General features: G+C 26.8%; 108 protein-coding genes and 2 other annotated features (2 of these 110 cut by a window edge). Of the genes, 86 read left to right on the top strand and 22 right to left on the bottom strand.

Features of this window, described 5'->3' with window-relative positions; translation table 11 throughout:
• The 3 genes from KQI36_RS12925 to KQI36_RS12915 form a co-directional block, all read left to right on the top strand.
• Positions 1-229: the 3' portion of a YhcN/YlaJ family sporulation lipoprotein gene (locus KQI36_RS12925; RefSeq protein ID WP_010293961.1), read on the top strand. Its footprint begins 272 nt before the window's first position; the window shows 229 of its 501 coding nt (coding positions 273-501); its start codon lies beyond the left edge, outside the window; it ends in the stop codon at positions 227-229.
• 138 nt (positions 230-367) lie between these two features.
• Positions 368-556 carry a ferredoxin gene (locus tag KQI36_RS12920; RefSeq protein WP_216451218.1) on the top strand — a complete coding sequence of 63 codons (189 nt, stop codon included), beginning with the start codon at positions 368-370 and terminating at the stop codon, positions 554-556.
• Between the two features lie 200 nt (positions 557-756).
• Positions 757-1158: a hypothetical protein gene (locus KQI36_RS12915; RefSeq protein ID WP_010293956.1), complete on the top strand. Its 402-nt coding sequence runs from the start codon at positions 757-759 to the stop codon at positions 1156-1158.
• A gap of 70 nt (positions 1159-1228) precedes the next feature.
• Here KQI36_RS12915 and ispF read toward each other — a convergent pair whose 3' ends face one another.
• Together ispF and KQI36_RS12905 are read right to left on the bottom strand one after the other, a co-directional pair.
• Positions 1229-1699: a 2-C-methyl-D-erythritol 2,4-cyclodiphosphate synthase gene (ispF, locus tag KQI36_RS12910; RefSeq protein ID WP_216451217.1), complete on the bottom strand. Its 471-nt coding sequence runs from the start codon at positions 1697-1699 to the stop codon at positions 1229-1231.
• Between the two features lie 292 nt (positions 1700-1991).
• A complete protein-coding gene (locus KQI36_RS12905; protein WP_216451216.1) occupies positions 1992-2180 on the bottom strand; it encodes a hypothetical protein in 189 nt (62 codons plus the stop codon).
• 544 nt (positions 2181-2724) lie between these two features.
• Here KQI36_RS12905 and KQI36_RS12900 point away from each other — a divergent pair.
• On the top strand, positions 2725-3330 hold the full coding sequence (locus KQI36_RS12900; protein ID WP_216451215.1) for an LptM family lipoprotein: 606 nt from the start codon (positions 2725-2727) through the stop codon (positions 3328-3330).
• Between the two features lie 115 nt (positions 3331-3445).
• Here the strand turns inward: KQI36_RS12900 and rluF are convergent, their stop codons facing one another.
• A complete protein-coding gene (rluF, locus tag KQI36_RS12895) occupies positions 3446-4189 on the bottom strand; it encodes a 23S rRNA pseudouridine(2604) synthase RluF (protein ID WP_216451214.1) in 744 nt (247 codons plus the stop codon).
• A gap of 315 nt (positions 4190-4504) precedes the next feature.
• On the opposite strand from rluF, the gene KQI36_RS12890 reads away from it, so the two are divergent.
• Entirely contained in the window at positions 4505-5683 is a 1179-nt protein-coding gene (locus tag KQI36_RS12890) for an N-acetylglucosaminidase (protein WP_216451213.1), read from the top strand.
• A 43-nt stretch (positions 5684-5726) separates the two neighbouring features.
• On the opposite strand, the gene KQI36_RS12885 is transcribed toward KQI36_RS12890, so the two are convergent.
• Positions 5727-6299: an anti-sigma factor domain-containing protein gene (locus KQI36_RS12885; protein ID WP_216451212.1), complete on the bottom strand. Its 573-nt coding sequence runs from the start codon at positions 6297-6299 to the stop codon at positions 5727-5729.
• A gap of 144 nt (positions 6300-6443) precedes the next feature.
• On the opposite strand from KQI36_RS12885, the gene KQI36_RS12880 reads away from it, so the two are divergent.
• Complete coding sequence (locus KQI36_RS12880) at positions 6444-8003, top strand: hypothetical protein (RefSeq protein ID WP_216451211.1); 1560 nt, start codon at positions 6444-6446, stop codon at positions 8001-8003.
• Positions 8004-8043: 40 nt separating this feature from the next.
• On the opposite strand, the gene cls is transcribed toward KQI36_RS12880, so the two are convergent.
• A complete protein-coding gene (gene cls / locus KQI36_RS12875; RefSeq protein ID WP_216451210.1) occupies positions 8044-9501 on the bottom strand; it encodes a cardiolipin synthase in 1458 nt (485 codons plus the stop codon).
• Between the two features lie 474 nt (positions 9502-9975).
• On the opposite strand from cls, the gene KQI36_RS12870 reads away from it, so the two are divergent.
• Positions 9976-10845: a YitT family protein gene (locus tag KQI36_RS12870; protein WP_216451209.1), complete on the top strand. Its 870-nt coding sequence runs from the start codon at positions 9976-9978 to the stop codon at positions 10843-10845.
• Positions 10846-10984: 139 nt separating this feature from the next.
• Here KQI36_RS12870 and KQI36_RS12865 read toward each other — a convergent pair whose 3' ends face one another.
• The gene (locus tag KQI36_RS12865) at positions 10985-12064 is read right to left on the bottom strand and encodes a YfcC family protein (RefSeq protein WP_342357391.1); all 1080 of its coding nucleotides are present in this window, start codon (positions 12062-12064) and stop codon (positions 10985-10987) included.
• 20 nt (positions 12065-12084) lie between these two features.
• The gene (locus tag KQI36_RS12860; RefSeq protein WP_216451207.1) at positions 12085-12693 is read right to left on the bottom strand and encodes a hypothetical protein; all 609 of its coding nucleotides are present in this window, start codon (positions 12691-12693) and stop codon (positions 12085-12087) included.
• Between the two features lie 524 nt (positions 12694-13217).
• Here KQI36_RS12860 and KQI36_RS12855 point away from each other — a divergent pair.
• The 4 genes from KQI36_RS12855 (at position 13218) to KQI36_RS12840 (ending at position 16044) form a co-directional block, all read left to right on the top strand.
• Positions 13218-14342: a deaminase domain-containing protein gene (locus tag KQI36_RS12855; protein ID WP_216451206.1), complete on the top strand. Its 1125-nt coding sequence runs from the start codon at positions 13218-13220 to the stop codon at positions 14340-14342.
• A 161-nt stretch (positions 14343-14503) separates the two neighbouring features.
• Positions 14504-15241 carry a tRNA pseudouridine(38-40) synthase TruA gene (gene truA, locus KQI36_RS12850; RefSeq protein ID WP_216451205.1) on the top strand — a complete coding sequence of 246 codons (738 nt, stop codon included), beginning with the start codon at positions 14504-14506 and terminating at the stop codon, positions 15239-15241.
• 152 nt (positions 15242-15393) lie between these two features.
• Positions 15394-15675, top strand: a complete 282-nt coding sequence (locus KQI36_RS12845; protein ID WP_010293927.1) for a zinc-ribbon domain-containing protein — start codon at positions 15394-15396, stop codon at positions 15673-15675.
• A gap of 9 nt (positions 15676-15684) precedes the next feature.
• Positions 15685-16044: a DUF2085 domain-containing protein gene (locus tag KQI36_RS12840; protein WP_216451204.1), complete on the top strand. Its 360-nt coding sequence runs from the start codon at positions 15685-15687 to the stop codon at positions 16042-16044.
• Between the two features lie 96 nt (positions 16045-16140).
• Here the strand turns inward: KQI36_RS12840 and KQI36_RS12835 are convergent, their stop codons facing one another.
• Positions 16141-16326, bottom strand: a complete 186-nt coding sequence (locus tag KQI36_RS12835; RefSeq protein ID WP_010293925.1) for a hypothetical protein — start codon at positions 16324-16326, stop codon at positions 16141-16143.
• A gap of 299 nt (positions 16327-16625) precedes the next feature.
• Here KQI36_RS12835 and KQI36_RS12830 point away from each other — a divergent pair, with 299 nt between their 5' ends.
• Both KQI36_RS12830 and KQI36_RS12825 read left to right on the top strand, forming a co-directional pair.
• Positions 16626-17201, top strand: coding sequence for a nucleoside recognition domain-containing protein (locus KQI36_RS12830; protein ID WP_199869246.1), 576 nt, complete (start codon positions 16626-16628; stop codon positions 17199-17201).
• 17 nt (positions 17202-17218) lie between these two features.
• Positions 17219-17740 carry a spore maturation protein gene (locus tag KQI36_RS12825; RefSeq protein WP_216451203.1) on the top strand — a complete coding sequence of 174 codons (522 nt, stop codon included), beginning with the start codon at positions 17219-17221 and terminating at the stop codon, positions 17738-17740.
• Between the two features lie 388 nt (positions 17741-18128).
• On the opposite strand, the gene KQI36_RS12820 is transcribed toward KQI36_RS12825, so the two are convergent.
• Positions 18129-19484, bottom strand: coding sequence for an MATE family efflux transporter (locus KQI36_RS12820; RefSeq protein ID WP_216451202.1), 1356 nt, complete (start codon positions 19482-19484; stop codon positions 18129-18131).
• Between the two features lie 281 nt (positions 19485-19765).
• Here KQI36_RS12820 and KQI36_RS12815 point away from each other — a divergent pair, with 281 nt between their 5' ends.
• The 10 genes from KQI36_RS12815 (at position 19766) to rbr (ending at position 31575) form a co-directional block, all read left to right on the top strand.
• Positions 19766-20683, top strand: a complete 918-nt coding sequence (locus KQI36_RS12815) for an ABC transporter permease (RefSeq protein WP_216451201.1) — start codon at positions 19766-19768, stop codon at positions 20681-20683.
• 15 nt (positions 20684-20698) lie between these two features.
• Positions 20699-22357, top strand: a complete 1659-nt coding sequence (locus tag KQI36_RS12810; RefSeq protein WP_216451200.1) for a hypothetical protein — start codon at positions 20699-20701, stop codon at positions 22355-22357.
• Between the two features lie 269 nt (positions 22358-22626).
• Positions 22627-23460, top strand: coding sequence for a phosphate ABC transporter substrate-binding protein (locus KQI36_RS12805; protein WP_216451199.1), 834 nt, complete (start codon positions 22627-22629; stop codon positions 23458-23460).
• Positions 23461-23668: 208 nt separating this feature from the next.
• On the top strand, positions 23669-24562 hold the full coding sequence (gene pstC, locus KQI36_RS12800; protein ID WP_216451198.1) for a phosphate ABC transporter permease subunit PstC: 894 nt from the start codon (positions 23669-23671) through the stop codon (positions 24560-24562).
• 1 nt (position 24563) lies between these two features.
• Positions 24564-25388 (top strand): phosphate ABC transporter permease PstA, encoded by an 825-nt coding sequence (gene pstA / locus KQI36_RS12795; RefSeq protein ID WP_216451197.1) that lies wholly within the window; start codon positions 24564-24566, stop codon positions 25386-25388.
• Between the two features lie 14 nt (positions 25389-25402).
• Entirely contained in the window at positions 25403-26158 is a 756-nt protein-coding gene (gene pstB, locus KQI36_RS12790) for a phosphate ABC transporter ATP-binding protein PstB (RefSeq protein WP_199869259.1), read from the top strand.
• Positions 26159-26176: 18 nt separating this feature from the next.
• Positions 26177-26851, top strand: coding sequence for a phosphate signaling complex protein PhoU (phoU, locus tag KQI36_RS12785; RefSeq protein ID WP_216451196.1), 675 nt, complete (start codon positions 26177-26179; stop codon positions 26849-26851).
• A 253-nt stretch (positions 26852-27104) separates the two neighbouring features.
• Complete coding sequence (locus KQI36_RS12780) at positions 27105-28430, top strand: erythromycin esterase family protein (RefSeq protein WP_216451195.1); 1326 nt, start codon at positions 27105-27107, stop codon at positions 28428-28430.
• Between the two features lie 143 nt (positions 28431-28573).
• Positions 28574-28824 (top strand) — a binding site (T-box leader).
• 64 nt (positions 28825-28888) lie between these two features.
• Positions 28889-30823, top strand: coding sequence for a methionine--tRNA ligase (gene metG / locus KQI36_RS12775; protein WP_216451194.1), 1935 nt, complete (start codon positions 28889-28891; stop codon positions 30821-30823).
• Positions 30824-30981: 158 nt separating this feature from the next.
• Positions 30982-31575 (top strand): rubrerythrin, encoded by a 594-nt coding sequence (gene rbr, locus KQI36_RS12770; RefSeq protein WP_216451193.1) that lies wholly within the window; start codon positions 30982-30984, stop codon positions 31573-31575.
• Positions 31576-31638: 63 nt separating this feature from the next.
• Here rbr and KQI36_RS12765 read toward each other — a convergent pair whose 3' ends face one another.
• Positions 31639-32409: a histidinol phosphate phosphatase gene (locus KQI36_RS12765; protein ID WP_216451192.1), complete on the bottom strand. Its 771-nt coding sequence runs from the start codon at positions 32407-32409 to the stop codon at positions 31639-31641.
• Positions 32410-32822: 413 nt separating this feature from the next.
• Positions 32823-34007 carry a sodium/glutamate symporter gene (gene gltS, locus KQI36_RS12760; RefSeq protein ID WP_216451191.1) on the bottom strand — a complete coding sequence of 395 codons (1185 nt, stop codon included), beginning with the start codon at positions 34005-34007 and terminating at the stop codon, positions 32823-32825.
• A gap of 506 nt (positions 34008-34513) precedes the next feature.
• On the opposite strand from gltS, the gene KQI36_RS12755 reads away from it, so the two are divergent.
• The 9 genes from KQI36_RS12755 (at position 34514) to KQI36_RS12715 (ending at position 43994) form a co-directional block, all read left to right on the top strand.
• Complete coding sequence (locus KQI36_RS12755) at positions 34514-36025, top strand: DUF445 family protein (protein ID WP_216451190.1); 1512 nt, start codon at positions 34514-34516, stop codon at positions 36023-36025.
• Positions 36026-36057: 32 nt separating this feature from the next.
• Complete coding sequence (locus tag KQI36_RS12750) at positions 36058-36822, top strand: TatD family hydrolase (protein ID WP_216451189.1); 765 nt, start codon at positions 36058-36060, stop codon at positions 36820-36822.
• A gap of 436 nt (positions 36823-37258) precedes the next feature.
• Positions 37259-38278, top strand: coding sequence for a resuscitation-promoting factor (locus KQI36_RS12745; protein WP_216451188.1), 1020 nt, complete (start codon positions 37259-37261; stop codon positions 38276-38278).
• 99 nt (positions 38279-38377) lie between these two features.
• Positions 38378-38665, top strand: a complete 288-nt coding sequence (locus KQI36_RS12740) for a hypothetical protein (protein ID WP_216451187.1) — start codon at positions 38378-38380, stop codon at positions 38663-38665.
• Between the two features lie 430 nt (positions 38666-39095).
• Positions 39096-39647 carry a ribonuclease M5 gene (gene rnmV / locus KQI36_RS12735; RefSeq protein WP_010293896.1) on the top strand — a complete coding sequence of 184 codons (552 nt, stop codon included), beginning with the start codon at positions 39096-39098 and terminating at the stop codon, positions 39645-39647.
• Positions 39640-40491 (top strand): 16S rRNA (adenine(1518)-N(6)/adenine(1519)-N(6))-dimethyltransferase RsmA, encoded by an 852-nt coding sequence (rsmA, locus tag KQI36_RS12730; protein ID WP_216451186.1) that lies wholly within the window; start codon positions 39640-39642, stop codon positions 40489-40491. Before rnmV ends, rsmA begins: the two co-directional genes overlap by 8 nt.
• Before the next feature lie 218 nt (positions 40492-40709).
• The gene (locus KQI36_RS12725; protein ID WP_216451185.1) at positions 40710-42125 is read left to right on the top strand and encodes a DUF7922 domain-containing protein; all 1416 of its coding nucleotides are present in this window, start codon (positions 40710-40712) and stop codon (positions 42123-42125) included.
• Positions 42126-42419: 294 nt separating this feature from the next.
• Positions 42420-42995, top strand: a complete 576-nt coding sequence (locus KQI36_RS12720) for a hypothetical protein (protein WP_216451184.1) — start codon at positions 42420-42422, stop codon at positions 42993-42995.
• A gap of 192 nt (positions 42996-43187) precedes the next feature.
• The gene (locus tag KQI36_RS12715; protein WP_216451183.1) at positions 43188-43994 is read left to right on the top strand and encodes a YhfM domain-containing protein; all 807 of its coding nucleotides are present in this window, start codon (positions 43188-43190) and stop codon (positions 43992-43994) included.
• 90 nt (positions 43995-44084) lie between these two features.
• On the opposite strand, the gene KQI36_RS12710 is transcribed toward KQI36_RS12715, so the two are convergent.
• Together KQI36_RS12710 and KQI36_RS12705 are read right to left on the bottom strand one after the other, a co-directional pair.
• On the bottom strand, positions 44085-44261 hold the full coding sequence (locus tag KQI36_RS12710) for a hypothetical protein (protein ID WP_216451182.1): 177 nt from the start codon (positions 44259-44261) through the stop codon (positions 44085-44087).
• A gap of 356 nt (positions 44262-44617) precedes the next feature.
• Positions 44618-44815, bottom strand: a complete 198-nt coding sequence (locus tag KQI36_RS12705) for a cold-shock protein (RefSeq protein ID WP_010293889.1) — start codon at positions 44813-44815, stop codon at positions 44618-44620.
• A gap of 456 nt (positions 44816-45271) precedes the next feature.
• Here KQI36_RS12705 and nrdD point away from each other — a divergent pair, with 456 nt between their 5' ends.
• Both nrdD and KQI36_RS12695 read left to right on the top strand, forming a co-directional pair.
• Positions 45272-47392 (top strand): anaerobic ribonucleoside-triphosphate reductase, encoded by a 2121-nt coding sequence (nrdD, locus tag KQI36_RS12700; protein ID WP_216451181.1) that lies wholly within the window; start codon positions 45272-45274, stop codon positions 47390-47392.
• 308 nt (positions 47393-47700) lie between these two features.
• Positions 47701-48339, top strand: a complete 639-nt coding sequence (locus KQI36_RS12695; protein WP_010293881.1) for an MBL fold metallo-hydrolase — start codon at positions 47701-47703, stop codon at positions 48337-48339.
• Between the two features lie 59 nt (positions 48340-48398).
• Here KQI36_RS12695 and nrdG read toward each other — a convergent pair whose 3' ends face one another.
• Positions 48399-48911, bottom strand: a complete 513-nt coding sequence (gene nrdG, locus KQI36_RS12690; RefSeq protein ID WP_216451180.1) for an anaerobic ribonucleoside-triphosphate reductase activating protein — start codon at positions 48909-48911, stop codon at positions 48399-48401.
• 223 nt (positions 48912-49134) lie between these two features.
• Positions 49135-49351: a binding site (T-box leader), on the top strand.
• A 102-nt stretch (positions 49352-49453) separates the two neighbouring features.
• On the opposite strand from nrdG, the gene ileS reads away from it, so the two are divergent.
• The 3 genes from ileS (at position 49454) to KQI36_RS12675 (ending at position 54137) form a co-directional block, all read left to right on the top strand.
• Complete coding sequence (ileS, locus tag KQI36_RS12685; protein ID WP_216451179.1) at positions 49454-52555, top strand: isoleucine--tRNA ligase; 3102 nt, start codon at positions 49454-49456, stop codon at positions 52553-52555.
• A gap of 145 nt (positions 52556-52700) precedes the next feature.
• Entirely contained in the window at positions 52701-52967 is a 267-nt protein-coding gene (locus tag KQI36_RS12680) for a hypothetical protein (RefSeq protein WP_216451178.1), read from the top strand.
• Positions 52968-53141: 174 nt separating this feature from the next.
• Complete coding sequence (locus KQI36_RS12675) at positions 53142-54137, top strand: LacI family DNA-binding transcriptional regulator (RefSeq protein WP_010293870.1); 996 nt, start codon at positions 53142-53144, stop codon at positions 54135-54137.
• 26 nt (positions 54138-54163) lie between these two features.
• Here KQI36_RS12675 and KQI36_RS12670 read toward each other — a convergent pair whose 3' ends face one another.
• Complete coding sequence (locus tag KQI36_RS12670; protein ID WP_216451177.1) at positions 54164-55660, bottom strand: 4Fe-4S dicluster domain-containing protein; 1497 nt, start codon at positions 55658-55660, stop codon at positions 54164-54166.
• A gap of 770 nt (positions 55661-56430) precedes the next feature.
• Here KQI36_RS12670 and KQI36_RS12665 point away from each other — a divergent pair.
• From KQI36_RS12665 to KQI36_RS12655, 3 genes are all read left to right on the top strand, one after another.
• The gene (locus KQI36_RS12665; RefSeq protein WP_244991588.1) at positions 56431-60447 is read left to right on the top strand and encodes an AAA domain-containing protein; all 4017 of its coding nucleotides are present in this window, start codon (positions 56431-56433) and stop codon (positions 60445-60447) included.
• 213 nt (positions 60448-60660) lie between these two features.
• Positions 60661-61020, top strand: coding sequence for a hypothetical protein (locus KQI36_RS12660; RefSeq protein ID WP_216451176.1), 360 nt, complete (start codon positions 60661-60663; stop codon positions 61018-61020).
• A gap of 229 nt (positions 61021-61249) precedes the next feature.
• Positions 61250-62965, top strand: coding sequence for a phospho-sugar mutase (locus tag KQI36_RS12655; RefSeq protein WP_216451175.1), 1716 nt, complete (start codon positions 61250-61252; stop codon positions 62963-62965).
• A gap of 103 nt (positions 62966-63068) precedes the next feature.
• Here KQI36_RS12655 and KQI36_RS12650 read toward each other — a convergent pair whose 3' ends face one another.
• Positions 63069-63281 (bottom strand): hypothetical protein, encoded by a 213-nt coding sequence (locus KQI36_RS12650; protein WP_216451174.1) that lies wholly within the window; start codon positions 63279-63281, stop codon positions 63069-63071.
• Positions 63282-63777: 496 nt separating this feature from the next.
• Here KQI36_RS12650 and KQI36_RS12645 point away from each other — a divergent pair, with 496 nt between their 5' ends.
• From KQI36_RS12645 to KQI36_RS12625, 5 genes are all read left to right on the top strand, one after another.
• Complete coding sequence (locus tag KQI36_RS12645) at positions 63778-65337, top strand: AbgT family transporter (RefSeq protein WP_216451173.1); 1560 nt, start codon at positions 63778-63780, stop codon at positions 65335-65337.
• A 223-nt stretch (positions 65338-65560) separates the two neighbouring features.
• The gene (locus tag KQI36_RS12640; protein WP_010293858.1) at positions 65561-66670 is read left to right on the top strand and encodes a M20/M25/M40 family metallo-hydrolase; all 1110 of its coding nucleotides are present in this window, start codon (positions 65561-65563) and stop codon (positions 66668-66670) included.
• A 164-nt stretch (positions 66671-66834) separates the two neighbouring features.
• The gene (locus tag KQI36_RS12635; RefSeq protein ID WP_216451172.1) at positions 66835-67902 is read left to right on the top strand and encodes a mannose-1-phosphate guanylyltransferase; all 1068 of its coding nucleotides are present in this window, start codon (positions 66835-66837) and stop codon (positions 67900-67902) included.
• A 178-nt stretch (positions 67903-68080) separates the two neighbouring features.
• Complete coding sequence (locus KQI36_RS12630; RefSeq protein WP_216451171.1) at positions 68081-68833, top strand: YdcF family protein; 753 nt, start codon at positions 68081-68083, stop codon at positions 68831-68833.
• Between the two features lie 93 nt (positions 68834-68926).
• Positions 68927-69841, top strand: coding sequence for a GNAT family N-acetyltransferase (locus KQI36_RS12625; RefSeq protein ID WP_216451170.1), 915 nt, complete (start codon positions 68927-68929; stop codon positions 69839-69841).
• 362 nt (positions 69842-70203) lie between these two features.
• Here KQI36_RS12625 and KQI36_RS12620 read toward each other — a convergent pair whose 3' ends face one another.
• A complete protein-coding gene (locus KQI36_RS12620) occupies positions 70204-71328 on the bottom strand; it encodes a glycosyltransferase family 4 protein (protein ID WP_216451169.1) in 1125 nt (374 codons plus the stop codon).
• Positions 71329-71657: 329 nt separating this feature from the next.
• On the opposite strand from KQI36_RS12620, the gene KQI36_RS12615 reads away from it, so the two are divergent.
• From KQI36_RS12615 to KQI36_RS12605, 3 genes are all read left to right on the top strand, one after another.
• Positions 71658-72659, top strand: coding sequence for a CotS family spore coat protein (locus KQI36_RS12615; RefSeq protein WP_216451168.1), 1002 nt, complete (start codon positions 71658-71660; stop codon positions 72657-72659).
• Between the two features lie 32 nt (positions 72660-72691).
• On the top strand, positions 72692-73462 hold the full coding sequence (locus KQI36_RS12610) for a hypothetical protein (RefSeq protein ID WP_216451167.1): 771 nt from the start codon (positions 72692-72694) through the stop codon (positions 73460-73462).
• Between the two features lie 83 nt (positions 73463-73545).
• Positions 73546-74559 (top strand): CotS family spore coat protein, encoded by a 1014-nt coding sequence (locus tag KQI36_RS12605; RefSeq protein ID WP_216451166.1) that lies wholly within the window; start codon positions 73546-73548, stop codon positions 74557-74559.
• 63 nt (positions 74560-74622) lie between these two features.
• On the opposite strand, the gene KQI36_RS12600 is transcribed toward KQI36_RS12605, so the two are convergent.
• Positions 74623-75747 carry a glycosyltransferase family 4 protein gene (locus KQI36_RS12600; RefSeq protein ID WP_216451165.1) on the bottom strand — a complete coding sequence of 375 codons (1125 nt, stop codon included), beginning with the start codon at positions 75745-75747 and terminating at the stop codon, positions 74623-74625.
• Positions 75748-75970: 223 nt separating this feature from the next.
• Here KQI36_RS12600 and KQI36_RS12595 point away from each other — a divergent pair, with 223 nt between their 5' ends.
• From KQI36_RS12595 to rho, 14 genes are all read left to right on the top strand, one after another.
• Positions 75971-76972: a CotS family spore coat protein gene (locus KQI36_RS12595; RefSeq protein ID WP_216451164.1), complete on the top strand. Its 1002-nt coding sequence runs from the start codon at positions 75971-75973 to the stop codon at positions 76970-76972.
• Between the two features lie 216 nt (positions 76973-77188).
• Positions 77189-78094 (top strand): sporulation peptidase YabG, encoded by a 906-nt coding sequence (yabG, locus tag KQI36_RS12590; protein ID WP_216451163.1) that lies wholly within the window; start codon positions 77189-77191, stop codon positions 78092-78094.
• 405 nt (positions 78095-78499) lie between these two features.
• Complete coding sequence (locus tag KQI36_RS12585; RefSeq protein WP_010293838.1) at positions 78500-78736, top strand: Veg family protein; 237 nt, start codon at positions 78500-78502, stop codon at positions 78734-78736.
• Between the two features lie 409 nt (positions 78737-79145).
• A complete protein-coding gene (locus tag KQI36_RS12580; protein ID WP_216451162.1) occupies positions 79146-80708 on the top strand; it encodes a DUF3794 and LysM peptidoglycan-binding domain-containing protein in 1563 nt (520 codons plus the stop codon).
• 166 nt (positions 80709-80874) lie between these two features.
• Entirely contained in the window at positions 80875-81717 is an 843-nt protein-coding gene (gene ispE / locus KQI36_RS12575; protein ID WP_216451161.1) for a 4-(cytidine 5'-diphospho)-2-C-methyl-D-erythritol kinase, read from the top strand.
• Between the two features lie 210 nt (positions 81718-81927).
• The gene (locus tag KQI36_RS12570; protein ID WP_010293833.1) at positions 81928-82125 is read left to right on the top strand and encodes a CLC_0170 family protein; all 198 of its coding nucleotides are present in this window, start codon (positions 81928-81930) and stop codon (positions 82123-82125) included.
• Positions 82126-82193: 68 nt separating this feature from the next.
• Positions 82194-83645 carry a spore germination protein gene (locus KQI36_RS12565; protein ID WP_026022263.1) on the top strand — a complete coding sequence of 484 codons (1452 nt, stop codon included), beginning with the start codon at positions 82194-82196 and terminating at the stop codon, positions 83643-83645.
• A gap of 41 nt (positions 83646-83686) precedes the next feature.
• Complete coding sequence (locus KQI36_RS12560; RefSeq protein WP_010293830.1) at positions 83687-84778, top strand: GerAB/ArcD/ProY family transporter; 1092 nt, start codon at positions 83687-83689, stop codon at positions 84776-84778.
• A gap of 3 nt (positions 84779-84781) precedes the next feature.
• Positions 84782-85951, top strand: a complete 1170-nt coding sequence (locus KQI36_RS12555; RefSeq protein ID WP_216451160.1) for a Ger(x)C family spore germination protein — start codon at positions 84782-84784, stop codon at positions 85949-85951.
• A gap of 169 nt (positions 85952-86120) precedes the next feature.
• The gene (spoIIR, locus tag KQI36_RS12550) at positions 86121-86795 is read left to right on the top strand and encodes a stage II sporulation protein R (protein WP_425321728.1); all 675 of its coding nucleotides are present in this window, start codon (positions 86121-86123) and stop codon (positions 86793-86795) included.
• A gap of 459 nt (positions 86796-87254) precedes the next feature.
• Positions 87255-88286 carry a D-alanine--D-alanine ligase family protein gene (locus KQI36_RS12545; protein ID WP_010293826.1) on the top strand — a complete coding sequence of 344 codons (1032 nt, stop codon included), beginning with the start codon at positions 87255-87257 and terminating at the stop codon, positions 88284-88286.
• Positions 88287-88639: 353 nt separating this feature from the next.
• Complete coding sequence (locus KQI36_RS12540) at positions 88640-89623, top strand: tRNA 4-thiouridine(8) synthase ThiI (protein ID WP_216451158.1); 984 nt, start codon at positions 88640-88642, stop codon at positions 89621-89623.
• Between the two features lie 10 nt (positions 89624-89633).
• Positions 89634-90062 carry a YwiB family protein gene (locus KQI36_RS12535; protein ID WP_244991587.1) on the top strand — a complete coding sequence of 143 codons (429 nt, stop codon included), beginning with the start codon at positions 89634-89636 and terminating at the stop codon, positions 90060-90062.
• 439 nt (positions 90063-90501) lie between these two features.
• Positions 90502-91935, top strand: a complete 1434-nt coding sequence (gene rho, locus KQI36_RS12530; protein WP_010293822.1) for a transcription termination factor Rho — start codon at positions 90502-90504, stop codon at positions 91933-91935.
• 107 nt (positions 91936-92042) lie between these two features.
• On the opposite strand, the gene rpmE is transcribed toward rho, so the two are convergent.
• Positions 92043-92246: a 50S ribosomal protein L31 gene (rpmE, locus tag KQI36_RS12525; RefSeq protein ID WP_010293820.1), complete on the bottom strand. Its 204-nt coding sequence runs from the start codon at positions 92244-92246 to the stop codon at positions 92043-92045.
• A 237-nt stretch (positions 92247-92483) separates the two neighbouring features.
• Here rpmE and KQI36_RS12520 point away from each other — a divergent pair, with 237 nt between their 5' ends.
• From KQI36_RS12520 to KQI36_RS12460, 13 genes are all read left to right on the top strand, one after another.
• A complete protein-coding gene (locus KQI36_RS12520) occupies positions 92484-93086 on the top strand; it encodes a thymidine kinase (protein WP_010293818.1) in 603 nt (200 codons plus the stop codon).
• A 25-nt stretch (positions 93087-93111) separates the two neighbouring features.
• Entirely contained in the window at positions 93112-94083 is a 972-nt protein-coding gene (locus tag KQI36_RS12515; protein WP_216451157.1) for a DUF1385 domain-containing protein, read from the top strand.
• Complete coding sequence (prmC, locus tag KQI36_RS12510) at positions 94058-94906, top strand: peptide chain release factor N(5)-glutamine methyltransferase (protein ID WP_216451156.1); 849 nt, start codon at positions 94058-94060, stop codon at positions 94904-94906. Before KQI36_RS12515 ends, prmC begins: the two co-directional genes overlap by 26 nt.
• A 199-nt stretch (positions 94907-95105) precedes the next feature.
• Complete coding sequence (gene prfA / locus KQI36_RS12505; RefSeq protein ID WP_010293815.1) at positions 95106-96185, top strand: peptide chain release factor 1; 1080 nt, start codon at positions 95106-95108, stop codon at positions 96183-96185.
• Between the two features lie 329 nt (positions 96186-96514).
• Positions 96515-97087: a hypothetical protein gene (locus tag KQI36_RS12500; RefSeq protein WP_216451155.1), complete on the top strand. Its 573-nt coding sequence runs from the start codon at positions 96515-96517 to the stop codon at positions 97085-97087.
• Positions 97088-97228: 141 nt separating this feature from the next.
• Positions 97229-97954, top strand: a complete 726-nt coding sequence (locus tag KQI36_RS12495; protein WP_216451154.1) for a ZIP family metal transporter — start codon at positions 97229-97231, stop codon at positions 97952-97954.
• Between the two features lie 52 nt (positions 97955-98006).
• Positions 98007-99059 carry an L-threonylcarbamoyladenylate synthase gene (locus tag KQI36_RS12490; protein ID WP_216451153.1) on the top strand — a complete coding sequence of 351 codons (1053 nt, stop codon included), beginning with the start codon at positions 98007-98009 and terminating at the stop codon, positions 99057-99059.
• A gap of 40 nt (positions 99060-99099) precedes the next feature.
• A complete protein-coding gene (locus KQI36_RS12485) occupies positions 99100-99552 on the top strand; it encodes a low molecular weight protein arginine phosphatase (protein ID WP_216451152.1) in 453 nt (150 codons plus the stop codon).
• A 39-nt stretch (positions 99553-99591) separates the two neighbouring features.
• Entirely contained in the window at positions 99592-100041 is a 450-nt protein-coding gene (gene rpiB, locus KQI36_RS12480) for a ribose 5-phosphate isomerase B (protein ID WP_216451151.1), read from the top strand.
• 11 nt (positions 100042-100052) lie between these two features.
• A complete protein-coding gene (gene upp / locus KQI36_RS12475) occupies positions 100053-100682 on the top strand; it encodes a uracil phosphoribosyltransferase (protein ID WP_010293808.1) in 630 nt (209 codons plus the stop codon).
• 167 nt (positions 100683-100849) lie between these two features.
• Entirely contained in the window at positions 100850-102439 is a 1590-nt protein-coding gene (locus tag KQI36_RS12470; RefSeq protein WP_216451150.1) for an ABC transporter substrate-binding protein, read from the top strand.
• Positions 102440-102516: 77 nt separating this feature from the next.
• Positions 102517-103476 carry an ABC transporter permease gene (locus tag KQI36_RS12465; protein WP_216451149.1) on the top strand — a complete coding sequence of 320 codons (960 nt, stop codon included), beginning with the start codon at positions 102517-102519 and terminating at the stop codon, positions 103474-103476.
• Entirely contained in the window at positions 103469-104314 is an 846-nt protein-coding gene (locus KQI36_RS12460) for an ABC transporter permease (RefSeq protein ID WP_216451148.1), read from the top strand. The genes KQI36_RS12465 and KQI36_RS12460 overlap by 8 nt, the downstream gene beginning before the upstream one ends.
• A gap of 67 nt (positions 104315-104381) precedes the next feature.
• Here KQI36_RS12460 and KQI36_RS12455 read toward each other — a convergent pair whose 3' ends face one another.
• Positions 104382-104837, bottom strand: coding sequence for a MarR family transcriptional regulator (locus tag KQI36_RS12455; RefSeq protein WP_216451147.1), 456 nt, complete (start codon positions 104835-104837; stop codon positions 104382-104384).
• Between the two features lie 407 nt (positions 104838-105244).
• Here KQI36_RS12455 and KQI36_RS12450 point away from each other — a divergent pair, with 407 nt between their 5' ends.
• Complete coding sequence (locus tag KQI36_RS12450; protein ID WP_216451146.1) at positions 105245-105934, top strand: radical SAM protein; 690 nt, start codon at positions 105245-105247, stop codon at positions 105932-105934.
• Between the two features lie 47 nt (positions 105935-105981).
• Here KQI36_RS12450 and KQI36_RS12445 read toward each other — a convergent pair whose 3' ends face one another.
• Positions 105982-106530: an NADH peroxidase gene (locus KQI36_RS12445; protein WP_010293799.1), complete on the bottom strand. Its 549-nt coding sequence runs from the start codon at positions 106528-106530 to the stop codon at positions 105982-105984.
• Positions 106531-106684: 154 nt separating this feature from the next.
• Positions 106685-107386: a Crp/Fnr family transcriptional regulator gene (locus KQI36_RS12440; protein WP_216451145.1), complete on the bottom strand. Its 702-nt coding sequence runs from the start codon at positions 107384-107386 to the stop codon at positions 106685-106687.
• A gap of 486 nt (positions 107387-107872) precedes the next feature.
• On the opposite strand from KQI36_RS12440, the gene KQI36_RS12435 reads away from it, so the two are divergent.
• The 10 genes from KQI36_RS12435 to atpG form a co-directional block, all read left to right on the top strand.
• Entirely contained in the window at positions 107873-108361 is a 489-nt protein-coding gene (locus KQI36_RS12435) for a deoxycytidylate deaminase (protein ID WP_216451144.1), read from the top strand.
• Between the two features lie 22 nt (positions 108362-108383).
• Positions 108384-109418, top strand: coding sequence for a glycosyltransferase family 4 protein (locus tag KQI36_RS12430; RefSeq protein WP_216451143.1), 1035 nt, complete (start codon positions 108384-108386; stop codon positions 109416-109418).
• A gap of 329 nt (positions 109419-109747) precedes the next feature.
• Positions 109748-109939 carry a hypothetical protein gene (locus KQI36_RS12425; protein WP_216451142.1) on the top strand — a complete coding sequence of 64 codons (192 nt, stop codon included), beginning with the start codon at positions 109748-109750 and terminating at the stop codon, positions 109937-109939.
• A 324-nt stretch (positions 109940-110263) separates the two neighbouring features.
• The gene (locus KQI36_RS12420; RefSeq protein WP_010293794.1) at positions 110264-110629 is read left to right on the top strand and encodes an ATP synthase subunit I; all 366 of its coding nucleotides are present in this window, start codon (positions 110264-110266) and stop codon (positions 110627-110629) included.
• Positions 110630-110646: 17 nt separating this feature from the next.
• Complete coding sequence (locus tag KQI36_RS12415; RefSeq protein ID WP_216451141.1) at positions 110647-111327, top strand: F0F1 ATP synthase subunit A; 681 nt, start codon at positions 110647-110649, stop codon at positions 111325-111327.
• 30 nt (positions 111328-111357) lie between these two features.
• Positions 111358-111600: an ATP synthase F0 subunit C gene (gene atpE / locus KQI36_RS12410; RefSeq protein ID WP_010293792.1), complete on the top strand. Its 243-nt coding sequence runs from the start codon at positions 111358-111360 to the stop codon at positions 111598-111600.
• A 65-nt stretch (positions 111601-111665) separates the two neighbouring features.
• Positions 111666-112145 carry a F0F1 ATP synthase subunit B gene (locus KQI36_RS12405; protein ID WP_216451140.1) on the top strand — a complete coding sequence of 160 codons (480 nt, stop codon included), beginning with the start codon at positions 111666-111668 and terminating at the stop codon, positions 112143-112145.
• A gap of 1 nt (position 112146) precedes the next feature.
• On the top strand, positions 112147-112935 hold the full coding sequence (locus KQI36_RS12400; protein WP_010293790.1) for a F0F1 ATP synthase subunit delta: 789 nt from the start codon (positions 112147-112149) through the stop codon (positions 112933-112935).
• Positions 112936-113027: 92 nt separating this feature from the next.
• Complete coding sequence (atpA, locus tag KQI36_RS12395) at positions 113028-114542, top strand: F0F1 ATP synthase subunit alpha (RefSeq protein WP_010293788.1); 1515 nt, start codon at positions 113028-113030, stop codon at positions 114540-114542.
• 10 nt (positions 114543-114552) lie between these two features.
• A protein-coding gene (gene atpG, locus KQI36_RS12390; protein ID WP_010293787.1) for an ATP synthase F1 subunit gamma crosses the window boundary here: on the top strand, positions 114553-115343 show its 5' portion. The gene runs 61 nt beyond the window's last position; the window shows 791 of its 852 coding nt (coding positions 1-791); it begins with the start codon at positions 114553-114555; its stop codon lies beyond the right edge, outside the window.

The raw sequence follows: 115343 nt of genomic DNA, 5'->3' as shown, positions 1-115343 counted from the left end.
AGCTGTAGTAGGTGTAGCATATAATGATGACATAACTTCTAAAACAGAAGTTAATAAAGCAATAGAAGATGCTATAAAACAAACAGATAATAAAGTAACTACAGTTAAAATTAGTGATGATACTGCAATGACTGTAAAAATTAAAAAAATGTATGAAGACTTAGGTAGTGGAAAAACATGGGAAGATGTAAAAGGTGACTTTGAAGGATTTAAAAAAGACATAATGTAATTATAAGATAAAAACTCTACTAAAATATGTAGAGTTTTTCTTTTTAAAAAGAAATAATTTTAAAAATGAAACAAGAATAAAAACATATATTGTTGGGAATTTTATAATTAAACTATAAATAAAAAGTGAGGTAATTATATGATAGCAAAAGTTGATAAAGCAACATGTATCAGTTGTGGTAGTTGTGCAAAACTATGCCCAGAAGTTTTTGAAATAGGTGTTGGTGATAAGGCTTATGTTAAAGTGGAAAAAGTTCCAGTTATAAATGAATTCAATGCAAAAAAAGCAGAAAAAAACTGTCCTGTTGAAGCAATAAAAACATGTTAGTTTACTTTAGATAATATAGGGGGATAATTTAAATTGCAAAATGTTTTATATAAGATATTTTTTATTTGAAATACCAAAATAATAATTAAAATTATTTTGGTGTTTTTTTATGATTAAATATAAATTTGGTCAGATTTGTAGCAATATGAAGGTCTCTAGAATATATATATAATAATAAAATATAATTTGGAGGGGAATTTATGGAGGCTTTTATGCAAAATGGTCTAGTTCAAGCATTGCTTATAATTTTAGTTGTATTGGCAATTGGAATACTTGTAGGACTGTTGAAGAAGAAAAATATAATACCAGATGATAAATTCCTAAATTTCGGATATACAATTATTGATATGTTAGATGAATTAGGAGTAGCAGATGAAAATACGAAAAAGATATTAAGAATAATAATGGATGGAGTTAGATATGTTGAAGAAAACTTTAATAACATGTCTAATCCAGTAAAAGAAGAAACTGCATTAAATGTGGTAAAAGAAAATCTTGAAAGTATTAATGGTATAGAAAAACTAACAGAAGAAGACATCAAGACACTTATAAGACTTTCTGCAATATTATTAGGTGAAAGTGAAAAGAAAACAGTTGAATAATTGATTCATAAAGAAAAGGATGCAAAAGCATCCTTTTAAACTTTAAATAAAAATTTTATTTACATAATAATTAATCTATAAGTAAACATATACTTTGAGAAGATATACCTTCTCCAGTTCCAGTAAATCCTAAACCTTCCTCAGTTGTAGCTTTCACATTAATTTTATTACAATCTATATTAAGTGAATCACTTATGTTAGATACCATTGTAGCGATATAAGGAGCCATTTTAGGTTTTTGGGCTATTATAGTGGCATCTATGTTACCTATAGTATAGTTATGTTTTTTTAATAAATCACCGACATGTTTTAAAAGCTCCATACTAGAAATTCCTTTGTATTTTTCATCTGTGTCAGGAAAGTGCTTACCTATATCTCCTAGAGCTGCAGCTCCTAAAAGACTATCCATAATGGCATGAATAAGTACGTCTGCATCAGAATGACCTAAAAGGCCTTTCTCATAAGGAATGGTAACTCCACCTAATATAAGTTTTCTGTTATCTGTAAGTCTATGTACATCATAACCTAGTCCGATTCTCATAAAAAACCTCCAAACAAATATAGAATTATCTATAAATAAATAATTTAATATTTTTTAAAATATTAAATTATAATTATAAAATAGATTTATCCTTAATATTATTTATTATACGAAATATTAGGAGAAAGTAAAATAAGTATAAAATATTTATAAAAATAAACAGTTAGTATAATCATTAAATACAGGGTAGAAAATAATCATACTAACTATTATTTGAAATTAAATAATATATAGAATTGTAAAATTATATATAAACTTATATTTTTGTTTTAAAAGTTTTGTATATCTATGTTTATAACTGATTTTTATAGTTATAAATTTTTAATCTCATATTGTAAGGTTTATCATTTTTATTTTCTTTAGGATTTTTATTGTTAAAAAAAGATTTGATTTTTTTTATAGAAAAAAAACTAGATAATTTACTATGATTTTTAATTTTTTTTCTAGATTTAAAGTCTACATAAATAACGTTATTAGACATTTTATCAACCCCCAATGTGCTTGTGGTATGGGAAAGAAGTAAAAACATTTGATAAGAAAATTATACCATAAATTACAGAATATTTTAACAATTCAAATTTTAATTGTTTTTAAATAATATTAATTATCAGTTAAATTTTTGAAACAATAAATAATATGAAACTTATCCACAAATTATAAACAATCATGTTGATAATGTGAATAAAAAATAATTTAAAAATAAACAGTGTACTCACATCTATATTATTTTAATTTTCATTAAAATTATTCTAAAAAAATTAAAGTATAAATAAGTATTAACAATAATTCAACAGATTATCAACAAGAAGTCTGTGGATAATGTTAATAACTTTTTCAACAATATAAGAATATTTACAAATTTTTCATAAGAACTGCAATTTTTGTGATAAAGTTGTTAATTGTTTATAAAAAAAATAATTAAAAATATTAAGATTATTTTAAATATTGAAAAACTTTTAAAAAATTGATATAATTGAAAAAGAGCCAATTGGAAAAAATAACTAATTAAATTGGGGGTATATGAAATGAAAAAGGTATTATCAATTGTGTTAGCAGCAGTTTTAACATTTTCATTAACAGCATGTGGAGCTAATACAACTAATAAAAATGATACAAAAGAAAATACAACAAACACAGAAACTACTAATAAAAAAGATGAAAATAAAAAGGATGAAGAAAAAACTGAAGAAAAAGCTGAAGAAGTTAAATATGAAGAATTTGGACAATTATTAAATGCTGTATCTGAAAAAGATTATTACTATGATGATATAGGTACTATTAAAATATTAAATGATGTAAAAAAAGAAGTAAATGCTGCAAAGAAAGAAGAGTATATTAAAAAGACAAAAGAAATTATAGATAAAGAGATGACAGATAAAAAAGTAGATTTAAGTAAAATTAAAGTTTATGATTACTATAAAAACGCCAACGGAGAAAAATCACAAAAATCTTATGTGGTAGTTTATGGTGATGATAAAGTACCAACTACTGTTTATGAAGTTATGTTTAATATTTCAGAAACTGATGAACCTAGCTTAAAAGAGACAAAGGAAAATAAAGAATTAATTAATGATGATTTTAAAACATTATTTAAAGCTGACCTTGAAAAGCCAGCAGAGAAAGAAGAATAGATTTTTTATAATACTAAAAAATTCATAAATTAAAGGTGATTTTAAAACTTAAAAATCACCTTTAATTTTTTTATATAGAAATACAGTTTTAAATCATATTTCTTCAATAGGCCTTTTATAAAGAGGCATCTTCAGTTTTTACAGAATCTTTTACAAGAGAATTTATAACACTCAGTTCTTTTTCAGTTAAGTATCTCCATTTTCCTAAAGGAATGTTTTTAAGTGTCACATTCATAATACGCACTCTTTCAAGTTTTATCACTTCATATCCTAAATAATCACACATTCTTCTTATCTGTCTATTTAGACCTTGAGTTAATATAATTCTGAAGACAGAAGTACTTTCTTTTTTTACAAAACATTTTTTTGTAATTGTATCTAATATAGGTACGCCATTAGACATAGATCTAATAAAATTATCAGTAATTGGCTTATTAACAGTAACTAAATATTCTTTTTCATGATTATTTCCTGAACGTAAAATTTTATTTACGATATCTCCATCGTTTGTCAGAAAAATTAATCCTTGAGAAGGTTTATCTAATCGTCCTATATGAAATATTCTTTCAGGATAGTTTATAAAATCAACTATATTTCCTTTTATAGATGTGTCTGTAGTACAAGTAATTCCTACAGGTTTATTTAGTGCTATATAAACCTTTTTACTTTTAGGTTTTACAGTTACTCCATTTACAGTTACAATGTCATTAGGTAGGACTTTAGTACCGATATCAGCCTTTTGTTTATTTATAAAAACTATGCCTTTTTCAATTAATCTATCTGCTTCTCTTCTAGAACAGAATCCACTTTCACTTATGTATTTATTCAATCTGATGCCTGAAGCGATTTTTTTATCCATATACATCTTTCCTTTTCTAAAAATATTATAAGTATATAATAATATTATATACTTAAAAACTAAGTATAAAAATTAAATATAATATTTTTATATAAATTACTGTATCTTCTTTCACTATATAACTATACAATATAATTTAAATTTACAAAAATATAAATAAATATACAAATTAAAGGAATCATAATGTATAATTTAAGTATGCTTTATAAGCTATTGTCTAATGATTAGTGAAATTGTTTTAAAAAAATAATATTTAAATTTACAACAATATTTCATTAAAGTTGGACAAGCAATATTAAGAAAAGAGGGGGAAAAATGGAGATAAAAAAGAGGTTTTCTATTATAGGCGTATTTTTATTAATAATGGCCACTATGATTATTACAACATCAAAGGTATATGCAGCAGTAGAGCCTAAGGTTTTTGAACATAAATTAAGTGTTCCAACAAATAAAGTTTGGAGTATATGCCTTAATGATACACTAAATGATAGTGCTGTTAATTCGCTAGAAAGTTCTATTAAAGTTACAACAGTAAATGGTGGCGTAAGCCAACCTATATCTATTAGCTATGATGCTAACAATAAGGTTATAAATGTAAATCCTCCAGAAGGTGGATATGATCCTAATACTATTTATAGTTTATTAGTAAGTAGTTCAATTACAAATTCAATTGGAAGCGGACTTGAAAATAATTATGTTATAGATTTTACTACTGAAAGAAACACAGATACTATTAGTGTTCCAGCAGGAAGCACAGTTGAATATATAGATTATCCATTTACATTAGATGATTTTGTACAAAGTCAATCAGGAAAATTAATTAAATTTTTAAGAAACTCACCGTTTACATCTGATGGAAGTTTATTAAATGTTAAGGCTTTTGCTGATTCAGAGAATTTATCTTTAAATAGTACTCAAGTTTATCAATTTTTAAGTTTAAAATATATAGACGGTATATCACCAGAAGTTTTAGATAGGGAGATAAATACAAAAGGTATTATAAAAGATAAAGGTTCAGTGTTTATAGAAGCAGGAAAAACATATGATATAAATCCTGTATATTTAAATTTACATTGTGCATTAGAAACAGGGGTTGGAACATCTCAGTTGGCTAATGGAGTAGATTATAAAACTCCAGATGGAAAGACTGTTAAAGTATACAATATGTACGGTATAGGAGCAGTAGATAGCGATCCTATAAATGGAGGAGCAAAAACTGCATACGAGCAAGGGTGGACAACTCCAGAAAAAGCTATAATCGGTGGTGCTAAATGGATTGGAGAAAGATATATACACTGTTCACAAGTGACTGATATGGATGATAAAGATACATTATATGAAATGAGATGGGCTATAGGAGAATATCCAAGTGGATGGAAACAATATGCTACAGATGTGTCATGGGCATATAAACAGGCCGCTAGATATGAAAGAATTTTAAGTCAGTGTACAAGCGCTAAGTTAAAGTTTCAAATTCCTAGATTCGTTAAATAATATATGAAAATAAGAAGCAGCTTAATAAATATTAAGCTGTTTTTTATTGATCAAAATCACCGGTATTATTATTTATAGTTACTACAAAATTATTTTTTTCCGCATGACTTACAAATGTATTAAGGTCTAATGGTAATTCTGTCTTATTATTTGATACAAATACTAAGACTTTTCCAATGTAATACCCATTAGGAATTGAAATCTTTTTTTCTTTTAAAGCTTCATCAAATAGTATAATAAGGCCATCATTTAATGTATTTCCAAGCACGTTGGTATTGTTAATTAGTTCTATTCCTTCAGCATCTTTAGAAGATACATTAGATATTTTACCAGAGGATGTAACTTCAAATCTCACATTAGAATTAAAATCAGCAATTACAACATATTTAGTAGCAAATTGAGTATAAGTTAAAATACTAGCTGAAATTATACCTATTAAAAGAAAAGATATAAGAAGTTTTTGAACTAAAGTTTTCTTTTGAATTACAGTTCCTGTATATATATTGCCCATTTTAGGATTTATGTTATTTCTTTTTACAGTTATAAATTCTTTATCTTTAGTAAGAAGATATACTTTATTTTTTTCGATATTAATTATTTTACCTGTTCTTTTCATAGATAAATCCTTTCAAATTTATAAATTAGAATGTTAATTTTGAATTAACTAATTATAATAATATCATATAATTGAACATATATAAAACAGAGAGTATAATAAAAGTTAGAAAATACAGAATTTTGAAAATTTGGAGGCGGGGAGATGAAAAAAAGGAGAATATATATAGGAGGGTTAGTATTATTAACGGGGATAATTTTGATTCTAAATTATATAACAAGTTTAGGATATTATAAGAGTCCTCCATCTAAAATTTGGAGTAAAGAAGTAATTGTAGGCGAGGGAGTGGTAAAAAATCCAGCTCCAATTCTAAAAGATGAAGAAAAAGTAATAGTGGGATATGACGATAAGGATAAGTTGAAGATTAGCATTACAGATAATGTAGGAAAAATTATTGATGAAAAAGCTTATGATATAGATGAAGATTTTATAATGGGCACATCACTTTGTAAGTCTAAAGATGGCTATTGGTTTAGTTTTACATCAACCAAAAATTCTGTAGGATATATGGAAACTTTAATTTTAGATGAAAACTTTAATAAAAAAGATAGTAAAAAAATTGAAGATGTAATAGAAATGAAACAACTAGATGATAATTTAATTTTAATTTGTACAAGTGATAAAATAGAAGTTATAAATACAAAGACAGAAGAAATAAAAGCGTTAGATGAAAAAGGTGTATCTATGCTATCCGCTGTAAAGTTAAAGGATAAATATCTTATAACTTTTTTAGAAAAACAAACTAATTTAAAAGCTATTTTATTTGAAAATAACCAGTTCAATACAGCAAAAAATATAAAAGAACTTCCTAAAATGCAAAATGTAGTTTATTCTAACATGGCATGTTCTGCAGATGATAAATATGGATATATACTACTAGAAGAGGAAACTAAAGGCGTTTTTTCAGGTTCAAAACTTATAAAGTATGGATTAAATAATGATGAAGTTGATATATCTAGATTAAGGGTGAATAACAGTGAAGAAATATATTATAATAAAGGTTTCTATTCAGAAAAAGGCGCGAGATTTTTAGCTACTACTCCTAGACTATTTGGTAAAAAAGATTATCAAGAAAATATAATAGATTATATTATAAATGACGGAAAAGTAAAAGAATTTTCTTACGTAACTAGACTTAGAGAACTTTGTATTTACCCATATATAAATGATGATATTGCATCATTTGTAAGTTTTAAAAATGATAAAAAATTTAATATAAATATAGCATCTACTAATGAAGATTTTAAAAAATTTAATAATGAGTCAAGAAAAGAAGAATATTCTCAGGCGTTAATAGCAACAGTTCAAGGAATAGCTTATTCATTTTCATATTTATTTGTATTAGCAATAAAATGGTTGATACCGGTTTTTGTAATTGGTGGTATAGTTAGCTTTTTTGATTATAGCTTTACAAAAGAAAAGAGAGCTAAGAGTTTTATTATTTTAGCATGCTTTGCAATCATTGCTAAATGCTATGCAATAATAACAACAGTGTATGGATCCTATAAAATGTTACTTCCTCAATTTATATCTAACACTATAGTTGGAACTATATTATGCTTAATTATAGGTGTTTTAAGTTATGGATTAGGTTATAACTTTTATAAAAAGGACACAGAAATACTTACTTTAATACCATTATCACTATCTTTAATTATTGATTCAATTATAACATTGCTAATTTTTGTACCATATATGACATAAAATAAAAAAGGTATAAGGCTTATAAAAACCTTATGCCTTTTTATAACATAGGTGCTAATAGTCTAGAAATTGCTTCCTTAACTTTTATTATTAAAGGACGTTCAGCATAATGCTTATTAGTAAGATACGTAGAATTTTCGATATCTTTTAAAAATATTTTTTCTAAGTCTTTAGTAGAATCCTCATCATAAATCATAGCATTTACTTCAAAGTTAAGTTTGAAACTACGCATATCTAAATTTGCAGTACCAACAGTACATAACTTACTATCTATAGCTATAATTTTACTATGAATAAATCCATTATTATATGTGTAGCAATGCACACCTGCTTCCATAAGCTCCCAAGCATAAGACTTAGTAGCCCAATAAACAAACATATGGTCTGGTTTACAAGGAATAATAATTTTAACATCAATCCCGGAAAGAGCAGCTAGTTTTAGAGCTGTAAGAATACTGTCATCAGGAATTAAATATGGAGTTTCTATATATATATTTTTTTCAGCTCTACTAATCATTTTTAAATATGAGTTTCTTATAGCTCCCCATTGAGAATCTGGTCCGCTAGATATAATTTGAATAGGTTTATTACCTATATATTGGTTCTTAGGAAAATAATTTTTACTCATAGAAAAATCATCTTTGTTAGATGCAAATCTCCAATCAAGTAAGAATCTAGTTTCTAATGTAGCTACAGCATCACCTATTATATAAAGGTGAATATCACGCCAAAAACCTATATTTTCATCTTTTCCTAAATATTCATCACCAATATTTAATCCACCTATAAAACCTTCCACACCATCAATAATACATATTTTTCTATGGTTTCTGTAATTTAGTCTTAAATTTATATAAGGGATAAATGGTGGAAAAAAACAGACCACTTCTCCACCAGCTTCTATTATCGGGGTGAAAAATTTTTTAGGGAGCCATATGCAACCCATTCCGTCATAAAGCACTTTTACTTCTACACCGCGTTTAGCTTTTTCTGTTAAGATACTTACAATTTTATTTCCTATTTCATCATCACGAAAAATATAATATTGGATGTGAATAAAATTTTTAGCATTTTTTAAAGAAGCAATTAATTTGGGAAATTTTTCTTCACCATTATTTAATATTTCAACATCATTATTATGTGTAAATATAGCATTGTCAGTAGTTAGATTTAATTGAATAAAATCTCTATACTCATTTAAAAAATGATTATTTCTTACTAAATAGTCATTTTTAAGTATGGTATGTTGAGCTTGAATTGTTGGTATTAAAGCTTCTTCCTCTTCTTTTTTATAGTGGAAAAACTTTTGTTTTCTTAAATCTTGACCTAAAAATAAATAAAGAATAAAACCTAAAATAGGTATAAAGAACATAATCATTATCCATGTCCATGTGCTATTCGGGTTTCTTTTTTCAAAAATTATAAGAAGTATTGCTAAAAAAATATTTATTATATATATGAATGTTATTATGTTTTTAAAAATAGCAACAAAGCTCATAAAAAACCTCCTTTAAATATTATTAATATAAAAGTAGAAAATTAGTTATTCTATCTAAAAACAGTGACTATTTATTAATATATAGCGTTAAATTATGAAATTAAATATATAAGAGGTATAAAACTTTTTAAATTATCTAGTAAATTAAAGATTACTTGATTATAAATCATACTATAATATAGTTTAACTCTATTATAGCTTGAATATAATTGAATTTGAACAAATTATAAATTATTTGATAAATGAATAACTTTAAAATTTAGATTAGAACTCTATAGTATATTCAAAAAAGTATATTTGTCTATTGACAAAGTAGTAAAAAAGTGATAAAAATATGAAATGCACTAGAAATTTTAAGATTATTAAAAAAATAGTGACTTAAAAAAATAATTTAAATATTTAAAAATGATAATGTTTACATTGCTTAGCGAATATGTTATAACAGATGAGGGGTTTTAGATGGAGGGAAAACGTATGTTAAAATTTATTGAAAAACAAGACATTAAAGATTACTTAAAAATAATGATAGGAATTACATTAACAGCAATTGGAATCAATGTATTTTTCAAACCTAACCAATTAGTTATAGGTGGACTATCAGGCCTGGGCATTGTCATAGAACATGTGGCTAATATTCCTATATCGGTAACTAATATTTTAGTTAATATACCTTTATTTATTTTAGCAATAAAGCTTAAGGGGAAAGCATTTGCAGGAAAATCAGTATTCGCGGCACTTTATTTATCTGTGGCACTTACATATACAAGCTATTTACCACCACAAGAAGGTTTAGATATGATGCTTGTAAGTATATTTGGATCTGTTTTACTAGGGTCTGGAATAGGAATTGTATTAAAAATACCAGCAAGTACAGGGGGATCAGATCTTGCTGCAGTTATAATTAATCATTTCTTTAAAGGTATCCCAATAGCTAAAATTATGGCTTGTTGTGATACAATAATAATCATATGTGGTATTATGGTTTTTGGTATAGAAAAAGGATTGTATGCAATAATAGCAGTGTACATAATTTCTACGGTGGTAGATAGAATAGTAAGCGGTGGTAGCGCTTCAAAGACTGTTCATATAATTTCACAAAAGTCACAAGAAATTTCAATTGCATTAATGAAATCATTGAATAGGGGGGTTACGGGACTTCAAGGTACAGGTATGTATACTAACGAAGATAAAAAAATACTATTTGTAGTTTGTGATCAAAAGGAACTTGTAATTCTTCAGAATATTGTTAAAGAAATAGATGATAAAGCATTTTTAACAATTACAGATATAAAAGAGGTATATGGTAGAGGTTTTACTCAGCCTAAATTTGAAATTGAAAAATAAAGTTTAAAATAAAAAGCACAAATCTATCTTAAGATAAGTGCTTTTTTTATTTGATTAATCATCAGAATCAATATCTTTTTTTGAGATTGATATAACAACAAAATTTACTAAAGAAATAAAAAGTCAAGATTTATTAATATTATTTATATACAAACATAGCTAATACTAAAAGTCCAAGAGTAATAATAAATGTTAGTGCTACAAGTTTCCATACAAATTTCAACCATTTTTCATATGGTACTTTAGCTATAGCTAATGCAGCCATGATAACTGGACATGTTGGTGCAAATAAACTTAGTATTCCATTTGCAGATTGATAAGCAGTTATTACTATATGTCTTGCTACACCAGAAAAGTCTGCTAAAGGTGCCATAATTGGCATAGTAACAGTTGCAAGACCAGAAGTTGATGGAATTAAAAATGACATTGGTAAATAAAATAAATAAGTGAATATAGTGAATCCTACAGAGCCTTTTCCTTGAAGACAAACTTCACCTAAATGTAAAACTGTATCAGAAATATGTCCTGCATTCATTACAACAGTAATACCTCTTGCTAAGCCTATTATCAAAGCAACCCCTAATAGATCACGTGCACCGTCTATAAAGATATGTACAAATTTTGATTCTCCGTTTTTGGCGATTACAGAAATAAGTATACTAGATACAAGGAATAGTCCTGAAAGTTCACCAAACCACCAGCCTAATGTTGGAATCAATGTAATACCTAAATCGCTAAATGGAATAATTCCAATTACCATTATTAAAAATGTTAATCCAAATATAGCAAGTATAAGTTTTCTTGTACCTGTTAATTCAGGAATTTCTCTTTCTTTTTCATCACCAAGGAAATGTTCTTTATGCTCATCGTATAAATGATAAATCAATGACTTAGTTGGATCTTTTTTTACCATTTCAGCATATTTCATAGTCCAGAACATACCTAATCCCACAAGGATAATAAGAAGAGCTATTCTAAGTCCAATTCCTTCTCCCATGGAAATACCAGCAAATTTGCAGGCGATACTAACAGCAAATGGATTAGTTAAAGATGCTATAGTTGCCATTCCTGAACCTAACTTTATAACAGCAACAGCTGTAATTGCATCATACCCAGCGGCGATAAATACTGGAATCAATATTGGAAAGAATGCAAGTGTTTCTTCATCCATACCAAAGGTTATTCCTCCAAGTGTAAAGAAGAACATTATTAGAGGTATAAGCCATTTTTCTTTTCATTCTAGTTTCTTACAGCTAATTTTTTACCTATTTCTATTATTTTTCTAATATAGCGAGATGAAATATCCTTTACTTTTTCATCATAATATCCAATGCCACGCATTATTTCAATAAGGCTACTCATGTCAATAAGACTACACTTTAAATCTATTATAGTGTTAACTTCACTAGGAACTTTATCAACTTCACCAGGAGTTACAGCAATATTACAAGGTTCATATTTACCTATACCTGGATAGTAAGGTATAAATTGAATGTGATCTATTCCTAAATTTTTAAAATGGTCTATTAAGTTATAACTGGAGTCTTTTGCATCGTTTACAATAAGTACTTTACTTTCTTTGTTTAAAAAAAGAAGCTTATCAATATTACAGTAGTTTAAAGTTTTATTAGCTATAATCCATGGAATGTTATTTAAGTTTATATTTACAGCATCATATATAGGTTTGCTAGAAAAAACAATAAGATCTCCGTAAATAGGTTCATTAATAGCCTTTTCATATATAGCATAGCTTTTAATGGTGGCAAACTCACTAAAATACTCTTCTAATTGACTATGTAAAAACATTCTTGTACTTTCTGTACCAGTGATTAAAATTATATTTTTCAATACTCTCACCTCTAAATTGTTTGATAATATATAATATTATATTATCATGAAATTTTAAAAACATTTCTTTATTGAAAATATTATATATTGTTATAATTTTATGAATTGGATAAAGGATTGTATTTATTATAATGATAATTAAGAACCATTAAAGGAATTTAAAATATTTTCATACAAAATGTAGTGTTGGATTCTAAGTAATTGTGAGAATGTATTATCTTTTTAGGTATGTAAATTTTGAAATAGAAAATTTAAAACTTAACTTGGAACCCTATAAAATTAAAAGATATTTATTTTTATAAAAATTTGATATGATATAAGTAACATATGTTTAGTAATTTAAAATAAAGCTAAACTTTACAACATTAGAGCTATTTAATTAGATTTACATAGAGCATAAACTATTAGTATTAGAGAAAGTGCTAATCTTGCTGGATATAGCACTTTTTTCTTTGAGTTTAAATTAAGTAATTAAAATACTTTACATATAATTAAAATAATGGGGTGAATTCAATACAAGAAATATGATATCAAAGAAGATAAAAAAACAACGAATAGACATTAGTAATATAAATGAGTTTAAAGACGCATTAAAAAAAGAAGGATATAAAATAAATGAATTTGATGAAGATAGATTTAAAGTAGAAGTTGCAAAAATTTTTGAAGTTGATAATAGTTTAATAGAGAATTTGTATACAGGTATTAGTGAAGATGAGATTACCTATAGAGTAGATGATATTAAGGATTTAATTGACTATATAAACAAAATGATATTATTTGAAAATCAACATAATAAATTGTATAAAAAGATAAGTATAATAAAAAAGATAAACATAGATAGAATTGAATATGAAAGAGAAGCTAGTATTCAAGATGATGTTGGTAATATGATGAATATAATAAAAAGAACATCAAATAAGATATCTGGATTGATAAGTAAAAAAGAAAAAATTAAATTAGAAAAATTAGAAAGAGAATTGGACAAAGAATATTTATACGCAAAGGATATTGAACTACTAAAAAAAATGATACTTATTAAAAAAGAAAATGTAAAAGAAAAATATAATGCTAAAACTAAAATTAAAACAATATCTATAGAAATGCCTGAAAAAATAAATTGTGATTATATTAAAGCAAAAAAAGGAACTGTAGAGTATCATGAATATTTAACTAACAACATACCAAGAATGGAAAGATTAATAAAAAATATAAATAAATATATGAAAGTTGATGAAAAAGAAAATACAACATTTAAAATAAACCAAAGTAAAACTCTACAGGATTCTATAAATATAGCAGTAGCTACATATAACGGCAAAGAATTTAAAGCAATTAGTGGAAGTAACGAGATAACAAATTATTGCAGTGCACCATCACTAGAAAAAACAATTTTTAAAAGCAGTAAAGTTAATAAATTAGGTGAAATAGGAATAGGATATGATAGAGTTAATGATAGTGAAAAAAAGATACTTGAAGAGATACATAAACAAATAGAAGAAAAAAAATTAGAGAATGAAGGTAATCTTACTTTATATAGTAAGTGGGAACCATGTCCAAGCTGTTATTCTGTAATTAATCAGTTTATGAAAAAGCATCCTTATATAGATGTACAAGTAAAATATAGTGAAAAATATAGTAAAAAATCATAAACATATTAGTAGCTAAGTGAATGAAAGATTAAAAAATATTTTTCTTAATTAAGGGTAGGAATTCATATTAGGATGAAAAGTTAAAGTGTATATGTGTACAACTAAATGTGTTATACTACTTTTAGCTTAAAAGAAAGATATGAAAGTTAGGAGAAACGATTATGAAAAATTTTAAAATTACAATAGAATATGATGGTAGCAGATATAAAGGATGGCAAAGACTTCAAGATAATGAGAATACAATTCAAGGTAAGATAGAGAATGTGTTAACTAAGTTATGTGGACATAACGTTCAGGTTGTAGGTTGTGGAAGAACTGATGCAGGTGTTCATGCAGAAAACTATACAGCTAATTTTTATACAGACTGTATGTTAAGTGAAGAAATGATAAGTGATTATCTTTATGAATTTTTACCAGAAGATATAGTTGTTAAAGATATAAAAGAAGTAGGTGAAAGATTTCATTCTAGATACAATGCAAAATCTAAGACTTATGTTTATAAAATAAATAATGGTAAATTTAGAAATGTTTTTGATAGAAAATATATCTATCATATAGATGAAAAGTTAGATTTAGATGCAATGAAAAAGGCTAGTGAAATGTTAATAGGTACTCATGATTTTCAAAGTTTTACAACTTTAAAATCAAAAAAGAAATCTACAGTTAAAACTATTAACTATATAAATATTAAAAAAGATAATGATTATATAGAAATAGAAATAAATGGTGATGGGTTCTTATGGCATATGGTAAGAATAATTGTAGGAACGCTTCTAGAAGTTGGAAAAGGAAATTTAAAACATAATGATGTTGAAAAAATATTAAATATGAAAAAAAGACAAGATGCAGGTCCAATTGCACAATCAAAAGGATTATTTTTAAGAAATGTTGAGTATTAGGTTATAAAAAACAGTTTTTCATAAAAATACAAAAATATAAAATATTTGACTAAAGATGCAAAAAAAAGTATAATTTTGTTGACTTAATTTTACAAAATATTAATTTAAAAGCATACTTTTAAAAAAATGTATGGCTTATAAGGGGGATAAATATGTTTTGCAAAAATTGCGGAAAACAAATTAATAATAATGCTGAAATATGCATTCATTGTGGTGTTAGAGTAGCACCGAGTAGACCGCGGAGTGTAGATAATCCATCACATTTAGCGGGTATTGTATCATGCTGTTTTCCTATAGTTGGATTAATTTTATATTTTTTGTGGAAGGATGATAAGCCTAAATCATCTAAACTAGTTTGTAATTGGATGTTAGCTGGTATTATAGTATGGGTTACAATTTATTTAGTTTGCTTTATCTTAAGTTTTACTATTTAAAGTGATTTTATGGAAAAAATATTAAAATATATGTTTTTTTGTCACAGAATGCCGGAGCGATCATTTTTTTTGAAAAACAAACAATTCCCTATATGTGCTAGATGTACAGGGATATTAGTAGGATATTTTATAGGAATAATATATAGCATATTAACTAAGAAAATAAATTTTTTCTTATTATTTATATTTATGATACCTATATCAATAGATGGAATAGGTCAATTATATGGTTATTGGAATAGCAATAATATAAGAAGATTTTTAACAGGGATATTAGCTGGCATTGCAACTATACAATTTATACATATAGCTATAATTTTAGGGCTGAGAAGTGGAAATATGGTTCAAAACTATTTGAATAAAATTTAGATTTATATAAAAAAGAGGCTAAATTAATTTAGTCTCTTTTTTATATATTAAAAATTATTCCTATAGTATTCATAAATAACTTAATACATTAATAAACTATAAAATACCTTCTTCTTTTAATAACACTTCGATATCTTGAAGTTTTTTATTTAATTCTAAAAAGTTTTTTTTCACAAAATCCTGAGAAATATTACTTGTTTTAATACTTTTTTCTAATTTTTCAATAGTATTTAGAGCTTCGTCAATATCTTGTTGAGCTAATTGTAATTTGTTTTCTTTCATAAAAAATCTCCTTTAAAAAAGTCATATAGGGAAGCAAGCTCCCATTTAGGTTTATTCAATAATATAGAATAGCATTTACTCTTATAATAAAATGTTAGCATCTTAAAAATACAATTTCAAGGTAAAAGAACTTAAAAATTTTTGTATAGAAAGATAAAATAATGAATTTAAATAAAAATTAGACATATATATTTACTATGTTTTTTTATTATTAGCGAAAAATATGAATTATAATCTTTAAAAATAATTAAGTTAGTAGTTTATTATGTAAAATCAAGAAAAGAAAGGGGAATTTCATATTGATAAATGTAATATGGTTTGTAATTTTAGCTATAGGAATTATTTTTGGATTGGCAAGTGGTGATGGAGAAATAATATCAAAAGCAATTATTTCAACTACCAGTTCCACAGTAGACTTAGTGATAGGGCTTGTAGGAATGATGTGTCTTTGGTGTGGAATAATGAAAATTGCAGAGAAAAGTGGTCTTACAAATAAACTTGCTAAAATACTTACACCTATATTAAAAAGAATATTTAAAGAAGCGTCAAAGGACGAAAAAGCTATGGGTGCAATAGTTATGAATATAACAGCCAATATGTTTGGACTTGGAAATGCAGCAACTCCTTTTGGAATAAAAGCTATGGAAGAAATGGACAAGTTAAATAAGGAAAAGGGAACAGCAAGTAATGACATGATTTTATTCTTAATCTTAAATGCTGCATGCATACAATTAGTTCCTACCACTGTAATATCTATAAGAGCAGCAGCAGGCTCATCGAATCCTGGTGCAATAATAATACCTGCAATAATCACAACATTTTCTGCATCTGTAATAGGGGTTATACTTTGCAAGCTATTACAAAAATATTTTTAGTTTAAAGGAGAAATTTTATGTTTGATTATATTATTAAAGCAATCATTCCTATAATAATAATATTAATAGTAACTTATGGAATGATTAAAGGTGTTAAAGTTTATGAATGTTTTATAGAAGGAGCAAAGGAAGGATTAAACATATGTCTTAGAATATTTCCTTATTTATTAGCTATGCTTATTGCCATAAATGTGTTTAGAGCATCTGGTGCAATGGACTTTTTAATTTCAATTATAAAACCAGGTGTAGATAAAGTTGGAGTGCCGGCAGAAGTGGTACCATTAGTTCTTATGAAACCACTATCAGGAAGTGGAGCTATAGGGATTTTTACTGATATCGTAAATCAACATGGAGCAGATAATTTTATAGGTATATGTGCATCTATTATAATGGGATCTACAGAGACTATATTTTATACATTAGCAGTATATTTTGGAGCAGTACAAATAAAAAAAATAAGACATACATTATGGGTTGCTTTACTTGTGGACATGTGTGCAGTACTTATTGCAGTAAATGTAGCTAGAATATTAATATAGAATATAAATAAAAAAGGGGAGAATATCATAACTAAAGGTCAGAGTATGGATAGCTCTCTTTTTTTACATGTAATTTTCTTAATATATTATTAATGGTAAGAAAAATTTAAAGGGTTATTCAGAAAAATATAAAAGAAACTCTAATAACTTTGTTATTTTATTTTCAGAACTAAACGGTTGAATCGACGTCCTGTCTAGGCAATCGCTAACCCCGTCCTTGGGGTTAGGTTCTGAAAATAAAACACAAATTTATAAGATTTTCTAATTCTATTTTTAATAAATAACTTATTTAAAAATTTTTTTAACATCTTTTGAATTCACAAATATTAATAAATGTCTTTTACAGTATAATTATTTTGCGACAACCCCTTTTTAAAAAAATTAACTTTTAACTTACCCCTTCTTTTTTGCAGAAGGTACTAAAGTTTTTTCTGTATGCAATGTATATTAAAATTGCATCTACAAACCATTGAATAACACATATAGACCAAAAATAAGTTACTGATAATTTCTTTATAAATATAAAATAAAATGTTAAAGGTAGTCTTATGCACCAACCGGTAAATAACGATATTTTAAAAGGTGTAGTTGTATTTCCTATACCTTTTAAAGCTCCACCATAAATCATAGAAAATGCCATAGTAGGTTGTTGTAGTGATGCAATCATTAGGCATTTAGTACCAAGTTTAATAACATCAATTTCTGTAGAACCTATAAAAAGTTTTATTAATAACTCAGGTATTAATATAAAAAGTGATGCAACACATAACATAACTATAAGCCCAAGAATTGCACAGTTGTTTGCACATCTTTTAGCACCTTTATAGTCTTTTTCTCCAAATTTATTTCCAACCATAGACGTACAAGCAACAGCAAAACCCCATCCAGGCATATAAGAAAGAGACTCTAAACTTTCAGTTATGGTATTGGCGGAAAATGAAAGTGTTCCTAGCCTCATTATCATAAAAGTAGTAAGAAGTCGACTAATACTAAAAGCACCTTCTTGTAATGAAGCTGGGATAGATAATTTAAAAATATGCTTAAGTTTATTAAAAGTTATATCTTTAATATAATGTAATTTAATTTTAATTTTAGATTTAGTTAATATATAATATAATGCAAATAAAAAACTGCATATTTGAGCTATAACTGTTGCAATAGCAGCACCATCAATACCTAATTCAGGAAACCCAAATTTACCAAATATTAAAGAATAGTCTAAGGTTAAATTTACAATTATTAAAATTAAAGAACCTATTAGTGGAATTTTAGTATTACCATAAGAACGTTGTATTGCAGATAACAAACTTGTAGTCATATTAAAAAACATTCCCACACAAACAATTCTAATAAACCTTTTAGAAATTAATAAGACTTCAGGAGTACAACCAGCTAATTTTAAAATTTTATCTGCAAATGTAAAAATTATTGTTATACAAAAGAAGATTATAATAATTCCTATAAAAGAACATATACTGGCATACTCTTCAGCAGTATCCATTTGTTTTGCGCCATATAATCTAGAGACCATAGAAGTTATAGCAACACAAATTCCCATAATTACAAATATATTAGCAAAAACATTAAGTATCTCCCAGGAGATACCTACAGCACTTACAGAAAGTTGTCCTCCGTATCGTCCAATCATTAAAGTGTCTAGTACCCCTGTCATCATATACAATATCATTTCTCCAACAGCTGGAACAGCAATTTGCAAAACTTCTTTAGCTTCCTCTTTTTTCAAAAAAACACCCCCTAACTGTTTTAAAAGCAATTTAACTAATTATATCAAATAAATGGATATAAATTTACAAAATAATAAAAAAACATAATTAATTTTAAAATTTTAAAATATTTAATAAAATTTTAAAAAATTACTAAAAAACTAAGTATAAAATGTTAAATTTACAAATTATACAAAATCTTTCATAAATTTGTAACAAGTGAATAAATAAATAATATATACTTTTATATAAGGGTAGATATTATTTAAAATATTAGGTTGATTTAATATGGAGGGGGAATATGTTAGAGTTAAGGAAAGAAAAATTTGAAATTATAGGTTGTAAAGATAATCAAGAGGCATATCATAGGGGGGGACTAAGTTTTTGGGCATCTGTTAGAAAAAAACTTTTAAGAAATAAACTTTTTATATTTGCGGTTATCTTATTTATTTTGCTATTGTTAGCAATGATAATTTGTCCTATTTTTGGAAAGTTTGAATATATAGAAACATTTAAAGACGTATATTGCCCACCAAACTCTACATATTGGTTTGGAACATGTGCAGATGGTAGAGATTTGTATGCAGGGGTATGGCTAGCTACTAAGCACACATTAATTATAGCTGTTTTAGTAACCTTTTTAAATATTTCTATAGGGGTAGTTTTTGGAGGTATATGTAGTTTTTATGGTGGATTGATAGATGAAATTATAGTTAGAATAATAGAAATACTTACAAGTTTACACGTAATAATAATACTAGTAGTTTTAATATGTATAACAGGTAGTACTTTAATATCATTGGTAATGGCCATGGTTTTGTGGGGAGTTGGCAATATAGCCCTTATAGTTAGAGGACAACTGCTAAAAGTTAGAGAACAGGAATATATTTTGGCGGCTAAAGCATTAGGTGCAAGTACTTCCAGAGTTTTATGTAACCATTTTTTTAGAAATGTTTTAAGCACTTGCATAATAATGATTAGTTTAGAAATACCTTCAACAATACTTTTGGAATCAACTTTGAGTTATTTAGGATTAGGATCATCTGTATATTTTATAACATTAGGTGGATTGATAAGAATTAATGCAGGAATGTTATTATTTTATCCATACTCAATTATGATACCATCAGCTATTTTAGTTATATTAGCTTTAAGCTTAAATATAATAGGTGATGCATTAAGAGATGCGTTTGATCCAGAAGAAGTTATTATAGATTAGTTGGAGGTGAGAAGGGTGAAAAAAGAGAGATATATAACTATAGGTTTTGTAATTATATTTATTATAGGTATATTTATATTTCATAATAAATTAAATAGTGATGTTATTGTTCCTAATCATACAGACAAATGGAGCAAGGCTGTTTTGGTAGAACAAGGAGATATAGAACAGAAACCGGCAGTTTTAGATTTTAATAATAATGCAATAGTAGCGTACCAAAGTGGCAATGACTTGAAAATTAAAGTTGTTGATAGTTCAGGTAAAGAATTAAAAACTAAAACTATTGAACAGTTAGATGAAATTCCTAGAGAAATTAATTTTTATAAACAAGGTGAAAAAATATATTTGCACTATTCCATATATAAGGACACTAATAGATTTATAAAAGAAATACAGATAGATGAAAATTTAAATATAATAAATGAAAATTTAAAAGAAAACATTCAAGATTTTGTAAAGTTATCAGATGAAGCTTATGCTATATTTTATGATGGTTATGTTGAAGTTACTGACTTGAAAATTAATAAGGTGGCTAAAGTTAATATTGGCAAAAATATAAAATCAGTAGCAGGGAATTTTTATGATGGAAAGTATATAATAACATATTTAGAAAATTCTTTAGAGTTTAAATATATTACTGTGGAAAATGGAATACCATCAGATCCGAAGTTTGCATTTGGTAGTGCTGAAACTTCTAAAATAAGAATATTTGAGTCTAAGCTAGCAGTCAAAGATAATACTGGTATTTTAGTAGTTAAATATTCTCATGAAGGTGAGCCAAGTTATGAAACCCATAGTTTTGAAATAGATTCTAAAAAATCTAAGGAAGAACAAGAAATGAAACAAGTGTTTAGAGGTGAATTTGGTATAATTGTGCCTCCAAATACAGGAATATTAAAAAATAAACAAGAAGAATACCTTGCTTCAAGTGATGACTTTAGTACAGTGTCAGGAGAAAGTGATGAGTTAATTCTTAGTGCAGATGTAAGCAACTCAAAGCACAGAACTCAAAGACAAATAGTTGAAGTGTCTATGGAATATGTTGAAGGACAGCTTGAATATATGAATAAAGTAAATCCTAAATTAATAAATATTAATACTAATACCTCTAGAGATTCAATATTACCAACTAGGGATGGAAATTATATTGCATATGTAGATTGCATTAAAAAAGGTAATGCTCGATTAGAACTGATTTCAACCCATGAAAAATTTATAGAAGCTACTAAAGGTTACAGAGATGGAGATTTAAAAACATGTATTTATATAACTATACAAAATATTTTAACAGGGGCATTTTATATGATACCAATGGGAGCTTCTTGGATTTTAATAATAATATCAATAGTATCTATAATATCAGTTATAGAATTTAAATTAAGTGATAGAGTTAGAAAAGCATTATTTATTATTTGTTATATGTTAATGATTCTATTAAAAACAGTTTTAATAAATGGATTTTTTTTCATGTCATATAAAGATATGATGCCACCTTATTTTACGGCTAAGGTTGGAACAATTATATGTCTTATTATGTCTATACCTTTAATTATATATGGATATAGAAAATATAAGTTCGATTTAGATTATTATGTTTTGGCTATTGCTATATCACCACTAATATGCATAGATTCTATGCTTACACTTATGTTATATGTACCAATTATAATGTAGAAAAAAGCAGTTTTAAGATAGAGATATGTCTTTATCTTAAAACTGTTTTTTATTTTAGTATATATATGTTAAATTTTCTTTACATAATCTGAACATAGTTTAAACATAGTCTTAATACTACTTTAACATTGTTAATATAGTATAAGTTTTGTAAAGAAGGTATATTGAATTAAAAAATAATGTGAATTAAAAGTAAAATTGAATTAGAATAAAAACTTTTTTACTAGGAATACTACATAATTAATATGGATTGTTTAGGAGTGTATATGATGAAAAAAAAGAGGTTGCTTAAAGGTATAATTGCAGCGTCATTGGCTATAAGTATAGTCTTTGCAGTTACAGGGTGTGAAAAAAAGACAGTTAGTAATAGTACTATAAAAATATCTGGATCAACATCAGTTTCACCTTTAATGGAAAAGGAAGCAGAGTTTTATAAAAAAAGTAATAAAGACTTAGATATAGAAATACAAGCAATTGGATCATCAGCAGGAATACAAGATACTATAAATGGAGTTTCTCACATAGGCATGTCATCGAGAAATATTAAAGAAGAAGAAAAAAGTTCAGGGTTAGACGAAAAAATAATAGCTTATGATGGTATTGTAATTATAACAAATAATAAGAATACCATTAATAATTTAAGCTTAGAACAACTAAAAGAGATATATACAGGAAAAATAACAAATTGGAAAGAACTTGGTGGAGAGGATAAACCAATAGTTGTTGTATCTAGAGAGGATGGTTCAGGTACAAGAACATCTTTTCAAGAAATTGTAGATTTTAAACCAGAAGAACAAATAGAAAATGCAATAATAACAGATGGTAATGGAAGTATTAAAAATATTGTAAAAAGCAATGAAAATGCTATAGGTTATATATCCTTTGAATATATAGATGACACTATAAAACCTCAACATATAGATGGAGTAGAGCCTACAGAGGAAAATGTATTAAAAAACACTTATAAATTATCAAGACCTTTTATAGTAATTTATAAGGAAGAAAATTTTACACAGGAAGATAAAAAGTTTTTAGATTTTATATTAAGTGAAGATGGTCAAAATATAGTTAAATCTAGTGGAGCAATAAGAATAAATCCATAATAAGATATAATAAAATAAAAATCTATGCAATTTAAAATGTGCATAGATTTTTTATTTTAAAATAGAAATGTTAATTATTTTTAACATGGACTAAATATTGAATTAACACAGTCTAAACATTGCTTTAACATTGACTTTATATAATATAGTTAATAACTGTTGGGCATAATAAATTAAATTATAACAGTATAAAGAGGTGTGAAAGTGAATGGATTTTAATATAAATAAAGAAAATAATAAACGAAAATATTTTATAGAAAAGTTATCACAAAAAATATTTTTAATATGTGCATTAATATCGGTAATAAGTTTAATTTTAATTATAGGATTTATATTTTATAAAGGGTTTCAACCATTTGTATCAAAGGGATATTCTTTTACAGAATTTATATTTGGACAAAAATGGGTTCCTAGTAGTGATAAATTTGGAATTTTTCCAATGATATTAGCATCAATTTATGGAACTCTAGGCGCTGTAATAATTGGAGCTCCAGTAGGAGTTTTTACAGCACTATTTATATCTGAAATTGCACCTAAAAAAGTAGGAGTAGTAATATCAAATGCAGTTCAGTTATTAGCAGGGATACCATCAGTTCTTTATGGTGTATTTGGATTAGCTGTAATAGTACCAACAATACAAAATTTATTTAATTTACCGAAAGGACAAACGTTGCTAGCAGTTATAATAGTCCTTGCTATAATGATGCTACCTACAATAGTTACAGTAGCAGAAACATCTATAAAAGCAGTACCTAAAAGTTATAAAGAAGCATCACTAGCCCTTGGAGCATCTAAAATAGAAACTATATTTAAAGTTGTACTTCCAGCAGCTAAATCAGGAATTCTTGCAGCAGTGGCATTAGGAATTGGAAGAGCGATTGGAGAAACTATGGCAGTGATTTTAGTTGCAGGTAATAGCGTAATAATACCAAGAGGATTTGCAGATAGCGTTAGACCTCTTACTACTAACATTGCACTAGAAATGGGATATGCATTTGGTACTCATCAAGATATGTTATTCGCAACAGGTATAGTGCTGTTTATATTTATAATGATTATTAACTTAACTATTTTAAAACTTTCTTCAAAGGTAGGTAAGTAGAATGAGAAAAATAAAAGGATTTTTTCTAAATAGCTTATTATGGCTATCGGCTATTTTAACAGTAATAATATTAGGAGTAATATTAATATTTATATTTGCAAAGGGAATAGGAGTAATAAATTTCAAATTATTATTTAGTAATTATTCATCAGATGGCCAGGGTGGGTTACTTCCTATGATAATAACAACACTATATACCGTTGGATTATCTCTTTTAGTGGGAGTGCCAGTAGGAATATTATCGGCCATATATCTTCAAGAATATGCAAAACAAGGTGTAATTGTTAAATTTATAAGATTTTCAACAGAAGTGTTAGCTGGTATACCATCTATAATATATGGATTATTTGGTTCTATATTCTTTGTAACCATATTAAAAATGGGTTACTCCATATTAGCGGCAAGCTTAACATTAGCAATAATAATATTACCAGTAATAATAAGAACAACAGAAGAATCACTAAAAACTGTACCATCATTTTATAAAGAAGGCTCTTTAGCATTAGGTGCTACAAAGTTTCAAACTTTGTATAAAGTTGTTTTACCAGCAGCTATGCCAGGAATACTTTCAGGAGTAATATTATCAATCGGAAGAATTATAGGAGAATCAGCAGCGATATTACTTACAGCAGGAACTGCAGTAGCTATACCAGAAAATATAATGTCTAGTGCTAGAACACTTACTGTTCATGCATACTTAGTTACAAAAGAGCAAGGAGATATAGGGTTAGCCGCAGCTATAGGAATTGTTTTAATAGTTATGGTTTTGGTATTAAATTTATTATCTCAATTTATAGTTAAAAGATTTACTAAAGGAAATTATTAAAAAGAGGTGAGTTTATGGATAACAAAAAAATTTCTGTTAGAGATTTAGATTTATTTTATGGTGAAAAACAAGCACTTTTTAAAATTAATATAGATATATCAGAAAATGAAGTTACAGCATTAATCGGACCGTCAGGATGTGGAAAGTCAACATTTTTAAGAACTTTAAATAGAATGAATGATTTGATAGATAATGTTAATGTTATAGGTAAAATAGAAGTTGATGGTAAAGATATATACAAAGATGATGATGTAATTGCATTAAGAACTAAAGTTGGAATGGTGTTTCAAAAACCAAATCCATTTCCAATGAGTATATATGATAATGTTGCGTATGGACCAAGAATACATGGGGTAAGAGATAAAGCTACCTTAGATAAAATAGTTGAAGAAAGCTTAAAAGCAGCAGCACTTTGGGATGAGGTTAAAGATAGACTTAAAGCATCGGCTATGGGAATGTCAGGTGGTCAGCAACAAAGGCTTTGCATAGCAAGAACAATAGCTATGAAGCCTAAAATAATTCTTATGGATGAACCAACATCAGCATTAGATCCTATTTCAACATTGAAAGTTGAAGAACTAATATTATCATTGAAAGATAATTATACTATAGTAATAGTTACTCATAATATGCAACAAGCAGCTCGTATATCAGATAAAACAGCATTTTTCTTAAATGGTAAATTAGTAGAATTCGATAATACAGGAAGTATATTCTCAAACCCTAAAGATATAAGAACGGAAGATTATATAACTGGAAGATTTGGTTAAAAATGAGGAGGGGATTAAATGAATGCTAATATAAGAAAAAACTTTGAAAATGAGATTTTAAAACTAAATGAGAAATTAACTAGTATGGGGAACATTACAATAGAAATGTATAAAAACACCGTTAAAGCACTTAAAGAAAATGATAAGGAGTTATCTTTAAAGATAATAAAAAAGGATTCTGTTATTAATGAATTAAATGATGAAATAAATAATGAGGCAGTAATATTAATAGCAAAACAATCACCAGTAGCAATAGATTTAAGAACTATAATAACAATCATTAAAATATCTACTGAAATTGAAAGAATAGCAGATTATACTAAAAACATATCAAATTATATACTAGCTTTTAATACATCTAATTGTGAGGGAATACAAAGTTTAAATAACGAGTTTATAAAGGCAATTTCAATTTTGACAAATATGATAAATAAGACAATGGACGCTTATGAAAATGAAAGCTTAGAAGATGCTAAAATTGCAGCAACTTTAGATGATGAAATTGATAATATTTATAAATCAAATTTAAAGAAATTTGTTCAAGGAATTAAGAAAACAGAAAATGAACAAGAAATTGATCAGTACTTGCAAGCTATAATGGTAAACAAACATTTAGAAAGAGCAGGAGATCATGTAACAAACATAGTTGAAGAGGTTATGTACTATATAAAAGGAAAAAGATATAGATTGTAAAAAAATGAAGTTACATTATAAATATAAAAGGCATATTATAAAAACTGTTATAACATAGAGAAAAATCTATGAGTAGCAGTTTTTTTACTATATAAAAATTTAATTCTATTTAAATAAAAGTGCAAAAAAGATAACTTTACAAAATGTATAAAACTAGTTAATAAAATTATGTTTAATGGTTTTATAATGAAAAACATATGAAGTGGTAAAAATTAACTTTATATAAATTTTTTTGTTAAAAGGGGGATTTATCATGAAGAAAAAAGGAATAATTATAGGGATAATCATTATAATTATTGCTATTGGTGTGGGAATTATTTATTACATGCCAATGAATAATGTTGATTATGTTAAAAAAAATAGTAGAGAATTAAATCTCAATGATATTAAGGATAACAAAGATTTAGATTTAATATTAGATAATATAAAAGATAAAACAATTGTGTGCACAAATGAGAATCATGGTATTAATGAAAATGCAGATATTCAATATAAATTTGCAAATTATTTAATGGATAATTGGGATTTAAAATACTTTTTAATGGAATGTGGGCAAGCATCAGGAACTCTTTTAAATGAATATTTACAAACCGGAGATGAAAAATTATTAGATGATATTTTTGAAAACGGAGTATTTGGAGCTATGAGTGATGAGTCTTCAAAGGAATTGGCAAAAAAATTATATTTAAAAAATAAAGATTTACCGGAAGACAGAAAATTAATTATAATTGGACTAGATGTTCGACAACAAGGTGACAGCATAACTTATTACTTTAAACACATAAAAAATAAATATAATAATATTCCTAAAGATCAGTTAGAAAAAATAAATAAGGTTTTAGAATGTTCTGAAGAAGAAATGATTAATGGTGAAAGAAGTAGCACATTTTTAAAAGCAATTGAAGATTTGGAGAAAGATATAAAGGAAAATGAAGAGATATATATACAATCATTAAATAAAGAAGAGGTATTCAATTTTGAATGTATACTAAATAATTTAAAAAACACTTCTAAATTACTTCCACTAATAGATGGTGGAATAAGTAATAATAAAGAATTCTATGAAGCAAGAGATAAAATGAACTATGAAAACTTTAAAAAAATATATGACCATTTTGGTGGTGGAAAGTATTATCTTCATTATGGTATGGATCATATTTATCAAAAAGAAATAAATAATGTGAAATTTTTAGGTGCAAATCTTAAAGAAGATTCTAATTTTACAGATAAGATTTATAGTATAAATACACTGTATAAAAATGGTGAGGCGTATAATTATGATGATCTATCACCTTATAGTTTTTATAGTATTACTACAGATTTAGAAGAAACTTTAAAAAAAGCAGGCATAGAAAATGGAAATAGAATAATTGTATTAGATAATAAAAAAAGTCCATATAAAAAGAAAATTTTAAAAGAATGTTTTACGTTTATTGATGTATATAATGATGAAGAATTATTTGAATCTAATAAAGGGGTAACTACAGATTATTTTCAAGCAGAAATAATAATAGAAAGTCCAACACCAATTAAATGGTATCCAGAAAAAGCTATTAAGGAGTATTTTAGTGAACATTAAAAATTTCATTTAAATATACTTAAAATTAATTAATTTAATTATATTTAAAGTTTTAATGGATATAATATAATAAAACGTATATAAATATTAAAATTTATATTGACAGAATTTTTGATTTAACATATTATATTAATAAATATTGAAATAATGCTATGAAAAGAAGAGTAATGGTGATAATAATGTCCAAAGAGAGCTAGGGTAGGTGAAAGCTAGCGTCAGAAAACACTATGAACATGGCCTTGGAGCAGACTTTCTGAGCAATAGTTAGGAAAGTACGGTGGCAACCGATATATTGCAAGGTGATAAATACTTTAGGGTTGAGTCACTTGTTGAGGTACTTATTGTAAGGTAAGTATAAATTAGAGTGGTAACACGTGTATATTACGTCTCTATACGATTAATTTCGTATAGAGACTTTTTATTTGTATAAAATTAAGATAATCATAGGAGGAATAAAAATGAGTAAAAAACCGTTTTATATTACAACACCGATATATTACCCATCTGCAAATCTTCATATAGGAAATACGTATACTACAGTTGCAGCAGATGCTATAGCTAGATTTAAAAGACTAACAGGTCATGATGTAATGTTCTTAACAGGAACAGATGAACATGGTCAAAAACTTCAAAGAATAGCAGAAGAAAAGGGCGTTCAACCGATAGAATATATAGATGAAATAGTTGCTGGAATAAAAAGTCTTTGGACATTAATGGATATTAAATATGATAAATTTATAAGAACAACTGAAGATTATCATAAGAAAGCTGTTCAAAAAATATTTAAGCAGTTATATGATCAAGGTGATATATACAAAAGTTCATATGAAGGACTATATTGTACACCATGTGAATCTTTCTGGACTGAAACACAATTAGTGGACGGAAAATGCCCAGACTGTGGAAGACCAGTTGAAAAGGCAAAAGAAGAAGCATATTTCTTTAAAATGTCTAATTATGCTGATAGATTAATTGAGTATATAGAAACTCATCCAGAATTTATACAACCAGAGTCAAGAAAAAATGAAATGCTTAATAACTTTTTAAGACCGGGATTACAAGATTTATGTATATCAAGAACTTCATTTACTTGGGGAATACCTGTAGAATTTGATCCAGGTCATGTTATATATGTTTGGATAGATGCATTATCAAACTATATAACTGCATTAGGATATAATAGTGAAAATACTGAGCTTTTAGAAAAATATTGGCCAGCAGATGTTCACTTAATAGGAAAGGATATATTAAGATTCCATACAATTTATTGGCCAATAATGTTAATGGCTTTAAATATGCCACTACCAAAGCAAGTATTTGGTCATGGATGGTTACTTGTTGATGGTGGAAAAATGTCTAAGTCAAAAGGTAACGTTGTAGATCCAGTTATTTTAGTTAATAAATTTGGTGTAGATGCAGTAAGATACTATTTATTACATGAAATTCCATTTGGAGCTGATGGGCTATTCAACAATGAAATATTTATAAAGAAAACAAACTCAGACCTTGCAAATGACCTTGGAAACTTACTTTCAAGAACAGTTACAATGATAGAAAAATATTTTGATGGAGTAATACCAGAGCCACAAGTAAAAGAGTCTTTAGATGAAGAGCTAATTTCACTTGCATTAAATACTCCTAAACTTGCAGAAGAAGCTTTAGATAAATTTAATGCACCTGCTGCACTTGATCATATATGGACATTAATAAGAAGAACAAATAAATATATAGATGAAACAACTCCTTGGGTTCTTGGAAAAGATGAAGAACAAAAACCAAGACTTGCTACAGTTTTATATAATTTAGCAGAGTCTTTAAGAATAGTTTCTGTTTTAGTTTCTCCATTCCTACCAAGTACAAGTGAGAAAATAAATGCACAAATAAATGCAACAAATATAACTTGGGACAGCTTAAAAGAATTTAATGGAACAGTTTTTGGAACTAAAGTTTGCAAAGGCGAAGCTATATTCCCAAGAATAGATGTTGAAGCTAAATTAGCAGAACTTGATAAGATTGCAGAAGAAGCTAAAAAAGCAGCAGCAATTAAAGAAATGGAACCTATAAAGGAAGAAATTACAATAGATGATTTTGATAAAATAGATTTAAGAGTTGTTAAAGTTTTAGAATGTGAGCCAATTAAAAAGGCTAAAAAACTTTTAAAATTAAAAGTTGATTTAGGTGGAGAGATACGACAAGTTGTATCTGGAATTGCTCAGCATTATAAACCAGAAGAATTAGTAGGTAAAAATGTGGTTCTAGTTGCAAACTTAAAACCGGTAAAATTAAGAGGTGAATTATCGCAAGGTATGATACTATGTGCATCAACTGATGATGATGGTAAATTATTTGCCGTAAATCCTGGTGATGTTCCAGCTGGAAGCATAGTAAAATAGTATAAGTAATAAAAACTGTCTCCAAACGAGACAGTTTTTGCTTTTTAAAAATTATAATTTATAAAAATTTTGGATATTTAGAAGGCATTGTATAAGAATTATATTTAAATTTTAGGGAATTCTAATTTATAGAATAGATTTAAAAGGAGTGTTTTTATATGCCAACTTTAAAAGGTAGTAAAACTGAAAAAAATCTTATGAGAGCTTTTACTGGAGAATCTCAAGCAAGAAACAGATACACATTTTATGCAGAAGTGGCTAAAAAAGAAAATAATGAATATTTATACCATGTTTTTACAGAAACAGCAAATAACGAAAGAGCCCATGCAAAAGTATTTTTTGATTTATTAGCTCAAGCGTTGACACCAGAGACTGAAGTGTTAATAGAAGATGGAACTTATCCAGTAGCAACAGGAACAACAGAACAAAATTTAAATTATGCAGCTAATGGAGAAAATAATGAATGGACTACTGTTTATCCAGAGTTTCAGAAAATAGCAGAAGAAGAAGGATTTAAGGAAGTAGCTATAGCATTTAAGCATATAATAGAAGTTGAAAAATCCCACTACGAAAGATATAAATTACTATATCAACTTATGAAAGAAAATAAACTTTATAAAAGAGATGAGCAGATTTCATGGAGATGCATGAATTGTGGATATATATATGAAGGAACAACAGCACCACTTGCATGTCCATTGTGTAAATATCCTCAAGGATATTATCAAAGATATTATGGTACTGAACAATAATATATAATTTAAATAAAAAACTATGGAATTATATTTATAAATGTATAATTCCATAGTTTTTGTTTATATTTTTTCATATTCTATTTTTCTATTTTTAAAATGTACTGGTTTTAAATTTAAAACATTACAAAAATCAACAGCTTCTTTAAAAGATCTACCTATATTTTCAGGAACATGAGAATCAGAACCAATAGTAACAAGGTTTCCACCTAATGAAGTATAAATTGAATAAATGTCTTTTAAAGATTTAATAGCTTTATCATCGTTAAATCTTCGTGTATTAAGTTCAACTACTACATTGTTTTCAATACAAAGTTTAAAAACTTCTTTTATGTAGTCACCATATTCACTTACATGCATTTCTTTATCTTGAAAAGTACAATATCTGCATATATAATCTATATGAGCTAAAATATCAATATAGTTATGGGTATTAATAGAAGCTATCATATCAGTAAAATATGTAGTAAAGATATAGTCTTTAGATTTACCTTTGTATAATGATTTATCAAAAATATCTATACCATTTACAGAATGTTGAGATCCAATTATTTGGTCAAAATCATATTTCTTTGCAATATTTAAATTTTCATCTGAAAAATTTTCATCCATTCCAAGTTCAATGCCTAAAAGTAAATTATTGCTTTTATAGTTAATATAGTGGTTAAAATAACTATCTATGTTAAGCTTAAATTTTGTTTTATCTGGATAATTTAAATCCATATGATCAGTTATAGTTAACCCTAAATTTAATTCTCTAGCTTTTTTTATAGCAATATCTATATTCATTTCAGAATCGCTAGAAAAGTTAGTATGTATGTGGGTATCAAACATATAAACACCGCCTTAAATTTAATAATTAGTTTATATAGGGATACAATCTCCAACTTAAATTTATACATCAAATTTTTGTTATCAGTTGAAAATTACTAGGAACAAAGTGAGTAGTAATAACCACAACTGGTCATTATTCACTCTTAACTTTTAACTAAAATATTGATGAAATATTAATTTGAGTTTTCTCATTTGATAAATGAATAAACTTAAATTTTAATTTGGAACCCTACAAAAGTAAATGCACAATATAATTATACCACTTAAGGTACATTAATATAAAAAAGAACTATTTTAATAAAAATTAAATTCTCATTAAAATAGTTCTAAAACTTTATTTAAATTGTGATATTTTAAAATACAAAATTATTCTTAAACTTATATGTTTTAAATTCTTTTATTCAACTTTAAAGCTAGCCAAAAAGGTTAGCAAATATAGCTATAATAACAGAATTTGTAAAGTCAACAAGGAATGCGCCTACTACTGGTAATATAAAGAATGCTTTTGGAGATGGTCCAAACTTAGAAGTAACAGCATCCATATTAGCCATACCATTAGGTGTTGCACCCATTCCAAATCCACAGTGACCTGCAGACATAACAGCAGCATCATAATCCTTACCCATAAGTCTAAATGTTATAAAGTATGCGAATATGAACATTAATACTGCTTGGCAACCTAGTAATATTAGAAGTGGTCCAGCCGTCTCTTTCAATTGCCATAATTGTAAACTTATTAAAGCCATTGAAAGGAATACGTTTAATGCGATATTTCCTATTGCATCAGTACAAGCTGTATTGATTTTAAATTTCTTAGTTACTTCACCAAAATTTATAACTATAGCTGCAATTATCATAGCATCTATATATGCAGGTAGTGTTACACCTATTTTAGTGAAGAAGATTTCTAATATACTACCTACACCCATACATATAAATATTATTGATAGTGTAGTAAATAATGATTTATATGATAGTTCTTCTTTTGCAGTAGTTGTAGCTGCTGCATATTCAAGAGAATCACTTTTTAAATTATTCTTTTGAATTAATTTTTTTCCAATAGGTCCACCGATAATACTACCACAAATAAGACCAAATGTTGCAGCTGCCATTGCTGTAGCTGAAGCACCAGCTAGTCCATATTGAGTTTCAAAAGTATGTCCCCATGTTGCACCAGTTCCATGTCCACCAGTCATAGTAATAGAACCTGCAATAAGGCCAAGAAGTGGATTAGCACCTATAAGTTTTGAAACAGCAACTCCCACTATATCTTGTAAAACAACTAAAGATACTGCTGCTATAAAGAACATTATAACTTGTTTTCCACCTTGTTTAATAAGTTTAAAACTAGCACCAAGTCCAATTGTTGTAAAGAATACAAGCATGAATGGGTCTTGTAATGTTACATCTAGGTTTATAGTTGCAATATTATATTGTCTAAGTAGAAAGTTTATAATTGCAAAAATAAGACCGCCTATTACAGGGGCAGGAATACAAAACTTTTCTAGAAGTGAAACCTTTTTCTTCAAAAAAGATCCAACATAGTAAAAAACTATTGCTACTGCTAGAGTTTGAATCATACTTAAATCAATAACCATTAATAATCCTCCTTTAATATAATTAATTAAAATAAAAAGTACTACAATTCAATATTACAATAATATAAAAAATTCAGTCAAATGTAAAATAAGCCAAATTTCGAGAATAATTTATGTTAACACAATAAAATGTCTAATTTTTTCAAATATACTAGTTTTGAAATTGAAAATTATTTCATTTTTTGAATTAGGCTAAAAATACTGATAAATGAAGGAAATAGTTAAAGTTTTATCAAATATGGTGAATTTATATTTAAATGTAAATAAAAAAATGTTAAGATAAAATAATATCATATTATTTTTTAATATGAAAGAAAAAAATATAAAAAAACTATGTTATATAATATATGAAGGAATTGGATAAACTAAGGAAATAGAATATAATATTTAGTGGACTAAATATTAATATGTTATTAAAATGTTACAAAAATTGTAATAAAAGCTGATATCAATGTTAAAAGAATATCAATACATTTATTTACAATTAAATTAAAGGAGTGATAAATTTGAAATATTTAATAGGTATTATAATAGGAGCCATAATAGGATATTTTACTAACTGGTTAGCTATTAAGATGTTATTTAAACCACATAAAGAGGTAAGGTTTCTTGGGATTAAAGTACCTTTTACCCCAGGATTAATACCAAAGGAAAAAGATAGAATTGCTAAAAGTGTTGGAGATGCTGTTGGAGACCATCTGCTTGATAAAGAAACAATTATAGATTCATTATGTAGCGAAAAAATTAGCAATTCTATTAAATTGTATTTTAAGAATAAGTTTTTAAGAGTTAAAGAAAGTGAAAAAACAATTGGAAATATATTAGATACAAGCTTACAGTTAAATATTGATAATGCTTTAAAAGAAAGTATTTCATCAACTATTTTAAACTCTGAAATTAATGAAAAAATAAAAAGAGAATCTTCTTTAGTTATTGAAAAACAACTTTTAAAAATTATAGAAAAGAATCCTAAAGAAGTATTGCTGCACAAGGATTATGATAAACTTAAAAACAATTTAATACATAAGGGTAATGAATATTTAGACAGTGAAGATTTAATTGCAAATATTAATAACATATTAGAAAAAAATATAAAAAATTTACAAGACTCAGAAGATAAAATTAAAAATGTATTACCAGAAGGATTAATAATAGCTTTAAAAGTTTATGCATGTGATAACCGTGAAAAAATAGCACAGTATTTAAAAGATATATTAAGAACCGAAAAGACAGAGGTTAAAATTAAAGATGGTATAAACAAAGCTATATCAGGAATGAGTCCTATGATAGCTATGTTTTTGAAAAGCGATATTATATATGATAAAGTCTTAGAATATGGTGATGCTTTTTTATCAAATGAAGAAAATGTAGATGATTTATCTATGTTGATAACTAATGCTATAGATAGCTTTTCGGAAAAGTCTATAAGCGAAGTTTTAAAAAGCATTTCTTTAGAAAATAAAGAGGAAATTGTAAATAATATATCAAAGCTAATAGTTACTAAAGCAAAAGACAATAATGTTGTAGATAGTTTTGCTATTAAAATTCAAAATGGATTATTTGAAAATAAAAATAATATAGAAGAAGTATTAAAAACAGTAAATATAGATTCAAAGGATTTAATTAATAAAATAATAGATATTGTTAATAAGGATATTTTAAAGGATGATATTATTAAAAATGGTGTAAATTCAATGGTTGAAAGTTTGATAACAGTAATTAAAAGTAAAAAAATTAAAGAGGTTTTAGTTAGTGTTGATGAAAGAATAATTGATAATATATCAAATAATATTGTTGAAGTTTATAATAGATTTATGAAAAATAGTGGTAAACAACTTGTTGATAGTTTTAATGTATCGAGAATAATAGAAGATAAAATTAACAGCTTTGAAGTAGAATTTGCAGAAAAATTAATTTTAGAAATTGCAAGTAAAGAACTAAGAGCTATAACATGGCTTGGAGGATTACTTGGAGGAATTATGGGATTATTATCACCGATTTTAGGAACTATTCTGTAGTAATTATATAAACTAGTTAGGGGGAATTTATTATGATATTTGATTCGCATGCACATTATGATGATGCAAGTTTTGATAAGGATAGAGATAAAGTTATAAAAGAAATAAGAAACAATGGTGTTATTGGAGTTTTGAATTGTGGATCAGATTTCAATGGCATGAAAATGTCAGTGGAATTGTCTAATAAACATGACTTCATTTATGCAGCAATTGGTATTCATCCATCTTATGCTGATATTGTAGATGAAAAATTAATAGATGAATTAAGGGATATTTATAAGAATAATAAGAAGGTAAAGGCTATTGGTGAAATTGGTCTAGATTATTATTGGGAGGAAAATCCACCAAAGAATATTCAACAAAAGGCTTTTAGAATGCAGATGGAACTTGCAAGAGAGCTTAAAATTCCAGTAGTTATACATGATAGAGATGCACACAAAGATACATTAGATATAATGAAGGAATACCCAGATGTAACAGGAGTAGTTCATTGCTTTTCTGGAAGTGTTGAATTTGCTAAGGAATGTATAAAGTTAGGTTACTATATAGGGGTGACAGGTGTTGTTACTTTTAAAAATGCTAAAACTATAAAAGAAGTAGTAAAAGAAATACCAATGGAAAGAATATTGGTTGAAACTGATTGTCCATATATGGCGCCAACACCAAATAGAGGTAAAAGAAATCAATCAGATTATATAAAATATATTATAGAAAATATTATGGAAATAAAAGGTATAAATAAAACAGATGTAGAAAATATAACTATATTAAACACAAAAAAGTTATTTAGTATATAATCTATTAATAATTTTTACTATTGTTCCATAGAAGTAATAAATAATGAAATATTTTCATTGGTATCTAAATTAAGTTATAAGTAGCTTGTTTTGTAGATGAATAACTTGGAATATATACTTTAATATGACTTATAATGAAAAAATTTAAAGGGTATTTTTAAAAGAATTTGTAAAATAATTTAAAACATTGACTGTTATAAAGTAATAATTAATTATTTTAAGTAATATATTTAATTAACATCATCAAAAAAATTTATTAAAAGTCTTCTACTAAGTCTACCCTTAAGGATTGATTTATCTGCAATTACAAGTCGTGAGGTATGATTAAAACTCATGCATTTACGGAGTCAATTCACAAGAGAATAGTTTGAAATTTGACAGGAATAAAAATCTTAGGTATAATTTCGAGGTACTCTTGTCTAAGGGAGGTATTTTTATGATTAGTAATATAAAAACAAGATTAAATAGCATTTTTAAGTCTTGGAAAAAAACTCTAGCGGTAGCGACGTGCGTTACTGTTATAGGGGGCGCAGTTACTATAGTAAATATGAAAAAAACTATATCAGTAGTTATTGATGGCCAGGAAGTACAAATAACAACATTAGCAAGTGATTTAGGAAAAATATTAGATAAACAACAAATAAAAGTAGAATCATTTGATAAGGTATCTGTAGCATTAGACAGTAAAGTTAAAGATGGAGACAAAATTTATATAAAGAAAGCTGTAGATGTTGAAGTTAATGTTGATGGCAAGGTATTAAAATTTAAATCATCAGAAGATAACGTGGGAAATATGTTAGATTCTAAAAAAATTGCAATAAATGATTTAGATAAAATATCACCAACAAAAGACGAACTTCTGCAAGATGGAATGAAAATAAATGTAACAAGAGTAGCCAAAGAAGTTAAAAATGAAGTTAAGTCGTTAGACTATGCAGTAGAAAAAAGAGAAAATAATGATTTAGCGGAAGGTACTGAAAATATAGTTCAAGAAGGCCAAAATGGGGAAAAATTAATAACCTCAGAAGTCGTTTACGAAAATGGAAAAGAAGTTTCACGTAAAGTAGTAGGTGAAAAAGTTAAAAAAAATCCAGTAAATAAGATAGTAGACGTTGGTACTTTAGCAACTGTAAGAACTTCACGTGGAGCAGAGGAAAATTATACTGATATGGTGGTTATGGAATCCACAGCCTATACAGCAGATAGAGGCAATGATAATGGAATAACAGCATCTGGTACAAGTTGTGTTCGTGATCCGAACGGATATAGTACTATTGCAGTTGATCCAAGAGTGATTCCATTAGGAACTAAAGTATATATAGAAGGTTATGGTTATGCAATAGCTCAAGACACTGGTGGAGCAATTAAAGGAAATATAATTGATGTTTACTTTAATAGTTATAGTGAAACTATGAATTGGGGAAGAAGAAACGTTAAAGTTTATATTTTAAAATAGGAGCTAGGCTCCTATTTTTTCTTTTCCCAAAAGTTTAGATTGTAATATTGAAAATATAATTTAATGTATATAAATATTATTTGAAATAAGGAGTTATAAATGAATTTTAAATTTACAATAAATGAAGTTATAACAATTGTTATGGCTATGTTGGAACAGTTAGAATCAATAAATGAATTTGGGGTAGAAAATGAAGTGTATTTTCCAAAACCTATAAATGATAAATTGAATAGTATAGAGGACGAAGAATATGATAATTTCATATCTAAAGCATATGAAATAGCAGAAGAGGTTTATCTTCTTAAAAGTGGAGAACTTAATGAATTGAATTTTATCCACGAAGAGATTAATAATTTAGCACAAGAACTATTAAAAGAGTATATTTAAGTAGAAATTACATTGTTTAGAGTTACTTTAAATTATTATAAAAATAAATATAAAAACTATTTAAAATAAAGCATTTATAGGAATACTAATATAAAACTGTTATAGTGTGGTAAATAATTTATATAATAGTAGGCTTACTTTTCATATCATATATAATGAGTTATAATATTAAAGTTAGAATTCAAGTGTCTTATAAAATAAATATAAGTTTTATAGGGAAACAAACTTGCATTTAAATTTATTCAATAGCTTAAAATATTTTATGATAAATGTAGTGTTGAATTTTAAAGGATGCTATATAGTAGATGTTCGAAACTTAACGTAATCTAGTTTTAGAAAATATAAAATTATGTAAAAAATCTTAGGATTTTATCTACTATATAGCATCTTTAATATTAAGAAAATATCTTATAAATCTTGGAGGAATGTAATGATTAAAGAAGTAATTGTTGTTGAAGGTAGAGATGATGTTACAGCTGTAAAAAGAGCTGTAGAAGCAGAAGTAATTTCAGTTAGTGGTTTTGGTATAAATGCCAATAGTATAAATAAGATAAAAGAAGCACAAAAAAGACAAGGGGTAATAGTTTTAACAGATCCTGATTTTGCAGGAGAAAAAATAAGAAAAATAATATCAAAAAGAGTTTCAGGAATAAAGCATGCTTATATAAGCCAAAAGGATGGAACTAAAGGTGATGATATAGGAGTTGAAAATGCTTCTCCAGAAACTATAATTAGAGCACTTAAAAATGCAAAGTGTGAGATGAAAGATGTACGTAAAGAATTTAATATTCAAGATATGTATTATTTTAAATTAACTGGAGATAGTAGGTCAAAAGAAAGAAGAGATTGTTTAGGAAATATACTTGGAATTGGTTATGGTAATGCTACTCAATTTGTTACAAGATTAAATAACTATGGGATAAGCAAAGAAGAATTTGTAAAAGCTATGGAGAAGGTTGGAAAGGAGATAGATAATGAGTAACTTAACTACAAAAGATATTGTAAATAAGTATGATTTTAAATTTGCTAAAAGTTTAGGACAAAACTTTTTAACAGATGATACGGTGTTGGAAGATATAGTATCAGGTGCAGCTGTATGTAAAGATGATTATATTATAGAAATAGGACCAGGTGTAGGAACACTTACTGTTGAATTGTTAGATAGAGCAAAAAGAGTTACTAGTATAGAACTTGATGATAGATTAATACCTATTTTAACAGAGGAGCTTAAAGATTATGAAACATTTAATCTTATACATAAAGACGCATTAAAAGTGAATTATAAAGAGTTAATTGGTGATGAAAAAAGTGTTAAAGTTGTAGCGAATTTACCTTATTATGTAACAACTCCAATTATAGCAAATCTTTTAAATGGTGAGTATAATTTTAAATCATTAACAATAATGATACAAAAGGAAGTTGCAGAAAGAATAGATGCAGAGCCTAGTACAAAAGATTATGGTGCATTTTCATTATTAGTACAATATTATTGTGATACTGCAATAATTAGAAGAGTACCACCATCATGTTTTATACCTTCCCCTAAAGTAGATTCTATAGTAATCAGATTAGATAAGTTAGAAAAGCCTAGAATAAGTGTAAAAGATGAAAAGTTGTTTTTTAATGTAATACGTCAATCTTTTAATATGAGAAGAAAAACTTTATGGAATGGTATGAAAAATATAGGATTGGAAAAAGAAAAATTAGAAAAAGCGTTTAATGTTGCAGGAATAGATCCAAAACGTAGAGGTGAAACTTTAACTATAGAAGAGTTCGGAAAGTTAAGTGATGCCATATATGATGAAAAAAATAGAAATAACATATAGTATTTAAAGAATTATAAAATAATTTTAAAAGTTACAAAGTAGGTAAAAACCTAATTTGTAACTTTTTTTATATGTTATATGAATTTTAAAAAGAGGAATTATTTAAATAATAAAATAATAAGATAGTAAAAGAGATATTAGATATATTATAAAATTATCATTTTTTATAGGATAGTTTCATATATTTATAGTGTATAAATTAAATGGAGGTAGCAAAAGTGGCATCTAAAAAAAGTTATAGTAGGTTTTTTATTATTCTGCAAGAAGATGAAAAAGGTCACGGATTGACTTCTGATAAAGCGCCATCAGGTTACACGAAAATAGAAGTTAAAAATAATAAATGTAAGTTGTCTTATTATGTTCAAAATTTAAAAAAGAATGATAAAGATTATTATATGGCATTAATCTGTGATAAAGATGATGTTAAAAATGTAATAAACATATCAAAGTTGAACATAGACGATAATGGAAAGGCAGATACTACATGCGAATATGATGTTAACAATATAGGCAACACAGGCATGTCATTAGATAAAATAAGTGGTTCTGCAATAATATCTCTAAGCAGTAATAGAATGAAATCTATTATGAGCGGATTTATAACTAATGAAGTATCAAAGGATTGGAAAAATTTTAGAGTAATTTCAGAGGAAAGTTTATCACGAAAACAAGATGTAGAAACTAAATTTGATCAGTATGAGAAAGAAATTGAAGAGAAGAAAAACGACTTACAAAGACAAGCAAATATAGAAAAAATGAAAGAAGATGTGAACTCTCAAAGTAACTTTACAGCGGAAGAAATTATAGGTAAGGTAAATAGTTTACAAAGTGAAACTATGGGAAAAGATGAAAAAGAAATTTTAAGAAGTGAATCACAAACACAAGAAGATAGAAATGCTGCAAACTTATATCAAGTTAATGATGATGAATTTGATATATTAGATGAAAATGAAATACAAAGACATAAGAAAAAACATGAACATGACAATGAGTGTAAAGAAGAACATAAAGAAGAAAAAAAATCAAAGAAAAAGGAAAAAGAAGAATGTCAGGGATGTCAACAATGCAAAGAATGTAAAGAACATGAACATGAAAATAAATCTAAAGAAGAGAAAGCAAATAAAAAAGAAAAGCATGATAAAGATAAAAAAGATTTGCATGAAGAGTATCATAATATGGAAAATATCTTTAACTTAAATGAAAAAATGGTTAATGAAAGCCAAGGGATAATGAATAAATTTTTTAAGGATATAGTTAAAGATTTTGAGAAGGTATTAGGATATGATGAAATTAAGAATTGTACATGGTATAGAGTAAACATATATCAGTTAGAAGATATGTATTGTATAAATGATTATAAAAAATATACAGTAGTATACTACCCATTAATATGTTATTATCCATATATTTCAAAATATAAACATTGTATGATAGGTCATAAACACGATAAAAATGGTGATTTAAAGTATCTTATTTATGCAATCCCAGGTAAAAAATCTGAACATGAGCAGCCATATGGAGGTAAAACTGGATTTGTTACATGGATGCCAAGCAAAAAAACTGATGATTATGGATATTGGATGATGTTCTACGACTTTAAGAATTCAACAGTAGTAGTGCCTGTGAAAAAATAAATATGAGGGGGGAGACCCCTTCATTTTTAATTATAGTTTGTAAGTACATATAGGGTTCTAAGAGGAGTTTTAAACTTATTCAACTTTAAAATATTTTTATAAAAAATGTAGTGTTAAATTTTAAGTGTTTCCGTTAATAGTTCATTCTTTTGGGTATCCAAAATTCGAAATATATAACATGAAGTATTATTTTGAAATCCTATAAATGAAAAGTTTCTATATTAAAGAAATGTAATATGAAGTTTCATAATAAGGTAATTAACATATATAAGTAATATTTAGGGGGATAAAAATATGAGTTTAAATGAATTTGATAGAAAAAAAACTGGGTTAGCAATTATTATGGTAGGGCTTATGATAATGGTAATAGGAATAGGAAATTTTTTTCAAGATAAATTGAAAGAAACTACTTTAACACAAAATAATATATCTTCATTTAAAATATACAAGATTAATAAAAATATTAATTATAGCCTTCCTGATACATGGATTAACAGTGAAAGTAAGGGAGGAAACGATATAGAATATAATAGTGAATTTATTTCTGATGATGGAGTAATAAAAGGAAATATTAAGTTATATAAAGATGAATTTAAGCAAAATGAATTATTAAAGAAGCATAGTGATAACTTGAAGTCTTTAGGGATAAAAGAGTATGAAAAAAGAACTATTAAATTTAAAAATGGTAAAGGAACTTTAATAGAATATAAAAATAAATTATCAGATAGCAAAGTGTATAGAAATTATGATTATATAATAAATTTAAACAATAAAAATATAATTATTAATTTTTATATGGATGATAAAAGTTATAAAGAAAATACACCTACTTTGTTAGATAAAATTGTAAAAAATATTCAGTACAATTAATGTTTGATTAAATAACATACAAGTATTATAATAAAGATATTAATAAAAGAGGAGCATTGGCTTCTCTTTTATTAATATGGATATACAGAAAATATAAGTTTGAAAAATGTATAAATTAGATGGTGATTTTGGAATCATATATAAAAAGATAAATATATGAAAATAAATTTAAATGATTTTTGGAGGGCTAATGTGAAAAAAAATAAAAAATATTTAATAATCCTAATATGTTTTATTGCTATGATTGCCTTAAATGGATGTTCTTTAAAAAAAGATAATGGAGCATTTGGTTTTATGAAAAATAGCAATGTTATGAAAATAACAATTCAAAGTACAAGAGATCAAAGCTATAAGTTTACTGTTACGGATAAAGATGTAATAAATGATATTTATAAAATACTTTTAAAGGCAAAAAAAGTTGATGAAAAGAGTACATTGTCACCAGACTATGTTTTTGAAATATATGAAGGCCCTGAAAATATACATAAATTTAATTATATTACAGGATTAGATAAGGCTGAAGGTGCTAATTTTTATGATGGAAATAATAATTATATAGTTTCTAAAAGGTTGGATAATGATATAATAAAGAACTTTTGGAATATAAGAAAGCCTTTAGATTTTGAAAAAGTTTATTACAATTCTATACTTAAGGGTCTAGATCAATATTTAAATAATGAAGGCAAAGGATTAAAAGTTGCTGTCAACTTAGATAAAGATTTAGAAATGGCTAAGTTTGTATTATCAACAGATTTGCTTAAATTTGAAAAGAATTTAAGTAAGTTAAATAATGTAACTCTTATTGGTGATAAAAAAGAAGAAGAGTTTGATGCGGTAATGAGTTTAAAAACAGAAGGATATACGTCAACTAAGTATAAAGGTATAATAACATTTTCAGGAAAAGCAGGATCCAATGATCAAATTTATTATATAAATGACGTATACGAAAATGGTGGTTGGAATATTAATATAACTAAAGAAAAACCAGAAAACTTTTAGTTATATTTAGTTTTAGAAAATTAAAAGAATCATATATAGAAGTTTTAAGTAAACACTATTAAAAAATTAATAGTGTTTACTTTTGTTATACTAAAAAAAGTTAGATATGTTTAGTGTATCTTTTTTATTATGTAATGTAGATAAGTTTACACTATCACCTACATTAGAGTTTAATGGTAATGAATTAATTGGAATATTTATTATAAAGCTATTAGAAATTTCAACAAAAGCGTCAGTGCTATTTAAGTCTATAATTTTACCAAACAATAAAAACACCTCTTTTATGTAAATTTTGCTTATTTTAAAATTTAAATTTTAACTAGCAGTAAACAAAGTTATTAAATAAATTTAAGTTGAAGCTTGTTTTCCTATATTAATCTTAGATTTTTTTGTTTGACGAATGAATAGGTTTAATTTATAAATATAGATTTATTAATATTTTAAACAAATATTAATTGTAGTATTCATTAGAGGTATAAAAACAAATATGATTAGTACTTATTAATAGCAATAACCTGTAAATAAAATAATTTACAGGTTAAAGTTTTTTATTATAGTTTAAGCATTTATTAAAATCATGATAACCTTAAATTTAGAAAAATTATCATGAATAGGATCAAAAATTATAATTTACAAACATTTGTAGCTTGAGGTCCTTTTTCACCTTCAACTACATCAAATTCTACTTTTTGTCCTTCTTCTAAGGATTTATATCCATCATCTTTTATAGATGAAAAATGAACAAAAACGTCTTCTTCACCTTCTACAGATAAAAATCCAAATCCTTTTTCGGCATTAAACCATTTTACAGTACCTATCATAAAAATTCCTCCTAAATAAAACAAATTCATAAAATTTAAATTTGATACTAGTTTTTACTATTTATAAATTTTTATACTATAAATATTTAAATTTAATATTTTTTTATAATTTAATATGAAAATTGATTTATAGAATTTTATATTAAATTATAAAAAATAGTATGTATGGTACTATACAAGGTTTATATTCAATATATTAAAATAAGCGAAATAATTTGAAAATAATAAATAAGGTTAATAATTAAGCACATAATTTAATATATAAAAAATTATAATATAAAGCCAAAAAAAAAACATGTCAATTTCACTACATAAGTGAAAAAGGAAATAAGAATACATTAAGATAAGAATTTTAAGTTTTAAGTCATTTTTCTATACACATTCGCTAATTGATATAAATATTTTACTAGAGTATAATAGACCGAGTGCAATATATCGTGTTTGAGGGGGTAGTTTATGCTATATGTTGTAAAAAGAGATGGTAGAAGAGCTGAATTTAATTCTGTTAAAATAACAAATGCAATTAAAGGTGCGGCAGATGAAATTTCATATAATCTACTTGAAAGCGAAAAAATAGAATTAACTCAAAAGATAATTAAACGAATTGAAAAGTTAAATGTAGAAGAACTTACTGTAGAACAAGTACAGAATATGGTTCAAGAAACATTATTAGAAAACGGGCATAAGCCTATAGGTGTAGCTTATGCTAACTATAGAAAAGAAAGAACTAGATTAAGAGAAATTAAATCAGATTTAATGAAGGCAATTGAACAAATAGGTGTAGAAACAGATAGAGATAATGCAAATGTTGGAAACAACTTTAGTTCGAAACTTCTTAGAATAGCAAGTGAATCAAATAAATGGTTTAATTTATCAACAATGCCAAAGCATTTATCTAAAGCCCACGAAAATGGAGATCTATATTATCATGATTTAGATAGTTATAACTTAACAGTAAACTGTCTACATATACCAACTAAAGAGGTATTAGAGAGAGGTTTTAATACAGGTTATGGATATCTAAGAAAAGCTAAACGTATAGACTCAGCAGCAGAGCTGTCTTGTATATTACTTCAATCAACTCAAAATGATATGTTTGGAGGACAATCACATCCAGATTTTGATAATGACTTATCTGTATTTGTAGAACCAACAAGAGAAGAATTAAGAAAAGAATTTGAAGAATTAGGAATACCAAAAGAAAACATAGAAGTAGCAGTAGAGAAAAAAGTTAATAGAATGATTGAACAATCTATGCAAGGGATTGTATATAATTTAAATACAATGCATTCTAGAGCAGGTTCGCAAGTTCCTTTTTCATCAATAAATATTGGAACACCTAATAATAAGGATGCGGCACTTATATGTGAAAAGTTTTTAATTGAATATGAAAAAGGATTAGGTAAAGGAGAACAACCTATTTTCCCTAATATAATATTTAGAGTTAAAACAGGTATAAATAAGGAGCCCAATGATCCATATTACTACTTATTTAAATTAGCTTGTAGAGTAGCTAGTAAAAGAATGAATCCAACATTTATGAATATAGATGCAGATTTTAATAAGGAATATTACGATAAAGGATATATGCCAGCAACAATGGGATGTAGAACATACCTTATGAGTAATTGTAATGGAGAACCAGGAACTAAAGGAAGAGGGAATATAGCACCAACAACTATAAATCTTCCAAGAGTAGGTATTCTTGCTAAAGGTGATAAAGAAAAATTCTTTTCTTTATTAGAAACTAGATTAGAACAGGCAAGTGAATCATTAATGCATAGATATAATGTATTAAAAAATTTAAGAATTAAAGATTTACCATTTGTTGCAGGACAAGGACTTTTAAAAGGGTCAGAGGGATTAGGATCCGATGATTCTATAGAACCTATTTTAAAACAAGGCAGTTTTGCAATAGGATTTATAGGACTTGCTGAAACTTTAATAGCCCTTACAGGAAAGCATCATGGTGAGTGTGAAGAGTCAAGAAAGCTTGGCGAAGAAATTATAACATTTATGAGGGCCTTTACAGACAAATTAACTAAAGAAACTAGTCTAAACTGGGGATGTTATGCAACACCAGCAGAAGGTTTAAGTGGTAAATTTATATTACAAGATAAGAAAGTATTTGGAGAAGTAAAAGGGGTAACGGATAAAGATTACTATACAAATAGTTATCATATACCAGTAGGGTTCCCAATATCAATAATAGATAAAATCCAAATAGAAGCTCCATATCACAAGCTTTGTAACTCAGGTCATATAAGTTATTTAGAAGTTGACGATTATCCATCACCAGAAGTTGTTGAGGATATTATTAAGTATGCTTATAATAACAGTAACATAAGTTATATAGGTATAAATTTCCATATTAAATATTGTAGAGATTGTGGTACGTACTTAAAACCAGATAAATTTGAATGCCCAACTTGTGGAAGTTCAAACATCCAAGGTGTATCAAGAGTAACTGGATACTTAAGCTTAGATGAAAGATTTGGTCCAGGAAAATACCATGAAAGAGAAGATAGACTATCGCATACAGAAAATCATAAAAAAATCTATGCAATAGAGGAATAATAAAATTTTATAATTAAGTAAGGGTGTTACAAAACTAACTAAAAGAAAGTTAGTTTTGTAATACCTTTTTTATTTAATTTTAAAGTTGGTTATTGTACAGAGACATATAATAAATAAAAATTTATAAGAGGTTATAATAATATAGGTTAAATGATAATATAATAGAAAAAGGAAATTTCTATAACCTTATAAATGTAAAAGGATATTTTTACAATCTTTACAGGATAGCATAATTATAAGATTAGTTAAGGAAACTATATTTTGATAGAATATAATTAAAGAATATATTATGTTTTGGAGGTTTTTTTATGAATTTAACATGGTTAGGGCATGCGTGTTTTTTAATTGAAACAAATAATGGAATTAAAATTATTACAGATCCCTTTGATGAAACTGTAGGGTATCCTATTTATAAAGGAAAGGTTGATATTGTAACTGTAAGTCATGAGCATTTTGATCATAACTATACTAAGTTTTTTAGTGATTACTCAGAAATAGTGCGTACACCAAAGTCCTTTGATTTTAAAGGTGTATCAATACAAGGTTTTCCATCATTTCATGATGAAGTTAAAGGTGCAAAACGTGGAGAAAATACTATTTTCAAAATAGAGTGTGATGGAATAAAAATTTGTCATCTAGGTGATTTAGGACATTTATTAACAGCGGAAGATATAGATCTTATAGGAGATGTAGATGTGCTTTTAATTCCAGTTGGTGATAACTATACATTAGGTGGAAAAGAAGGTGCTAAATTATCAAAAATGATAAATAGTAAAATAACTATACCTATGCATTACAAGACTCCACAATTAACTTTTGAATTAGATGGAGTAGAAAATTTTTTAACACATATGAAAATTGGAGAAAAGGTTAATGATTGTTCAATAAATGTTGAGGAATATATAGAAGAAAATAAAAAGAAAGTGCTAGTGTTAACACTCTCTTAGATAGTAATTTAACAGAAAAAATAGATTACTAGTCAAAAAAACTGTAGTAGAGGTTTATATTAATCTAATTTAAGCTCTACTACTTTATTTTTATTTAAACTTTCTTTTACATTTATTATTCTTTGATTGCTGGAACCTCTATATTTTAAATCGTCATCTTTCTTTGACTCATCAAATTTTCCATCAACTAAAACATCAATATTATTAAGTAGTTCATTCCAATCAGGATTTTTTTCGAAATTTTTCACAATATGCTCAAATGTATACCCTGTATAACACCAAACATTTTTATTAGTTTTTTTTATTTCCTTAGCAATCTTAGCAAAAGCATTTGCTTGTTCTAAGGGGTCACCGCCACTAAATGTTACACCACTTATAAGTGGGTTTCTATTTATGTCTTCAACTATAGTATCTAGCTTATAGTCTGTTCCACAACCAAAACCATGAGTATGTGGGTTGAAGCATTCCTTACAGTTATGTTTACAACCTTGAGCAAATAGAACACGTCTAATACCAGGACCATTATTTAAACTTTCATGTATGATACCAGCTAAATTAACTTTTTCTTCCATGATAAACGACTCCTAACTTATGTAATACTTAGTATAATACTAAGTATACTATAATATTAACGATATAAAAATACTCTTATTTTGTGTATAAAAATGTATAATTATCTACATAATATTAGGTATAGTTTAAATTAACATTAAGTTTTTTATTAATATGAGTTTTATGTGATTGACAATAAAAAAGTACTGTACTATAATTTATTTAAAATTGAAAATTTCTTTTTAAAAAGCTACGAATAGGAAAAGTATTTTATCATGTAACTTAAAGAGAGCGAGGGATGGTGTGAACCTTGCAGTGATGGGTAAATGAAAATCACCTAGGAGCTGAAAGCTGAATTTTAGTAAGTTTATCCGTATTTCTGCGTTAAAGAATAGAGTATTAAATTGTACTTGAATTATCTTACCATAGGTGGTATACCGAAGTTATCTTCGTCCTATTTAGGGCGGAGTTTTTTTATTTTTAAATTTAATATAAATCAGTATGTAAGTATAACTTCTATGTTTTACTATATAAAATTAGGTATAGGAAAGGAGCTAACAATATGTATAAGAAAATCGATGCTTCTAAAAGTTTTATGGATTTAGAAAAAGATGTATTAAAACTTTGGGAAGAAAAAAATGTAATTCAAAAGAACTTTGATTCAAATGAAGATGGAGAGTATTTCACTTTTTATGATGGACCTCCAACAGCAAACGGAAAACCACATGTAGGTCACGTTTTAACAAGAGTTATGAAGGATATAATTCCAAGATATAAAGTTATGAAGGGATATAAAGTTTTAAGAAAAGCTGGATGGGATACCCATGGACTTCCAGTTGAACTTGAAATAGAGAAAAAACTTGGGATATCAGGAAAACCACAAATAGAAAAATACGGGGTAGAAGACTTCGTTAAACAGTGCAAGGAAAGTGTTTTTACATATGTTGAAATGTGGAGACAAATGTCTGAAAGATTAGCTTATTGGGTAGACATGGATACTCCTTATGTAACTTTCCATAACAATTATATAGAGTCTGTTTGGTGGGCATTAAAACAAATGTGGGATAAAGAGTTAATATACAAAGGGTTCAAAATAATGCCATATTGTCCTAGATGTGGAACTACACTATCTTCACATGAAGTTGCACAAGGATATAAAGATGTAAAAGACAGTTCTGTATATGTTAAATTTAAACTTAAAAATGAGGATAAGTATGTTTTAGTTTGGACAACAACACCTTGGACATTACCAAGTAACGTTGCTTTAGCTGTTAATAAAAAATACGATTATGTAGAAGTTGTTCAAGAAGAAGAACACATAATATTATCTAAATCATTACTAGGAAAATTACAAGGTGAATATGAAATAGTTAGAGAATTTAAAGGTGAAGAGCTTTTAGGTAAAGAATATGAGCAAATGTTCACATTTGAAACTCCAAATGAAAAAGCATTCTATATTGTTCATGGAGATTATGTAACATTAACAGATGGTACTGGTATAGTTCATATAGCACCTGCATATGGTGATGACGATAGTAAAATAGGTCAGTTATATGGATTGCCTATGATTAATTTAGTTGATGCAGAAGGTAAATTTGTAGATAAAGTAACTCCTTGGGCTGGAATATTTGTAAAAAAAGCAGATGAGAAAATAATTAGTGCGTTAAAAGAAGAGGGAAAACTTTATAAGAGTGAAAAATTCTTACACTCATATCCACATTGTTGGAGATGTGATACTCCACTTCTTTATTATCCAAGAGATAGCTGGTTTGTAAAAATGACAGCTGTTAGAGATAAGCTAGTAGAAAACAACAATAAAATAAACTGGATGCCAGATAATATTAGAACAGGAAGAATGGGAAATTTCTTAGAAGGTGTTATCGACTGGGGAATTTCAAGAAATAGATATTGGGGAACTCCACTTCCAATATGGGAATGTGAATGTGGACATAGAGAAATGATAGGAAGCATTGCAGAGCTTAAGGAAAAGGGAATAAATGTTCCAGAAGATATAGAACTTCATAAGCCATATATCGATAATGTGCATTTAAATTGTCCTCATTGTTCTAAAGAAATGACAAGAGTAGAAGAAGTTATAGATTGTTGGTTTGACTCAGGTTCAATGCCATTTGCTCAACACCACTATCCATTTGAAAATAAAGAATTATTTGAACAAAACTTCCCAGCACAATTTATTTCAGAAGCTGTTGACCAAACAAGAGGATGGTTCTATACATTACTTGCAATATCAACAGTAGTATTTGAAAAGAATCCATTTGAAAATTGTATAGTACTTGGACACGTTTTAGATAGAGATGGATTAAAAATGTCTAAACATAAAGGAAATGTATTAAGTCCATTTACTGTATTAGAAAATCAAGGAGCAGATGCGTTAAGATGGTATTTCTACACTGCTAGTGCACCATGGTTACCATCAAGATTCTATGAAGAGGCAGTTATAGAAGCTCAAAGAAAATTCATAGGCACATTATGGAATGTATACTCTTTCTATATTCTATATGCTGAGTTAGATAAATTTGATCCAACTAAATATGAAGATTTTGTATCTGAAAATGTAATGGACAAATGGATGATGTCTAAGCTAAATTCACTAATTAAATCTACTGATGAACATTTAGAAAATTATAGAATAACACAAGGTGCTAAAGAGCTTGAAGAATTTGTTGATGAACTTTCAAATTGGTATGTAAGAAGAAATAGATCTAGATACTGGGTTGAAGAGTTAACAGAAGATAAAATAGGAGCATATATGACACTTTATAGAGTGTTAACTACTTTAGCTAAGATTGCTTCTCCATTTATACCATTTGTAACTGAGGAAATCTATCAAAACTTAGTAGTTGCATTTGATAAAAATGCACCAGAAAGTGTTCACTTATGTAAATGGCCAGAATACAAAGCTGAATTAGTAGATGCTAACTTAGAAGAAGATATGGATAGAGCATATACAATAGTTAAGCTTGGAAGAAGTGCAAGAAATGGAGCTAACATAAAGAATAGACAGCCACTTGGTAAAATGTTAGTTTCTGCAAAGTCTCTTCCAGAGTATTATGGAGATATAGTTAAAGATGAGCTTAATATAAAAGAAGTAGAGCTAGGTGCAGACCTTTCTAAATATGTTAACTTTGAAATAAAACCAAATCTTCCTGTACTAGGAAAGGCTTATGGTAAATTAATACCAGGAATAAGAAAAGCTATTGGCGAAATGAACCAAATGGAGCTTGCACAAACTATAAATAATGGAAACACTGTAAATATAGAAGTTAATGGAACTGATATAGAATTAAATAGTGAAAAATTATTAATAACAATGCAAGGTCTTGAGGGATATGCATTTGCTGGTGAAGGTGAAATGGGAGTAGTTTTAGATACTACAATTACTCAAGAACTTAGGGAAGAAGGTCATGTAAGAGAAATATTAAGCAAAATTCAAAACATGAGAAAAGAAAATGGTTTTGAAGTTGCAGATAAAATTAATATCTATGTTACAGGAAATGAAATGTTAGAGAATATAATTAAGAAGTTTGAAGAACAAATAGCAAAGGATACTCTTGCAGTAGAGATTGTTTATGGTGGAAATGCAAACTATCAAGAAGTTAAAGTTAATGGAGAAAATTTAAAACTTACAGTTGAAAAACTATAGTATATTTTAGGAGAGTATTTAAAATAATATTTATTATTTTAGGAGATACTCTCCTTTAAATTTTAAGTTAGTATAAAATATATAGAATATAGGAGTTAAAAATAAAATATATTAATATTAAATTTATTCTATTTAGGAGGATTTTATGGCTTGGGATAAAAATATATTTTATATAATAGTTTTATTTAACTTACCTATAATAATTATGTTTTTTGTATTTGGGAGAAATAATATTAATGGTAAAATTATTGAAATAAACTTAGAGGAAAATGAAAATTTAGATGAAGGCAAAATTATTAAATTAAATAATAAAAAAGTTATAGTGAAAGAATCTTTAAAGTTAATATTCATACCATTGTTATTAATATTTTTTGATTATTACATTTGTATAAAAATGTTGGAAATTCTGTGAATGTTCCAACAAAAACAAGGTTAATTGTTAGAAAATTTAATTTATATTTAAAAGAATACAAACATATTGTTGATTTATAACATATATTTTAATTTATAGGGAAAAACTATTGTAAATTGCACAAGTATAACTTACTATAGATAGTAAGTTTAATTTATAATAGGAGTGATTAATGTGGCGGCTTCAATAAAAGATGTAGCTAAAGAAGCGGGAGTATCAATAGCAACTGTTTCTAGAGTATTAAATGGTATAAATGTGGTTAATGAGGATACTAAGAAAAAAGTGCTAGATGCTATAGATAAATTAGGCTATAGACCTAACATCTTAGCTAGGAGCTTAAAGACTCATAAATCCAGTACTATAGGGATCATAATTCCAGATATAGCAAGTGATATTTTCCCAGAAGTTGTTAGGGGAGCAGAAGATGTTGCTAATATATATAACTACAATATAATGTTATGTAATACAGATTTGGATATAGAAAAAGAAAAAGACAGTTTTAGAATGTTAAAAGAGAAAATGGTGGACGGTATATTATATATGGGAAATGCTCTTGTAAAAGAAGTAGAAGACTTTATAAATGAACTAGAAATACCTGTAGTAACTGTCGGAACAGAGGACTCTCAAAAAAAATATCCAAGTGTAACTATAGATATATTTCAAGCTGCATATGATGCAACAAAATATCTTATAGAAAAAGGTAATAAAAAAATAGCTTATATTGGATTTTTCCCTGAAATGTATGGAGGAAATTACAAACAATTTTTTGAAGGATATAAAAAAGCTGTTGAAGAAAATCTAGAGTATGATGATAATTTAGTATATTTTTCATCCTTGAATGCGCAAGAAGGATTTAAAGGTACAAATGAAATATTAAGTAAACATTCTTTTGATGCTATTTTTTGTAGCAGTGATGAGGTTGCAGTCGGTGCTATAAATGCGCTAAGGGAAAAAAATATAAAGGTGCCAGATGAAGTAAGTGTTATGGGATTTAATGATACAGATTTAGCAGCTATGTATTATCCAACTTTAACAACAGTATCTCAACCACTATATGATATGGGTTCTTTAAGTATGAGAGCTTTAATTAAAATTTTAAATAAAGATGAAATTGATACTAAAGAATTTGTTTTACCATATGAAATAGTTGAAAGAAACTCATGCAAATAAAAAAAAAGAGGCAAAGCCTCTTTTTTTTATTCAGATAAATCTCTTTCTAAATCTAAATCTTTATAATCATCAATTTTAGGATTATCAATTACTGCTTTATGTGTAGATTTTGCATTTTCTTTAGCAAAAGTTGCTCTAGTAGAAAGTGGAGGTAATACAGTAGCAGCACCACCAACGCAACCACCTTCGCACATCATGCCTTCTATGAAATTGCCTTGAAGTCTACCTATACTAGCCATAGTCATAGTTTTCTTTATATCAAAAGGTCCACTTACTTTTATTGGTTTAAATTGAATATCGATACTTTCAGTTTTTATATAATTTTCAATAGCAGAAGTTAATCCACCACCAGCTGCAAAGCCACGGCCGTAAATTGAAGCATCATCAGCTGGTAGAGTTTCACAGTTCTCAGGATCCATATTAAAAGCATCTAAGAGAGCAGAAATTTCTTCAAAAGTTAAAACATAATCTATTATGTCTTTAACATCATCTCTACGCATTTCTGCTTTTTTTGCTGTACAAGGTCCAATAAAAACTACTTTAGCTTCAGGGTCTATAGATTTTATATACTTTCCTGTAGCTATCATAGGTGAAACTGTTGATGATATATTCATAGATTCTTTAGGAAACTTTTTATTTATATAAGTTAAGAAAGCTGGACAACAAGAATTAGTCATATACTTGCTACCATTGTTCATTCTATGAACAAATTCATTACTTTCATTTATTGTTACGATATCTGCACCACAAGCAGCTTCATACATATCTTTAAACCCTACATTAATAAGTGCAGCTTTAATTTGTCCTAAAGTTACATTAGGTCCGAATTGACCAGCAATTGCAGGTGCAACTACAGCATAAAGATTTTCTTTGTTTGCAAGTCTTCTTGCTACAGGTTCAATCAAGCTTTTATCAGAGATTGCACCAAAAGGGCAAGCTTTCATACATGCACCACATTCAATACAAAGTTCTTCTTTAATCAAAGCTCGTCTATCCTCCGCTACTGAAAGAGCACCAGTAGGACATACAACTTTACAAGGTCTTAGAACTTCAGAAATAGCATGGTATGGACATTGTTTTTTGCATAATCCACATTCTTTGCAAAGTTCTTGGTTTATAAAAGCTTTTCCGTTAACTCGTACCATTGCTTTAGTTGGACAAACTTCCATGCATTTATGTGCAACGCAGCCTCTACATGCTTCAGTAACTGTATATTTATTTATTGGACATTTGTCACAAGCGGCTTCAACAACATATATAACTTGATCTCTGTTTTTTATATCTTCAAGATGATTCATATCATCTCCTTTAGGTAAGTATCCAGCTGCTAGTTTAGCACGTTGACCAACGATTACTCTTTCTTTATAAACACAACATCTATATTGTGGTTTATCTTCATCCACTATAGTTTCATGAATTTTACTTAATTCTTCTGTCGTTAGTCTATCTTCTTTAGCTAAAATTGCAACACTCTTTAAAACATTGTGTTTAACTTTTTTTAACTGTGTTTCAAATATAAACATATGAGCATCCCCTTTAATTCATATAATTTTAAGTTGTAAAGTGAGGTAAATAAAATACCTTTCAGTAAAAAATAGTTATGTCAATTAAATTATGTAATAAATAATAAAATTTAATTGTTAAAATATCATTTAAAAATTAATAACGTTTTAAGTAATATATGTACTGTCCAATGGTTGTTTATAGAAAAAATTTAATATATATAGTAAATGTTTACGTTGCAATATTATTATACTACAAAATGTTAAAAAAATATCCAACTTAACTTGCAAAAATTAAAAAAATATGAATTATTTAGAACATTTTTCAGAAAGGTTTAGTATAAACTAAGTAATTGTAAAAAAAATACATAATGTAAAATATATTTATATTAAAAACAAACAAATTCCTAAAAAGAACTAAAAAATAACAAAATAAGATAAAAAATTAGTGTTTATAAAGTACTATTAATAAGGCTATCCATATTTATATATGGAAAAAGTAATTTATTGTGTAAAATACTAGTATAAACTATAATAAGGGATAAGAGTTAAACAATAATAAGATATCTAAAAGCAATTTTCAAAATAAAAAGTTAGGCTTCAAAATTAAGTTTTTTGATAAAAAATAATTAATCACCATAAAAAACAATCACTATATATTTTCATTTAACCTGAAAAATATTACTTAATAAAAAAATTGAAACTCTAAGTTAAATTTTGTAATGTAACTGAAAATATAAATAATAGGAAAATTTATGATAAGTTAATATAAAAATATGGAGGGGTAAAATTTGGATATAAATAAAAAAGTAGAGCAAATATTTACATATCTTCTTAGTGTGAAAAATATTAATGATAAAAAAATAAGAAATGTAAATGAATATGAAGAAATATTTTTTGAGTCTAGTTTATCAGATTTATTAGGAGTTAAGTTAAATAGTGAAGTTGATGAAAATTGGGTTGAAATAGAAAAAATTAACAAAGAATTATATGATAAATTTTCTAAAATATATTTAAAATTACAGAAAAATGGTGAGAATTTAGAAATAGTTTATGGTCACGGATTACTTGTAGGAAATATTGATGATGTTAATGTGAATCACCCTATACTAACTACAAAAATGACATTAAATTTTGATGAAAAAAATAGTAAATTCACTTTAAAGCCATATAATAATATTGCTAATGCTGAACTTGATTTTTTAACTGACATAAATAATATATCACTTGAAAATGTAATTAAGAATTCAGTAGAATTAAAAAACCTAGGGATTGACGTAAAAAGTGATGACGATGTTATAAAGGGTATAAAGTATATATCAGATTCTCTTAAAATAGATTTTGATGGTAATTATGGTAAGTTTACTTCTCTTTTAGATATAAATTATAAAGAAGGATTATTCTTTTACAATGAACCGATTATTATTTTTAGAAAAGTTGATACAAGACTTTGGAATGTAGAATTAAATTCTATGATTGAACATATAAAAAATGGTGGTATAATACCTAAGACTATAGAGGCTTTGGTAAAAAATGAAGAATTAAAGGAAGATGATTTAGCTACTGAAAAATGGAGTGAATTAGGAGAAGATTTGCTATTCCCACTACCGTATAATGAGGAACAAAAAGATATTGTAAAAAGGATTTCAGAGAACTTTGGGGTTGTAGTTCAAGGTCCTCCGGGAACAGGAAAAAGTCATACTATAGTAAATTTAATTTGTCATTTATTAGCTCATGGAAAAAGGGTATTAGTAACAAGCCAAACTGATAGAGCTCTTAGGGTTTTAAACAATAAAATTCCTAATGAAATAAGGTCATTATGTATGAGTATTTTAGGTGATGATGCTAAAGCTATGGATGAACTTGATAATTCTGTAAGGAAAATAACAGAAAATTTATCTTTAGATACATTGGAGTTAAAAAAACAATTTAAGTTTTTAAGATATAAATTGAAAGAGTGTAGGGCTAATCAAGATGCAATATATGAAGAGTTAAAGAAAATAGAAGAAAATGAAAACTTAACCATTGAATATAATGGTGATAAATATACTTTAATGGATATGGCTCAATATATTAGAGAACATGAGGATTTAAATTATATTGATGATAATCTTTGCATAAAAGATCATCCTCCAATAAATGAGGATGAGTTAAATAACGTTATACAACTTTTAGAAACTTTTGATAATAGTGATTTAGAGTTTTACGAAGGTATAAAAGGAAATATTTCAAAACTTCCTAACTTAGAAATTGTAATAAAACTTATGACTCAGTATATAAAAGAAGTAGTTAATATAGAACATCATAATAAAGTTTTAGCTAATTGGAGTGATAAAGATATAACTAGCTATAATAATAGTCATTTAATTAATTTATTAGATGAGGGTTATAAAACTTTATGTGAAATAGAAGACACTTATATTGCAAAGCTTATGAAAGTTTATCATGGCAGTGATACTTCTAGAGAGTTTTGGGATAGTTTTTTAAAGCATTGCAAAGAACAAATTAGCGAGATATCAAATTTAAAAGTTGAATTAAACAAGAGCAGTATAGAATTACCATCAGACTTAGATTTTGATAAGTTCAAAAAAGATTTTAAATCTGTAGATAAAGTTATCAATGAAAAGGGAAAAGTAACAACTTTTTTTAAGATATTACATGGAAATGTTAAGTATATATTAGAAGATATAAAAGTAAATTATAATAATATAGCATCAAAAGAACAAGTAGAAATAATAAATATGTATATAAAGCTTAATGAATTAGAACGTGACTTTAAAAATTACTTTAACAATGGTATTACAGAATTAAATGGAGAAACTTTGGATATCAATGAAAGAAATTATATAGTTAAAGTAGAAGATGTAATACAGAATATAGAAATAGTTACAAATTGGGATTCTAACTATAAAGATAAAATATTAAATTTATTAAAAGCAAAACATTTTAGTAAAGAAATAGATTTATATAATAAAGATACTTTTAGTTATATAAAAGAGTCATTAATAAGTTTACGTTCAGTAAAAAATATAAACTCTATAAAAAATGAAATAAATAATATATTAAAAGAACTAAGAAAGTATAATGTTTTTGATGAATTATCAAATAATATAGAAAAAGGTAATATAAGATTTATAAAGACATATAATGAAAAGATTTCTTATTTAAGGATTAATGCATATAGATTGGACAAACTTATATTACTTAGAGATAAAATGTTAAAAGTATGTCCTAAAGTTACTAAATATATGTTTGCATTAAGAGGGGATACTTTAAAGAATGAGTTTGTGAAGTTTCATGATGCATTTAAGTACAAGGTTTTCTATGATTATATAATCATGATGCATGTTAATGATATTATGAAGTTAGAAAAAAATCTGCACCAAGAAAAAATAGTAGAAAATAACCTGGTAAAAGAAATTGTTAGTAAGCAAAGCTGGTATAATCAAATACAAAGAACTACTGAGTCGCAAAAGAGAAGTCTTTTCGCATGGATGGAATCTATAAAAAGGATTGGTAAAGGAACTGGAGCGCAAGCTATAAAATATAGAAAAATGGCTCAAAAAGAAATGGAAAAGTGTAAAGATGTTATTCCAGTATGGATAATGCCAATTAATAGAGTTATAGAAAATTTACAGGTAAATGAAAATTTATTTGATGTAATAATTGTTGATGAAAGTAGTCAAAGTGATATAACAGCATTAACAACACTTATGAGGGCAGAAAGAGCGGTCATTGTTGGAGATGAAAAACAGATAAGCCCAGAGGCTATAGGAAAAGATGCAGAAACCGTAGAAAAACTTATAGAAACATACTTAAAAGGCATACCAGATTCACAGTGGTTTGACTTAAAAACAAGCTTGTATACAACTGCATTAAGAGTATTTCCAAACAGATTAGTCTTAAAAGAACATTTTAGAAGTGTTGAGGATATAATAGGATTTAGTAATGGAATTTCATATTCCAATGAAATAATTCCATTAAGATGTAGTAAAAATGATAACCCATTAAAAGAACCATTAAAAACTACTAAGGTAGATGAAGCATTTAGGGATGATAAAAAATCTATAAATTTAAAAGAGGCATATGCTATAGTTGATAAAATAGAAGAATGTATAAATGATAAGAATTATGAAAATATGACCATAGGTGTCATATCTTTATTAGGAGATACTCAAGCTGAGGTTATTGAAAATTTACTAGTTGAGAGAATTGGAATGGAAGAAATGGTAAAAAGAAATATTGTTTGTGGAGATGCTTATTCATTCCAAGGTGATGAAAGAGATGTTATATTCTTATCATTAGTTATTGCAAACAATGTTAAATATAATACACTTGCAAAAGAATCTGATATTAGAAGATTTAATGTAGCTGCAAGTAGAGCTAGAAATCAAATGTGGCTATTCCATTCTGTAGATTTAGAAGATTTAAATTTAAAGTGTATAAGATATAAGCTTTTAGATTATTGTATGAATTATAAAAAGCATAATAATGCTAATTATAGCAATAATATAATATTGAGTGACTTTGAAGAAGATGTATTAAAAAAATTAGAAAAAAATAGTTTTAAGGTGATGCCAAAAGTTAAAGTTGGAAAATATAATATAGATTTTATGGTAGATGCAGAAAAACGCATAGCAGTAGAGTGTGTAGGTGGAAAAAGAAGTGATAAATATTCTTGGAAAGAAACTTTGCAAAGACAACATACATTAGAGCGTGTTGGATGGAGATTTTATAAATTAAGAAGTAGTGAGTTTTACTTAAATCCAGAAGTTGCACTTGATAAGCTAGAAGAGTTTGTGAAATAGGAAAAGTGGAGAATTAGTCTCCATTTTTCTTATACATAGCTTAAAAGGGATTTTTATATAAGGTAAATATAAAAGTTATAGAAAGTTTGTATTGCATTAATTGTGCAATAGATATTAGAATAATATATAATATATAAATGTTAGACATTGTGGTTTAAGTATATTATCTTATATATAATAAATATAAAAGTCATATATAAAGGAGTTAGTTATATGAAAAATACATATGAAAAGTTAATTTTAATGTTTAATAATAGTGGTGAAAAAATAAAAGTTGGAGAAATGTTAAAAAAAGAAACTAAATATTATTTTAAGTATAATATTGAAGGCGTTAATAAAGCTAAAGAATTTGGATTTGAAGCATTATCTAATTTCCCGAGAATAAATGCTGAGTATTTTAAAGAAGAACTTTTTACAGAGTTTAAAGAAAGATTAGCTTCTGAACATCTTAATGATGAAGAAATATTCGCTTTACTTAAAAAAACTGGTGGAAAATTAGCTGAAGATAATCTAGAATTTGTATCTGAAGATAAGAATGAAGAAGAGGAAATAGAAGAGAAAACTGAAGAATAAAATTAAACGAAATTTTCTAATATAATTACATATATTAATATTATGACATGTGCTATTTAAAAGTTTGCATTCTATACATTTGCATAACTTATATTAAGTGTAAAAAACTTGATTCAAATTAGCACATGTTTTTTAAGTCATATAAAAAGAAATAAGCGAATAAAAATTTATGATAATACTGAGTTTATTATTTATTTGATTATGCATAAAGTAAGAAAGGAGAAAATGAATGAAGAATGATTATAAAATAAGATATGATTCATGGATGAGTTGTGAAATTATAGACGAATTAAGCAAAGAAGAGCTTATAAATATAGATGAAGATGAAATAGAAGATAGATTTCATAAAGAATTGGAATTTGGAACTGGTGGACTTAGAGGTATAATGGGAAGTGGAACTAATAGATTAAACAAATATACTGTAGGTAAAGCAACAGAAGGTTTTTCTAATTACCTAATAAAAAAGTATAAATATAATATTTCTGTGGCTATTGCATATGACTCTAGAAACAACTCCAAAGAATTTGCTATATGTGCAGCTAATATATTGGCAAGCAATGGTATAAAAGCATATATATTTAAAGAGTTAACACCTACACCTATATTATCTTTTGCAGTAAGAGAATTAAAGTGTAATGGTGGAATAGTAATAACAGCATCTCACAATCCTAAAGAATATAATGGATATAAGGTGTATGATGACAAAGGGGTTCAAGTTACAGATAATATTGCTAAGAACATACTTGAAGAAATTAGTGTTATTGAAGAATTCAAAAGTATAAAAGGATTATATAAAACTGAGTCAGAAAAAGAATGTCTTGTAGAAGAAATAGGAGAGGAATTTATATTAAATTACCTAAATAAGGTTAAAGGTATATTAATTAGAAAAGATATAATAAAAAAATATGGAACAAATTTAAATATTGTATATACACCACTTCACGGCACAGGAAGAAAACCTATAATTTCAATTATGAAGGATTTAAATTATACATTTCAGGTGGTAAAAAAGCAGGAAAAACCAGATGGAAATTTTCCTACTGTACCGTATCCTAATCCAGAACAGCCTGAAGTATTTAAATTAGGAATTGAAATTGCAAAAGAAAGGAATGCAGATATAATATTAGCTACTGATCCTGATTGTGATAGAATTGGTGTTATGGCAAAAGACTTTACAGGTGACTATAAAATTTTAACAGGAAATGAAGTTGGAGTACTTTTAAGTTATTATATATTAAGCAGTTTAAAGGAAAAGGATAAGCTTTTAAAAAATTCTATTATAGTAAAAACTATAGTAAGTACGGATATGGTGAAAAAGTTTAAAAACGATTTTCAATTTGATGTTTTAGAAGTGCTTACAGGTTTTAAATATATTGGGGAGTTAATAGAGAAAAATAAAAATAAAAATTTTCTACTAGGATTTGAGGAAAGTTATGGATACTTAATGGGTGATTTTGTTAGAGATAAAGATGCAGTTATTGCTTTATCAATTATTTGCGAAATGACATTGTATTATAAACTTAAAGGATTAACATTACATCAGCAACTAAAAAACATATATGAAAAATATGGGTATAATAAAGAAAAACTATTATCATTTGAATTTAAAGGTATAAAAGGAAAAGAAAAGATAGAGTCTATAATAAGGGAATTTAAAGATAAGTTTTATTATATAGTTAAAGAAAATAATATGGAAGTTGAAATATTAGAAAATTACGAAAATAGCGAAAGGGAAATTATAAAATATAAAAAATGTGAAAAATTATTTTTACCTAAAGCTAAAGTACTAAAATTTATATTAAAGGATGGTTCTTGGATTGTAGTTAGGCCTTCCGGTACTGAGCCTAAAATTAAATTTTATTTATCTGCAACGGGAGCATCAGAAAAAGAATGTATAGATAAAATTAATAAGTTTGAGAAAATAATTAAAAAAATAATTGATTAAAAATTATAGCCCTCATTATAAATAATGAGGGCTAGAGGTATTTTATAAGATAAATTGCTCAATTACAGAGTAAAGAGCATAAACACTGGCAATTGTAAAAAAGTTATTGGGAGTCATAAGAACCTGTTTTTACTACATTGTGTTTAAAAGACGTAATATCTTCACCATTTGCATTAGTAAAGTCTACAGTTCTTTTATAATCTAAATCAAATTTTGGATTAAGTGCAGATTTAGAAGCACTATTAGGGTCATTTTCTACTAAATTAGATGGATGTTTTAAATCATTACTATTTAAAGGACTATCAATTTCATACATATATAAAATTAACACCTCCATATTTAAAATTAAAATCTTTCACAAATATAGAATTAGTAATTTCAATAGAAAATATTCATTAAAAAATATATTTTTTTATTAATATTAAATTAAATAAAAAAATGATAAAAAAACATAAAAACAAATTAATTAAATGTTCAAAGAAAATTAATAAAAGATTAATAAAATTAATTAAATTAAAAAACAGATAAAAGAATAAAAGTAACAAAAAAATTGCAATATAAAAGATTTGACAATATAAATAAATATAAAATCAAAGAATTGATGAAATATAATAAATATAGTAAAATAGCGATAAGTATATAAAATTTAATAAATAATGAACGAGATGTGTATATTCAGAAAATTTTATAGTATAAATTTAATTGACTGAAACAAATTCATATGCTAACATTCAAATTGTCCGAAATTTTTTCCAAATAATTAATTTAAGGACAAAATTTTCAAAAACAGAATAAATTTAGGGGGAGAACTTATGGAGGCTAAAGTCGAGAAAAGAAAAAGTTTGTTTCAAAGGTTCTTGGATGGAGTAGAAAGAGTTGGAAATGCTCTGCCACATCCAGTGACAATATTTTTTATCCTATGTCTTATCGTTATGGTTGTATCACATATATGCTATAAGATGGGTGTTTCTGTTAACTTCACAAAAATTGATAAAGAAACTAAAGAAGTTACAGATTCAGTAGTTGCAGTTGTAAGCTTATTAACACCAGATGGTATAAGGTATATATTTGAAAATGCGGTAAAGAATTTTACAAGTTTTGCGCCGCTAGGAACAGTTTTAGTTGCTATGTTAGGTGTTGGAGTTGCAGAGGGGACAGGACTTATATCAACATTAATAAGAAAATTAGTTTTATCAACTCCAAAGAGCTTAATAACAGCAGTAGTTGTTTTTGCTGGTATAATGTCAAACATTGCATCAGATGCAGGTTATATAGTGTTAATACCACTAGGAGCATTAATATTTGCTAGTTTTAAAAGACATCCAATGGCAGGTATTGCAGCTGCTTTTGCAGGGGTATCTGGAGGGTTTAGTGCAAACTTAGTTATTGGAACTATAGATCCATTACTAGCAGGATTAAGTACAGAAGCCGCTAGAATGGCTGATCCAGCTTATTATGTTAACCCAATGTCAAATGTTTATTTTATGTTTGTATCTACATTTTTAATAACTATTTTAGGTACACTGATAACTGAAAAATTAGTAGAGCCAAGGCTTGGTGAATACAAAGGCTCTATGGATAATCTAAAGTTAGATAAAATAAGTAAAGAAGAAAAAAGAGGAATGAAATTTGCTGGATTATCATTACTAGTATTAGTAATAGGAACTATAATATTAGTAGCACCAAAAGGAGCTATTTTAAGGCATCCTGAAACAAATTCAGTTATTGAACACTCTCCATTTATGAACGGAATAGTTTTTGTAATAATGATGTATTTCTTAATTCCAGCAGTAGCTTATGGAATAGGAGCAGGAACAATAAAAGATGATAAGCAAGTAGTTTCAGCTATGAGTAAAGCAATGGCAGGCATGGGTGGATATCTAGTGTTAGCCTTTGTTGCATCACAATTTATAGCATACTTTAACTATACTCAATTAGGAACAATAATTGCAGTAAAAGGAGCAGCTGGGTTAAAAGCTATGAAATTTACTGGAATACCATTAATAGTGGCATTTATAGTAGTTACAGGATTTATAAACTTATTTATGGGTTCTGCATCAGCTAAATGGGCTATTATGGCACCGATATTTGTACCATTATTCATGCAAGTAGGATTATCACCAGAATTAACACAGGTTGCATATAGAATAGGAGATTCAACAACAAACATTATATCTCCACTTATGAGTTACTTTGCACTTATAGTAACAGTAGCACAAACTTATGATGAGGATTCAGGAATTGGTACTATAATATCAACAATGTTACCATATTCAATGATTTTCTTAATTGGATGGACTATGTTACTTATGGTGTGGTTTGCTTTAGGATTACCATTAGGACCAGGAGCACCATTACATTTTCCAATATAGGATTAATTAAGTTTTTATATAGTGAAAATAGGTGCTAAAGTGTTAAAAATTTTGGCACCTATTTTTTCTTTTAATAAATCAATTTATTAAAAAGTGAAAAAATTTTAATAATTTATACAAAATACGTTTACTTTGTTGGCAATATAATTTAAAATAATAATAAATATTATTACTATAATAACTGTAATAAAAGTAATTAAATTACATAAAATAGGAGGGTGACATGGTAAATAAAGAAAGAATATTAAATGAGTTTTTAAAGTATGTTCAAATCGATAGTGAAACTAAAAATGAAAAAGAGTTTGCAAACTTCATATTAAATGAATTAAAGGATTTAGGCTTAGAAGTTGAAATGGATGATGCAGGATCTAAAGTTGGATCTAATGCAGGAAATGTTATAGCTAAATTAAGTGGAACAAAAAAGGTACAACCTATATTATTTAGTTGTCATATGGATACAGTGTCTCCTGGTAATGGAATTAAACCAATAATAAAGGATGATGTTATATACAGTGATGGAACAACAATATTAGGTGGAGACAATAAAGCTGGTATAGCTGCAATAGTCGAAGCTTTAAGAGTTATAAAAGAAAATAATATAGAACATGGACCATTAGAGATAGTATTTTCTATATTTGAAGAAGGTGGATTATTTGGTTCTAAGAATTTAGATTATTCTAAGTTAGATTCAAAAATTGCATTTGTACTTGATAGTGGTGGAGAGCCAGGACAAATAATAGTTAAAGGACCAGCACAAGATGCAATTACAGTAACTGTAAAAGGAATTCCAGCTCACGCAGGAGTATGTCCAGAAGAGGGTGTAAGTGCAATACAAGTTGCAGCACATGCTATAAGTAATATGAAGCTTTTAAGAATAGACGAAGAAACAACTGCCAACATAGGAAAAATAGTAGCCGATGGACCAAATAACATAGTATCTCCAATAGTTGAAATAAAGGCAGAAGCTAGAAGTTTAAATAAAGAAAAATTAGATGCTCAAACAAATCATATGCGTAAATGTTTTGAAGATGCAGGTAAAAAGTTTGGAGCTGAAATTGAATTTGAAGCTACTAGAATGTATCAACCATTTAATGTTTCAGAAAGTGAAAATGTAGTTGAAATAGCTAAAACTGCATGTAAAAATCTTAACTTACCAATGGTATTACAAGGAACAGGTGGTGGAAGTGATACTAATGTTCTAAATGCCAATGGTTTAAAAGCAGTTAATTTAGGAATTGGTGAGAGAAAAGCACATACTTTAGAAGAACATCTTCATATTAAAGATTTAGTTAGTGCATCTAAGTTAGTTCTTGAAATAATTAAAACTGTATAATTGAAAATTAAGCATGGCTAAATATATTTTAAAGTATGTTTAGTGCATGCTTTTTTATATATTAACAAAAAAATAAATTAATTAACAAAAATTATGCAGAAGACTATCACAAAAAAAATAAGATTTACATAAAATAGAATTAAGCAATAAATAAAGGTGATATTTTGTTATATGCATTAATCTTAGCAGGTGGAAAAGGAACAAGATTATATCCCTTATCAAGATCAGATAATCCAAAACAGTTTTTAAAAACTGTAAACAATAAAAGTTTTCTTAGAAATACTGTTGATAGGATTAAGCCAATAATCGATAGAGAAAATATCTTTGTTGTTACTAATAAAGAATATATAGATAAAATATATGAGGAGTTGCCTGAAATAAATAAGGAAAATATATTTATGGAGCCTGAGAATAAAGAGACTGCTACTTGTATAGGTTTGTCTGCTGCAAAGCTTCTAAAAAAAGATAAAGAAGCTGTTATGGTAGTGTTACCATCTGATCACTATATTGAAGGTGAAAAGCAGTTTGCAGAAACTATAAATCAAGCAATAGAAATAGCAGATAAAAAAAGAGGGCTTGTAACAATAGGGGTAAATCCTACTAGACCAGAAACTGGATATGGGTATATAGAAATGGGAAGACCAGTTGTAGCTGCGATACCAACGTTTAGAGTGGAACGATTTACAGAAAAACCAAATTCAGAAGTGGCTAAAGACTTTCTATTGAAAGGGACTTATTTATGGAACAGTGGAATGTTTGTATGGAGGGCTGATATATATTTAAGAGAGATGCAAAGATATCTCCCTAAAATGTATGAATGTATAAATAAAATATATCAAAGTATTGGAGAAGATGATGAAGAAGAGATTATAAGCGAACAGTATCAAAAGATTGATGGTATATCTGTAGATTTTGGAATTATGCAAAAAACTAGAAAGGCATATGTTATAAAATGTGGTTTTGTTTGGGATGATATAGGAAGTTTCAATGCATTAACTAGATTTTTAAAACAAAAAAAAGGTAACAATATATCAGGGCCATCATTTTTAGATGAAAGTGAAAACTGTTCAATATTTGGTAAAGATAAACTAATTATTGGCTTTGGACTAAAAGATTTGGTTATTGTAGATGCGGGGGATGTTATACTTGTGATGGATAAGTCGAAGGATCAAGAAATGAAATATTTATTAAATTCTATTAAGGAGCAGGAAGGGTTAAAAGAATTTTTATAATATAGTTTTGATATCTATAAAAAACACTATCAATTATTTAATTGTTAGTGTTTTTTATTATAAAAATTTAAAATAAGAATTGAGAATGAAAAATAAAAATTTATAAAGTGTAAGTTAGTATAAAGCAAGTATGTTATTATGTTATATATAGAATTAATTATGTTGATTAGGAGTGGAGATGAAAAGATTATTTTTTGTTTTAGGTGTTTTATGTATAGGATATTTTTTATGTATAAATATGATTTTGGGGTACATTACTTTTAGTAGTTTTTATTTAATTATAGGTATTGCTCTTATATTATATGGAAAATTTAGAGAAAAAATATTTTCCTATAATGCAAAAAATAAAATACAAAAGCTAATAAAAGCTGTTGTAATTGTTTGTATTTTAATATTTATCGTAACAGAGTCTTATATAATTTTATATCCTAAAAAAAGCATAGAACATTGTGATTATATAATTGTATTAGGAGCAGGTATTAAAGGAGAAACATTAAGCACTACACTAAAGGATAGATTAAATGCTACACTTGATTATATAAATAAAACTAATTTTGAAGGTGTAATAGTAGTATCTGGTGGAAAAGGTCCTAATGAAAATATTAGTGAAGCAGAAGGTATGAAAAGGTATTTAGTAACTAAGGGAATGGATGACAATAGGATTATTATGGAGAATAAGTCTACAAATACTTATGAAAATTTTAAGTATTCTAAGGTTATAATAGAGAATATAACTGGTACAGAAATAGGAGAAAAGGATATTACAATTGTAACAACAGATTTTCATGGCGCAAGAAGCAAAATGCTAGCGAGTCGAAATGAATATAAAAATGTTAGATTATATACTAGTAGTACTAGATGGTATTTGGTTCCAGTAATGTATGCAAGAGAATTTTTTGCTTTTGGAAAATCTATAGTTTTTGACAAATAGAAATTAAAAAAATATTTTACTTTTTTATGGTAAATTTCATGTTATAATGTAAATATATAATATTATAAAAATATTTAAATAAAAGGAGTATTGATGACTGCTAAGATAAAAAGTTTTAATGAATTATCAAAAGATTTAAAAGAAAATTTATATAATTTAATTCTTCAATGTGATAAGAGTTATACTAAAACTTTTGATGAAATGACAGATTTTTTTGAAAGTGATGTATTTAAATTTGGTAATCAAATTTTAACTATAGTAGATGATAGGAATATAGTAGCAGTTATTGGCGTAATAACAAAGGAAATTAGAAATTGTGGGGTTGGATATATAACTGAAACTTATTTTAATTTTGGAATTATAGAAAACTGTGAGAAACAATTTGAAGTTTTGTTAAAGAAAGCAATTGATATTTGTAGAAAAGAAATGGCAATAGAAATTTCATTAGGTATTAAATCTGACATATTTGAAATAGAAAAATTTTTTGTTAGATATGGATTTATAAAGAAATATGATGCTATTGTTATGAAATATAATGTTATAAAAAAACTTAAATATATTAAAAATAGTAATATAATTTTAAAAAAGCTAGAACTAAAAAATTTAGATGTTTTTGTTGAACTGTATAATAAATCATTTAAGAAAAGTATTAATGCAGCGACTATAACTAAAGATGATGCTAGAGAGTTTTTGGAAATTTATAAAGAAAACGAAAAACTTTTAGGTATAATATATGAAAAAAATATTCCAATAGGAATATATATGTTAGCAGAAGTTGATAATATTGGTTGGATAGATAACATAGGCATTTTAGAGGAATATAGAGGTCGTGGCATTGGAAGACAAGTATTATATAAATTTATAGATGGTTTTATAGCTAAAGACATATTAACAATGAGGTTGCTAGTTATGAGTTCAAATAATGGTGCATTTGAGCTTTATAAAGATATAGGTTTTGAAGAAGATTATATTTTTTCCAAATGGTATGTAAAAAATATGAAGTTATAAGTTATAGAGTATTATAGGGAAAGAAACTTCAATTTAAATTTATTTAATAACCTTAAAATATTCTTATACAAGGTATAGTGTTAAATTTCAGATGGGTTGGACCATGTCTCATTATCTGTATATTAAAATTTTGGGGTAAATAATTTAAAAAGTAAATTTGAAACCTTATAAGTAATAATATATTACTTTAAAAGTTTTAAATATTTAAAATTTGTATAGGCATAAAAACTTGGAATATATTTTGAATACTAATTCGTCAAGGCATATGAAAAATATAATAGATAATTTAATCTATTAATTTATTAATTATGCTTAAATTAAAAGTGTATGAACCTTTGTTCATACACTTTTAGTTTTTTTATTTAAACAATTGTTTCATAAACAGTTTTATAAATATTTAATGTGTTTTTAGCTGTATTTTCCCATGAAAAATTTTGAGCCCTTTCAAATCCTTTTTCAGCATAATAATTTTTTAAAGTTTCATTGCTAAGCAAATTGCCTATAGCATCGCCAAGTTTATCAGAATTATAAGGATCAATCAAAATTCCTCCATCACCAACTACTTCCGGAATTGAAGTTAAATTAGATGTAATAACAGGTGTTTTACAATTCATAGCTTCAAGTGGTGGAAGTCCAAACCCTTCATATAATGAAGGATAAACAAATATTTCGCAACCATTATAAAAAATAGGTAAATCTTCATCTGGTACAAAACCAGTAAATATTATTTTGTCATTCATATCTAAACTATCTCTTAGTTTTACTAAGTATTGAGATTCATCTTTATACGAACCTACAATAACTAAATTATAATCATCATCTAAATCATTGTATATCTTACTAAAAGAAGTTATCAATGATTTAACATTTTTTCGTTCACTGAAACCACCTAAATATAATAAGAATTTTTTAGAAATATTATATTTCTCCTTTAATATATTTTTGCAAATTATTTTATCTAGGGGCTTATATTTAGCATCAGCAGCTAGAGGTGTTACAAATATCTTATTTTCATCTATAGGAAAAAATTTCAATATATCTCTTTTACTAAATTCTGAGACTGTGATTATTCCTTGAGAAGTATCTATTATATTAGGCATTTCTTTTAAAAACTTTAAAAGATAGCCTCTACCTACAGTTTCAGGCATTATATATGGAATTAAATCATGTATAGTAACGATTTTTTTGCAATTGATGGAACTACTAAGTCCTATACCGTTTTGGGGAACATGGTATAGATCTATATTTTGATTTTTTAAATCATAAGGAAAAAAATAATCTTGAAAAAATCTATGATGTTTTCGAGATGTTGATATGATTTTGGTATTAGGTTTTTGATAGCATTCATAATTATCCATTGACCAATAAATGTGATAATAATTATCATTATCTATATTGATTAAATTTTTTAAAACATTTTCAGTATAAGTACCTATACCAGTACCGTTATACCAATTGATACCACGTGCATCAATCCCAATTTTCATAAAAATATCCCCCTTAAAATAGTTCTTGTTAAATTAAAAGTAAACTAAAATAGAGTGCAAATATGTTAAAAATTAATATAAGACTAAAAAATCAATAGAATTTAGGTTATATAAGTTAATTAATTTAAATATCATTAAAATATATAAACTAATAGCAAGCACATAAATCCTATTATGTTTATGATTTCTAATTATGTTTAAAAAATTTAAAAGTATATATTACTATATTAGAATAATGGAAAATATATGTTACAAATTAAAAAAATAAAACACATATTAACATAAAAATTCATATATTACATATATAAGGAATTTAGGGAGGGATACTTTTGAATAACCCCAATATAGAAGAATTTATAAAAGCACAATATAATCTTAATGTATTAAATGTAGAAAAAAATAAAAATGTTTACAGAATAGAGACTGATGAAGATATATATTGTCTAAAAATTATAAAATACGATTTTGAGCATTTTATGTTTATATTAGGTGCTATAAAGCATCTTCAGAATAATAAGTTTGAACATATACCGGAGATTATAAAAACTACTAAAGGTAGTGATTATATAAAGTTTGATAATAATTATGGATATTTAACTAAATGGATAAATGTAAGAGAGTGTAATTACAATAATGTTATTGATGTAAAAAATGCTGCTAGAAAGTTAGGGGAACTTCATAATAAAAGTGAAGGTTTTGTAATTAAGCCTAATATGAATCCTAGGGTAGGTTGGTTTAGGTGGATAGAAACATATAAGATACGAAAAAATGAAATATTAGATTTTAAAAGAAGAATAGATAGTAAAGTTGAAAAGAGCGAATTTGATAGACTTTATTTATCTATAATGGATGAAGAATTAAATAGATGTGAAAAAAGTATAAATGATTTATTTAATTCTAAATATATGGAGACTATGCAAAGCCATGTGAAATCACAGGGGTTTTGTCATCATGACTATGCCCATCATAATGTATTAGTTAACCAAAATGGAATAAACATTATAGATTTTGATTATTGCATTTTAGATTCATATCTTCATGATTTGAGTAGTTTGCTTATAAGAAGAATGAAATATAGTAGATGGGATATATCCAATGCACAGGAAGTACTCTATGCTTATATGGAAGCTCATAAATTAAATAAAGATGATATTTTTATAATGGCGTCTTTTATGGAATTTCCTCAAGATTATTGGCAACGGGGAATTCAATATTATTGGGAAAACCAATCATGGGGTGAAGAATTTTTTTTGAAAAAATTAAAACTTTATATAAATGATAGAAATGAGAAACAAGAATTTATAGATATTTTTAAAGAATATAAGTTATAAAAAGATAACTGGGATGGGAGGTATTTTAAGTAATGAGAAGATTTTTTTATGACAATTTTCAAGAATATTTAAAAGAAAAAGGTGTAAAGAAAATAGATTTTATTTTAAAAGATAATGAATCTTTAAGTAAAAGAGGATTAGATGAAAGGGTGTTTAATCAAATTGAAACCATAAATCAATTTCATAAAAAAGCTTGTGGTTTTAATGGTTATTTAAAATATAGAATAAACAATGATACCTGTAAAGCTGTTGAAGAATATAAGGTTCAAATAAAAAGACTAAATAAACATATGGATAAAATAAAAAGAGATGGACCGGATGGAGCGTTTGAAGAGTTTTTACAGAAAAATGGAGATGAAAACTTACAAAGAGCTCAAAAATGTATTGAACACATATACAATAACAATTATATGGAGCTAATAGCTCGAAGTATGGAAAATGTAGAAATATGTTTGACTGATGTTGGCTTTGATAATTTACAACAAAATAAGAGCATTGAAATAGTTAACTTTTATGATATATCTTATAATATGGTAGAAATGGATGGATATTTTCTTTTAAGTAAATTAAAAAGAAAAGGTGCAAATTTGAAATGGCAAGAGCATATAAAACATTTTTGTAGGATAGAAGGGTTAGGAGAAGATAGTGAAAACTTTATATTGGCGATGATGTCTTATCCTCATGAGTTTATGAAAATTTATGACAAGTATAGAAAAAATAAAAGAAATTGGAATGATGAAGATTATATAAGAAAAATGAATAAATCTATAGATGAAGATGGAGAAACTCTGATACAAATTTAAAATTAAACTTAAAATTCAATTAAAGCTATACTTTAAAAATATAAAATCTAAATTACAGCTTTAAAAGTGGGGTGAGTTGTCTTATGATTAGGGCTGACAGCGAAGAATGCACTTTATATGATGAGGTGATTAAAAAATATAATTATAAAGTATATGATGTTATACCAATAAGAAAAGTGTTTATTTTATTTACTGATAAAGGAAATAAGGTTTTAAAACAAATAAATTATGATATAAAGCACTTAGATTTTATAAGTAAAGCTATGGAATATTTAAAGAAAAATAAGTTTTCAAATGTTATAGAATATGAGAAAAATATTTATGGTAATTATTACACAAAACATAATAATAAATATTATATTGTTATGAATTTAATTGAAGGAAGAGAATGCGAATTTAACAATCCAATAGAGTTAAAAATGGTAGCTGCGAGCTTAGCTAAAATGCATAATGCTTCAGAAGGATTTAGATATGATAATAATGGATATAGATATAATCCTGGAACTTTGATTGGAAATTTTACAATAAAAAAAGAAGAAATAAAGATATTCAAATCCTTGGTAAGTAAATATGAGAAAAAAAGTGAATTTGACAAAATATTTTTAGAAAATGTAGATTATAATTTAAAACGTATGGATGAGAGTATTAAACTTTTAAATGAATATCAATATTTAAAAGCATGTAGTTGGGAAGATAAAATTGTGTTATGCCATAATGATTTGGTCTATCACAATATGATAATAAAAGATAATGAAATCCATTTTATTGATTTTGATTATGCAGTAATAGATTTAAGAGTGCATGATTTATGTAATTTAATAAATAAAGTTTTAAAAAATTTCGCTTTTAACTTTAAAAAAGCAAAGTATTTAATAACGGAATATAATAAATTCTATAATCTAGAAGAAATAGACTTTCAAATATTATATGGAATGTTAGTGTTTCCACAAGATTTTTATAGTATAGTGAAAGATTATTATAAAAGAAAAAAAATGTGGGAGGAAGAAACTTTTACTTTAAGACTAAAAAGAAAAGTTAGTTACAAAGAAGAACGTGAAGAGTTTTTGAAAGATTTTAAAATACATTATAATTTATAATAAAAAAGGTATCTCATGAAATGATAAATATCAAACTGAGATGCCTTTTTATTATAAAAATTTTTAACCATAAATTATTTTGTTATAAGCATATAAAGTGTTTTTACCAGCATTATTCCAAGAAAGAGAATTAGATTTTTTAAAACCTTTTAAAATTAAAGAATTTCTTATGGTTTCATCACAAAGGGCCTCTTCAATCTTACTAGATAATTCGTCAATGTCTTCAGGAGTAAAAAATAGGGCAGCATCTTCTATAATTTCAGGCATAGATGTTACATTAGAAGAAATTACTGGTATGCCACAAGCCATAGCTTCGATTGGAGGTAATCCAAAACCTTCATAAAAGGATGGATATACGAATAAACTAGAACAATTATAAAGATGAGGCATATGATTCATAGATATAAAACCTGGAAATATAACATCATTTTCAACGTTGTAATCACAAGCACATTTTTTATAGATAGAATAAGATTTACCTTTGTTACCTGCAATGACTAACTTATGTTTTTCTTTTATATTATTTGATAGTTTACTGTATGCCTTTATAAGTCCAACTATATTTTTTCTGGGGCTAAATCCGCCTACATATAGTATATAGTTGGAAGGTAAGTTGTAATATTTACTAATAATGCTTTTACAAATAGTTTTATTAAGTGGTTTGTAAATACTTTCGCTAGCAAGATGTGTAACAAAAATTTTATCTTTAGGATAATTAAAATCTCTAGCTATATCTTCTTTTGAAAAATTTGATACAGTTATTATCCCATCACTGTTATCTACTATCCATTTCATTTTGCTATTAAATATAGATAAATATCTATCCCCTACAGTTTCAGGCATATGAAGAGGGATTGTATCATGTAATGTTATAACAAAAGGACAATTTTTTTGAATAGGTAATCCTATACCATTTTGAGGAACGTGATATATATCAAGGTTCGTATTTGAAATGGTATTAGGAATATTTACTTGATCCCAAAATTGAGAATCTTCTTTATCGGCTACAGTTTTTAAAATAAAGTTATCTTTAAATTTTATATCATTATTATAATTGCAGTTAATAAAAAGTAAGTACTTATTTAAATCATCTATGTTATTGAGTGAATTTATTAACTGATAGGTATAGGTGCCAATTCCTGTACCTCTATACCATTTTGCAGCTCTTGCATCTATTCCAATTTTCATAATAAAACTCCTTAATAAATCAGTATGTGAATTCTTCTAATTAAAGTATATTAACTATTTATATTAAAATATGTTAATAAATAGTATTATAATTATTAAATTTTATTTTAAATTTAAAAAAAGCTTAGTTGCTAATAAAAATTTAATATATAATGGTTAGCTAAAATTAAGCAATTCTATTTATCCGTTATTAAACATATAAATTATATGGGAGGTGTTAAAAATGATGAGAGAATTTGAAATAGAGCGCCAATTTGACTTAAAAATTGAAAGCATAAAACCAAGTAAAGGCGTATACTGCTTGAAAACAGATAGTGGAACCAGATGCTTGAAAAAAATAAATTATGGCACTCAAAAGCTTTTATTTGTATATGGTGCTAAAGAGCACTTATATAAAAATGGATTTCATAACATAGATAGGTATTATTTAAACAAAGATGAAAACCCCTATGCATTAGTAAATGAAGATATTTATACCTTATCCCAATGGATAGATGGAAGAGAGTGTGATTTTAAGAATGATGAAGATTTAATTATAGCTAGTAAAAGTTTAGCAAGACTTCATAATGCATCAAAGGGATATGAACCACCAGAAAACAGTAAATTAAAAACAGATTTAGGAAGATGGCCACATCTTATGGAAAAAAGAATAAAATCTTTTGATAGGATGAGGGAAATGGTAAGAAGAAAAAAGACTCATAAACGTGATTTTGACATGAATTATATAAAAAATGTGGATTATTATAAACAACTAGGAAAAGAGGCATTAGCAGTCCTTAATAGCTCTAATTATTTTGAAATATGTAAAAAGGCAGAAGAAGAAAAGAGTTTTTGCCATCATGATTATACTTATCATAACATTATTATAGATGATAAAAATAATGTTAATGTTATTGACTTTGACTATTGCAAGAGAGAAGTTAGAGCCTATGATATAGCGAATTTTTTAATGAAGGTATTAAAAAGAAGAGAGTGGGATTTAAACATTGCCAAGCTTATAATAGATTCATATAATTCTGAGAGTAAAATAAAAGAGGAAGAATATAAGGTTATATATGCTTTTTTATTGTTTCCTCAACGTTTTTGGCGTCTATCCAATAGATATTATTATAATGAGGTTAATTGGATTCAAAGCACTTTTAATAAGAAGATTGAAGAGCTTATAGAAGAACAAGACAAATTTAAGAAATTTATTGAAGAATTCAAAGAACTTTATAATTTATAGCTATTATTAACTTTATATTTTAAATAATAAAAGAGTTGAAAAATTTAGTTTTTCGACTCTTTATTTGTTTTAAATACTAAAATATATAAATGAAAAAGTAAATATTAATTCAAATAATAATAAAAATATTAAATTTTCATAAAGACTAAAATTAGTAACAATAATAACATCTTGTAATAAAATGGTATTAAAGCTTGAAATATGGAGATGATATATTTGAAAATAGGAGATGTTGTTGTGAGAAAATCCTATGAAGGTGATGTAGCTTTTAAAATAATTGACATAAAAAGTGAAAATGGGAAAAATGTTTATGTTCTTAAAGGGCTAAATATAAGAATAGAAGCGGATGCTACAGAAGAAGATTTAGAAGTGTTAAGTGGAAGCAGATTAGGAGAGATGGATAAAGTTTTTAATAAAAAGGTCAACAATTCTCTAAAAAGAATTATAAATAAAAGAAAAGGTAATTATAGAGGTGAAGCTGCACATATATTAGACAAATCTTATTATGATTATATGAAAAGGCATAACAGTGTTATAGATAAAAAAGAATTGTTTTTTGGGAGACCAGGAAAAATACTCCATATAGATGGGGATTTAAATTATTTAGATATATGTTTAAAAACTTATAAGGAACTATCTATTGATGCGGAAGGGAGAATTGTAAAAGAGTGTGAGCAGCCTAAAGTAATATTAGATTTAGTAAAAGAAGTTAACCCAGATATAGTTATAATAACAGGTCATGATGGAATGAATAAGGGGATAAATGATTATATGGACTTAAGTCAATATAGAAATTCTAAATATTTTGTAGAAGCAGTTTCTATATTAAGGTCATATAAATCAAATTATGATGATTTAGTTATATTTGCAGGAGCATGTCAATCATGCTATGAAGCTCTTTTAGATGCAGGAGCTAATTTTGCTAGCTCTCCTAACAGGGTACTTATTCATTGCTTAGATCCAGTTTTAATTTGTGAGAAAATAGCATATACAAGTATAGATTCTATAGTAAATATACAGGATGCATTAGAAAATAGCATAACTGGGATAAGAGGGGTAGGTGGATTACAAACTAGAGGGAAATATAGAGAAGGATATCCGAAATCTCAATATATAAGATAGAAAATAATAGGAAGTAAAATTTTTATAATAGGCGTGTATAAAGCGAGTATATAACTTATATTTAAATATAAATTATATACTCGCTTTATACATTTTAATTTAGTTAAATCATTAGAATTTAATATTATAGGCTTTTTTATGTTAACAATTTGAAAACAAAAGTAGTTAATAAGTATATAAAACTAGAAGATTACACATACTAAACTCGTTATTGTTTAATTCATAAGTTGAAAAACAAAGGAATATGGATTTATAATGAGGAAAAACTATAAAATTCAATAAAAACTCAAATATTATAGCAGCTATAAAGCATTGACAATATGGCTTGAAAATAATAGAATTAAAATTTTGCATTGAATTTTAATAGGTTTTGCGATATAATGATAATGAAAGAAGGTGTTTCCCATGCATACCAAGAATGTTCTACTTTCAATAAAACAAGACATTGAAAGTCATGTAGGTGAAAAAGTTACATTAAAAGCTAACGGAGGCAGAAGAAAAATCCTAATTAATGACGGAGTATTAGAAAAGGCATATGAGAGCATCTTTACAGTTAGGTTAGAAGATTGTGCACAAAGAACTGTTTCATATAGTTATTCAGATGTATTAACTAAAACAGTCCAGTTAGTATTTGCTAGTTAGACATTGACATAAATAGAAAAGGATACATGAAAATGTATCCTTTTTTTTATATAAAAATATTTTTATAATGTTCTATTAAATAGTTTTTCTCAATAATATTATATTATAAGAGTTAATTTATAAAAAAAATGAAAGATGGGGGATCCATCTTTCAGCTATGGTATAAAAGGGTATTGAGAATTTATGAGAGGTTATATGGTCAATAACCAATTTTATAATATAACAAATATCGACAAATGTCAACAATAAATTTAAAAAATATAACAAGAAAAATTTTGTAATTTAGTTGTTTAATTTGAAGATAAATGTAATTTATTTTTATTGAAAAATATAAAAATTTAGTAATAAATAATATAAATTATATATATAAATTACTAGTAGGTATTTAATAGATAGGAGGGATTCTTTTATGGATTTAAATCTAGTTAAAGATAATATAGACTACGAGCAATCAATTGGAGAAAATTCTCAAGACATTGTAATAAAAGAAGAATATGTTATACCAGATACACTTCCAGATGTTTCAGACATATTGATGTTAAATGCAAAGCCTTTAGTTGTAAATAAGGAAGTTATGAATGGTAAAGTGTTAGTAGAATTTGAGGTTGATTTTAACGTTCTTTATATGAATAAAGAGGAAGATAATACAGAGGCGCATGCTGTAAACTACACAACAAAAATAAGTGCAAATGTAGATGCAGATGGAGCAACTGCTGATATGAATTGTGACTCAAATGTAGATATTGAACATATTCAATGCATGATTGTAAACGAAAGAAAAATATGCATTCAAGGAGTAGCTAATATTGCTTGTAATGTAATAAAGAAAAATACTTTTGAGATTGTTAAGGATGTTGAAAGTGATGGAGATTTACAATTTTTAAAACAACCTATGGTTCTTGATAAAGTTATTGGTAGTTTTGAAGGAGAAATGATAGGTAAAACAGAACTTAAAATTGATATGGATAGGCCAGAGATAGGGAAAATAGTAAAGTACTTTATTACACTAGGAAAAAAAGAAGTAAGATTATATGATGGTGGTATACATTTAGAATGTGTAGCAAACCTTCAAGTATTGTATAAAGGTAAAAACAGTAAAGAAGTCATATGTATAAGTGAAAATATACCTATAACTAAAGAATTAGAAATTGATAAGATAAAAAATGGTATGGAACATAATACAGATTTTACAGTACATTCTTTTGAATATGATATAAAAGAAGATGATATGGGAGAAAATAGAATTTTAGATATAGAATTCTTAGTTAAAACAATAACTCATGTTATGGCTAAAGAAGAAATAGAAATGATAGAAGATGCATATTGTCCAACAAAAATGGTTAAAATGGACAAAGAAGAATTTAATATTAATGTCATCCAAGGACAAAATCAAACAGAAACATTAGCAAAAGGTGATATAGAAATTGCAAATGATATGCCTAAACCTAGTAAAGTTATAATGACAACTGCAGATGTAAATATAACAGATAAAAAGTTAATGGATGATAAAATTTTAGTAGAGGGAGTATTAAAGGCAGATATACTTTATTCTACTGGTGATGATAAAGAATATTTAGCTTGTGCAAGTGATGAAATACCATTTTCAACAACTATAGATATAGATGGTGCTAAAATAGATATGGATTGTATTTGTAAATTAAATTTAGAAATGCTAGAGTCATCTATTGAAGCTGGAAATGTATGTGTCAGAGCTATAATAAAAGGATATGGCATAGTATCTTATCCTGTTAAGCAAAAGTTTTTAGTAGAAATGAATATGATCGAAGGAGAAATCCCTCAGAAGAAAGCAAGTGTAACTATATATGTAGTTCAAAAGGATGATAACCTATGGAAAATATGCAAGAGATATTATACTACAAAGGAGAAAATATTAAATATAAATGGTATTGAAAATGAAAAGGATATAAAACCTATGGATAAATTAATAATACCAGGCAGAGCAGTTATTTAGATTAAAATAATTAGATTATAATAATAGGCTATCTTAAAAGATGGTCTATTTTTTAGATTGAATGGGAAGTGTCTATAGTATCTAAATTAAGAATTAATCTTTAAACTTTTCAATAGCTTTGGTATACTAAATTATAAAATAATTTAATTTGGTGGTGAATAACTTTATGAAAGTTAAAGCTTACGGTAAAATAAACATAGCATTAGATGTAGTTGGAAAAAGAGAAGATGGTTATCATTTATTAAAAATGATAATGCAAACAGTTGATATATATGATGAATTAGAGTTTGAAAAATGTGATAAAAATATAACTATAAATTGTAATAAGAAATATTTGCCTGTTGATGAAAATAATTTAGTGTATAAGGCTATAAAACTATTTATGGAAAAGTATAACATTTCATCTGGAGTAAAAGTTAATATAGTAAAAAACATACCGGTTGCCGCTGGTATGGCAGGTGGTAGTGCAGATGCAGCTGCTACACTTAAAGCTATGAGAAATATGTTTAAAAAAGACGTTACTGATGGTGAATTAATGGAGTTAGGACTTAAAATAGGTGCCGATGTTCCTTATTGTATAGTAGGGGGAACTGCTTTGTGTGAAGGTGTTGGTGAGGTTGTAACAAAATTAAAACCATTTAAAAATAAAATACTAGTTGTAGTAAAACCTAATTTTGGAGTATCTACAAAAGATGTATATAAAGCTTTAGAAATAAATAAAATACATAAACATCCAGAGACGGAAAAATTAATAACTGCAATGAAGCAAGAAAACATAAAATATGTATCTAAAAATATGAGGAATGTGCTTGAAAATGTAACTATAAAAAAACACTTACTTATAAAACAACTAAAAGAAGAAATGATGAAAAATGGGGCTTTAGGTTCTATGATGAGCGGTAGTGGACCTACAGTTTTTGGATTTTTTGAGGATATGTTAAAAGCTCAAGATTGTTATGATAAATTAAAAGAAAAATATAGAGATTGTTATATAACTAGGACAATATAACTAGGACAATATAATTAATAAGAATTTAATTGAATTAAAACTTAATATTGTAATCTTATAATGTTAAGAGGAATTTATTATAAGATATAAAAAACATTAGAAATTAAAAATGCTAATTTTAAAGTTACCTTTAAAATTAGCATTTTTTTTGAATATAGAAACAAAATATTGCAAACAATAAACTGACTCGAAAAATGAGAGGTGATAATTTTGCAGCTTATTGAAAAATTTGATTTATATTTATTGATTTTAGTGATGATTTCAGGAAGTATGGTATTTTTTGCTGATGCTAAATATTTTAAGCTTAAAGGAAATTATAAAGCGTATAAACAAGCAAGATATATTAGTGGCGGGGTCATGTTGCTAACAATAACATTATTTTTTATAAGATTAATATACGTAATCTAATAATAAGATTAATATACTATTATGTTTTCAAGATTGGGAGTGATAGCTTGGAATATAAATTAGAAAATATGGAAGAAAAAATTCATTTATCTACTAAAGAAAATATGGATTTTGTTAAAGCTGTATTTAAAAATGCTACTGATGTAGTTTTTAGAGATTTTTATGCTGGGAATAAAAAAATGGGATTAGTTTACATTGATGGGATGGCAGATAAAGATTTACTAAATGATTTCTTATTAAAACCAGCTATGTCAAATAAAGATAAAATAGACGGATTTGAAACTATGAAAAATAGTATAATATCGGTTTCTGATATTAAAGATGTTACTAAAATGAGTGATGGAATATTGTCTGTTCTTTCAGGTGAGACATTAGTATTTGTTGAAGGACTTTCTTGTGCCCACGTAATAGCTAATAGAGCTTGGCCTAATAGAGGTATTGGAGAACCTGCAGGTGAAACGGTTATTAGAGGGTCTAGAGAAGGTTTTACTGAAACTATAAGATTTAATACAGCTCTGGTTAGAAGGAGAATAAGAGATACTAGATTAAAAGTAGAGTCTAAGCAAATTGGAGTAAGGTCTAAAACTGATATTGCAATAATGTATATTGAAGATATTGTTAATCCGGAAATATTAGAAGAACTAAAGAAAAGATTAGAAAATATAAATTTAGATGCTATTTTAGATAGTGGATATATAGAGCAGTACATAGAAGAAAATCCTTTTAGCCCATTTCCGCAAATTCAAAGTACGGAAAGACCAGATGTAGTAGCAGCTGGTTTATATGATGGAAGAATTAGCATATTAGTTGATAATTCACCTTTTGCATTAATTGTTCCAGCAGTAATGGCTACTTTTCTTCAATCTCCAGATGATTATTATAATAGGTGGTTAAATGGATCAATTGTTAGAATAATAAGATTTTTAGCTATAATGTTAGCAATAGTGTTACCAGCATTATATGTGGCTATAACTTCATTTCATACATCCTTAATACCATCAAAACTTGCCTATGCAATGGCTAGATCTAGAGAGGGTGTTCCATTTCCTGCATATATGGAAGCTTTATTTATGGAATTTAGTTTAGCTCTTCTTATAGAAGCTATAACAAAGCTTCCTAAACCAGTTGGTTCTACAATAGGTATTGTTGGAGGTTTAATTTTAGGGCAATCAGCAGTAACAGCAGGACTTGCAAGTCCTATAATGGTAATAGTTTTAGGAATTACAGCAATAGCTACGTTTTTAATTCCAAATTATGTTATTACCTATGCTTTTTCTTATTTTAGGGTAATAATTATAATATTAGCAGCCTTTTTAGGTCTATATGGAGTAGTTATAGGAGTTATATTTTTACTTATTCACTTAATAAGGTTAAAGAGTTTTGGAATACCTTATCTATCTCCAGGAGTAAATCTTTCAGAGAAAGATATGAAAGATATGTACGTAAGACTGCCATTTAGCATTTTTAAATATAGACCTAGATTTATGCATACTCAAGATAAGATTAGACAAAAAGAGTAATTTAAAGTTATATTGCATAAATCTTAATGGAGGTTTTAAAAATGAAAGATAAATTTATGATAAAAGACTATGGACTATTTACCACTTTAGTAGCTTCTATGGTTGGTATAGGTCTATTCTATGGTCCATCTTTTGTAGCCAGAATAGTGGAACAAGATAGTTGGATTTCAAGTGTACTTATGACAATATTTCTTTTGATAGTTTTTTATATGATACATAGTTTAATTAAAATGAATGATTATCAAGGAATAGTAGTAATATTAAGAAATACATATGGACATTTTTGGGGTAACTTAATAGCACTAGCATATTCAATAGCTATGATAATTGTTTTATCCGTATCATTAAGGTCATTTGCTGATGTTGTTAAAATATTTTTACTGCCAAAAACAGAACTAGAAGTGGTAATAGTGTTAATAATATTTGTTGGAATATATTTAGTTAGAGGCGGTTTAGCTAATTTAGTATATTTTAATGAAATAATATTCTTTTTATTATTTATACCAGTAACAATAATATTATTACTTGCCATACCAACTGCAGATTTTCAAAGGATACTACCAGTATTTACTCATACAGCAACAGAGTATATGAAAGGTGTTTTTGAGTTATTCTTTCTAGTAAATGGATTTTGTATAGCTTTTGTGCTATTGCCACTTGTAGAAAATAAAAAAAATATAAATAAAATATTAAGAAGGAGTACTATATTTATAGGTGTTTTCTATACAATTACTATAATTTTAGTAACTGCTAATTTATCTGTTGCACAAACAGCAGAAAGAATATTTCCTACCATAACCATGCTAAGATCGATTAATGTAAGAAGTGGTGTGTTAGAAAGATGGGATGGATTGGTTATGGCTTTATGGGTTTTATTTTATTATGCAACATTTGTTAGTACATATTATTTTTCCACACATATGGTTAAAGATATATTTAATATAGAAGACGTAAAGATTGCTGCTATAATATATATACCTTTAGTTTATGCTATGGCCTTATATCCAGAGAATATGGCTCAAATATACACTGCTGGGCTTGGAATGTTCAAAATCATATTTGGAGTAGCTTTAATAATAGTTATATTCCTATCTTACTTTATAAATCTGATAAAGAAGAAAAGGAGTGCATAAGTTATGAAGATAAAAAGAATTATATTAATAATGATTATGAGTTTAATGCTAGTTGGGTGCTCAGACAGTGTAGAAATTGATAATAAAGCATTTGTATCGACTATAGCTATAGATGTAGGGCAAGATATAGAAAATAGAAACAATATAAAAGAAATTAAAACTAAGGATCCATTTACTGAAGAAGGCTTAGCATTAATAGAAGTTACGTATGGTATGCCAGATATAAGAAATATGGAACCGGAAAAAGGTTCTGCTGAAGAAATATCTATAACATCTACAGGGTATTCTATGACCGATGCGTATTTTAATGCATTATCTAAAACTAGTAGGGAATTACATTTTGGACATAGTAAATTATTATTATTAAGTGAAAGAATTTTTGACTATCCAGATGTACTAAGTGGAGTTTTAGATTATATAAGTAGAGATTCTATTTTAAATAGGTCTATGCTTATGGTTATAACAAAAGGTGATGCTAAAGACTATGTAGGATATAAGCCTGTAACAGAAGATAATATAGAAAATTATATATCAGGACTTATGCTTAATAGCAGTAAAAAAAGTATAATAGTTCCAGTTACTCTTCATAATTATTTTTCCACTATTGGAAGAGATGAAGTATTAATACCTTATATAGGAATAGAAGGGGAAGATTTAAAGATTTATGGTATGAAGGTAATAGAAAAATTAACACCAAAGGGGCTCTTAAATAACTCTCAAGTATCTAATATTCAACTTATAAAGGGTGATATAGGAGCTACTGAAAAAATAGCATTTATAGAAGATAAAATAGTTGATTATCAAATTGATGATACTGATTCAAAACTTAGAGTTTCTTATGATAAAGAAAAAAATAAGCTGCATTTAAATTATCATGTGATTACCGAAGGTGAAATAACAGGGGCTTATATGGGTGCTAGAATGCTTGACAGTGATAAAATAAATAATATACAAAATCAGTTAAGTGATTCTATGGAAAGAGAATTTTTGGAAACTTTTAAAGTATTGCAAAAAGACTACAATATAGACCCACTAGAAATACGAGATCATATAATAAAATTTAAGCCAATGCTTTGGCGTGAGATAAAAGACAATTGGATTCAATTATATAAAGATGCAGATATAACTTTTGATGTAGAAAGCAAAATAAGAAATGTAGGAGTTTCTAATTAAATTTAATAAAAGAGATTGCTGAAAGTCAGCAGTCTTTTTTTATTTTGAAGAATTATAAATTTAAATATAAATTTCAATCTTATATGTATAAAATTTGAAATCGTGTAAATAATTAAAATATAAGTTGAAAGTTATAGGGGGAGTTAAAATGAAAAGTGTACAAGTTAATATAAAAAAAATAATAGCATCAGCAATGGTAGCAACTATAGCCTTAGGAAGTATATTAGGTTTTTCAATATATAAAAAAAATTCAAATCCATCTATAGAGGAAGTATCTAAAAAGATTATAAGATTTCATGTCATTGCAAATAGTGATGATGAAAATGACCAAGCTGTAAAATTAAAAGTTAGAGATAATGTTTTAAAATATATATCTCCAAAGTTAAAGGATTCAAAATCTATAGGTGAATCTAGAGAAATACTAAAAAAAGAAGATAAAGAAATATTAAACATTGCACAAAACACTTTAAAAGAAAATGGATATAATTATAAGCTACAAAGTACATTGTCTAATGAGTATTTTCCTGTTAAAACATATGGAAACATTACATTGCCACAAGGAAAATATGAAGCTTATAGAATAATAATAGGAGACGGAGAAGGCCAAAATTGGTGGTGTGTCATGTTTCCACCGCTTTGTTTTGTAGATGTAGAACAGGGGAAGGTAGCATATCAAGAAACAGAGAAAGAAATGAAAGAAGTTTTAGATGATAAAGAGTATGATATGGTTAATAACTTAAAAAATAATCCTACAAGTGATAAAATAATAGATAATACACAACAAAATGATATAGTTATAAAATCAAAAGCAGTAGAAACGATAAAAGAGATAATAAAAAAATAAATTATATAATAAAGTAGTAATAAAATCATTTGGATATTAATGTAATTACTACTTTATTTTTTATTTTAAACATTAAATGTAATAATAAAATCGATTTCATTTTTAATTACCTATATAAATCGTAAAAATAAGTATCTACATTTCGGTAGTGGGAGAAAAAACGATTTAAAACCTATATTTATCAAAAAGTAAAAAGTTTTAAAGGTTAAATTGAGGTTGAAACTATTAGGTGAGTTCATTTAAAATAAGATTACATTTATGAATATCATATTAAAAATGTAGCAATTGATAAAACTATAAACATATAAAATGGCATTTGAAAAACGCTTATCTAAATAAATAGGATAAAAATTCATATTGCAATTCTATATACATACGAACAGATTTAAAGTAAAATTTTATTATGATAGTATAAAATAGTGATTGACTTTTTAAATGAAATCTAAGGAGAGATGAATAATGAAGAAAAAAGTAGCAGTTTTATTTGGTGGACAATCAACAGAGCATGAAGTTTCTAGAGTATCTGCAACTTCTGTATTAAAAAATATAGATCAAAATAAATATGATATATATCCTATTGGTATTAACAAAGATGGAAAGTGGTTTGAATACACTGGAAATGTAGATAATATAGAAAGTGGAAACTGGGAAAATGATGAATTTTATAAGATTCCATCAGGAGAGAAAATAATATTTAATAAAGAAGTTGATGTAGTATTCCCTGTTTTACATGGTCAATTTGGAGAAGATGGTACAATACAAGGTTTATGTAAGTTAATGAATGTTCCTTGTGTTGGTCCTGGAGTTATGAGCTCAGCTGTTTGTATGGATAAAATATATACAAAATATATTTTAGAACATGCAGGTATAAAACAAGCACCATATGTTGTTGTTGTAAATAGTGAATATAATAAAAATAAATTAGAATTGATAAATAAAATAGAAAATCATTTAACTTACCCTGTGTTTGTTAAACCAGCTAATAGTGGATCATCAGTTGGAATAACTAAAGCTCACAATAACGAAGAATTAGAAAAAGGAATAGAAGAAGCATTAAAACATGATAGAAAGGTTTTAGTTGAAAAAGGTATAAATGCAAGAGAAGTTGAAGTTGCTGTACTTGGAAATGATAATCCATCAGCATCTATACCAGGAGAAATAATACCTGCAAAGGAATTCTACGATTATGAAGCTAAATATCATAATGCAGCTTCAAAACTATTAATTCCAGCAGCATTTAATGATAAAGATATAGAATTAATAAGAGATTTAGCTGTAAAAATATTTAAAGCATTAGACTGTGCTGGTATGGCGAGAGTAGATTTCTTAGTAGATAAAGATACAAATGAAATTTATTTAAATGAAGTAAATACGATTCCAGGATTTACAAGCATAAGTATGTATCCAAAAATGTGGGATGCAACAGGAAAACCTTATAAAGAATTAATAAGCGATTTAATAGAATTAGCTGTAGAAAGAAATAATAGATAATTAAACTATAAGGCACTGTTAGAGAAATCTAACAGTGTTATCGCTTTATATAGGAAAAACTTTTTAAAAGTATAAAAAGTATAAGTTGAAAATGATTTTGTATTGCTATATTAAAAAAAGGATAAAATAAAATTAAGGTTAGAGGTATGAAAAATAAATAATAGAAACAGTATTTGCATAAATAAGTTTTGTATTATAATATAAAATGTAATAATTATTTAAATTTAAATGCTTTTATTATTATGTTTATAAAAAAATACATATTGAACAAAATAATAGGGACATAAACTATAGAAAATTATTATACATAATATTTAACGTATAAATAAAAAAATAAGGAGAGTATACTATATATGACAAGAGCATTAGCAATGATTTCAGGTGGGCTTGATAGCATATTAGCCGCTAAATTAATGAAAGATCAAGGTATAGAAGTTATAGGGATATGTTTTAAATCATATTTTTTTAATGAAGACAGTGCAAGAAGAATGGTTGAACAAATTGGTGTTAGACTTGAAGTTGTAGATTTTAGCAAAGAACATTTTGAAATGGTTAAAAACCCTAAAAATGGTTATGGTAAAAATATGAATCCATGTATAGATTGTCATGCTATGATGATGAGATACTCTGGAGAACTTCTAGAAAAATTCCAGGCTGATTTCATAATAACTGGTGAAGTTTTAAATCAAAGGCCTATGTCTCAAAATAGAACAGCTTTAGATAAAGTTAAAAAGGAAAGTGGAATAGGCAATAAGATATTAAGACCATTATGTGCTAAAAATCTTCAACCAACTGAGATGGAACAACAAGGTTTAGTTGATAGAGAAAAACTTCTAGATATAAGTGGAAGAAGTAGAAAAGTTCAGATGGAACTTGCGGAAAAATGGGGTATTAAAGAATATCCATCTCCTGCAGGTGGATGTAAGTTAACAGAACCAAATTATTCAAAGAGATTAAAAGATATATTACAAAATAAAAAAGATGTAGAAGAAAGAGAAATACAACTTTTAAGATTTGGTAGACACTTTAGAGTAAGCGAAAATGCAAAAATAATATCAACAAGAACAGCTGAGGAAGCTGAGCACATTAAAAAATTATTAGGTAAAGATGACACTATATTCTTAGCCAGAGATTTTAAAGGTTCTATGGTTATTGGTGTAGGAGAATTATCGCAAGAAGACATCGAGTTTGCAGCAAAAGTAACAGCTAGATACTCAAAAGGAAAAGATGAAAAAAAAGTTGTTGTTAAGTATGGTAAGTATGGTAGACCATCAAATAACATAATAGAAATAGAAACAATAACAGATAAGGAATTAGACAAATATATTATAAACTAGTGGAGGGCATATGGAGAAAGAATCTATAAAAAAAGAAGCTATAATAAGTATTATAAGTACACAAGGGGATGATGGTGCAGTAGAAGTTGTTACAGCTGGGTCTTTTTATAAAGAGGATGGCTATTATTATGCTACTTATGAAGAAACAGAAGCATCTGGTATGGAAGATACTAATACTACTTTGAAGATAAATGAAACAGGATTTTCTTTAATAAGAGAAGGTTCTATAAGTACAAAGATGAACTTTGAAAAAAATAAAGAAGATGATATACTATACAGTACACCACATGGTGGATTATCTTTAAAGATACGAACAAAATCTATTAAAATTGATATAGGTGATTTTGGGGGAGAAATAAAAGTAGAATATGATATGTCTGCTATGGGTCAACCACCATTAGAAACAAAATTAACTGCAAAAATAACTATAAAAGAGTAACATGAAATAAAAAGGTGACATGGAAAATGTCACCTTTTAAAATTATAAAATGTTAATAAAAATAAAATTTTTGTAATTAGGTATGAATGGTTAGGATTTATTGAATTTTATAGTGTCAATATGTATAATGGACTATTAGAGTTTGAAAAAATATAAAAATATAATTAAGATGCTAAAAAGAGTAATGATTTTTTCCTTTTTAACACATATTAATATTAAATTATTGTAAAAATTTATTAATAATATAAAAAAACATGTTAATTATTTGAATAATATGGATAAAATAAACTATATACGTTATAATTTATTTCAATGACGTATATTTAAATAATTTAAAAAATGTTAACATATTGTTTATGATATAAATTTTATTATAAAAATAGTTATAATAAATTTAAAAAATAACTAGGAAGAGAGGATTGTGTAGGTGGAAAAATTAATGGAAAAGAACTTAGAAGATATGAATTTATCAGAGCTTAAAGAAGTTGCAAAAGAACTTTCTATAAAAGGAATTTCTAAGTTTAAAAAGTTAGAGTTAATAGAAGCAATAAAAAAAGTTTCACCTGTTTCAATAGAAAAATCAGGAGTAGTATTGAGAGAAAAGATTGCTCCTAAAGACAATAGGAATGATGATACTAAAACTATTGAAAGTGATGACATAGATAATAGACAAAGTCAAAATAATGGGGTAACAGAACGAGAATCTTTTGAAGAAAAGAAAGAAAGATTAAAAGAGCTTATAAGTGAATCTGGATCTTCAAAAGGTGTCTTAGAGATTAGTGATAATGGAAATTTTGGTCTTTTAAGGTCAAATAACTATTTAAGTGGTCCAGATGATATTTATGTTTCTTTATCTCAGATAAGAAGATTTAATTTGAAAACTGGAGATGAAGTATCCGGAAAGGTAAGAATACCTAAAGAAGGAGAAAAATATAAGGCTTTATTATTTGTTGAAAGTATAAATGGAGAAAATCCAGAGATAGCCGCAAGAAGAACGTCTTTTGAAAAGCTTATTCCAATATACCCAAAGGAAAGAATACAATTAGAAACTGATTCAAGTGATTTATCTTCTAGATTAATGGATATAATATCCCCAATCGGAAAAGGCCAAAGAGGCGTTATAGTAGCACCTCCTAAAGCAGGAAAAACAACACTTTTAAAGAAAATAGCTCAAAGCATATCAAAAAATCACCCTGAAATTAATTTAATTGTTTTATTAATAGATGAAAGACCAGAAGAAGTAACAGATATGCAACGTTCTATTCAAGGAGATGTAATTTATTCTACTTTTGATGAAGAACCGGAACATCATGCAAAAGTTGCTTATATGGTTCTTGAAAGAGCTAAAAGAATGGTAGAACAAGGTCAAGATGTTGTAATTCTTTTAGATAGTTTAACAAGACTTGCAAGAGCATATAATTTAACAATAACAAGAACAGGAAGAACTTTATCTGGTGGATTAGATACTGGTGCCCTTTTAATGCCTAAAAAGTTTTTTGGTGCAGCTAGAAATGTTGAACAAGGGGGAAGTTTAACTGTACTTGCAACAGCGTTAGTTGAAACTGGTAGTAGAATGGATGATATGATTTTTGAAGAATTTAAGGGTACAGGAAATATGGAAGTTCATTTAGATAGAAAACTTCAAGAAAGAAGAATATTCCCAGCTATAGATATATATAAATCAGGAACTAGAAGAGAAGATTTATTATTAAGTAAGAATGAGTTAGAAATTACATATAACATTAGACAAACAATGTATAGTGATGGAAATTCACAAGGGGTTACTGAAAAATTAATAAATCTTTTATCAAAAACAAAAAATAATAAAGAGTTTTTTGATATAATTGGAAAAAGTTCTGATTTATTAAAATAAATAATCAAAAAAACAGAAGCTATGAATTAATTTTTTAATTCATAGCTTTATTTTTATAATTTATAAAAAAATAAAAGCAAGAGAATATCTTGCTTTTTATAACCTTACTACTTAAGGTTGAATTTTTTCATGAACTTGTCAACTCTTCCGCCAGCATCAACAATTTTTTGTTTTCCAGTGAAGAATGGGTGACATTTAGAGCAAAGCTCTACTTTTAATTCATCCTTAACAGATCCAGTTGTGAAAGTTTCACCGCAAGCACATTTAACTACTGCTTCGTGATTATATTTTGGATGTATTCCGTTTTTCATGTATTTCACCTCTTTCGAATTACATATCCGTATTGTCAACTACTAAATTATATCACGGCACAAAATATAAAGTCAACAACATTAACAGTATATCCAATATTTGATAGCTATAGTCTTTAAAAATGTTGAAATTAAGGATGTTAAAAATTTTTCTTTGTTTGATTTAAAAATAATAATGGATTAAAATAAAATATACGATTTAAAATGAAGTGAAAAAATATATCTTGGAGGTGTTTTATGAGTAAATTGTATTTTAGATATGGTGCAATGAACTGTGGAAAATCTACAAATTTATTGCAAGTAGCACATAATTATGAGGAAAGAGGAATGAAAGTTCTTATAATAAAGCCAAAAACAGATACTAAAGGAGCAGATAAGGTGGTATCTAGGTTAGGTGTTACAAGAAACGTTGATTTTTGGATAGACAAAAATATAAATATATATAATTTGATAGATGATTATATGAAAAATAATGGGGATGTGAATTGTGTATTGGCAGATGAAGTTCAATTTTTTACATCAAAACAAATAGATGAGCTTTTTGAAGTAGCTGTGAAATTAAATATTCCTACAATATGTTATGGTTTAAGAACAGATTTTCAAATGAAGGGCTTTGAAGGAAGTGCACGATTACTTATGTTGGCACATAGCTTAGAGGAACTTAAAACTATATGTAATTGTGGAAAAAAAGCTCTTTTAAATGGTAGAAAAATAAATGGGAAATTTGTATTTGAAGGAGAACAAATTGCTATAGATAAAGAGGACAATATAGAGTATGAAGCATTATGTCCAAAATGTTACTTTGATTATAAAGAAATATATGAGAGTGATAAAATTTAAATTTATATTTAAGTAGGTGTTTATTATGGAAGAGGGTTTAAAGATTAAAAAAAGAAAGACTTCTGTTGGAGGGCAAGCTGTAATAGAAGGTGTAATGATGAGAGGGAAAAAGCAAATAGCTACTGCAGTTAGAGTTGATGATAATACCATAAAGGTTGATGAAAAAGAATGTAATATAGCCAGTAAGAGATTTAAAATATTATCGCTACCTATAATAAGAGGTTTTATTGCACTTATAGAGTCACTTATTATAGGTATAAATAGTTTAAATTATTCAGCATCACTATTTGAAGAGTATGAAGAAGAATCTAAATTTGATAAATGGTTTGAAAGTATCTTTAAAGATAAGAGCAATGATGTACTAGTAGGGATATCATTGGTTTTAGGAGTAGTTTTTGCATCAGTATTGTTTTTTATAATACCAACAGTACTAGCGAGTTTTATAAAAAAGTATTTAACTGCTAATACTATAATTTTAAATATAGCTGAAGGGGTCATAAGAGTTCTAATATTTTTCTTGTATGTAGTGTTAATAGGAAAGCTTGATGATATAGAAAGAACATATATGTATCATGGCGCGGAACATAAGACTATAGCATGTTATGAGGCAGGAGAAAAGTTGACGCCTGAAAACGCACAAAAATACACAAGATTTCATCCTAGATGCGGAACAAACTTTTTATTTTTAGTTATGATTATAAGTATAATGATATTTTCATTAACTGGTTGGGAATCAGTATGGCAAAGAATAATATCACGATTATTATTATTGCCGGTAGTTACAGGGGTTACTTATGAAGTAATAAGATTTTTAGGGAAAAGTGAAAGTAAATTAGCAAAAATGATAGCAAAACCAGGTTTAATGTTACAAAAACTAACAACAAAAGAACCGGACTTAAAAATGTTAGAGGTTGCTATTATTGCATTAAAATCTGCTGAAGGAATAGAAGTTTCTAAAGAAGAGGTAAAAGATGAAAATAGCACAGTTATTAACTAAAGGATATGATATATTAAAAAACAATAACATAGAAAGTTATATGATAGATACTCAATTATTACTTTGTAATGTTTTAAAGGTTGATAAATTGTATATAATGCTTAATAGAGATAAAGACGTTGAAAACGAAGAAGTAGAAAAGTTTCTAGAATTTATAAACTTAAGAAGTGAAAAAATGCCTATAAAATATATTTTAGGTGAGACTGAGTTTATGGGTATTAATTTAAATGTAAAAAAAGGAGTATTAATACCAAGACCAGATACAGAAATTTTAGTTGAGGAATGTATAAAAATTATAGAAAATAACAATCTTAAGGATATATGTGATTTATGTTGTGGAAGTGGTGCTATAGGGTTATCCATAGCTTACCATACTAAAGATACTAGTATAAATTTGTATGATATTAGTGATGATGCACTGGAAGTTACTAGTGATAACATAAAAAAACTTAACATGGATAAAAGATGCCATTTAGAATTCAGTAATTTACTAGAAAAGAGTATTTTAAATAAAATAGAGTTTGATATGATAGTATCTAACCCACCTTATATAAGAAGAGATGTAATTCCTAACCTTATGGATGATGTTAAAAACTATGAGCCACACTTAGCTTTAGATGGTGGGGAAGATGGTTTGATTTTCTATAGAGAAATAGCTAAACAAAGTAAAAACGTATTGAGAAATAATGGATATATTGCTTTCGAAATTGGTCACGATCAAAAGGAAGCTGTTATTGGAATACTAGAAATAGAAGGCTTTTCAAAGATTTATAGTTTAAAAGATTTATATGGAAATGATAGAGTTGTTATAGGTCAAAAATAGTTAAATAAATCTGATTAAATTGCAAAGAAAAAAAAATATTGGTATAATGAAATGATGAAATTTATTACTTAAATAGGACACTAAAAAGAGTAATTCATAACAATAGTAATAAATCTAAAAGACTGAAATATAATGAAAATTACCTTAAGAGTTAATAAGGTTTAAAAATAAAATTTATGATGTACGGAGTGATAAAGTTATGTTAGAGAGATTGGAATTCATAGAAAATAAATATGACGAACTTTCAAATAAAATAAGCGATCCTTCTGTTATGGCAAATCAGAAAGAATGGCAAAAACTATGCAAAGAGCATTCAGATATGGAAATTATGGTTACTAAATATAGAGAGTATAAAAATGCTTTATCTAGTTTAGAAGAAAACAAAGCAATGTTAATTGAAGAAAGTGATAAGGAAATGAAAGAGATGATTCAAGAAGATATTAAAAGTCTTAATGAAATAATTGAATCATCACAAGAAGAATTGAGAATACTACTATTACCTAAAGATCCAAATGACGATAAAAACGTATTTATCGAAATAAGAGGTGGAGCAGGTGGAGATGAAGCTGCACTATTTGCTGCAAACTTATTCAGAATGTACACAAGATATGCTGAAAGAAATAGATGGAAAGTAGAAGTTATGAGTGCAAATGAAACTGATATTGGGGGTTTCAAAGAAGTTGTATTCATGGTAAAAGGTGATAAGGCTTATAGTAAATTAAAATATGAAATAGGAGTTCACAGGGTACAAAGAGTTCCAGATACAGAATCAAGTGGTAGAATTCATACTTCAACAGCTACAATTGCAGTTTTACCAGAGGTTGATGATGTAGATATAGAAATAAATGCAAATGACTTAAAAATAGATGTGTTTAGAGCATCAGGAAATGGTGGACAGTGCGTTAATACCACAGATTCAGCAGTTAGAATGACACACTTACCAACAGGACTTGTAGTATCTTGTCAGGATGAAAAATCACAGCTTAAAAATAAAGAAAAAGCATTAAAAATATTAAGAGCTAGATTATACGAACAAGCGGAAGCAGAAAGATCAGCAGGAATAGCAGAAGATAGAAGAAATCAAGTAGGAACAGGGGATAGAAGTGAGAGAATAAGAACTTATAACTATCCACAAGGAAGAGTTACTGACCATAGAATAGGTTTAACATTATATAAATTAGAAAGTTTTCTTGATGGAGATATAGATGAAATGTTAAATGCTTTAATAACAGCAGATCAAGCTGAAAAAATGAAATCAATGGGAAATAATATTGGTTAATAATTAGATAAATCTATGCTCAAAAAGTATGTTATACCTAATAATATTTAGGATTTACTTAGTATAAAAATCATACAGGATTCTAATTATGTTAAATTTACAATTGATTTAAATTAGAATTATTATAATAGGTTTAATCAGTTTTAAAATGTATTTCAATTTAAATATTGTGAATTTTAGACATTTATAACAGTGGAACACATGCTCGTAAGCATTTTAAATTTAGATTCGAGCTTGTATCCATGTATTATACAAAAGTGAAAATGCGTTAAAATTTGAATAATGAATAAAAGTTTTTATATTTAAATTTTTTATTGGAGCGTGAGAGTATGGATATATATAAAGTCCTAAAGAAGCAAAAAAAATCTTATAAGAGATTTGTGCTGTTTATGGGCTTTATTTTTATATTATTGCCAGCAGTACTTATCTATTCAAAAATGCTTAGTGTTTTTTTTATAGCATATTTGATAATAATTGAAATATTAATATTTCAACTAATACTTATAAGATATAATGAAGAACATTTACATTTTAAACAAGTTAATAAGAAGATAGTGATAGAAGTTGGTGTATTAAGAAGAAAATATACTATACCAACAGATAAAGTAGCTATAGTACATACTGTTAAGTCTGCTAAAAGTTTCGAAATTCTAATTATAACTAAATCAAGGTTTAGAAATAAAAGGCTAAAACATGTAGATTTTAGATTTTTAGATAAACAAAAAACAATAAGCAGATATTATAATAGAGTAAGATTAGAAAATGATGATCCTTATTTTTATTTTGTAATAAGAAAAGGTGGAGTGAAAAAGTATTTATTATTAGATTTTTTATATAGAACTTGTGTTGGTGCTGCATTTACAGATGAAGCTATAGAAAAGATAAAAGAATATAGAAGTTAAGAATAAAATTAGTTTCCTTAAAATACATTGATTATGTAGGGAGTCAAACTTAAAGGTAATCTTATCATTGAAAATTTTCTAATGATAAAGTTATAAAATCAAGTTTTATACCTTATAATTTGTAATGAGTGAGGGATTTTTATGGGAACTATAATTTATATAGGTATATTTTCAGCATTAATATCTGTATTAGGAACACTAATAGGGGCTTCCATAGGTGTTTTATTAAAAAAGCCATCTAAAAAACTAATGGGAAGTATTTTAGGTTTTGCCACTGGAATAATGATTGCAATAATATTTTTAGAACTAATTCCAGAAGCCATAAAATATAATGGTTTTTGGATTACTCTAATATATATTCTTTTGGGGATAATAGTAATTCTAATTACTGACCTATTAAGTCAAAAAGTAAATGAAAAAAGGGATTCTCATTTAAAAGTTGCCTTTTTATTAGCTTTAGCGATGATGTTACATAATTTTCCGGAAGGACTTATAATGGGATTTGGTTTTTTGAAAGAAAGTAATTTAGGAATGAAAATGGCTATTTTAATATCTATACATGATATACCAGAAGGATTAGCTATTGCTGCACCTTTAGTTGTATCAGGGGTTAAACCAAGTAAAATATTAAGATATGCATTTTGGGTTGCATTTCCAACAATGATAGGTGCATGGCTAGGAATAGTGTTAGGCACCATATCTCCGCTAATTTTAGGTGGATGCATAGCTTTTGCTAGTGGTGTTATGATATATGTAGTCTTTGGTCAAATGATGTTGGAAACAAATGAGTTAACTGATGGATTTACAGCAGGAATAACTACAATTTTAGGTATAATTATAGGATTTATAATGTTAAATACTATTTAAAAAATTATGATAAACTAAAATTATTAAATAGATAAAAAATAGAGGTGTTTTTATGGAAACAAAAGTTGCAAGATTAACAGAAGAAAATTTAGATCATGCTATATTGGAAGAAGCTGGACAAGTAATAAAAGAAGGTGGATTAGTAGTTTTTCCAACAGAAACAGTTTATGGATTAGGTGCTAACGCTTTAGATGAAGAAGCTGTGAAAAAAATATTTTTAGCAAAAGGAAGACCACAAGATAATCCTTTAATAATTCATGTTGCAGATTTTGATATAGAAAAGTATGTAAAAGAAATACCAGCTGCAGCAAAAGAAATTATAAATAGGTTTTGGCCAGGCCCAATAACATTAATTTTAGAAAAAAAAGATATAATACCTGGAGTTACAAGTGCAAATTTATCTACAGTAGGAGTAAGAATGCCTAGTAATAAAATTGCATTAGAACTTATAAAAGCATCTAATGCTCCTATAGCAGCACCATCTGCAAACATATCAGGAAGACCAAGTCCAACAGATTTAGAAAGCTGCATTGAAGATTTAAATGGCAAGGTAGAATATATATTAGGTGGGAATGAAAGTGAAGTAGGTATAGAATCTACTATAGTTGATTGTACTGCTGAACCACTATGTATATTAAGACCAGGTGGAATAACACTAGAAATGTTAAAAGAAATAGATAAAGATGTTTATATAGATCCATCTGTATGTTCAAAACCAAAAGAAGATTTTAAGCCAAAGGCGCCAGGAATGAAGTATCGACACTATGCACCAAAAGCTCCTGTGAAAATTTTTAAAGGAGAAATTAAAAAAACTATTGCAAAAATTAACGAAATGATGTTAAATTATATAGAAAATGAAAAAAAGGTAGGAATCATAGCAACAGATGAAACTATGGAAAAATATAGTGGTGGATTAGTAAAAACTTTAGGTAGTAGAGATAGTTTAAATGATGTTGCGAAACATTTATTTAGAGTTTTAAGAAGCTTTGATTCTGAAGATGTAGATGTTATATTTTGTGAAGCCTTTGATGAAACTGGAGTTGGTTTAGCTATAATGAATAGATTAAACAAAAGTGCAGGCTTTGACATTATAGAAATTAAATAAAAAAATAGTGTGAATAAATATTGAAAGGAGAAGGATAATAATGAAGATATTGTTTATATGTACTGGTAACACCTGTAGGAGCAATATGGCGGAAGCATTGTTTAATTATCATTGCAAACTTAAAGATGTATCTGCAATTTCGGCAGGCTTATTTATTAATCCTTCCTCTAAAACCTCTTTTAATACAGGGTTTATATTAAAAGATAAGTATGACATAGATATATTGAACAGAAAGCCAGTACAATTAAATATGGAAATTATGAAGCAATCAGATTTAGTCTTAACAATGACTAAATATATGAAAACTTATATATTAAATGAAGAGCCTAGTTTTAAGGACAAGGTATTCACATTTAATGAATATTTAGGTAAAAGTGACGATATCATTGATCCTTTTGGTGGTGATATTGATATGTATTTAAAGACTTTTAACCAGTTAGAAGAAAATGTTCTATTGCTTATTGATAATTTAAAAAAAGATACTAGTAATTAACTGATATCTTTTTTTTTATATAATTTGGAGGTGTTCAATTTGAGAATTGCATTAGGCAGTGATCATGGTGGATTAAGCTTAAAAAAAGAAATCATACTACATTTAGAAAAAAAAGGATATGAAATAAAGGATTTCGGAACATACACTGAAGATTCTTGTGATTATCCAGATTTTGCATTACAGGTTGCAGAATCAGTAGCAAAAAAAGAATTTGATTTTGGAATTTTAGTATGTGGTACAGGTATAGGCATTAGTATAGCAGCTAATAAAGTGCCAGGAATTAGGGCAGCACTTTGTAGTGATACTTTCAGTGCACATGCAACAAGAGAACATAATAATGCTAACATATTAGCTTTAGGTGAGCGTGTAGTTGGCAAAGGTCTTGCATTAGATATAGTAGACACTTTTTTTAATGCAGAATTTCAAGGAGACCGTCATCAAAAGAGAATAGATAAAATTACTAAAATAGAAGAAAAATATTCAAAATAGGGGGATTAAAAATGAGCAAAGTAACAATAATATCACATCCATTAGTACAACATAAATTAGCAATAATAAGAGATAAAAATACAGGTGCTAAAGATTTTAGAGAATTAGTTGAAGAGGTAGCTATGCTTATGGCATATGAAGTTACTCGTGATATGCAAGTTGAAGATGTAGAAATAGAAACTCCGATATGTAAAACAACTTGTAAAATGCTTTCAGGTAAGAAAATGGCTATAGTACCAATATTAAGAGCAGGTCTTGGAATGGTTGATGGTATGTTAAAATTAATACCAGCAGCAAAAGTTGGTCATATAGGAATGTATAGAGATGAAGAAACATTACAACCAGTAGAATATTTCTGTAAATTACCTCAAGATATTGAAGAAAGAGAAGTAATAGTTACAGACCCAATGCTTGCAACAGGTGGTTCAGCAATTGATGCAATATGTGCTCTAAAAAGTAGAGGTGCTAAAAATATTAGATTAATGTGTTTAGTATCTTCACCGGAGGGAGTAAAAGCAGTTCAAAATGCACACCCAGATGTAGATATATATCTTGCAGGTTTAGATGAGAAGTTAAATGAGGATGGCTACATAATTCCAGGACTAGGCGATGCTGGAGATAGATTATTCGGAACAAAATAAGTTATTAAAATGATAAGTAGAACCTATCTACTTATCATTTTTTATTTGAAAAACAAATAGATAAATATCAAGTATAATAAATTTACATAATTGTTACAAATACGTAAATTCTGTGCTATTCTCTATTAAGACTATTTACAAAATAAGTTAAATAAGGGGAGATTTTTATGAAGAGCAAAAGATTTTTATGTTTTGCATTATCAGCTTTTTTAACATTAGGGCTTGTAGGCTGTGGCAATAAAAATGCAGTTGACACAAAAGGGGATTCAGCAAAAACAGAACAAACACAAATAAAAGATGGAGGAACAATGATATTTTCATCACCTACTGATCCAACATCTTTAAATCCATTTTTTCAACAAAATAGAGTAACATTTACTATAAATAGAGCACTGTTTGATCCATTATTTATAATAGATAAGGATGAAACAAGATATTATCTAGCAGATTCTATGGAAGTATCAGAAGATAAACTTACATATAAGATAAAATTAAAAGACAATTTAAAATGGCATGATGGAGAAAAAATAACAGCAGAAGATTTAATATATACTGTCAATGTTGCTAAAGATGAAAAACAAGGAATACAAGATAGAGAAGTATTTATAGTAGATGGTAAGGAAGTTGAAATGAAAAAGGTTGATGATTTAACAGTTGAATTTAAATTACCTCAACCATATGCACCATTTGATGCAGGAATAGGTTCTCTAAAAATAATTCCAAAACATGTATTTGAAGGGGAAGCAGATTTAGCAAAATCAGAAAAAAATAATAATCCAATTGGTTCTGGTCCATTTAAATTTAAAGAGTGGAAAAAAGGAGAAATGGTTACATTAGAAAGATTTGATGACTATTATAGTGGGAAACCACATTTAGATAGTGTGGTTTATAGAATAATACCAGACGCTAATACATCTAGAGTTGCCTTTGAAAATGGTGAAATTTCAGCATCTTATTTAACAGAAGAAAGATACGAAAAATTTTCCCAAGATTCTAAATTTAATACTTTTAAATTTGAAGAAGGAATGCTAAATTACTTAGTATTTAATGAGAAGAATGAAAATTTAAAGAAAAAAGAAGTAAGACAAGCTGTATGCTATGCGTTAAATAAAGAAGAGTTGTTAAAAACTATGTTTAAAAATTTAGATAATACTCAAAAGGCATACTCAATTTTAACGCCAGATACTAAATATTATAGTGACGAAGTTGAAAAGTATGATAATAATATAGAAAAAGCTAAAGAACTTATGAAAAGTGCTGGAGTAGAGAAAATAAAAATTAATTTTCAATATATAGAGGGTGATGATAACTTAGTTATGATGGTTAAACAACAGTTAGAAGCCATAGGAATAGAAGTTGACCCTCAAAAACTTGATAAAAATACATTCTTTGCTAAAATGTTTGGCGAAGTAGAAAGAGATTATGACATAATTTATAATGGATATGTTATGGGAAATGATCCAGATGGTTATTCAAGTGCATTTACTTCAGATGGAGAGATGAATGCGCAACTATATGAAAATAAAGAATTAGACGAATTATGGAAACAAGGTGCAAAAGAAGTTGATGAAACTAAAAGAAAAGAAATATATGTAAAAATTCAAAAGACACTAGCAGAAGATGCAGTTGTTTATCCTATTGAATATTCAAAGTCTTTAATAGGGGTAGATGCTAAGTTTGGTGGAATGGAAGACGCTAAATTAGTGCCTATATATATGTTTGAAGATTTATCAAAAATTTATATGAAACAAGAATAAAATAATAAATTAGGCTCATTTACCTTTTATATGATACATTAGGTTTTTGAGCCTTTTTTAGTGAGGAAGTGAAAGTTTTGAAGAAAAAAATTTTAAAAAGAATTACGCAAGCAATACCTATGTTGTTTTTCATATCTTTTATATCATTTATGCTTATGAATTTAGCACCTGGTGACCCAGCTCAAGGTTTTATAACACCTAGAATGTCAAAAGAACAAGCTGATTTAATAAGAGCAAGCTTAGGACTAGATCAACCAGTTATGATAAGATACTTTTCTTGGCTTAAAACAACATTAAATGGAGATTTAGGATATTCATTAATAACAAAGCAACCAGTAATTAGCGAAATTTCCTCAAGAATATTGCCAACGTTAGGACTTATGGGGGCATCACTTGTTTTATCGGTAGCAATATCTATTCCATTAGGTCTATATACAGCATTACATAAAAATAAGTTATTAGATAATATAGTAAATTTTTTAAGTTACATTGCTATATCAATACCGAGTTTTTGGTTTTCTATGATATTAATAACTATATTTTCTTTAAAGCTTAGATGGTTACCAAGTGTTGGAATGAGGACTATTGGTATAGAATCTGCATGGGATATAATAAAACATGGAATACTTCCTACTATTGTTCTTAGTTTTTCAAGTACAGCAGTTTTAACTAAATATGTAAAATCTAGTACAATAGGTCAACTTAAAGAGGATTATATAACTACTGCTATGGCAAAAGGATTGCCACGTAATAAAGTTTTATTCAAACATGTTATGAAAAACTCTCTTTTACCAATAGTAACAATATTAGGTATGAGTTTACCGTCACTAGTATCTGGTGCTTTTATAACTGAAACAGTCTTTGGGTGGCCAGGAATGGGCAGACTTGGTGTAAATTCTATTCAAGCGTTAGATTATCCAATGATTATGGCTATGACTATGTTAACGTCAATAATGGTTCTTATAGGTAATTTGCTGGCAGATATATGTTATCTTATTATAGATCCAAGAATGCGTAGAGGTGATAGAGATGTTTAGTAATGGATGCATGGAAAGATTAAAAAGAGAGTTCAAAAAAAATAAATTAGCTAAGTTTTCTTTGGTATCATTAATTATTATAGTAATATGTTCGATGTTTGTATTTTTAAGTCCTTATGATGCTAATAGAATAGAATTGGTTCAAAAATTTGAAGGACCAACTTTGAAACATATATTTGGAACTGATGAGTTAGGAAGGGATTATTTTACTAGGGCTATGTATGGTACGAGAGTATCATTAGTAGTTGGAATAATGTCTATGATAGTATCAGTATTTATTGGAACTTTAGTTGGAGCTTTAAGTGGATTAATAGGTGGGAAAGTAGATTCTATAATTATGAGGTTTATAGATATGCTTATGAGTATACCATTATTCTTTTTACTTTTAATTGCTAATGCTTATTTAAGACCTAGTGTAATAAATATAATAATAATAATAGGTGTATTTGGATGGATGGGTATAGCAAGAATTGTTCGTTCAGAAGCATTATCTATAAAAGAACGAGATTATGTGTTATGTTCTAAGGCTTTAGGTGCTTCGAATAAAGATATATTAAAAAGGCATATTATACCTAATGTGCTTTCTACAGTAATAGTAGCATCAAGTATAAATGTAGCAGATGCAATATTAACAGAATCTGCTCTTAGTTTCTTAGGTCTTGGTGTCCAACAACCAATGTCATCATTAGGAAGTATGTTACAGCAGGCACAGTCAAGAATGGGAGATCAAATATACTTGGCAATATTTCCAGGTCTGTTAATCTTAATTATAGTAATGAGTTTTAATGTATTAGGTGATATTTTTAGGATGGGATTAGAACCTGAAAGTAATAATTAATAAAAAAGTACTTTAAAATAATAATTATTTTAAAGTACTTTTTTATAATTATTTAAGTTGTAAATAATTATTTTTCTCTAGATTTAACATCACATAAAATATTCTTTATGCTGTTTAAATGATAAATCATATCTTCTATTTCCTCTTCTGTAAAAGAAGATAAATTTTCTTTGATTTTACAAATTGTTAAATTCTTTTGATTTTCAACAAAACATTCACCCTTACTGGTTAATTGTATATTGTAAATTCTTCTATCATCGTTATCTACAATTTTATAAACTAAATCTAAGTTTATAAGATTATTGATTATTGGTGTCAAATTACACTTATTGATACATAGTTTTTTAGATATACTAGACATTGTTAAAATTCCAAAGGTATCTAAAAGACATAGGATATTTTTATGAGAATTAGGAAGACAATGATTTTCTTCTAAGTCATCTATTTTACCAAAATTTTTCATAAAAATAGGAAAAATTGAAAGTATACCTTCTGCAAAAGCTGTAAGATTTTTATCATCCATTACAATTACTCCTAACTTTTATTTTTAAAAAGCATCATAAATTTATTAAATTTTGTATCAATTTATATTGTGACTGTTATATTATGAAATGTCAATGTTTTTTACAAGAAATTACATAAAATCAATGATTTAAGAATTGATTTTTATATAAAGTTATAAACAATTAGTATAAATTTTATCAACAGATTTGTGTATAAATTTATATTTAATTGTTTATAATTTATAAGATTTTTTATAAGTTTTATAAGTGATATAATTATAGAGTTGGAATGATAAAGAAAGACTTGTTGTGTAAATTAAAATAAGAAATTATCTTATTAGAGGATTTAAAGTTAACTTTTAATTTAAAAATAATAAAAAGCTATGAAAGTAATAATAAATACTAAAGAAAAAATGGAGTGATAGTCGTGGATAGATATAATTTAATAGAAGGAAAAAATGAAAGAGAGATTGTTCTTCTAAAAGGTAAGCCGTGTGTTTGGGGAAGGTGTGCTTTTTGTGATTATATACATGATAATGGTGAAGATGAAAAAGAATTAATTAAGTTAAATAAAGCAGTTCTTAAAAATGTTACCGGTGAATTAAAAGCATTAGAAGTAATAAACTCGGGAAGTGTATTCGAGCTTCCGATGGAAACTCTAAAAGATATAAAAAAAATAGTAGAGGAAAAGAATATAGAAAAATTATTTTTTGAAAGTCATTGGAGTTATAGACATAGATTAGATGAAATTAGAGAGTTTTTTAATATACCAATAATATTTAAGTGTGGGATTGAAACTTTTGATGATTACTTTAGAAATAAAGTTTTGAAAAAAGGTGCTGTTTTTAGTGGACCAAAAGAGGTTAGAAAATATTTTGAATCTATATGTCTTTTGGTAGGCATACAAGGGCAAACAAAGGAAATGATAGATAAAGATATTGAGTATCTTTTAAAATATTTTTCAAAAGGCTGTGTAAATATATTTATTGAAAATACCACAGATATAAAAAGAAATGAAAAACTTATAAGTTGGTTTCAAAAAAAATATAGTTATTTACAAAGCGATTCTAGAGTTGAAGTTCTTTTTGAAAACACAGATTTTGGTGTAGGAGAATAAGAAAAAACAGTTTTAAGTTATGTAACTTAAAACTGTTTTGCTATATACTATTTTCCAAAGTATCTATTTAATAATCCGTTGAAAGCAGCACCGTGTCTAGCCTCATCTTTACACATCTCATGAACTGTATCATGAATTGCATCTAAATTTAATTTTTTAGCAAGTGTAGCTAAATCTTTTTTACCTTGACATGCTCCGTGTTCAGCATCAACTCTAGCTTGTAAGTTTGCTTTTGTATCAGCAGCTACAACTTCTCCTAAAATTTCAGCAAATTTAGCAGCGTGCTCAGCTTCTTCAAATGCTATTCTTTTATAAGCCTCAGCAACTTCTGGATATCCTTCTCTATCTGCTTGACGACTCATAGCTAAATACATACCAACTTCAGTACATTCGCCGATAAAGTTAGCTCTTAATCCTTCTATAACTTCAGCATCAATATCCTTAGCGATTCCTATTCTGTGTTCATCAGCCCAAGCCATTCCATCTTCACGTTTTTCTATAAATTTATCAGCTGGAGCTTTACAAATAGGGCAAAACTCTGGAGCTGAATCTCCTTCGTGAATATATCCACATACAGTACAAACAAATTTTTTCATAATAAAACCCTCCTAGAATTTAAATAATATTTTTAAAGTATTATATTTTCATTTATAATTTTTTTCCAAATTCCTTATGACATTATTATATAACAATGGAAAGTAATTATCAATAGAAAATTATTATTTTTATTAAAATTTTTAGAAATTTAATTTAATTTCCTAATATATACTTAATTTCTTCTAAATTTAATATTTCAATAAATTTTCTATCGAAATTAATTATGCCCTCATTTTTCATATTTATTAGCTCTCTAGATAGAGAAGGGCGCTGCACTCCTAAATGTTCAGAAAGTATTTTTTTAGACATATTTAATGAAAGTTTTAAAGTATCTTGTTTTTTATATTCTTCCATTATAAAAAAACAAATTTTTTGCCTTAAATTTTCCAATGAAAGAATTGTGACTTTTTTATTTAACATTATTATTTTAGAAGATAAAACTTCCATAAAATTTTTTAAAATAGTTTGATTTAATCTACACATCAATAATACATCTTCTTTTGAAAAATAAATAATCTCAGTATTTTTATAGGCTACAACTGTTGAAGGATAATTGTGTTCTTTGGAAAATAGTATAGCTTCACCAAAAGCGTTTCCTGGATAAAGTGTACTAAGAGAAACTACTTTACCATTAGAATAATGCTTTTGAATTTCAACTTTACCAGATAAAACAACGGCTAAACTAGTGCAAGGATCTCCTTCTAAAGCTATAACACAACTTTTGCATTTAAAACAGTTTTTACATTTATCATATATTGTATAATTTAAATTTTTAATTAAATCAACAATTTCAGTTTCTGATAAGTTTTTGAAAAGAATAGATTTTTTTAGAACTTGTGCATAAAAATTTATCATGTAATCATTCCTAACTATAGTATTAGATATTATAAATAAGAAAAATATCATTATTGTTACAAAACATGGTTTGAATTTTACTTTTATAATTAAGTATAAAATTATATCCCTATAATAAAAAAATTTAATATAACTAAGGTATAAAAGTCAAGAAAATGAAATTTTATTAACTTATTATTTATAAAATCATGATAAATTATGTGCTTTAAAAACTACTTATAAAAATTAGCGATAGTATGAAAATCTAATTTATGTTTTGAATAAGTGAAAAATTTAAGTTTAGAAACAAAGAAATATTAATTAGTTATAAAGATATATAAATTTTAACATATAAGTTAAATTTATATAGTGTCCACGTATAATTACTGATATTATTTGCTTACTATTTTTTTATTCTATATAATAGATAAGGAATGATAAATGATAAAATAAATTTTACAGTAGAAAAATCAAGTTATAAACAGTGATTAAAAGAGAGGTTAGTATATGAACAGAATAGATAAGCATAATTATTACTTAGATATATGTGAAACTGTTTTAGAGAGAGGAACTTGCTTAAGAAGAAATTTTGCAGCAATAATAGTTAAAAATGATGAAATAATGGCAACAGGTTATACCGGGGCCCCGAGAGGGAGAAAAAATTGTAGTGATATAGGGCATTGTAAAAGAGAAGAATTAAATGTACCAAGAGGAACAAGGTATGAAATTTGCAGGTCTGTACATGCAGAACAAAATGCGATTATATCAGCAAGAAGACATGATATGATAGGTTCTACTCTATATTTAGTTGGAAAAGAATATAATACAGGTGAGTTAGTGAAAAATGCATCTCCATGCACACTTTGTAAAAGATTTATAATAAATGCTGGTATAGAAAATGTTATAATAAGGGACACAAATACTTTTTATAGAGAAGTTAAAGTTAAAGAATGGATAGAAAATGATGATTCTTTAACTGATGATATTTCTTACTAAAAGCGGACTAGGAAGGTTGAGTATGATTAAAGTTTTTCTATTAATGGTTTTAGCTGCTATAATTTCAGCATGGATAACTCCTATTGTAAAAAGGATGGCTATAAAATTGGGGGCAATTGATGTTCCAGATGATGACAGAAGAATACATAAAAAACCTATACCTCGCATGGGGGGGGTAGCTATATATATAGCTTTCATTTTAGGTGTAATAATAAACAAAGAGCAATTTTCTATGGATGATTTGGGCCTTATACTAGGTGCTAGTGTGATTGTCTTAGGTGGAGTTATAGATGATGTTAAAGAGTTAAGACCTAAATACAAATTAATATTTCAAGGTATAGCAGCTATTATACTTGTAGTTTTCGGATTGAGGGTTAATTTTATAACTAATCCGCTATATATAGGTGAAGATTATATTAATTTAGGATTTATAGGAATACCATTAACTATTATTTGGGTCATTGGAATTACAAATGCCTTTAATTTAATAGATGGTTTAGATGGCCTTGCTGCTGGTGTTGGGATAATATCATCATTAACTTTAATGATAGTATCTTTTATAAATGGAAGAGTTGATGCAGTTTTTTTAACGGCTATATTAGCAGGATCTATAATGGGGTTTTTACCATATAATTTTAATCCGGCAAGTATATTTATGGGAGATACAGGATCTCAATTGTTAGGATTTTTACTTGCTGCAATATCTATAAATGGAGCTATAAAATCTGCTACAGCATTGGTTATAGCTGTTCCTTTATTAGCATTGGGACTTCCTATATATGATACATTGTTTGCAGTTATAAGAAGAAAGGCCAGTGGGAAACCTATAATGCAAGGTGATAATGGGCATCTTCATCATAGATTATTAGCTTTGGGATTAAATCAAAAACAAGCTGTAATAATAATATATTTAATAAATGCTATACTTGGAGGCATCGCAATAATAGCTATGCAATTAAGTAATAAAAAGTCTTATTTTTTACTTGCTACAGTTGTTATTACTATTACTTTTATAGCTTGGAAAGTTGGATTATTAAAAGAAGATAAAAATAATTAAGGTTTTTAATAAAATATATGATTAAATGCATCTTAAAATATTTAAGGTGTATTTTATTATTTTGAAAGATATTTTAAAAAATAATGATTTTATTATAAAAGAAGAATATTTCAATGAGATTAGTGAAAAAATAATTAAAAGAGACAATATTTATTATTGTTGGTATAAAAAAATGAGGAATATATAGAAGAAAACGATTTACTTTCATGAGAACTGTGAATTTGAATTTTAAATTAACTCCAAATCAATGAATCCACTGACGGTAATTTATGAATTAATAAAAAAATATTATTTCATGCCTATATAGTCATGTCATAAAAAGAAGAAAAATGTCATATTATTTCATGCTAGATAAATCAGTGTTTCATAAAGATGAGTCTAGATTCATAAAAACATTGACAATAGATGGAATAATGTTTAATATAACAAATAGTGACTTTGTTCATAAAAAACAATTCAAAATACAGAAAATACAGAAAAATAATTATTTAGAATTTGCTGAAAAAAGAAATTTTAAATAAAAATTATTTCAAAATAACCAGTTAAGAATATACATTTATCATTAATAGTGAATAAAAAATAAAGAAGTTATTCATAACCATTTATTTATTTTTTAAAAAAAAATTTAATAAGTTAAAAAAATGAATTAGAGTTCTGGAAAATATTTAATACTGTAGTAAAAGTGAGATAAAAAGAGTAAAACACATTAAAAAATAAATATTTTCAAACAACTAAGGTACACTATTAAATATCAAGGAATACAGTGAAATTGGGTTGTTTATTTATATGAGCACCAGGCATATAATCTTATAATGTAATTAAAATATTGAAACGAGGAAATGAAGTTGCATAAAGAAAATAAGTTGCTTTTAAAAAGTATATTTAAATATGATTTATTATTATTAATAACAGTAACTATAATAGGGTACTTTATAATAGGTGAGAGAATTTTATTTTTTACATCAGGATTATCTATAGCATTTATAAATTTAGTTATAAACACAGTTTCATTAAATAAATTTCTATCAGAAGATAATAACAATCTGCAAAGTGTACTTATGATTAGCAAACTTATTAGGGTAATAATAGTAGTAATAATATCTATACTTATTATTAGGAATACAACAAGTGGTTTTATTCTATTTATAGTAGGCTATAGCTTACAGTTTATTTCTTTTATATTATATGGTAATAAGTATAAAAACAAATAAAAGAAAGGGGTGTTATTATGGAAGAAGTTTTACCGATAGTTACCTATAATATTTTTGGATTCCCAATAGATATTACAATGAGCATGGTAGTTCAGTGGGTCATTATAGGTATAGCTTTAATTTTAGGAATTTTATATAAAGCTAATATGAAAAAAATTCCTGGAAAAATCCAAGCGGCAGTTGAGGTTGCAGTTTTAAAAATCAACAGCATTGTCCTAGAAAACATGGGGGAAGGCAAAGAAGGTTTTGCGCCATATATATTTGCATTAGCTATATATATACTTTCATTAAATATGGTAGGTATGTTTGGCATAAAACCACCAACATCAGAGTTGAGTGTAACCTTTGGATTAGCAGCAATTACTTTCTTCGTTATACAAATTTATACTATTAAGAAAAATGGAGTATTAGGATACTTTAAAGGGTATGCAAGACCAATACCAGTGTTACTTCCAATAAATATAGTTGAAAGAATAATGTTACCAGTATCATTAAGTTTAAGACTTTTTGGTAATGTATTTGCAGGAACTGTAATTATAGATCTTATATATAGTGCACTAGGTAAATTAGGTTTTGTAGCCACTATAGGTATACCAATACCGTTCCATTTTTACTTCGATTTATTTGATGGAGCAGTACAAACATTAATATTTGTAATGTTAACAATGATAAATATCAAAACAATATCAGAACACTAAAACATATGAATTTTAAGGAGGATTATTATTATGGAATCAGGAGCATTTATCGCAGGAATGTCAGCATTAGGAGCAGGAATAGCAGCATTATCAGTTATAGGTGGAGGTATAGGAACAGGAAATGCAGCAGGAAAAGCTGTTGAGTCTATAGCAAAACAACCAGATGCTAGTGGTAAAATAATGAACGCATTAATAGTTGGTGCAGCGTTCTCAGAAGTTACAGCAATATATGGTTTCCTTATAGCATTATTATTAGTATTTAAAGTAGGCTAATATACTAACAAAAAAAATAGGAAGGGTAGGTGAAAATCCTAACTATTTCAACGTTAGGATAGCATATGGATATAAATCCAAGTGTGATTGCGGCAGCGATTATTAATTTTTTTATATTCTTTCTAATAATTAAAAAGTTTATATATAAGCCAACAATGGCTATGGTTGATGGCAGAAGAGACGAAGTAGAAACAGCGTTAAATCATGCTAAGTCAGAAGAAGCTAAAATTGAAAGCTTAAGAATAGAACAAGAAGAAAGAATTAAAGAATACAAAGATGAAGGACAAAAATTAGTTGACGCTTATAAAGAGAAGGCTGAAAGAGTTTCAGCAGATATAATAGCTGAAGCTAAGAAAGAGTGTGATGTTTTACGTTCTAGAACTAAACAAGAAATTGCTAGAGAAAAACGTAAAGCTGAAGATGAAATGAAAACACAAGTTGTTGATTTATCATTAAACTTAGCAGAAAAAGCATTAGAAAAGAAAATTGATGAGGATGAACATAGAAGACTTATTGATGAGTTTATTTCTAAGGTAGGTAATTAATATGTATGAATTTCTTGACAGAAGATACGCACAGGCTTTATACGACGTTTGCGAAAAGGCTGGAATTTTAGAAGAAACTCTAGAGGACTTAAATAGCATTGTAGAGAGTATGGAGCAAAGCGAAGAACTAATGAAAATAATAGAGCATCCTCAAATACATCGAGCTGAAAAAAAGGCAATATTCAAAAGGCTTTTTGAAGATCAAGTTAGTCCTGAGTTATTAGGTTTTTTAATTCTTTTAATAGATAAAGATAGAATTTTATATCTGAAAGAAAAATATAATCAATTTAGGTTAATTTACTTTGAGCGTCATAATATGTTAGAAGCTAAAGTAAAGACTACAATTCCATTAACGGATGACCAAAGAGAGGCTTTAAAAGTAAAATTAAAAAATAAATATAAAAAAGATATTGTACTTTTAGAAGAAATTGATGAGAGTTTGTTAGGTGGAATGGTCGTAAAAATTGGTGATGATGTTATTGATGGCTCTATAAAAAGAAGAATGGAATCTATGAAACAACTAATGCAAGAAAGAAAAGACATTAAAGTAGATGTTAGTGAGAAATTCAAGCCATTAGTTGCTAAGGTTAAGACTGTTCAACCATTAAATGAAGAACAGAAAGAGCAAATAATAAAGAAGCTTAAAAACTATTATAATAGAGATTTTATAATAGAAGAAAGCATAGATAAAAAAATCTTAGGTGGAGTTTATATAACTGTTGGTGATGATGTTATAGATGTAACAGTAAAAGGTAAACTTATAGAACTAAGAAGAAACATGAATGGCTAAATAGCAAATTTACCATAAAGATAAATACTATGAAGATAGCAAGAATTTATAAAATTTATAAAGGCATCTTTATACAGGATTGAGGTGAGAATATGCATATAAAACCAGGAGAAATAACGTCTATACTAAAAAAAGAATTAGAGAAGTATGAAAATAAAATAAATACTGTAGACGCGGGAACAATTATCCAAATAGGTGATGGAATAGCTAGAGTTTATGGTTTAGATGATTGTCTTGAAGGTGAACTTTTAGAATTCCCAAACAATGTTTATGGAATGGCTTTAAACCTAGAACAAGACAATGTAGGCTGTGTTTTGCTTGGGTCAGAAGAGGGCATAAAAGAAGGAGATATAGTAAATAGAACTGGAAGAGTAGTTGAAGTTCCAGTTGGAGCTGATTTACTAGGAAGAGTAGTTGATCCATTAGGAAATCCAATAGATGGAAAAGGTCCAATAAATGCAGAATCTCATAGACCAGTTGAGGTTAATGCACCAGGAGTTATTGAACGTCAATCAGTAAAACAACCTATGCAAACAGGAATAAAGGCAATTGACACAATGATTCCAATAGGAAAAGGACAAAGAGAGTTAATAATTGGAGATAGACAAACAGGTAAAACAGCATTAGCTTTAGATTCTATCTTAAATCAAAGAGGAAAAGATGTAATTTGTATATATGTAGCTATAGGACAAAAACAGTCAACAGTAGCTCATATTGTTAATACATTAGAAGAAATGGGAGCTTTAGATTATACAATAGTTGTATCAGCTAGTGCTTCTGAGTCAGCACCATTACAATACTTAGCACCATTTGCTGGTTGTAGTATGGGTGAACACTTTATGCATCAAGGAAAAGACGTATTAATAGTATATGATGACTTGTCTAAACACGCAGTAGCTTATAGAACAATGTCACTATTACTTCGTAGACCACCAGGAAGAGAAGCATATCCAGGAGATGTTTTCTATCTTCATTCAAGATTACTTGAAAGAGCAGCAAAACTTTCTGATAAATTAGGTGCAGGTTCATTAACAGCGCTTCCTATAATTGAAACATTAGCAGGAGACGTAACTGCATATATACCAACAAATGTAATATCCATTACAGATGGACAGATATTCTTAGAGGCGGATTTATTCCATTCAGGACAAAGACCAGCAGTTAATGCAGGTATATCTGTTTCAAGGGTTGGTGGAAGTGCTCAAATCAAAGCTATGAAACAAGTAACTGGTACTTTAAGAATAGAACTTGCTCAATACAGAGAGCTTGCATCTTTCGCACAGTTTGGATCTGACCTTGATAAGGATACTAAAAAAAGACTTGAAAAAGGTAAGAGATTAATAGAAATATTAAAACAAGATCAATATGTACCAATGGCAGTTGAAGATCAAATAATGATTTTATATGCTGGTGTAAATGAACATATAATGGATATACCAGTATCTAAGATAAGATTATTTGAAAAACAATTCTTAGAGTTTATGAATACTTATCATAAAGAGGTTCCAGATCTAATTAAAGAAAGAAAGCAATTAGATAGTGAAATAGAAGAAAAGCTTGTAGAGGGCATAAAGGAGTTTAAACAAAAATTTTTAGTAGAACTATAGAGGTGAGAAAATGGGCGCAGCAGGACTTGTTGAGATAAAGAGAAGAATTAAGTCTATAAATAATACCAAGAAAATAACAAAGGCATTAGGCTTAGTTTCTACCTCAAAATTAAGAAAAGTTAGGGAAAAATTATCTTCAAATAATGATTATTTTAAGCAATGTGAAGATGTATTTGCAGAAGTAGTTAATAGTTATGAAGAGGAAAATATTTATACCAAAAGCAATAAAAGTTCCAAGAAGTTATATATTGTGCTTACCTCCGATATGGGTTTATGTGGCTCCTTTAACAGTTCTATGATTTCTCATGTTGCAGAAATTACTCGAAATGATAGAGAAAATGCTCTTATTTTAATGGTAGGAGAGAAAGGAAGATCGTTTGCTAAAAGATACAAACTAGAGACTATGGCCGAGTATGTAGAAGTTGGCGATCTTCCAACTACTAAAGAAGCTTCTACTGTATATAATGATGCATTTGAAATGTTTAGAAAAGGTGAAGTTTCAGAAGTGAATATTGTTTATGCAAAATTTATTTCTCAATTAAAGAAGCAAATTGAAGTTGAACAATTATTACCTATAGATAAGAGTAAATTTAGTAATATTGAATCAAAAGCAGAATTTGAAAATGAATCAGATATATTATTTGATAATGTAGTGAATTTATATTTTACAAGTAAGATATTAAATTCTATGATTCACGCAAAATGTAGTGAACAAAGTTATAGAATGGAAGCTATGGAAGGTGCTACAAAAAATTCTGATGATTTGTTAGAAAAACTTAACTTGAAATATAATAGAATAAG

Origin of the sequence: Clostridium senegalense, assembly GCF_018916625.1 — a bacterium.
GTDB lineage: Bacteria > Bacillota > Clostridia > Clostridiales > Clostridiaceae > Clostridium_J > Clostridium_J senegalense.
Note: the sequence above shows the minus strand (reverse complement) of the source record. Positions and strands in the feature narration are given on the sequence as shown.

Excerpts from the sequence above, each read along its gene's own strand:
- KQI36_RS12920 (WP_216451218.1), top strand. The coding sequence starts at position 368 with ATGATAGCAAAAGTTGATAAAGCAACATGTATCAGTTGTGGTAGTTGT.
- KQI36_RS12915 (WP_010293956.1), top strand. The coding sequence starts at position 757 with ATGGAGGCTTTTATGCAAAATGGTCTAGTTCAAGCATTGCTTATAATT.
- ispF (WP_216451217.1), bottom strand. The coding sequence starts at position 1,699 with ATGAGAATCGGACTAGGTTATGATGTACATAGACTTACAGATAACAGA.
- KQI36_RS12905 (WP_216451216.1), bottom strand. The coding sequence starts at position 2,180 with ATGTCTAATAACGTTATTTATGTAGACTTTAAATCTAGAAAAAAAATT.
- KQI36_RS12900 (WP_216451215.1), top strand. The coding sequence starts at position 2,725 with ATGAAAAAGGTATTATCAATTGTGTTAGCAGCAGTTTTAACATTTTCA.
- rluF (WP_216451214.1), bottom strand. The coding sequence starts at position 4,189 with ATGGATAAAAAAATCGCTTCAGGCATCAGATTGAATAAATACATAAGT.
- KQI36_RS12890 (WP_216451213.1), top strand. The coding sequence starts at position 4,505 with ATGGAGATAAAAAAGAGGTTTTCTATTATAGGCGTATTTTTATTAATA.
- KQI36_RS12885 (WP_216451212.1), bottom strand. The coding sequence starts at position 6,299 with ATGAAAAGAACAGGTAAAATAATTAATATCGAAAAAAATAAAGTATAT.
- KQI36_RS12880 (WP_216451211.1), top strand. The coding sequence starts at position 6,444 with ATGAAAAAAAGGAGAATATATATAGGAGGGTTAGTATTATTAACGGGG.
- cls (WP_216451210.1), bottom strand. The coding sequence starts at position 9,501 with ATGAGCTTTGTTGCTATTTTTAAAAACATAATAACATTCATATATATA.
- KQI36_RS12870 (WP_216451209.1), top strand. The coding sequence starts at position 9,976 with ATGTTAAAATTTATTGAAAAACAAGACATTAAAGATTACTTAAAAATA.
- KQI36_RS12855 (WP_216451206.1), top strand. The coding sequence starts at position 13,218 with ATGATATCAAAGAAGATAAAAAAACAACGAATAGACATTAGTAATATA.
- truA (WP_216451205.1), top strand. The coding sequence starts at position 14,504 with ATGAAAAATTTTAAAATTACAATAGAATATGATGGTAGCAGATATAAA.
- KQI36_RS12845 (WP_010293927.1), top strand. The coding sequence starts at position 15,394 with ATGTTTTGCAAAAATTGCGGAAAACAAATTAATAATAATGCTGAAATA.
- KQI36_RS12840 (WP_216451204.1), top strand. The coding sequence starts at position 15,685 with ATGGAAAAAATATTAAAATATATGTTTTTTTGTCACAGAATGCCGGAG.
- KQI36_RS12835 (WP_010293925.1), bottom strand. The coding sequence starts at position 16,326 with ATGAAAGAAAACAAATTACAATTAGCTCAACAAGATATTGACGAAGCT.
- KQI36_RS12825 (WP_216451203.1), top strand. The coding sequence starts at position 17,219 with ATGTTTGATTATATTATTAAAGCAATCATTCCTATAATAATAATATTA.
- KQI36_RS12815 (WP_216451201.1), top strand. The coding sequence starts at position 19,766 with ATGTTAGAGTTAAGGAAAGAAAAATTTGAAATTATAGGTTGTAAAGAT.
- KQI36_RS12805 (WP_216451199.1), top strand. The coding sequence starts at position 22,627 with ATGAAAAAAAAGAGGTTGCTTAAAGGTATAATTGCAGCGTCATTGGCT.
- pstC (WP_216451198.1), top strand. The coding sequence starts at position 23,669 with ATGGATTTTAATATAAATAAAGAAAATAATAAACGAAAATATTTTATA.
- pstA (WP_216451197.1), top strand. The coding sequence starts at position 24,564 with ATGAGAAAAATAAAAGGATTTTTTCTAAATAGCTTATTATGGCTATCG.
- pstB (WP_199869259.1), top strand. The coding sequence starts at position 25,403 with ATGGATAACAAAAAAATTTCTGTTAGAGATTTAGATTTATTTTATGGT.
- phoU (WP_216451196.1), top strand. The coding sequence starts at position 26,177 with ATGAATGCTAATATAAGAAAAAACTTTGAAAATGAGATTTTAAAACTA.
- KQI36_RS12780 (WP_216451195.1), top strand. The coding sequence starts at position 27,105 with ATGAAGAAAAAAGGAATAATTATAGGGATAATCATTATAATTATTGCT.
- metG (WP_216451194.1), top strand. The coding sequence starts at position 28,889 with ATGAGTAAAAAACCGTTTTATATTACAACACCGATATATTACCCATCT.
- rbr (WP_216451193.1), top strand. The coding sequence starts at position 30,982 with ATGCCAACTTTAAAAGGTAGTAAAACTGAAAAAAATCTTATGAGAGCT.
- KQI36_RS12765 (WP_216451192.1), bottom strand. The coding sequence starts at position 32,409 with ATGTTTGATACCCACATACATACTAACTTTTCTAGCGATTCTGAAATG.
- gltS (WP_216451191.1), bottom strand. The coding sequence starts at position 34,007 with ATGGTTATTGATTTAAGTATGATTCAAACTCTAGCAGTAGCAATAGTT.
- KQI36_RS12750 (WP_216451189.1), top strand. The coding sequence starts at position 36,058 with ATGATATTTGATTCGCATGCACATTATGATGATGCAAGTTTTGATAAG.
- KQI36_RS12745 (WP_216451188.1), top strand. The coding sequence starts at position 37,259 with ATGATTAGTAATATAAAAACAAGATTAAATAGCATTTTTAAGTCTTGG.
- KQI36_RS12740 (WP_216451187.1), top strand. The coding sequence starts at position 38,378 with ATGAATTTTAAATTTACAATAAATGAAGTTATAACAATTGTTATGGCT.
- rnmV (WP_010293896.1), top strand. The coding sequence starts at position 39,096 with ATGATTAAAGAAGTAATTGTTGTTGAAGGTAGAGATGATGTTACAGCT.
- rsmA (WP_216451186.1), top strand. The coding sequence starts at position 39,640 with ATGAGTAACTTAACTACAAAAGATATTGTAAATAAGTATGATTTTAAA.
- KQI36_RS12720 (WP_216451184.1), top strand. The coding sequence starts at position 42,420 with ATGAGTTTAAATGAATTTGATAGAAAAAAAACTGGGTTAGCAATTATT.
- KQI36_RS12705 (WP_010293889.1), bottom strand. The coding sequence starts at position 44,815 with ATGATAGGTACTGTAAAATGGTTTAATGCCGAAAAAGGATTTGGATTT.
- nrdD (WP_216451181.1), top strand. The coding sequence starts at position 45,272 with ATGCTATATGTTGTAAAAAGAGATGGTAGAAGAGCTGAATTTAATTCT.
- KQI36_RS12695 (WP_010293881.1), top strand. The coding sequence starts at position 47,701 with ATGAATTTAACATGGTTAGGGCATGCGTGTTTTTTAATTGAAACAAAT.
- nrdG (WP_216451180.1), bottom strand. The coding sequence starts at position 48,911 with ATGGAAGAAAAAGTTAATTTAGCTGGTATCATACATGAAAGTTTAAAT.
- ileS (WP_216451179.1), top strand. The coding sequence starts at position 49,454 with ATGTATAAGAAAATCGATGCTTCTAAAAGTTTTATGGATTTAGAAAAA.
- KQI36_RS12680 (WP_216451178.1), top strand. The coding sequence starts at position 52,701 with ATGGCTTGGGATAAAAATATATTTTATATAATAGTTTTATTTAACTTA.
- KQI36_RS12670 (WP_216451177.1), bottom strand. The coding sequence starts at position 55,660 with ATGTTTATATTTGAAACACAGTTAAAAAAAGTTAAACACAATGTTTTA.
- KQI36_RS12660 (WP_216451176.1), top strand. The coding sequence starts at position 60,661 with ATGAAAAATACATATGAAAAGTTAATTTTAATGTTTAATAATAGTGGT.
- KQI36_RS12655 (WP_216451175.1), top strand. The coding sequence starts at position 61,250 with ATGAAGAATGATTATAAAATAAGATATGATTCATGGATGAGTTGTGAA.
- KQI36_RS12650 (WP_216451174.1), bottom strand. The coding sequence starts at position 63,281 with ATGTATGAAATTGATAGTCCTTTAAATAGTAATGATTTAAAACATCCA.
- KQI36_RS12645 (WP_216451173.1), top strand. The coding sequence starts at position 63,778 with ATGGAGGCTAAAGTCGAGAAAAGAAAAAGTTTGTTTCAAAGGTTCTTG.
- KQI36_RS12640 (WP_010293858.1), top strand. The coding sequence starts at position 65,561 with ATGGTAAATAAAGAAAGAATATTAAATGAGTTTTTAAAGTATGTTCAA.
- KQI36_RS12630 (WP_216451171.1), top strand. The coding sequence starts at position 68,081 with ATGAAAAGATTATTTTTTGTTTTAGGTGTTTTATGTATAGGATATTTT.
- KQI36_RS12625 (WP_216451170.1), top strand. The coding sequence starts at position 68,927 with ATGACTGCTAAGATAAAAAGTTTTAATGAATTATCAAAAGATTTAAAA.
- KQI36_RS12620 (WP_216451169.1), bottom strand. The coding sequence starts at position 71,328 with ATGAAAATTGGGATTGATGCACGTGGTATCAATTGGTATAACGGTACT.
- KQI36_RS12610 (WP_216451167.1), top strand. The coding sequence starts at position 72,692 with ATGAGAAGATTTTTTTATGACAATTTTCAAGAATATTTAAAAGAAAAA.
- KQI36_RS12605 (WP_216451166.1), top strand. The coding sequence starts at position 73,546 with ATGATTAGGGCTGACAGCGAAGAATGCACTTTATATGATGAGGTGATT.
- KQI36_RS12600 (WP_216451165.1), bottom strand. The coding sequence starts at position 75,747 with ATGAAAATTGGAATAGATGCAAGAGCTGCAAAATGGTATAGAGGTACA.
- KQI36_RS12595 (WP_216451164.1), top strand. The coding sequence starts at position 75,971 with ATGATGAGAGAATTTGAAATAGAGCGCCAATTTGACTTAAAAATTGAA.
- KQI36_RS12585 (WP_010293838.1), top strand. The coding sequence starts at position 78,500 with ATGCATACCAAGAATGTTCTACTTTCAATAAAACAAGACATTGAAAGT.
- KQI36_RS12580 (WP_216451162.1), top strand. The coding sequence starts at position 79,146 with ATGGATTTAAATCTAGTTAAAGATAATATAGACTACGAGCAATCAATT.
- ispE (WP_216451161.1), top strand. The coding sequence starts at position 80,875 with ATGAAAGTTAAAGCTTACGGTAAAATAAACATAGCATTAGATGTAGTT.
- KQI36_RS12565 (WP_026022263.1), top strand. The coding sequence starts at position 82,194 with ATGGAAGAAAAAATTCATTTATCTACTAAAGAAAATATGGATTTTGTT.
- KQI36_RS12560 (WP_010293830.1), top strand. The coding sequence starts at position 83,687 with ATGAAAGATAAATTTATGATAAAAGACTATGGACTATTTACCACTTTA.
- KQI36_RS12555 (WP_216451160.1), top strand. The coding sequence starts at position 84,782 with ATGAAGATAAAAAGAATTATATTAATAATGATTATGAGTTTAATGCTA.
- KQI36_RS12545 (WP_010293826.1), top strand. The coding sequence starts at position 87,255 with ATGAAGAAAAAAGTAGCAGTTTTATTTGGTGGACAATCAACAGAGCAT.
- KQI36_RS12540 (WP_216451158.1), top strand. The coding sequence starts at position 88,640 with ATGACAAGAGCATTAGCAATGATTTCAGGTGGGCTTGATAGCATATTA.
- KQI36_RS12535 (WP_244991587.1), top strand. The coding sequence starts at position 89,634 with ATGGAGAAAGAATCTATAAAAAAAGAAGCTATAATAAGTATTATAAGT.
- rho (WP_010293822.1), top strand. The coding sequence starts at position 90,502 with ATGGAAAAGAACTTAGAAGATATGAATTTATCAGAGCTTAAAGAAGTT.
- rpmE (WP_010293820.1), bottom strand. The coding sequence starts at position 92,246 with ATGAAAAACGGAATACATCCAAAATATAATCACGAAGCAGTAGTTAAA.
- KQI36_RS12520 (WP_010293818.1), top strand. The coding sequence starts at position 92,484 with ATGAGTAAATTGTATTTTAGATATGGTGCAATGAACTGTGGAAAATCT.
- KQI36_RS12515 (WP_216451157.1), top strand. The coding sequence starts at position 93,112 with ATGGAAGAGGGTTTAAAGATTAAAAAAAGAAAGACTTCTGTTGGAGGG.
- prmC (WP_216451156.1), top strand. The coding sequence starts at position 94,058 with ATGAAAATAGCACAGTTATTAACTAAAGGATATGATATATTAAAAAAC.
- prfA (WP_010293815.1), top strand. The coding sequence starts at position 95,106 with ATGTTAGAGAGATTGGAATTCATAGAAAATAAATATGACGAACTTTCA.
- KQI36_RS12500 (WP_216451155.1), top strand. The coding sequence starts at position 96,515 with ATGGATATATATAAAGTCCTAAAGAAGCAAAAAAAATCTTATAAGAGA.
- KQI36_RS12495 (WP_216451154.1), top strand. The coding sequence starts at position 97,229 with ATGGGAACTATAATTTATATAGGTATATTTTCAGCATTAATATCTGTA.
- KQI36_RS12490 (WP_216451153.1), top strand. The coding sequence starts at position 98,007 with ATGGAAACAAAAGTTGCAAGATTAACAGAAGAAAATTTAGATCATGCT.
- KQI36_RS12485 (WP_216451152.1), top strand. The coding sequence starts at position 99,100 with ATGAAGATATTGTTTATATGTACTGGTAACACCTGTAGGAGCAATATG.
- upp (WP_010293808.1), top strand. The coding sequence starts at position 100,053 with ATGAGCAAAGTAACAATAATATCACATCCATTAGTACAACATAAATTA.
- KQI36_RS12470 (WP_216451150.1), top strand. The coding sequence starts at position 100,850 with ATGAAGAGCAAAAGATTTTTATGTTTTGCATTATCAGCTTTTTTAACA.
- KQI36_RS12460 (WP_216451148.1), top strand. The coding sequence starts at position 103,469 with ATGTTTAGTAATGGATGCATGGAAAGATTAAAAAGAGAGTTCAAAAAA.
- KQI36_RS12455 (WP_216451147.1), bottom strand. The coding sequence starts at position 104,837 with ATGGATGATAAAAATCTTACAGCTTTTGCAGAAGGTATACTTTCAATT.
- KQI36_RS12445 (WP_010293799.1), bottom strand. The coding sequence starts at position 106,530 with ATGAAAAAATTTGTTTGTACTGTATGTGGATATATTCACGAAGGAGAT.
- KQI36_RS12440 (WP_216451145.1), bottom strand. The coding sequence starts at position 107,386 with ATGATAAATTTTTATGCACAAGTTCTAAAAAAATCTATTCTTTTCAAA.
- KQI36_RS12435 (WP_216451144.1), top strand. The coding sequence starts at position 107,873 with ATGAACAGAATAGATAAGCATAATTATTACTTAGATATATGTGAAACT.
- KQI36_RS12430 (WP_216451143.1), top strand. The coding sequence starts at position 108,384 with ATGATTAAAGTTTTTCTATTAATGGTTTTAGCTGCTATAATTTCAGCA.
- KQI36_RS12425 (WP_216451142.1), top strand. The coding sequence starts at position 109,748 with ATGTCATATTATTTCATGCTAGATAAATCAGTGTTTCATAAAGATGAG.
- KQI36_RS12415 (WP_216451141.1), top strand. The coding sequence starts at position 110,647 with ATGGAAGAAGTTTTACCGATAGTTACCTATAATATTTTTGGATTCCCA.
- atpE (WP_010293792.1), top strand. The coding sequence starts at position 111,358 with ATGGAATCAGGAGCATTTATCGCAGGAATGTCAGCATTAGGAGCAGGA.
- KQI36_RS12405 (WP_216451140.1), top strand. The coding sequence starts at position 111,666 with ATGGATATAAATCCAAGTGTGATTGCGGCAGCGATTATTAATTTTTTT.
- KQI36_RS12400 (WP_010293790.1), top strand. The coding sequence starts at position 112,147 with ATGTATGAATTTCTTGACAGAAGATACGCACAGGCTTTATACGACGTT.
- atpA (WP_010293788.1), top strand. The coding sequence starts at position 113,028 with ATGCATATAAAACCAGGAGAAATAACGTCTATACTAAAAAAAGAATTA.